Annotated in this window: 112 protein-coding genes, 1 tRNA gene, 4 pseudogenes, 1 riboswitch and 1 other annotated feature (2 of these 119 running past the window's edge); of the genes and pseudogenes, 52 read left to right on the top strand and 65 right to left on the bottom strand. The window is 67.2% G+C overall.

The window, feature by feature from the left end:
* From ABIE41_RS02270 to ABIE41_RS02250, 5 genes are all read left to right on the top strand, one after another.
* Positions 1 to 27, top strand: the 3' end of a protein-coding gene (locus tag ABIE41_RS02270) for an isochorismatase family protein (protein ID WP_192643210.1). 684 nt of this gene lie to the left of the window's left edge; the window shows 27 of its 711 coding nt (coding positions 685–711); its start codon lies off the left edge, out of view; its stop codon occupies positions 25 to 27.
* A gap of 33 nt (positions 28 to 60) precedes the next feature.
* Positions 61 to 1,062, top strand: a complete 1,002-nt coding sequence (locus tag ABIE41_RS02265) for an asparaginase (RefSeq protein WP_192643209.1) — start codon at positions 61 to 63, stop codon at positions 1,060 to 1,062.
* A gap of 2 nt (positions 1,063 to 1,064) precedes the next feature.
* A complete protein-coding gene (locus ABIE41_RS02260; RefSeq protein ID WP_192643208.1) occupies positions 1,065 to 1,979 on the top strand; it encodes a DMT family transporter in 915 nt (304 codons plus the stop codon).
* Entirely contained in the window at positions 1,976 to 3,130 is a 1,155-nt protein-coding gene (locus ABIE41_RS02255; RefSeq protein WP_210320954.1) for an AbrB family transcriptional regulator, read from the top strand. The genes ABIE41_RS02260 and ABIE41_RS02255 overlap by 4 nt, the downstream gene beginning before the upstream one ends.
* A gap of 210 nt (positions 3,131 to 3,340) precedes the next feature.
* Positions 3,341 to 4,042, top strand: a complete 702-nt coding sequence (locus ABIE41_RS02250; protein WP_192643207.1) for a GntR family transcriptional regulator — start codon at positions 3,341 to 3,343, stop codon at positions 4,040 to 4,042.
* A 42-nt stretch (positions 4,043 to 4,084) separates the two neighbouring features.
* On the opposite strand, the gene ABIE41_RS02245 is transcribed toward ABIE41_RS02250, so the two are convergent.
* The 12 genes from ABIE41_RS02245 to ABIE41_RS02190 form a co-directional block, all read right to left on the bottom strand.
* Entirely contained in the window at positions 4,085 to 5,494 is a 1,410-nt protein-coding gene (locus tag ABIE41_RS02245; protein ID WP_192643206.1) for an amidase, read from the bottom strand.
* Positions 5,491 to 5,694, bottom strand: coding sequence for a hypothetical protein (locus ABIE41_RS02240; protein ID WP_192643205.1), 204 nt, complete (start codon positions 5,692 to 5,694; stop codon positions 5,491 to 5,493). The genes ABIE41_RS02245 and ABIE41_RS02240 overlap by 4 nt, the downstream gene beginning before the upstream one ends.
* 70 nt (positions 5,695 to 5,764) lie before the next feature.
* On the bottom strand, positions 5,765 to 6,643 hold the full coding sequence (locus tag ABIE41_RS02235; RefSeq protein ID WP_192643204.1) for a DMT family transporter: 879 nt from the start codon (positions 6,641 to 6,643) through the stop codon (positions 5,765 to 5,767).
* A gap of 69 nt (positions 6,644 to 6,712) precedes the next feature.
* Positions 6,713 to 8,119, bottom strand: coding sequence for an amidase (locus tag ABIE41_RS02230; protein WP_192643203.1), 1,407 nt, complete (start codon positions 8,117 to 8,119; stop codon positions 6,713 to 6,715).
* Position 8,120: 1 nt separating this feature from the next.
* On the bottom strand, positions 8,121 to 8,309 hold the full coding sequence (locus tag ABIE41_RS02225) for a hypothetical protein (protein ID WP_192643202.1): 189 nt from the start codon (positions 8,307 to 8,309) through the stop codon (positions 8,121 to 8,123).
* A gap of 32 nt (positions 8,310 to 8,341) precedes the next feature.
* Positions 8,342 to 9,760: an amidase gene (locus ABIE41_RS02220; protein WP_192643201.1), complete on the bottom strand. Its 1,419-nt coding sequence runs from the start codon at positions 9,758 to 9,760 to the stop codon at positions 8,342 to 8,344.
* A gap of 8 nt (positions 9,761 to 9,768) precedes the next feature.
* Positions 9,769 to 9,960, bottom strand: a complete 192-nt coding sequence (locus tag ABIE41_RS02215) for a hypothetical protein (RefSeq protein ID WP_192643200.1) — start codon at positions 9,958 to 9,960, stop codon at positions 9,769 to 9,771.
* Between the two features lie 39 nt (positions 9,961 to 9,999).
* Complete coding sequence (locus tag ABIE41_RS02210) at positions 10,000 to 11,424, bottom strand: amidase (protein ID WP_192643199.1); 1,425 nt, start codon at positions 11,422 to 11,424, stop codon at positions 10,000 to 10,002.
* A gap of 101 nt (positions 11,425 to 11,525) precedes the next feature.
* Complete coding sequence (locus ABIE41_RS02205; RefSeq protein ID WP_354191679.1) at positions 11,526 to 13,073, bottom strand: ABC transporter substrate-binding protein; 1,548 nt, start codon at positions 13,071 to 13,073, stop codon at positions 11,526 to 11,528.
* A gap of 575 nt (positions 13,074 to 13,648) precedes the next feature.
* Positions 13,649 to 15,373, bottom strand: a complete 1,725-nt coding sequence (locus tag ABIE41_RS02200) for a methyl-accepting chemotaxis protein (protein ID WP_192643198.1) — start codon at positions 15,371 to 15,373, stop codon at positions 13,649 to 13,651.
* Positions 15,374 to 15,530: 157 nt separating this feature from the next.
* A complete protein-coding gene (gene arsJ, locus ABIE41_RS02195; RefSeq protein WP_354191677.1) occupies positions 15,531 to 16,772 on the bottom strand; it encodes an organoarsenical effux MFS transporter ArsJ in 1,242 nt (413 codons plus the stop codon).
* Positions 16,773 to 16,776: 4 nt separating this feature from the next.
* Positions 16,777 to 17,820 carry an ArsJ-associated glyceraldehyde-3-phosphate dehydrogenase gene (locus tag ABIE41_RS02190; RefSeq protein WP_192643196.1) on the bottom strand — a complete coding sequence of 348 codons (1,044 nt, stop codon included), beginning with the start codon at positions 17,818 to 17,820 and terminating at the stop codon, positions 16,777 to 16,779.
* Between the two features lie 184 nt (positions 17,821 to 18,004).
* Between ABIE41_RS02190 and ABIE41_RS02185 the strand changes: the two genes are divergently transcribed.
* Together ABIE41_RS02185 and ABIE41_RS02180 are read left to right on the top strand one after the other, a co-directional pair.
* Positions 18,005 to 18,886, top strand: coding sequence for an arsenate reductase/protein-tyrosine-phosphatase family protein (locus ABIE41_RS02185; RefSeq protein WP_354191674.1), 882 nt, complete (start codon positions 18,005 to 18,007; stop codon positions 18,884 to 18,886).
* A gap of 199 nt (positions 18,887 to 19,085) precedes the next feature.
* A pseudogene (locus tag ABIE41_RS02180) lies at positions 19,086 to 19,937 on the top strand (IS3 family transposase); the annotation flags it as partial.
* Positions 19,938 to 19,976: 39 nt separating this feature from the next.
* On the opposite strand, the gene ABIE41_RS02175 reads toward ABIE41_RS02180, so the two are convergent.
* On the bottom strand, positions 19,977 to 20,882 hold the full coding sequence (locus ABIE41_RS02175; RefSeq protein ID WP_354191672.1) for an IS3 family transposase: 906 nt from the start codon (positions 20,880 to 20,882) through the stop codon (positions 19,977 to 19,979).
* Positions 20,808 to 20,924 (bottom strand) — a sequence feature (AL1L pseudoknot). It overlaps the preceding gene by 75 nt.
* 80 nt (positions 20,925 to 21,004) lie before the next feature.
* Positions 21,005 to 21,208 (bottom strand): annotated as a pseudogene (locus tag ABIE41_RS24245) (transposase); the annotation flags it as partial.
* Between the two features lie 50 nt (positions 21,209 to 21,258).
* On the opposite strand from ABIE41_RS24245, the pseudogene ABIE41_RS02165 reads away from it, so the two are divergent.
* Positions 21,259 to 21,540: pseudogene (locus ABIE41_RS02165) on the top strand (integrase core domain-containing protein); the annotation flags it as partial.
* Between the two features lie 150 nt (positions 21,541 to 21,690).
* On the opposite strand, the gene ABIE41_RS02160 reads toward ABIE41_RS02165, so the two are convergent.
* Positions 21,691 to 23,625 carry a methyl-accepting chemotaxis protein gene (locus tag ABIE41_RS02160; protein WP_192643194.1) on the bottom strand — a complete coding sequence of 645 codons (1,935 nt, stop codon included), beginning with the start codon at positions 23,623 to 23,625 and terminating at the stop codon, positions 21,691 to 21,693.
* 123 nt (positions 23,626 to 23,748) lie between these two features.
* Positions 23,749 to 25,347, bottom strand: coding sequence for a methyl-accepting chemotaxis protein (locus ABIE41_RS02155; protein WP_192643193.1), 1,599 nt, complete (start codon positions 25,345 to 25,347; stop codon positions 23,749 to 23,751).
* 202 nt (positions 25,348 to 25,549) lie between these two features.
* Between ABIE41_RS02155 and ABIE41_RS02150 the strand changes: the two genes are divergently transcribed.
* A protein-coding gene (locus ABIE41_RS02150; RefSeq protein ID WP_192643192.1) for an IS3 family transposase occupies positions 25,550 to 26,703 on the top strand; the annotation gives its coding sequence in 2 pieces (ribosomal slippage) (positions 25,550 to 25,799 and positions 25,799 to 26,703; 1,155 coding nt in all).
* Here the strand turns inward: ABIE41_RS02150 and ABIE41_RS02145 are convergent.
* A pseudogene (locus ABIE41_RS02145) lies at positions 26,681 to 26,895 on the bottom strand (IS110 family transposase); the annotation flags it as partial. The gene ABIE41_RS02150 and the pseudogene ABIE41_RS02145 sit on opposite strands and share 23 nt — an antisense overlap.
* Positions 26,896 to 27,017: 122 nt before the next feature.
* Here ABIE41_RS02145 and ABIE41_RS02140 point away from each other — a divergent pair.
* Positions 27,018 to 27,784, top strand: a protein-coding gene (locus ABIE41_RS02140; protein WP_192643190.1) for an IS5 family transposase whose coding sequence is annotated in 2 segments (ribosomal slippage) — positions 27,018 to 27,330 and positions 27,330 to 27,784 — 768 coding nt in all. Because the reading frame shifts where the segments join, the coding sequence is not laid out codon by codon here.
* A gap of 621 nt (positions 27,785 to 28,405) precedes the next feature.
* Positions 28,406 to 30,211: a methyl-accepting chemotaxis protein gene (locus ABIE41_RS02135; RefSeq protein WP_192643189.1), complete on the top strand. Its 1,806-nt coding sequence runs from the start codon at positions 28,406 to 28,408 to the stop codon at positions 30,209 to 30,211.
* Between the two features lie 366 nt (positions 30,212 to 30,577).
* Here the strand turns inward: ABIE41_RS02135 and ABIE41_RS02130 are convergent, their stop codons facing one another.
* The 6 genes from ABIE41_RS02130 to ABIE41_RS02105 all read right to left on the bottom strand — a co-directional run bounded on the left by ABIE41_RS02130 (position 30,578) and on the right by ABIE41_RS02105 (position 34,610).
* Positions 30,578 to 31,408 carry a GGDEF domain-containing protein gene (locus tag ABIE41_RS02130; RefSeq protein ID WP_192643188.1) on the bottom strand — a complete coding sequence of 277 codons (831 nt, stop codon included), beginning with the start codon at positions 31,406 to 31,408 and terminating at the stop codon, positions 30,578 to 30,580.
* Between the two features lie 152 nt (positions 31,409 to 31,560).
* Positions 31,561 to 31,731, bottom strand: coding sequence for a hypothetical protein (locus ABIE41_RS02125; protein ID WP_192643187.1), 171 nt, complete (start codon positions 31,729 to 31,731; stop codon positions 31,561 to 31,563).
* Positions 31,732 to 32,435: 704 nt separating this feature from the next.
* Complete coding sequence (locus ABIE41_RS02120) at positions 32,436 to 32,627, bottom strand: hypothetical protein (RefSeq protein ID WP_192643186.1); 192 nt, start codon at positions 32,625 to 32,627, stop codon at positions 32,436 to 32,438.
* A 108-nt stretch (positions 32,628 to 32,735) separates the two neighbouring features.
* Complete coding sequence (locus ABIE41_RS02115) at positions 32,736 to 32,927, bottom strand: hypothetical protein (protein ID WP_192643185.1); 192 nt, start codon at positions 32,925 to 32,927, stop codon at positions 32,736 to 32,738.
* 656 nt (positions 32,928 to 33,583) lie between these two features.
* Entirely contained in the window at positions 33,584 to 33,853 is a 270-nt protein-coding gene (locus ABIE41_RS02110) for a transposase (protein ID WP_354191664.1), read from the bottom strand.
* Complete coding sequence (locus ABIE41_RS02105) at positions 33,798 to 34,610, bottom strand: IS256 family transposase (RefSeq protein WP_354191662.1); 813 nt, start codon at positions 34,608 to 34,610, stop codon at positions 33,798 to 33,800. The genes ABIE41_RS02110 and ABIE41_RS02105 overlap by 56 nt, the downstream gene beginning before the upstream one ends.
* A gap of 450 nt (positions 34,611 to 35,060) precedes the next feature.
* Here ABIE41_RS02105 and ABIE41_RS02100 point away from each other — a divergent pair, with 450 nt between their 5' ends.
* Positions 35,061 to 35,600, top strand: coding sequence for a hypothetical protein (locus ABIE41_RS02100; protein ID WP_192643184.1), 540 nt, complete (start codon positions 35,061 to 35,063; stop codon positions 35,598 to 35,600).
* A gap of 93 nt (positions 35,601 to 35,693) precedes the next feature.
* Here the strand turns inward: ABIE41_RS02100 and ABIE41_RS02095 are convergent, their stop codons facing one another.
* Both ABIE41_RS02095 and ABIE41_RS02090 read right to left on the bottom strand, forming a co-directional pair.
* Entirely contained in the window at positions 35,694 to 36,017 is a 324-nt protein-coding gene (locus ABIE41_RS02095) for a DUF736 domain-containing protein (protein ID WP_192643183.1), read from the bottom strand.
* A 200-nt stretch (positions 36,018 to 36,217) separates the two neighbouring features.
* The gene (locus tag ABIE41_RS02090) at positions 36,218 to 36,496 is read right to left on the bottom strand and encodes a hypothetical protein (protein WP_192643182.1); all 279 of its coding nucleotides are present in this window, start codon (positions 36,494 to 36,496) and stop codon (positions 36,218 to 36,220) included.
* 839 nt (positions 36,497 to 37,335) lie between these two features.
* Between ABIE41_RS02090 and ABIE41_RS02085 the strand changes: the two genes are divergently transcribed.
* From ABIE41_RS02085 to ABIE41_RS02045, 9 genes are all read left to right on the top strand, one after another.
* Positions 37,336 to 37,821, top strand: coding sequence for a hypothetical protein (locus ABIE41_RS02085; protein ID WP_192643181.1), 486 nt, complete (start codon positions 37,336 to 37,338; stop codon positions 37,819 to 37,821).
* A gap of 279 nt (positions 37,822 to 38,100) precedes the next feature.
* On the top strand, positions 38,101 to 38,889 hold the full coding sequence (locus tag ABIE41_RS02080) for a SprT-like domain-containing protein (RefSeq protein WP_354191658.1): 789 nt from the start codon (positions 38,101 to 38,103) through the stop codon (positions 38,887 to 38,889).
* A 7-nt stretch (positions 38,890 to 38,896) separates the two neighbouring features.
* Positions 38,897 to 40,108, top strand: a complete 1,212-nt coding sequence (locus ABIE41_RS02075) for a hypothetical protein (RefSeq protein WP_192643180.1) — start codon at positions 38,897 to 38,899, stop codon at positions 40,106 to 40,108.
* A gap of 81 nt (positions 40,109 to 40,189) precedes the next feature.
* Positions 40,190 to 41,032 carry a P-loop NTPase family protein gene (locus ABIE41_RS02070; protein WP_192643179.1) on the top strand — a complete coding sequence of 281 codons (843 nt, stop codon included), beginning with the start codon at positions 40,190 to 40,192 and terminating at the stop codon, positions 41,030 to 41,032.
* Positions 41,025 to 41,408 carry a hypothetical protein gene (locus tag ABIE41_RS02065; protein ID WP_192643178.1) on the top strand — a complete coding sequence of 128 codons (384 nt, stop codon included), beginning with the start codon at positions 41,025 to 41,027 and terminating at the stop codon, positions 41,406 to 41,408. The genes ABIE41_RS02070 and ABIE41_RS02065 overlap by 8 nt, the downstream gene beginning before the upstream one ends.
* Positions 41,409 to 41,510: 102 nt before the next feature.
* Complete coding sequence (locus ABIE41_RS02060; RefSeq protein WP_192643177.1) at positions 41,511 to 43,175, top strand: type IV secretion system DNA-binding domain-containing protein; 1,665 nt, start codon at positions 41,511 to 41,513, stop codon at positions 43,173 to 43,175.
* Positions 43,176 to 43,368: 193 nt separating this feature from the next.
* The gene (mobF, locus tag ABIE41_RS02055; protein WP_192643176.1) at positions 43,369 to 46,005 is read left to right on the top strand and encodes a MobF family relaxase; all 2,637 of its coding nucleotides are present in this window, start codon (positions 43,369 to 43,371) and stop codon (positions 46,003 to 46,005) included.
* A gap of 198 nt (positions 46,006 to 46,203) precedes the next feature.
* Positions 46,204 to 46,521, top strand: coding sequence for a hypothetical protein (locus ABIE41_RS02050; RefSeq protein ID WP_192643175.1), 318 nt, complete (start codon positions 46,204 to 46,206; stop codon positions 46,519 to 46,521).
* 162 nt (positions 46,522 to 46,683) lie between these two features.
* The gene (locus ABIE41_RS02045; RefSeq protein WP_192643174.1) at positions 46,684 to 48,351 is read left to right on the top strand and encodes a recombinase family protein; all 1,668 of its coding nucleotides are present in this window, start codon (positions 46,684 to 46,686) and stop codon (positions 48,349 to 48,351) included.
* Here ABIE41_RS02045 and ABIE41_RS02040 read toward each other — a convergent pair.
* The 3 genes from ABIE41_RS02040 to ABIE41_RS02030 all read right to left on the bottom strand — a co-directional run bounded on the left by ABIE41_RS02040 (position 48,322) and on the right by ABIE41_RS02030 (position 49,776).
* A tRNA-Arg gene (locus ABIE41_RS02040) sits at positions 48,322 to 48,398 on the bottom strand. The genes ABIE41_RS02045 and ABIE41_RS02040 overlap by 30 nt on opposite strands.
* A 167-nt stretch (positions 48,399 to 48,565) precedes the next feature.
* Entirely contained in the window at positions 48,566 to 48,982 is a 417-nt protein-coding gene (locus ABIE41_RS02035) for a hypothetical protein (RefSeq protein ID WP_192643173.1), read from the bottom strand.
* 122 nt (positions 48,983 to 49,104) lie between these two features.
* A complete protein-coding gene (locus tag ABIE41_RS02030) occupies positions 49,105 to 49,776 on the bottom strand; it encodes a class I SAM-dependent methyltransferase (protein ID WP_354191653.1) in 672 nt (223 codons plus the stop codon).
* Between the two features lie 71 nt (positions 49,777 to 49,847).
* Between ABIE41_RS02030 and ABIE41_RS02025 the strand changes: the two genes are divergently transcribed.
* From ABIE41_RS02025 to ABIE41_RS02015, 3 genes are all read left to right on the top strand, one after another.
* Entirely contained in the window at positions 49,848 to 50,750 is a 903-nt protein-coding gene (locus ABIE41_RS02025; protein ID WP_192643172.1) for a LysR family transcriptional regulator, read from the top strand.
* Between the two features lie 331 nt (positions 50,751 to 51,081).
* Positions 51,082 to 51,300, top strand: coding sequence for a hypothetical protein (locus tag ABIE41_RS02020; protein WP_192643171.1), 219 nt, complete (start codon positions 51,082 to 51,084; stop codon positions 51,298 to 51,300).
* Entirely contained in the window at positions 51,293 to 51,688 is a 396-nt protein-coding gene (locus ABIE41_RS02015) for a hypothetical protein (protein WP_192643170.1), read from the top strand. The genes ABIE41_RS02020 and ABIE41_RS02015 overlap by 8 nt, the downstream gene beginning before the upstream one ends.
* A 225-nt stretch (positions 51,689 to 51,913) precedes the next feature.
* Here ABIE41_RS02015 and ABIE41_RS02010 read toward each other — a convergent pair whose 3' ends face one another.
* On the bottom strand, positions 51,914 to 52,528 hold the full coding sequence (locus tag ABIE41_RS02010; RefSeq protein ID WP_210320953.1) for an SOUL family heme-binding protein: 615 nt from the start codon (positions 52,526 to 52,528) through the stop codon (positions 51,914 to 51,916).
* A 180-nt stretch (positions 52,529 to 52,708) separates the two neighbouring features.
* On the opposite strand from ABIE41_RS02010, the gene ABIE41_RS02005 reads away from it, so the two are divergent.
* Positions 52,709 to 52,942, top strand: a complete 234-nt coding sequence (locus ABIE41_RS02005) for a hypothetical protein (protein ID WP_192643169.1) — start codon at positions 52,709 to 52,711, stop codon at positions 52,940 to 52,942.
* A gap of 33 nt (positions 52,943 to 52,975) precedes the next feature.
* Positions 52,976 to 53,521 (top strand): hypothetical protein, encoded by a 546-nt coding sequence (locus ABIE41_RS02000; RefSeq protein WP_192643168.1) that lies wholly within the window; start codon positions 52,976 to 52,978, stop codon positions 53,519 to 53,521.
* A 25-nt stretch (positions 53,522 to 53,546) separates the two neighbouring features.
* Here the strand turns inward: ABIE41_RS02000 and ABIE41_RS01995 are convergent, their stop codons facing one another.
* From ABIE41_RS01995 to ABIE41_RS01985, 3 genes are all read right to left on the bottom strand, one after another.
* Entirely contained in the window at positions 53,547 to 53,912 is a 366-nt protein-coding gene (locus ABIE41_RS01995) for a cytochrome c (protein ID WP_192643167.1), read from the bottom strand.
* 38 nt (positions 53,913 to 53,950) lie between these two features.
* On the bottom strand, positions 53,951 to 54,322 hold the full coding sequence (locus ABIE41_RS01990; RefSeq protein WP_192643166.1) for a c-type cytochrome: 372 nt from the start codon (positions 54,320 to 54,322) through the stop codon (positions 53,951 to 53,953).
* 149 nt (positions 54,323 to 54,471) lie between these two features.
* Positions 54,472 to 54,876, bottom strand: coding sequence for a baeRF12 domain-containing protein (locus tag ABIE41_RS01985; protein ID WP_192643165.1), 405 nt, complete (start codon positions 54,874 to 54,876; stop codon positions 54,472 to 54,474).
* 253 nt (positions 54,877 to 55,129) lie between these two features.
* Here ABIE41_RS01985 and pgm point away from each other — a divergent pair, with 253 nt between their 5' ends.
* On the top strand, positions 55,130 to 56,779 hold the full coding sequence (gene pgm / locus ABIE41_RS01980; protein WP_192643164.1) for a phosphoglucomutase (alpha-D-glucose-1,6-bisphosphate-dependent): 1,650 nt from the start codon (positions 55,130 to 55,132) through the stop codon (positions 56,777 to 56,779).
* 22 nt (positions 56,780 to 56,801) lie between these two features.
* On the opposite strand, the gene ABIE41_RS01975 is transcribed toward pgm, so the two are convergent.
* On the bottom strand, positions 56,802 to 57,224 hold the full coding sequence (locus tag ABIE41_RS01975) for a hypothetical protein (protein WP_354191647.1): 423 nt from the start codon (positions 57,222 to 57,224) through the stop codon (positions 56,802 to 56,804).
* On the opposite strand from ABIE41_RS01975, the gene ABIE41_RS01970 reads away from it, so the two are divergent.
* On the top strand, positions 57,211 to 58,035 hold the full coding sequence (locus ABIE41_RS01970) for a hypothetical protein (protein ID WP_354191645.1): 825 nt from the start codon (positions 57,211 to 57,213) through the stop codon (positions 58,033 to 58,035). The two genes, ABIE41_RS01975 and ABIE41_RS01970, sit on opposite strands and share 14 nt — an antisense overlap.
* 67 nt (positions 58,036 to 58,102) lie before the next feature.
* Here ABIE41_RS01970 and ABIE41_RS01965 read toward each other — a convergent pair whose 3' ends face one another.
* From ABIE41_RS01965 to ABIE41_RS01955, 3 genes are read right to left on the bottom strand one after another with little or no spacing between them, the layout of a single operon-like run.
* Positions 58,103 to 58,570, bottom strand: coding sequence for a hypothetical protein (locus tag ABIE41_RS01965; RefSeq protein WP_192643162.1), 468 nt, complete (start codon positions 58,568 to 58,570; stop codon positions 58,103 to 58,105).
* A 2-nt stretch (positions 58,571 to 58,572) separates the two neighbouring features.
* The gene (locus ABIE41_RS01960; protein ID WP_192643161.1) at positions 58,573 to 59,022 is read right to left on the bottom strand and encodes a hypothetical protein; all 450 of its coding nucleotides are present in this window, start codon (positions 59,020 to 59,022) and stop codon (positions 58,573 to 58,575) included.
* Complete coding sequence (locus ABIE41_RS01955) at positions 59,006 to 59,767, bottom strand: hypothetical protein (RefSeq protein WP_192643160.1); 762 nt, start codon at positions 59,765 to 59,767, stop codon at positions 59,006 to 59,008. The genes ABIE41_RS01960 and ABIE41_RS01955 overlap by 17 nt, the downstream gene beginning before the upstream one ends.
* A gap of 255 nt (positions 59,768 to 60,022) precedes the next feature.
* Between ABIE41_RS01955 and ABIE41_RS01950 the strand changes: the two genes are divergently transcribed.
* The 3 genes from ABIE41_RS01950 to ABIE41_RS01940 all read left to right on the top strand — a co-directional run bounded on the left by ABIE41_RS01950 (position 60,023) and on the right by ABIE41_RS01940 (position 62,216).
* The gene (locus ABIE41_RS01950) at positions 60,023 to 60,805 is read left to right on the top strand and encodes a VOC family protein (protein ID WP_192643159.1); all 783 of its coding nucleotides are present in this window, start codon (positions 60,023 to 60,025) and stop codon (positions 60,803 to 60,805) included.
* A gap of 67 nt (positions 60,806 to 60,872) precedes the next feature.
* Complete coding sequence (cobF, locus tag ABIE41_RS01945) at positions 60,873 to 61,622, top strand: precorrin-6A synthase (deacetylating) (RefSeq protein ID WP_192643158.1); 750 nt, start codon at positions 60,873 to 60,875, stop codon at positions 61,620 to 61,622.
* A gap of 78 nt (positions 61,623 to 61,700) precedes the next feature.
* On the top strand, positions 61,701 to 62,216 hold the full coding sequence (locus tag ABIE41_RS01940; protein ID WP_192643157.1) for a MarR family winged helix-turn-helix transcriptional regulator: 516 nt from the start codon (positions 61,701 to 61,703) through the stop codon (positions 62,214 to 62,216).
* A gap of 3 nt (positions 62,217 to 62,219) precedes the next feature.
* Here ABIE41_RS01940 and ABIE41_RS01935 read toward each other — a convergent pair whose 3' ends face one another.
* The 3 genes from ABIE41_RS01935 to ABIE41_RS01925 all read right to left on the bottom strand — a co-directional run bounded on the left by ABIE41_RS01935 (position 62,220) and on the right by ABIE41_RS01925 (position 64,248).
* Positions 62,220 to 62,471: a hypothetical protein gene (locus ABIE41_RS01935; protein ID WP_192643156.1), complete on the bottom strand. Its 252-nt coding sequence runs from the start codon at positions 62,469 to 62,471 to the stop codon at positions 62,220 to 62,222.
* Positions 62,472 to 62,556: 85 nt separating this feature from the next.
* A complete protein-coding gene (locus ABIE41_RS01930; RefSeq protein WP_192643155.1) occupies positions 62,557 to 63,891 on the bottom strand; it encodes an 8-oxoguanine deaminase in 1,335 nt (444 codons plus the stop codon).
* 72 nt (positions 63,892 to 63,963) lie between these two features.
* Positions 63,964 to 64,248, bottom strand: coding sequence for a hypothetical protein (locus ABIE41_RS01925; protein ID WP_192643154.1), 285 nt, complete (start codon positions 64,246 to 64,248; stop codon positions 63,964 to 63,966).
* A 168-nt stretch (positions 64,249 to 64,416) separates the two neighbouring features.
* Between ABIE41_RS01925 and dapD the strand changes: the two genes are divergently transcribed.
* Positions 64,417 to 65,259 (top strand): 2,3,4,5-tetrahydropyridine-2,6-dicarboxylate N-succinyltransferase, encoded by an 843-nt coding sequence (dapD, locus tag ABIE41_RS01920; protein ID WP_192643153.1) that lies wholly within the window; start codon positions 64,417 to 64,419, stop codon positions 65,257 to 65,259.
* A gap of 142 nt (positions 65,260 to 65,401) precedes the next feature.
* Here dapD and ABIE41_RS01915 read toward each other — a convergent pair whose 3' ends face one another.
* The 3 genes from ABIE41_RS01915 to ABIE41_RS01905 form a co-directional block, all read right to left on the bottom strand.
* Complete coding sequence (locus tag ABIE41_RS01915; RefSeq protein WP_192643152.1) at positions 65,402 to 65,929, bottom strand: DUF1269 domain-containing protein; 528 nt, start codon at positions 65,927 to 65,929, stop codon at positions 65,402 to 65,404.
* 100 nt (positions 65,930 to 66,029) lie between these two features.
* Complete coding sequence (locus ABIE41_RS01910) at positions 66,030 to 67,538, bottom strand: MDR family MFS transporter (RefSeq protein WP_192643151.1); 1,509 nt, start codon at positions 67,536 to 67,538, stop codon at positions 66,030 to 66,032.
* A gap of 161 nt (positions 67,539 to 67,699) precedes the next feature.
* Positions 67,700 to 68,530, bottom strand: coding sequence for an aldo/keto reductase (locus tag ABIE41_RS01905; protein WP_192643150.1), 831 nt, complete (start codon positions 68,528 to 68,530; stop codon positions 67,700 to 67,702).
* A gap of 293 nt (positions 68,531 to 68,823) precedes the next feature.
* On the opposite strand from ABIE41_RS01905, the gene ABIE41_RS01900 reads away from it, so the two are divergent.
* From ABIE41_RS01900 to ABIE41_RS01885, 4 genes are all read left to right on the top strand, one after another.
* Complete coding sequence (locus tag ABIE41_RS01900; protein WP_192643149.1) at positions 68,824 to 69,759, top strand: beta-1,6-N-acetylglucosaminyltransferase; 936 nt, start codon at positions 68,824 to 68,826, stop codon at positions 69,757 to 69,759.
* 27 nt (positions 69,760 to 69,786) lie between these two features.
* The gene (locus ABIE41_RS01895) at positions 69,787 to 70,056 is read left to right on the top strand and encodes a DUF1488 family protein (RefSeq protein ID WP_192643148.1); all 270 of its coding nucleotides are present in this window, start codon (positions 69,787 to 69,789) and stop codon (positions 70,054 to 70,056) included.
* Positions 70,057 to 70,060: 4 nt separating this feature from the next.
* Positions 70,061 to 70,279 (top strand): hypothetical protein, encoded by a 219-nt coding sequence (locus tag ABIE41_RS01890; RefSeq protein WP_192643147.1) that lies wholly within the window; start codon positions 70,061 to 70,063, stop codon positions 70,277 to 70,279.
* Between the two features lie 195 nt (positions 70,280 to 70,474).
* Positions 70,475 to 71,005 (top strand): hydrolase, encoded by a 531-nt coding sequence (locus tag ABIE41_RS01885; protein ID WP_192643146.1) that lies wholly within the window; start codon positions 70,475 to 70,477, stop codon positions 71,003 to 71,005.
* Positions 71,006 to 71,103: 98 nt separating this feature from the next.
* Here ABIE41_RS01885 and ABIE41_RS01880 read toward each other — a convergent pair whose 3' ends face one another.
* The 5 genes from ABIE41_RS01880 to ABIE41_RS01860 all read right to left on the bottom strand — a co-directional run bounded on the left by ABIE41_RS01880 (position 71,104) and on the right by ABIE41_RS01860 (position 75,993).
* A complete protein-coding gene (locus ABIE41_RS01880; RefSeq protein ID WP_192643145.1) occupies positions 71,104 to 72,093 on the bottom strand; it encodes a branched-chain amino acid ABC transporter permease in 990 nt (329 codons plus the stop codon).
* 31 nt (positions 72,094 to 72,124) lie between these two features.
* Positions 72,125 to 73,012, bottom strand: a complete 888-nt coding sequence (locus ABIE41_RS01875) for a branched-chain amino acid ABC transporter permease (protein ID WP_192643144.1) — start codon at positions 73,010 to 73,012, stop codon at positions 72,125 to 72,127.
* Between the two features lie 180 nt (positions 73,013 to 73,192).
* Positions 73,193 to 74,398 (bottom strand): ABC transporter substrate-binding protein, encoded by a 1,206-nt coding sequence (locus ABIE41_RS01870; protein WP_192643143.1) that lies wholly within the window; start codon positions 74,396 to 74,398, stop codon positions 73,193 to 73,195.
* 97 nt (positions 74,399 to 74,495) lie between these two features.
* Positions 74,496 to 75,239: an ABC transporter ATP-binding protein gene (locus tag ABIE41_RS01865; RefSeq protein ID WP_192643142.1), complete on the bottom strand. Its 744-nt coding sequence runs from the start codon at positions 75,237 to 75,239 to the stop codon at positions 74,496 to 74,498.
* Positions 75,229 to 75,993, bottom strand: a complete 765-nt coding sequence (locus ABIE41_RS01860) for an ABC transporter ATP-binding protein (protein ID WP_192643141.1) — start codon at positions 75,991 to 75,993, stop codon at positions 75,229 to 75,231. Before ABIE41_RS01860 ends, ABIE41_RS01865 begins: the two co-directional genes overlap by 11 nt.
* 443 nt (positions 75,994 to 76,436) lie before the next feature.
* Between ABIE41_RS01860 and ABIE41_RS01855 the strand changes: the two genes are divergently transcribed.
* The 3 genes from ABIE41_RS01855 (at position 76,437) to ABIE41_RS01845 (ending at position 79,675) form a co-directional block, all read left to right on the top strand.
* Positions 76,437 to 78,104, top strand: a complete 1,668-nt coding sequence (locus tag ABIE41_RS01855; RefSeq protein ID WP_192643140.1) for a caspase family protein — start codon at positions 76,437 to 76,439, stop codon at positions 78,102 to 78,104.
* 200 nt (positions 78,105 to 78,304) lie between these two features.
* Complete coding sequence (locus ABIE41_RS01850; protein ID WP_192643139.1) at positions 78,305 to 79,009, top strand: CoA transferase subunit A; 705 nt, start codon at positions 78,305 to 78,307, stop codon at positions 79,007 to 79,009.
* 12 nt (positions 79,010 to 79,021) lie between these two features.
* Complete coding sequence (locus ABIE41_RS01845; protein WP_192643138.1) at positions 79,022 to 79,675, top strand: 3-oxoacid CoA-transferase subunit B; 654 nt, start codon at positions 79,022 to 79,024, stop codon at positions 79,673 to 79,675.
* A gap of 108 nt (positions 79,676 to 79,783) precedes the next feature.
* Here the strand turns inward: ABIE41_RS01845 and bluB are convergent, their stop codons facing one another.
* The 5 genes from bluB to cbiE are packed head-to-tail and all read right to left on the bottom strand — an operon-like array spanning position 79,784 to position 84,140.
* Positions 79,784 to 80,413, bottom strand: coding sequence for a 5,6-dimethylbenzimidazole synthase (gene bluB / locus ABIE41_RS01840; RefSeq protein ID WP_192643137.1), 630 nt, complete (start codon positions 80,411 to 80,413; stop codon positions 79,784 to 79,786).
* On the bottom strand, positions 80,410 to 81,729 hold the full coding sequence (locus ABIE41_RS01835; RefSeq protein ID WP_192643136.1) for a cobyrinate a,c-diamide synthase: 1,320 nt from the start codon (positions 81,727 to 81,729) through the stop codon (positions 80,410 to 80,412). Before ABIE41_RS01835 ends, bluB begins: the two co-directional genes overlap by 4 nt.
* Positions 81,726 to 82,490 (bottom strand): precorrin-4 C(11)-methyltransferase, encoded by a 765-nt coding sequence (gene cobM / locus ABIE41_RS01830; protein ID WP_192643135.1) that lies wholly within the window; start codon positions 82,488 to 82,490, stop codon positions 81,726 to 81,728. Before cobM ends, ABIE41_RS01835 begins: the two co-directional genes overlap by 4 nt.
* A gap of 10 nt (positions 82,491 to 82,500) precedes the next feature.
* The gene (locus ABIE41_RS01825) at positions 82,501 to 82,890 is read right to left on the bottom strand and encodes a cobalamin biosynthesis protein (protein ID WP_192643134.1); all 390 of its coding nucleotides are present in this window, start codon (positions 82,888 to 82,890) and stop codon (positions 82,501 to 82,503) included.
* Entirely contained in the window at positions 82,887 to 84,140 is a 1,254-nt protein-coding gene (gene cbiE / locus ABIE41_RS01820; protein ID WP_192643133.1) for a precorrin-6y C5,15-methyltransferase (decarboxylating) subunit CbiE, read from the bottom strand. Before cbiE ends, ABIE41_RS01825 begins: the two co-directional genes overlap by 4 nt.
* Between cbiE and ABIE41_RS01815 the strand changes: the two genes are divergently transcribed.
* Positions 84,139 to 84,903, top strand: a complete 765-nt coding sequence (locus tag ABIE41_RS01815) for a cobalt-precorrin-6A reductase (protein ID WP_192643132.1) — start codon at positions 84,139 to 84,141, stop codon at positions 84,901 to 84,903. The two genes, cbiE and ABIE41_RS01815, sit on opposite strands and share 2 nt — an antisense overlap.
* On the opposite strand, the gene cobJ is transcribed toward ABIE41_RS01815, so the two are convergent.
* The 8 genes from cobJ to ABIE41_RS01775 are packed head-to-tail and all read right to left on the bottom strand — an operon-like array spanning position 84,846 to position 93,836.
* Positions 84,846 to 85,640: a precorrin-3B C(17)-methyltransferase gene (gene cobJ / locus ABIE41_RS01810; protein WP_192643131.1), complete on the bottom strand. Its 795-nt coding sequence runs from the start codon at positions 85,638 to 85,640 to the stop codon at positions 84,846 to 84,848. The genes ABIE41_RS01815 and cobJ overlap by 58 nt on opposite strands.
* Positions 85,637 to 86,395 carry a precorrin-2 C(20)-methyltransferase gene (locus tag ABIE41_RS01805; protein WP_354191631.1) on the bottom strand — a complete coding sequence of 253 codons (759 nt, stop codon included), beginning with the start codon at positions 86,393 to 86,395 and terminating at the stop codon, positions 85,637 to 85,639. Before ABIE41_RS01805 ends, cobJ begins: the two co-directional genes overlap by 4 nt.
* A gap of 4 nt (positions 86,396 to 86,399) precedes the next feature.
* Entirely contained in the window at positions 86,400 to 87,032 is a 633-nt protein-coding gene (locus tag ABIE41_RS01800; RefSeq protein WP_192643129.1) for a precorrin-8X methylmutase, read from the bottom strand.
* Positions 87,029 to 88,336, bottom strand: a complete 1,308-nt coding sequence (gene cobG / locus ABIE41_RS01795) for a precorrin-3B synthase (RefSeq protein WP_192643128.1) — start codon at positions 88,334 to 88,336, stop codon at positions 87,029 to 87,031. The genes ABIE41_RS01800 and cobG overlap by 4 nt, the downstream gene beginning before the upstream one ends.
* Entirely contained in the window at positions 88,333 to 91,719 is a 3,387-nt protein-coding gene (gene cobN / locus ABIE41_RS01790; protein ID WP_192643127.1) for a cobaltochelatase subunit CobN, read from the bottom strand. Before cobN ends, cobG begins: the two co-directional genes overlap by 4 nt.
* Positions 91,720 to 91,745: 26 nt before the next feature.
* Positions 91,746 to 92,783: a cobalamin biosynthesis protein CobW gene (gene cobW / locus ABIE41_RS01785; RefSeq protein ID WP_192643126.1), complete on the bottom strand. Its 1,038-nt coding sequence runs from the start codon at positions 92,781 to 92,783 to the stop codon at positions 91,746 to 91,748.
* Positions 92,780 to 93,199, bottom strand: coding sequence for a DUF1636 family protein (locus tag ABIE41_RS01780; protein ID WP_192643125.1), 420 nt, complete (start codon positions 93,197 to 93,199; stop codon positions 92,780 to 92,782). The genes cobW and ABIE41_RS01780 overlap by 4 nt, the downstream gene beginning before the upstream one ends.
* 13 nt (positions 93,200 to 93,212) lie before the next feature.
* Positions 93,213 to 93,836: a HupE/UreJ family protein gene (locus tag ABIE41_RS01775; RefSeq protein WP_192643124.1), complete on the bottom strand. Its 624-nt coding sequence runs from the start codon at positions 93,834 to 93,836 to the stop codon at positions 93,213 to 93,215.
* Positions 93,837 to 93,957: 121 nt separating this feature from the next.
* Positions 93,958 to 94,143: riboswitch (cobalamin riboswitch) on the bottom strand.
* Positions 94,144 to 94,268: 125 nt separating this feature from the next.
* Between ABIE41_RS01775 and cobU the strand changes: the two genes are divergently transcribed.
* Both cobU and cobO read left to right on the top strand, forming a co-directional pair.
* Positions 94,269 to 94,781: a bifunctional adenosylcobinamide kinase/adenosylcobinamide-phosphate guanylyltransferase gene (cobU, locus tag ABIE41_RS01770; RefSeq protein ID WP_465247074.1), complete on the top strand. Its 513-nt coding sequence runs from the start codon at positions 94,269 to 94,271 to the stop codon at positions 94,779 to 94,781.
* 7 nt (positions 94,782 to 94,788) lie between these two features.
* A complete protein-coding gene (gene cobO / locus ABIE41_RS01765; RefSeq protein ID WP_192643123.1) occupies positions 94,789 to 95,400 on the top strand; it encodes a cob(I)yrinic acid a,c-diamide adenosyltransferase in 612 nt (203 codons plus the stop codon).
* A gap of 176 nt (positions 95,401 to 95,576) precedes the next feature.
* On the opposite strand, the gene ABIE41_RS01760 is transcribed toward cobO, so the two are convergent.
* Positions 95,577 to 95,804: a CopG family transcriptional regulator gene (locus tag ABIE41_RS01760; RefSeq protein WP_192643122.1), complete on the bottom strand. Its 228-nt coding sequence runs from the start codon at positions 95,802 to 95,804 to the stop codon at positions 95,577 to 95,579.
* A 67-nt stretch (positions 95,805 to 95,871) separates the two neighbouring features.
* Positions 95,872 to 96,891, bottom strand: a complete 1,020-nt coding sequence (gene cbiB, locus ABIE41_RS01755; protein WP_354191626.1) for an adenosylcobinamide-phosphate synthase CbiB — start codon at positions 96,889 to 96,891, stop codon at positions 95,872 to 95,874.
* Between cbiB and cobD the strand changes: the two genes are divergently transcribed.
* Positions 96,878 to 97,891, top strand: a complete 1,014-nt coding sequence (cobD, locus tag ABIE41_RS01750) for a threonine-phosphate decarboxylase CobD (RefSeq protein ID WP_354191624.1) — start codon at positions 96,878 to 96,880, stop codon at positions 97,889 to 97,891. The two genes, cbiB and cobD, sit on opposite strands and share 14 nt — an antisense overlap.
* A 90-nt stretch (positions 97,892 to 97,981) precedes the next feature.
* Positions 97,982 to 98,953 (top strand): D-2-hydroxyacid dehydrogenase, encoded by a 972-nt coding sequence (locus ABIE41_RS01745; RefSeq protein WP_192643119.1) that lies wholly within the window; start codon positions 97,982 to 97,984, stop codon positions 98,951 to 98,953.
* A gap of 84 nt (positions 98,954 to 99,037) precedes the next feature.
* Here the strand turns inward: ABIE41_RS01745 and ABIE41_RS01740 are convergent, their stop codons facing one another.
* Both ABIE41_RS01740 and ABIE41_RS01735 read right to left on the bottom strand, forming a co-directional pair.
* Positions 99,038 to 99,559, bottom strand: coding sequence for a hypothetical protein (locus ABIE41_RS01740; RefSeq protein ID WP_354191622.1), 522 nt, complete (start codon positions 99,557 to 99,559; stop codon positions 99,038 to 99,040).
* A gap of 177 nt (positions 99,560 to 99,736) precedes the next feature.
* Positions 99,737 to 101,386 (bottom strand): GMC family oxidoreductase, encoded by a 1,650-nt coding sequence (locus ABIE41_RS01735; RefSeq protein ID WP_192643118.1) that lies wholly within the window; start codon positions 101,384 to 101,386, stop codon positions 99,737 to 99,739.
* 235 nt (positions 101,387 to 101,621) lie between these two features.
* On the opposite strand from ABIE41_RS01735, the gene ABIE41_RS01730 reads away from it, so the two are divergent.
* Both ABIE41_RS01730 and eutC read left to right on the top strand, forming a co-directional pair.
* Positions 101,622 to 103,010, top strand: coding sequence for an ethanolamine ammonia-lyase subunit EutB (locus ABIE41_RS01730; RefSeq protein WP_192643117.1), 1,389 nt, complete (start codon positions 101,622 to 101,624; stop codon positions 103,008 to 103,010).
* A complete protein-coding gene (gene eutC, locus ABIE41_RS01725) occupies positions 103,007 to 103,798 on the top strand; it encodes an ethanolamine ammonia-lyase subunit EutC (RefSeq protein WP_192643116.1) in 792 nt (263 codons plus the stop codon). Before ABIE41_RS01730 ends, eutC begins: the two co-directional genes overlap by 4 nt.
* On the opposite strand, the gene ABIE41_RS01720 is transcribed toward eutC, so the two are convergent.
* Entirely contained in the window at positions 103,799 to 104,374 is a 576-nt protein-coding gene (locus tag ABIE41_RS01720; RefSeq protein ID WP_192643115.1) for a DUF924 family protein, read from the bottom strand. It abuts the gene before it with no gap.
* Between the two features lie 113 nt (positions 104,375 to 104,487).
* Here ABIE41_RS01720 and ABIE41_RS01715 point away from each other — a divergent pair, with 113 nt between their 5' ends.
* The 6 genes from ABIE41_RS01715 to ABIE41_RS01690 form a co-directional block, all read left to right on the top strand.
* Positions 104,488 to 105,504 (top strand): AraC family transcriptional regulator, encoded by a 1,017-nt coding sequence (locus ABIE41_RS01715; protein ID WP_192643114.1) that lies wholly within the window; start codon positions 104,488 to 104,490, stop codon positions 105,502 to 105,504.
* A 287-nt stretch (positions 105,505 to 105,791) separates the two neighbouring features.
* On the top strand, positions 105,792 to 106,103 hold the full coding sequence (locus ABIE41_RS01710) for an STAS domain-containing protein (RefSeq protein ID WP_354191618.1): 312 nt from the start codon (positions 105,792 to 105,794) through the stop codon (positions 106,101 to 106,103).
* 2 nt (positions 106,104 to 106,105) lie between these two features.
* Entirely contained in the window at positions 106,106 to 106,471 is a 366-nt protein-coding gene (locus ABIE41_RS01705) for a response regulator (RefSeq protein WP_192643112.1), read from the top strand.
* Entirely contained in the window at positions 106,468 to 108,552 is a 2,085-nt protein-coding gene (locus ABIE41_RS01700; protein WP_192643716.1) for a chemotaxis protein CheA, read from the top strand. Before ABIE41_RS01705 ends, ABIE41_RS01700 begins: the two co-directional genes overlap by 4 nt.
* Positions 108,552 to 109,034, top strand: coding sequence for a chemotaxis protein CheW (locus tag ABIE41_RS01695; protein ID WP_354191616.1), 483 nt, complete (start codon positions 108,552 to 108,554; stop codon positions 109,032 to 109,034). The genes ABIE41_RS01700 and ABIE41_RS01695 overlap by 1 nt, the downstream gene beginning before the upstream one ends.
* 30 nt (positions 109,035 to 109,064) lie before the next feature.
* Positions 109,065 to 109,697, top strand: the 5' portion of a protein-coding gene (locus tag ABIE41_RS01690; protein ID WP_192643111.1) for a HAMP domain-containing methyl-accepting chemotaxis protein. It continues 1,422 nt past the right edge of the window; 633 of the gene's 2,055 nt are visible here — the first part of the coding sequence; it begins with the start codon at positions 109,065 to 109,067; its stop codon lies beyond the right edge, outside the window.

Below are 109,697 nucleotides of genomic sequence, written 5' to 3'. Positions count from 1 at the left end.
GCCCGCTTCCGCCAGGCGGCCGAATAACCCGGCGCGCGCGCCCGACACCCAGAGAGAACAATGCCTGTTTTGCCCAAGGTCGCGGTCATTGGGACCGGCGGCACGATCTGTTCCATCGGCACCGGCCCCTTCGACATCCTCGACTACGGCGCCAATGAAAAGATGCTTCATGCCGATGCGCTGGTCGCGATGTTTCCCGACGTCGCCCAGTTGGCCGAGATCATCGCCGTTCCGTTCAAGGCGGTGCCGAGCCCCAACATCTTCTTCGAGGACTGGAAGACGCTCGTCCTGACCTGCGACCGGCTGGTCGCCGAGCATCCCGACCTCGCCGGCATCGTCATCCTGCACGGCACCGCCTCGCTGGAGGAGACGGCCTATGTCCTCAGCCTGACGGTGAAGGTGGCGGTGCCGGTCGTCGTCGTCGGCTCGCAGCGCCCGGCGAGCGCGCTATCGACCGATGCGGGGATGAACCTCGCCAATGCGATCCGCACCGCGGCCTGCCCGCAGGCGCGCGGCCTCGGCGTTCTCGTGCTGCTGAACGACGAGATCCATGCCGCGCGCGACGTGACGAAGACCTCGACCTTCCGGCTGCAGACCTTCCGCTCGCCTGATTTCGGCGTGCTCGGCCATGCCGATGGCGACGCGGTCGTGTTCTACCGTAAGCCGGTGCGGAAGGCGGCGCCCGACACGGAGTTCGACATCCGCAGGCTCGACGCCCTGCCGCGCGTCGACATCGTGCTGGCTTATACCGGCTCGGACGGGACGGCGGCCCGCGCCTTCGTCGCGGCCGGCGCCAAGGGCATCATCTCCGCCGGCTTCGCGCCGGGCTTCGCCGGCCCCGCCGATTTCGAGGTGCTCAAGGAGGCCGTGGCGGCTGGCATCGTCGTGATGCAGTCGACCCGCGCCGGCTCGGGCCGCACCTTCAAGGGCAAACGCCTGCGCGAGGGCGGCTTCCTGATCGCCGACAATCTCACGCCGCAGAAGGCGCGGCTGCTGCTCGCGCTGGCGCTGACGATCAGCGCCGAGCCGGCCGAGATCGAACGCATCTTCCTGACCTATTGACGATGACCGTGATCCTGAACGCGCCGGCGGGGGAGGAGCGCGACGCACGACGCGGCGTCGTGATGATGCTCGTCGGGCTGGCGCTGTTCTCGATCCTGAACGGCGTCGTCAAGGCGCTGGCGGAGACCTTCGCGGTCAACCAGATCGTCTTCTTCCGCAACGGCTTCGCGCTCGTGACCCTGCTGCTGATGGCGCGCGGGCTCGGGGGCTTTGCCGCCCTCAAGGTCCATAACCGACGCGGCATGGCGCTGCAGGCGGTGCAGTTCACGGCCGTGCTGCTCTTCATCTTCGTGGCCTATCGCCACATGCCGCTGGCCGACGCGACCGCGATCTCCTTCCTCCAGCCGGTTCTGGTGCTGCTGCTCTCGGCGCCGCTGCTCGGCGAGAAGGTGACGCGGCTGGGCTGGCTCGCACTGCTGCTCGGGCTCGGGGGCGTCCTGCTGATGGTCAAGCCGAGCGGCGGCGGCAGCCTGTTCGGGCTGACCATGTCGGTCATCGGCACGGTCTTCAGCGCGCTCTCGCTGATCCAGCAGCGCAGCCTCTCGCGCAATGAGACCTCGCTGTCGATCGCGTTCTGGACCCTGGCCGGCTCGGCGCTGCTCGTCCTGCCGAGCCTGCCCTTCAACTGGGTCCAGCCGACACCTGCGCAATGGGCGCTGCTGATCGGCAACGGCCTGGCCTCGGGCGCCTGCCAGTACCTCACCACGCGGGCGCTCTTTCACGCGCCTGTGGCGACGATTGCGCCGCTCTCCTACACCAAGATGCTTTGGGCCTTGATCGTCGGCTTCATCTGGTTCGGCGACGTGCCGACTGTGCTGGTCCTCGCCGGCTCGGCGATCGTCATTGCAGCGAGCGCGCTGGTCTATCTGGCACCCAAGCCGGTGCCCGCCCCGGTTCGGCTCGAAGAAGCGCCATGAATCGCCTAACATCCCCCGTCTCAGCCTGGATGCGAGACGTCCGGGCCGGCTTTGCCGCCATGCGGCCCTCCCGCTTCCCCTATCCCCGCTTCGCCCTGGCGCTGGCGCTTGGCGTAACCGGCGGCCTGCTGTTCCAGCGCCTGTCGCTGCCCTTGCCCTGGATGATGGGCCCGATGGTGTTCTGCACGCTGGCGGCGCTGCTGCGCGTGCCTGTCGCCGCGCCGCCGGTGATCCGCCCGCCCATGACGATGGTGATCGGCGTCATGCTCGGCGCGGCCTTCAGCCCCGATCTTGTCGCCCGCATCCTGCAGTGGTGGCCCGCCACGCTTGGGCTCATCGCCTTCATCGCGCTCTGCGGTGGCTCGGTGGTCTGGTATTTCCGCGCCATTGGCGGCTATGACCGCACCACCGCCTATTTCGCCGGCATGCCGGGCGGGCTCGTCGAGATGATCAGCCTCGGCGAGGAACGCGGCGGCGACGGCCAGGTCATCGCTCTCGTTCATTCGGTTCGGATCCTGCTCATCGTCATGACGCTGCCCTTCGCCATCCAGTGGCTCGAGGGCGTCTCGCTGAACCGGATGGCCGGCGCCGTCTCCCTCTTCTCCACGCCCGCGACGGCGGAGCTCTGGCTGCTGGGCTGCGGGCTGGCCGGTTGCCTCCTCGGCCACCGATTGAACCTGCCGGCGAAATATCTGCTCGGACCAATGCTGGTCAGCGCCGCCGTCCATCTCGCGGGCTGGAGCGACTTCAAGCCACCCTTCGAGATCGTCAATGCGGCGCAGCTGATCCTCGGCGTCGTCATCGGCTGCCGCTTCGCCGGCACGGCGCCGCGTACGGTCGGGCGCATCATCCTGCTCTCGTTGGGCTCGACCGCGATCCTGCTGTTCTGGACAGGCGCCTGCGCCGCTCTGGTCTCCTGGCTGACCGGCTTTCGCGCCATGACGCTGATCCTGGCCTACTCACCGGGCGGGCTCGCCGAGATGAGCCTGATCGCGCTCGCGGTCCATGCCGAGGTCGCCTTCGTCGCCGCCCACCACATCATCCGCATCTTCGTGGTGATGGTGGCCGCCGCGCCGGTCTACGCCGTGATCGCCCGCCTGGAGCGGGTCCGATCCCGAACGGGCGAAGCGCGCGGACTGCCGGCCGAATAGCACTTGACCGGTTGCATACAATCGAGTGCAGCAACGCTCATCATGCACACTTTCTCGTCAACGATACTGGAATTGCGTTGACGTAGGTATGTTCAGCTCCTAACTGCCTGCCAACTGTACACGATCGAGATGATTCTGCCGCCGGCATGGTCATCCTCGGGCCGAGGGCAGGGGCTCTTCTTCAATCGCCTTTTCGACAGGACGACACACATGGCGACACGCGGCGTCTCGGTCACCAACAAGCTCAGGGAGGCCGTGCTCGGAGGCGACTATGCCGGAGGCACGCGCCTGAACGAGGTCGATCTCGCCGACGCGCTGGCGGTGTCGCGCACGCCGATCCGGGCTGCCCTCTCGACCCTGGCGGCCGAAGGGCTGCTCGAATATCGCCCCAACAGCGGCTACGCGGTGAAGACCTTCGCCGCCAAGGACATCGAGGGCATCTATGTCGTGCGTGCTAATCTCGAGGGCCTCTGCGCAAGGCTGGTGGCGCAGCAGGGCCTGTCGGATGTCCACCGCGGCCTCCTGCACAAGGTGCTGGCGGAGAGCGAAGAGCTGCAGAATGTCGAGAGCTGGACCGACGAGGTTTCCGATCTCTGGCGCGATCTCAACGACCGCTTCCACAACACGCTGATCGAGGCTTCCGGCAACTCGCATCTCGCGATGATGCTGCGCAAGTCGCGCGCCATTCCGCTGCTCAACCAGCTTAAGTTCCGCTGGTTCGACATGGGCACTTTGGCCCGTGCCCATGACGACCACAGCCAGATCTTCGCCGCCATCACCGGCGGGCAGGTCGTGCGGGCCGAGAGCATCGCCGAGGAGCATGTCTATCGCTCGGGCCAGCGCATCATCGAGCACTGGCGCAAGATGGATACGCGCAAGCCCGCCGCCGGCACGAAGGCCCGCGCCGCCTGACCTGCCGCGGCACGGCCGGGGCCGTGCCGCGCGGGAGCCGCCTCAGGCGGCTTCGGCCAGGCCGAGCATGGCCGGCCGCCTGTGCCGCCAGGGCGTGGCCTGCTCGAAGGCATGCGCCGCCTGCAGCAGAACCGCCTCGCCGAAGGGCCGCGCCGCGAGCTGGATCGAGACCGGCATGCCATTGGGGCCGAAGCCCGAGGGCACGCAGATCGCCGGCATCCCGGTCAGGTTGAAGGCCATGGTGAAGTTCGGCTTGTCGAGATTGTCCCACCGCGGCACCTGGTCGATCGGCGGCGCCTCGTCGGGATTGCCGGCGGTCAGCACCACATCGACGCCGGCCATCGCCGCCGCCATTTCCGCGATCAGTTCGCGCCGGCGCCGCAGCGCCTGGACATAGTCCATGCCGGTGCAGAGTGCGGCGAAGACCAGGCGGTCGCGATAGCGCTGCCCGAACTTCTCCGGGTTCTTCAGCATCATTCGCTCGTAAGCCGCGCCGCGCTCGACGGTCGAGATGAAGAAGCCGGCGGCGGTGTACTCCTGCATGGCCGAGAGCTTGATCTCGACGATCTCCGCGCCGAGGCTCTCATAGGTCGAAATCGCGGCGTCGATGCCGGCCTTGACCGCGGGGGCGACCGGCCGGTCGGTCTCGTGCCAACGGCTGAGCACGCCGACCTTCAGCCCCTTCGCCCCCTTGCCGAGCCCGGCGGTGTAGTCGGGCACCGGTCTGTTGGCACTGGCGGGATCAGCCGGGTCGTGACCGGCCAGCGCCTGCAGCATCAGCGCGCAATCCTCCGTCGTCCAGGCCATCGGGCCGATATGGTCGAGCGAATAGGCCGCCGGCGCGACGCCGGCGCGGCTGACCAGCCCATAGGTCGGCTTCAGGCCGACGATGCCGCACAGCGCCGCCGGGCCGCGGATCGAGCCGCCCGTATCGGTGCCCAGCCCGCCGAGCACCAGCCCGGCCGCAACCGCCGCCCCCGTGCCGCTGGAGGATCCCGCCGTGAAGCGCTGCGTGTTCCAGGGGTTGCGCGAGGGCGGCCAGGGCAAGTCGAAGGACGGGCCGCCATCGGCGAATTCATGCGTGGTCAGCTTGCCCATCAGCACGGTGCCGGCGGCATCGAGCGCCGCGGCGCAGGTCGCGTCCTTATCGGGGACGTTGCCGATGTTGTGGGCGGACTGGCAGGTCGTCAGGATGCCCTTGGTGTCGATGATGTCCTTGAGGCCTATCGGGATGCCGTGCAGCGGCGATGTCGGGCCCGAGGCCTTGATCTGCGCCTCGGCCTTCCTGGCGTCGGCCCGGGCGCGATCCTCGGTCACGGTGACGAAGGCATGCAGCTCGGGTTCGAAGGCCTTGACGCGGGAAAGGCACATCTCGGTCAACTCGACCGGGGAGAGCTTGCCGGCCTTGATCAGGGCGGCGGCCTCGCTGATGGTCAGGATGTCCGTGCTCATCGGGCGCTCTCCTCGGTCGGGAAGCTGAAGACATGGGCCGGCTCGGCCATGTAGCTGCGCTCGCCGCGGATCCGGGCGGACATCTCGACGATGTAGCCATAGGCCTCGGCATATTCGGCGACCTGCTTGGGCGTCAGGGTGAAGCCGGCCCGCGCCAGGAAGGCGCTCATCTCGGCTTCGGATGCGATCGGTGTCGGCATGGCTGGCGGTTCTCCTGTGACGCGGGTCGAAAGCCCGCAGGCCTGCGGGCGGCGAAGGGCCGGGCTCCGGCTAGAGCGGAACCTGGCGACGCTTGCGGTGCTCGTCCTGGAAGATGAAGACGGTCGCGCCCATCACGATCGCGGCGCCGACAAGCGCCCAGCGGTCGGGAATCTCCTGGTAGGCGAGCCAGGCGAACAGCGCGATGAAAGGCAGGCGGGCGAAATCGAAGGGCATCACGGTCGAGGCCGGCGCATTGCGCAGGGCGAGGAACAGCGTCAGTCGGCCGACGAACATCGCCACCGCCATCACCACCAGGAACAGCATGATGTCGAAGGACGGCGTCCGCCAGTAGAGCACGGCGGGGATCAGGCCGGTGACCACCGGGATCAGCGTGGTGACGGCGACGATGCGGCTGGTGCTCTCGATCTGCGTCAGACGCTTCGAGATCAGATAGCTCGACGCCATTGACAGGGTGGAGATCATCAGTGCGATGGTGCCGGCGTCGAGCGCGACGAAGCCCGGCCGCGAGATCACCATCACGCCGACGAAGCCGACCAGCACGGCCGCCCAGCGGCTGCGCGAGACGCTCTCGCCCAGCAGGACCCCGGCCAGAGCCGTCACGATGATCGGCGCGGCGAAGGTCATCGCCGTGGCCTTGGCCAGCGGCACATGGGCGAGCGCATAGAACCAGGTCAGGTTCGAGACGCAGCCGACCGCGGTCATGATCGCATAGAGCCGGCGTTTCTCGCGCCGGTCCGGCAGGCCCGCTTCGGCCCGCAGTTGCGGCCAGACGAAGGCGAGCATGATCAGATTGGCCAGGAAGCTGATCTGGAAAGGATGCAGCTCGGTCGCGATCTGCCGGACCAGCGAATTGCCACCCGCCAGGAAAGCCGTGCTCAGGATCATCCAGAGGATGCCGGCCTGGACGGTGTTGCGGGCCTCGGCCATGGCGGGGCGGGTTCCTCTGCAGCTTGCGTGAGGGAGCCGGGCGGCCCCAGCGGGCCGCCCGGCGAAGGATCAGGCGGCGAGCAGGGCCGGCCGGGTCGCACGCCACTGGGTCGCCTGCTCATAGGCGTGGCCGAGCTGGAACGCGGTCGTCTCGGCGAAGGGCTGCCCGACGAGCTGCATGGCAACGGGCAAGCCCGTTCCGGGCTCGTAGCCGGCGCACAGCGCCAGCGCCGGCAGGCCGGTGACGTTGAAGGGCATGGTGATCGAGGGCTTCTGGTACATCAGCCATTTCGGCACCTTGTCGATCGGCTGCGCCGGGAAGGGCGAGCCCGCCGTCAGCAGCACGTCGACGCCGATCATCGCCTCGGCGACGGCGGCGCAAAGTTCCTGCCGGCGCCGTAGCGCCTGGACATAGTCGGCGCCCGTCAAAAGCCCGCCCATGCTGATCCGGTCGCGCGCGATCTCGCCGTAGAGCTCCGGCGTCGCCCGCAGATCCGCCTCGTGGATCGTGAAGGCTTCCGAGGACATGATGATCAGCCCCACCGCGGCGAAGTCCATCAGCGGTGGCAGCGTCACCTCCTTGATGACGCAGCCGAGCGATCTGTAGACCGCGATCGCCTGCTCGATCGCCGCCAGCACGGGCGGCGCCGCCTGATGGTCGGTCTCGTGGAAATGGCGGATCACGCCGATAGTCTTGCCCTTCACCGTCTCGTCGAGCTTTTCGGTGAAGTCCGGCACCGCCACATCGGCGCAGGCCGGATCGAGCGGGTCATGCCCCGCCATCGCCTGCAGCATCAACGCTGCATCCTCGACCGTCCAGCACATCGGCCCGGCATGGTCGAGCGATTGCGACAGCGGCAGGATGCCCCTTCGCGAGAGCAGCCCATAGGTCGGCTTGATGCCGGCCAGCCCGCACAGCGAGGACGGGCTGCGGATCGAGCCGCCGGTGTCCGAGCCGGTCGCGCCCAGCACCATGCCGGAGGCGACCGCCGCGCCCGACCCCGAAGAGGAGCCGCCCGTGGTCCGGGCCGGGTCCCAGGGGTTGCGCGCGGGCGGCGTGAACAGGTCGAAGGAGGGGCCGCCGATGGCGAATTCGAAGGTACCGAGCTTGCCGGTGATGACCGCGCCGCTCTCGCGCAGCTTCGCGACGGTGAAGGCATCCTCGGTCGGCACGCGGCTCTTCAGCAGGTTGGAGTGGGCCGTCGTCGCCACGCCGGCCGTGTCGTAGATGTCCTTCAGCCCGACCGGGATGCCGTGCATCGGGCCGCGCGGTCCGCTCGTGCCGATCTCGACTTCGGCCGCCTCGGCCGCTTCCAGCGCCAGCTCCGGCGTGAAGGCGACATAGGTGCTCAAGGTGGCGTCGAGCGCTTCGGTTCGCGCGATGCAGGCCTTGGTCAGCTCGACCGGCGAGAGCTTGCGCTCCGCGATCAGCGTCGAGGCCTCGCGGATGGTTAGCAGCGTGGGGTCGCTGACCATATCAGCGCTCCGCCGGAGCGAAGATATGAGCCGGCTCGGCATCATAGCCGCGGGGCTTGCGCACGCGCTCCCGCATCGCCTGCAGCAGCATATAGGCGCTGCGCATCTCGTCCATGTTCTCGGACTTGACGCTGATGCCGGACCGGTCGAGCAGCACCTGGAAGGCTTCGGTCGAGATGGTCTCGCTCATGATCGTCTCCGGGAGAGGGGAAATGCAGGGCGTCACTCGGCGGCGAGCGCCTGCTGCGCCCATTGCGCCGGGCGCAGGTCACGGAAGGCCGTGGCCTTCTCGAAGGCGCTGCCGACGCGCAGCACGAGATCGTCCTGGAACGGTCGCCCAACGATCTGCATGTTCAAGGGCAGCCCCGCCGCCGAGAAACCCGAACAAACCGACAGGGCCGGCGAGCCGGTCAGGTTAAAGACGCGGGTGAAGGAGGGTCGGGAGCGCGACATCATGTTGCCGAGGTCGCCGAGCTCCGGTGCCACGCCCGGCATGGTCGGACAGATCAGCACGTCGACGCTCTCGAAGACGGTCGCGATCTCGGCGATCAGCCGGCCGCGCTCGCGCAGCGCGTTGACATAGTCGCAGGCGCGGATGAAGGCGCCCATCATGATGCGCTGCCGGGCGAGTTCGCCATAAAGCTCCGGCGTCGCCTTCAGCGTTTCCTCATGGAAGGCGAAGGCCTCCGAGCGAGAGATCAGGGCGGCGACGTCGCCATAGGCCGAGAGCGGCGACAGCGTGACGTCCATCACCTCGCAGCCCAGCTCCTGGAAGGTCACCAGCGCCGCCTCGATGCCGGCCTTGATCTCGGGGTCGATCTCGGCGTAGCTCGCGAAGAAATGCCGGACCACGCCGATGCGCAGCCCCTTCACGTCCTTCTGCACGGAGCCGGCGAAATCCGGCTTGGCGACATCGGCGCTGCCGGGGTCGAGCGGGTCGTGCTGCGCCAGCACCTCCATCATCAGCGCGCAATCCTCGCTGGTCCAGCACATCGGCCCGCCATGGTCGAGGCTGAAGGAGAGCGGCAGGATGCCCCGGCGGCTGACCAGCCCATAGGTCGGCTTCAGGCCCGAAATCCCGCACCAGGCCGCCGGCCCGCGGATCGAGCCGCCGGTGTCGGTGCCCATCGAGCCCATGGCGAGCCCGGCCGCGATCGCCGCGCCCGAGCCGGAGGAGGAGCCCGCCGGGTCGTGGGCGAGGTTCCAGGGGTTCTTCGCCGGCGGCCAGGGCAGGTCGAAGGAGGTGCCGCCGATCGCGAACTCCCAGGTCGAGAGCTTGCCGAGCAGGATGGTGCCCGCCTCCGCCAGAAGCCGCGTCGTCGTCGCATCCGCCTCCGGGACATGGTCCTTGTAGAGGGCGGAATGGCCGGTCGTGGGGATGCCCTTGGTGTTGTAGATGTCCTTCAGCCCGATCGGCACGCCATGCAGCGGGCCCTTGTAGCCGCCCTTCATGATCTCGCCTTCGGCCTTGCGTGCGGCCGCCATGGCCTGCTCGGGCAGCACGCGGATGAAGGCGTTGAGCTGCCCGTCGAAGGCGTCGATCCGGGACAGATAGGACGCGGTCAGTTCGACCGGGGAAAGCTTCTTGGCCTTCAGCAGTGGAGCGGCCTCGGCGATCGTCAGATCGTGCAGCGCGGTCATGGCAGCCCTCACTTGGTCCAGAGCCGGAGCGCGTGGACCGGCTCCTGCAGGTAGCTGCGCTTGACCCGGATGTTGCGGGCGGCGGCTTCGAGATCGGCGACGGAGCTCTTCAGGGACTCCAGCGTCTCCGGGCCGACCCGGAGGCCGTATTCGGCGAGCTTGGCCTCGATCGGTATCGGCGTGGCGGGCGTGTCGGTCATGGCGGGCCTCCGGGACTCGGATGAAAGGGTGGGCGGCGGTTATTCGGCGGCGAGGCTCATCGGCGTGGCGGCCTCGAAGGTCGGCCGGCGTCCCCGCCAGGCGGTCGCGGCCTCATAGACCTGTGCGGCGCGATAGATCGTCGCCTCGCCGAAGGCGTGGCCGGCGATCTGCACGGAGAGCGGCAGGCCCGAGGCCGAGAAGCCGCAGCACATCGTCAGCGAGGGCATGCCGGTGACGTTGAAGGGGAAGGTCAGCGGCGGCTTGGCGAACAGGCCGAACTTCGGGATTTCGGTGATCACGGGGGCGGGCGTCGCGGTCGCCGCACAGACGATGATGTCGAAGCGCGCCATCGTCTTCGCCACCGCCGCGACCAGTTCCGTCCGCATCCGCAACGCCTGGACATAGTCGCTGGCGTCGATCAGCCCGGCCAGCAGCAGCCGGTCGCGCAGGATCTCGCCATAGAGCTCAGGCCTGGCCTGGATGTTGCGCTCATGGATGGCGAAGGCTTCCGAGAGCAGGATCATCATCCCGCAGGCGGCGAAATCGGCCAGCGGCGGCAGCGTCACCTCCTCGACCGTAGCCCCGAGGTCGGCGAGCGTCGCAGCCACGGCGGCGACCGCGACCTGCACCTCCTCGGTGGCCTCGGCCTGCGCCCCAAGCGACGGCAGATAGCCGACGCGAAGGCCCTTCACGCCCGCGCCGAGCAGTTCCTCGGAGATGGGATCGGGCCGGTCGGCGCTGGCGGGGTCGAGCCGGTCATGGCCGGCTAGAACCTTCATGAGCAGGGCGTTGTCCTCGACCGTCCAGGTCATTGGGCCGATATGGTCGAGGCTCTGCGACAGCGGCAGCACGCCGCGCCGCGAGACCAGCCCGTAGGTCGGCTTCATCCCGACGATGCCGCAGAAGGCGGCCGGCAGGCGGATCGAGCCGCCGGTATCGGTGCCTAGCGCCGCCGGCACGAAGCCTGCTGCGACTGCGGCGCCAGAGCCGGACGACGACCCGCCGGTAAAATGCGCGAGATTCCACGGGTTCCGCGCCGGCGGGAACGGCAGGTCGAATGACGGCCCGCCCATCGCGAATTCATGCGTCGCGAGCTTGCCGAGGATGACGGCGCCCGCCGCCTTCAGCTTCTGGGTGACGAAGGCGTCGTCGGTCGCCCAGTTGTCGATGAGCTGGCGCGAATGGGCGGTGGTGCGCACGCCCTTGAGGTCGATGATGTCCTTCAGCCCGACCGGCACGCCATGCAGCGGCCCGCGGCTGATCCCGGCCATGACCTCGTCCTCGGCCTTCTTGGCCTGGGCCAGCGCGAGCTCCGCCGTTACTTCGATGAAGGCATGCGTCATGCCGTCGAGCGCGGCGACGCGGGCGATCAGCGCCTTCGTCAGCTCGACCGGGGAGACGGTCCTGGCCGCGATCCCCTTGGCCAGTTCAGCGACGGTCATGAAATGCAGCGGGGCGGACATGGCACGGGCCTCCTGACGGCGCCGACGGGCGGCGGGATCGAGCAAAGGGGTGATGACGCGGAGGCGGGCCGGGGAGGAAACCGCCCCCGCGCCGGTGACGCTCAGTCGAGGCTGATCGTCACGAAGTCCTGCATCCAGCTCTGGGCCGGCACGAAGCCCTTGACCTTGGGCGACATCGCCCGCGGGTTCAGGTCGTGGACGATGAAGAGCCGGCCGGCCTGCTCGCTGACGATCTCGTGCAGCCGGGTGAACATGGCGAGCGACTTCTCAGGCTCGAACGTGTTCATTGCCCTGTCGGCGAGTTCGTCGAACTCCTTGTTGTCGAACCAGCCCCAGTTCAGCCCGCCGGGCGCGCGCCTCGCGGTCGAGAAATGGCTGATCATGCCGGAGACGGGATCGACCGAGCCGAGCGAGATGTTGATCGCGTCATAGGTCGGCGCGCGCTCCCAGCCCTTGAAGAACAGGTCGAGCAGGGCGTTCCAGTCCAGCACCTCGAACTTGACCCGGAAGCCGACCGCCTCGAGCTGTGCCTTGACCAGTTCGTTCATCGGCAAGGGCTGCATCTGTCCCGAGCCCGAGGTCGAGATGCCCACCGTGATGGAGCAGGGATAGCAGCCGGCCTCCTTGAGCAGGGCCGTCGCCTTTTTCGGGTCGTAGGGGTAGGTCTTCGGCTTGCCGTAGATCGCCTGGTAGGGGGTGAACAGTGCCTCGCTCGCCTCGGCGATGCCGCCGAGCATCTCGACCATCTCCTTGCGGTCCATCGCATGGTTGGCCGCCTGGCGGACCTTGATGTCCTTGAAGGCACCGCGCTGGAAATTGAACTGGTAGTGCCAGTTGTGCGGATAGGTCAGCGTCGTCACGCGCATGCCCGCCGCCTTCAGCCGCGGCAGCGTGTCGGGCGAGGGGGCCTCGATGAAGTCGACCTGGCCGGAGAGCAGCGCGGCTGCCCGCGTCGTCGCCTCCGGCATCGGGATCAGCACCATCCGGTCATGCTTGGGCGTGCGGGCCGGGTTCCAGTAATCTGCGTTGCGCACCAGCTCGAGCCGCTCGCGCGGCACGACCGAGCCGAACTTGTAGGGGCCCGAGCCCTGCGGCGACTGCGCATAGACCTTGTAGTCGTAGCCCGCCTTCTCGAGCGCGCATTTCGAGATCACGAACCAGACGGCCATGTTGTAGGGGAAGACCGATTCCGGAACCTTGGTGTCGACGGCGATGGTGTAGTCGTCGATCTTCACCGCTCCGGCGACGTTGACCGTGCGCGAGCGGTTGCGCGCGAAATGGACGGGGTTGAACTGCGGCACCTTGTCGTCGGTGATGCGCGCGATGTTCCAGAGCGCGGCCTCGGCGTTCCACGGGCAGCCATCATGGAACTTCACGTCGCGCCGTAGCTCGAAGATCCAGCGCTTGGTGTTGGTGGGATCGGGATACCATTTTGAGGCGAGCCCCGCCGTCGGCACCGCCTCGCGGTCCGAGCGCGTCAGGTCCCAGTTCAGGAAGCTGTCATAGAGCGAGAAGCCGACGAAGCGCTGGCCCTCTGCGCCTTGATCGGGATGGCCCGTCCAGTCGGGAATGTCGCCGGCGGTCATCGCGACGCGCAGGACCTTCTCCTGGGCGAGCGCCGGCCCGGACGATCCCGTCAGCGCAGCCATCCCGAGGGCGACGCCCCCGATGGCTGCCCGGAGACAATGGTGGAGGCGGGGCCTGGAGCTTGGCATCGAAACCGGGAACCGCATGGTGACCTCCGGGATGGGCGCTGACAGCGCTGCGCGACAAAGCTGCCAAAGCCTCTGCAATGCCCGTGCCAATCCTGGAAGATTGTATGCAATACAGCCGGGTCAGGCGGTGTGCGATCCAGGAAAACTGGCCATTTACGCGCCTTCTCGGAGCCTCTCCCGTGCGATTGCATCCATCGAATGGCGACTGGCTGTTCAATTCGCCTGGGGATCGGCGGCTTCTACGCCGATTTGGCTGCGTCGTAGCCGACCGCATGACGATCGCGCGGGGTTTGTAGCGTGCGAAAGCGGGCGTGCGGCGGCACCTAGTGTGCAATCTCGCTCACCACCAAAATGGATACAATTTTGGTCCGATGAACGGAATTTGAGCATGCCGCTGGCGGCGCCCGCCCCCATTGCGGCGAAGGCTCCCCCCAAAAACAGCCCGTCCCGCAGGGCGGCCGCGAGGCGCCAGGCGGGACGGATCGGGTTGGAAGCCCCGGCGCGGAGGGTCAGGCGGCCCGCGTTGCCTGCCTCGTCAGGAGCGACGCGCCCGGTCGCTCGCTCCGGATCCGGAAGGTCTCGACCAGGGCCTGCAGCGCCTCGGTGGCCTGCTGCAACTCCGCCGCCACCTGCGCGCTCTGGTCGGCGACCGAGGAATTGCGCTGGGTCATCTCGTCCATATGCGCCACGACCCGGGCCACCTCCTCGATGCCGCTGGCCTGCTCGCGCGAGGCGCTCTTGATCTCGTCGAGCGAGGCGGAGACGCTGATCGAGGAATCGACGATCTCGGCTAGGGCTGAGCCCGCCTGCTTCACCAGCTTGACGCCGCTGGCGACCTGGGTCGTCGAGTTCAGGATGAGCCCGGAGATGTCCTTGGCGGCCTCGCCCGAACGCTGGGCGAGGGTGCGCACCTCGGAGGCGACGACCGCGAAGCCCTTGCCGGCATCGCCCGCGCGGGCCGCCTCCACCGCCGCATTGAGGGCGAGAAGATTGGTCTGGAAGGCGATGTCGTCGATGACACGGATGATGTCGCCAATGTCTCCGGACGCCTTCTCGATGCGCTCCATCGCGATGACGGCCTCGTTGACGATCGAGCCGCCGCGATGGGCGATGTCGTTGGCGGCGGCACCGAGACCAGCGGCCTCCGTGGCACGCTCGAAGCTCTGCTTCACCGAAGCCGCGAGTTGTTCGGTGGTCGCCGCCGTCTCCTCGAGCGAGGCGGCCTGCTCCTCGGTGCGCTGGGCGAGATCCTGGCTGTCGGTCCCGATGCGACGCGAGCCGGTAGTGATCCGCGCCGAGATCGCGCCGACGCTATGGATGACGTTGGTGAAGCTGTCGAGCAGCTTGTTGATGCCGCCGCACAGCTCGAAGATCGAGCCGCTCTTGCCCTCCAGGGGCACGCGCTGCGTCAGGTCGTTGCCCTGTGTCGCGGCAATCACCGCGCCGGTCTCAGCGACGGCGCCCGCCAGCGCCTCCGCGGTCCGCTTCGACGCGGTGATATCGCTGGCGTATTTCACGACCTTGTAGGGTTTGCCGAAGGGATCGAGGATCGGGTTGTAGCTCGCCTGGATCCAGACCTGGCGCCCGCCCTTGCCGATCCGCAGATACTGGTTCTCATCGTGCTCGCCGCGGGCGAGCTTGGCCCAGAACCGGCGATAGCCCTCGCTGTTGCGCTCCGCCTGATCGAGGAACATGGCGTGAGGGCGGCCCTGGATCTCGCCAAGCGTATAGCCGAGCGCTTTCAGGAAGTTCTCGTTGGCGTCAAGGATGGTGCCGTCGAGGTCGAACTCGATCACGGCTTGCGCCTTGCGGATCGCCGCGAGCTCGCCTTCGGCGTTCGACACCACCGCCTTCATGGCCGTGATGTCGGTGGCGTATTTGATCACCTTGAAGGGCTTGCTGCCATCGGTTCCGCAGATGGGGGTATAGGTCGCCTGCAGCCAGATCCGGGCGCCGGTCTTGGTCACGCGGGCGAATTCCGCCTGGAAGGCCTTGCCATTGCGGAGATCGCGCCAGAAACCCTGGTAAGTCTTCGACGAACGCTCTTCGAGGGGTACAAAAATGGAATGATGCTTGCCGACGACCTCTGAGCGATCATAGCCGACAGTCTTCAGAAACAGATCGTTCGCTTCCAGGATGTTTCCATCGAGATCGAATTCAATCACCGCTTGCCAGCGCCGGATCGAGGAGGCTTCGGCCCGGGACTGGGTCGAGCTTTTATTGAAGAAATTCATGACAGGCCTTTCGCCCCTTGCGTCTCAGGAGCGGGACCCTTGGCGATTCAGGTTACCAAACTGTTTCAAACTGGTTCCGTAAGGAACTATAAAAACTGCCCTTGCGTCCCCTCCCGCCCCGGAGCGGCGGGTCGCGAAGCGCTCTTGAGCGGCGTGGTCACCCCCGCTGCGGCGATGTCGCCTGCGTCGGCAGTACCAGAGTGGCGGCACAGCACAGGACCAGCATCAGGCCGGAGCCCACGAGGCAGGCCTGGAGGCCGCCCCACTGGTAGAGCAGGCCCGAGAGCAGGGTCCCGAGGAAGCGCCCGAGCGCGTTGGCGGCATAGTAGAAGCCGACATCCTCGGCCGATTTCTCCGAGCCGGCATAGGCCAGGATCAGATAGGAGTGGAGCGAGGAGTTGACCGCGAAGGCGAAGCCGAACAGACCCAGCCCCGCGACCAGCACGAGATCGGGGCGAAAGCCCACTCCGCTCGCCAGCAACACGGCGAGCGCAAAGGGGATCGCCGCCAGCGCCGCCGACCAGAGCCGCGCCGCCGGCACCTCCGACGACAGCCCGTCGGGGCTGCGGGCGATGAACGCCGGCGCCGCCGCCTGGACGAGGCCGTAGCCGATCGTCCAGACCGCCAGGAAGGTGCCGACCATCGTGAAGGTCCAGCCCGAGGCGTAGAGAAACACCGGCACGCCGACGACGAACCAGATATCGCGAGCCCCGAACAGCGCGACGCGCGCCAGCGCGAGCAGGTTGACGGCGCGGTTCTTGGCGAAGAGTTCGCGGGCGGATTTGCTCGCCTTGGCCTTGCCCATCATCGCCGGCAGGGAGGTCGGGACGCCCAGCAGGATCACAGCCAGCATCGCCGCCATCGCCCAGAGCGCGCCGCGGAAGCCCAGCGACTCCAGCAGGAGCCCGCCGAGGAAGAAGCCGACGCCCTTCATCGCGTTCTTGGAGCCGGTGAACCACGCGACCCAGCGGAACAGCCGGCCCTGCGCATCTTCGGTGCGGGCGGCGGCCTCGGCGATTTTGATCGCCGATTTCGAGGCCGTCTTGGTCAGGTCCTTCGCGACGCCGCAGACCCCTTGCGCCATCACCACCCAGGCGACGGAGGCCGCGGCCGTCCAGTCCGGCGACAGCCCTGACAGCAGCAGGAAGCCCGTGATTTGCGTGGTCAGCCCGATCGCGAGCATGCGGGTGATGCCGTATCGGGCGGCGAGCCAGCCCCCGATCAGATTGGCGGCGATGCCGGCCGCCTCATAGAGCAGGAACAGGAAGGCGAGCGTGAAGGGCGAATAGCCGAGCCGGAAGAAGTGCAGCAGCACGAGCATGCGCAGCGCGCCGTCGGTCAGGGTGAAGCCCCAATACGCGGCGGTGACGATGGCGTAGTGGCGGGCTCCTGCCGTCACCCGATCAGATCCCGACCTGTTCGAGATGGCAGGCGAGATCGACCATGCGGCAGGCATAGCCCATCTCGTTGTCGTACCAGGCATAGACCTTCAGCATCGTGCCGTCGGTGACCAGCGTCGAGAGCCCGTCTACGATGGCCGAGCGCGTATCGCGCTGATAATCGATCGAGACCAGCGGCCTCGGCTCGAAGCCGAGGATGCCGGCGAGCGGTCCGCGCGCCGCCGCCTCGAACAGGGCGTTGACCTCGGCGGCGGTCGTCGGCCGCTCGAGCTCGAAGACGCAGTCGGTCAGCGAGGCGTTGAGGACGGGCGCGCGCACGGCGTGGCCGTCGAGCTTGCCCTTCAGCTCGGGATAGATCAGCGCGATCGCCGTGGCGCTGCCGGTCGTCGTCGGTTGCAGCGAGAGCATGGCCGAGCGGGCGCGGCGCAGATCCTTGTGGGGCGCATCGACCACGACATTGGTGTTGGTCGGGTCATGGATCGTGGTGATCTGCCCGTGCCGGATGCGCAGGTTCTCGTGCACGACCTTCACCAACGGGGCGAGGCAGTTCGTCGTGCACGAAGCGGCGGTGACGATCGGGTGGCGCGCCGGGTCGTAGAGATATTCGTTGACGCCGACGACGACGTTGAGGACGGACGCGTCCTTCACGGGGGCGGCGACGATGACGCGCTTGGCACCGCGCTTGAGATGCCCCTCCAGCGTCGCGGGCGTCAGGAACTTGCCCGTGCATTCGAGCACCACATCGACGCCGAGATCGCCCCAGGGAATCTCGCCAGGCTCGCCCGCCGCCGAGAAGCTTAAGCTGCGCTCGCCGATCGTGATGGCATCGTCGCCTGCGCTCGCGATGCTGCCGCGCCAGCGCCCCTGCATGCTGTCGAATTCGAGCAGATGGGCGGTCACGGCGGCGCCGCCCTTGATCTCGTTGAGATGGACGATGTCGAGCCGGTTGCCGGCGCGCGGATCGTCGCCCTGCCGGTCGGCTGCGCCTAGGGCCGCCCGCAGCGCCAGCCGCCCGATTCGTCCCATGCCGTTGATGCCGACCCGCATGATCCCGCTCCCCATCTCTCGCCCGGACGGTGCATCGCGTGGATAACAGGAATATGTCAATATGTCGGTTGACGTCGACATATTTCCGCTTGATGGTTCTGGCGGTCAGATTCAGAGCGGACGCTGCCATGCCGGGATGACCGGCAGGAACGGCGCCTGCTCCATCGCACAAGGACGATGCCGGGTGAGGCCAGCGCAGACGGACAGGCTGGAATCGACGGAGGCGGTCGCGCTGCTCGGCGCGCTGGCGCAGCCGACGCGGTTGGAGATCGTCCGGCTCCTGATGCGCTACCGCCCGCATGGGCTGGCCGCGGGCGACATCGGCCGTCTGCTCGCCGTCGCGCACAACACCTTGTCGTCCCATCTCGCGGCGCTGGAGCAGGTCGGGCTGCTGGCCTCCCGGCGCGAGGGGCGCCACATCATCTTTGCCGCCCAGGCCGGTCGGGCCGAGGCGCTGCTCGCCTTCCTGACGGATGCCTGCGGCACGCGAGACCCGTCCGGGGCGGCAGCGATTCCGGCACGGCGGGACCGGGTCGACAGCCAGCGCCCTTGGCGCGTGCTCGTCGTCTGCACGGGCAACTCGGCGCGCTCCGTCATGGCCGAAGCGGTCCTGAACCGGGAGGGCCTCGGACGGATCGAGGCCTTCTCCGCCGGCAGCCGCCCGCAGGAGGCGCCTCACCCGGCCGCGCTGGGGCTGTTGCAGGAACTCGGCTACGACGTCACCGCGATGTACTCGAAATCATGGGACGCGTTCCTGGGGCCCCAGACCTTGCCGCTCGACCTCGTCGTCACCGTCTGCGACGGCGCGGCCGAAGGTCCATGCCCGATCTTTCCGGGGGCGCCGCTGCAGGTGCATTGGGGGCTCGACGATCCGGCCGCCGCTGGCGGCCCGGCCGCGGCCCAGCGGGCGGCCTTCCTGCAGAGCTACCGCCACCTGACGGCGCGCGTCACAGCCCTCGTCAACCTGCCCTTCGAGCAGATGTCGGCCAACGAACTCGCCCCCTTGCTGGCAGCGATCGGCCGAATGGACGGCGCCACGCCTCTGTCGCTGGAACGCGCCGCATGAGACCCGCCCGCTGAGCAGGGCCGAGGAAGGGCGAATCTAAGAAGACGGGAGGAAATGGCGCGCCATTCAGGATAAAACTAAGAACACTTATCTCTTTGAGATACCGCTATAAAGAGCTGGCTCAGGAAAATTGAACGGCGTGCGCAAGTGGATTTTCGGCCTGAACGCGGCATGATTGCCGTGAACAGGAGCGGATATCATGAGACTCGGCCGGAACCACAGTCCGGCTTTCAAGGCGAAGGTCGCGTTGGCGGCGATCAAGGGCGAGAAGACGCTGGCGGATATGGCGCAGCAGTTCGACGTCCGCCCGAACCAGATTACGCAGTGGCGTAGCGAGCTTCTTGAAGGGACTGCCGGCGTCTTTGGCTCCGAAGCCAAGTCCGAGACCACCGCACCAGCTATCGACGTGGAGACACTGCATGCGAAGATCGGGGAGCTGGCGATGGAGAATGACTTTATGTCCGGCGCGCCCGGCAAGGCCGGCCTTCTGAGCGCAAAGCGATGATCGACCGCGCACATGATCTGCCACTAATCCGGCAGGCGAAGATGCTCGGGATCAGCCGGGGCAGCGTCTACTATCTGCCCCGCGCTGCTCGTGCCGCCGATCTTGCGCTGATGCAAGCGATCGACGCGCTACACTTGGAGTACCCTTTCGCCGGCAGCCGTATGCTGCAGGGGCTTCTCGGGGCCGATGGCCATAGGGCTGGGCGTCTTCACGTCGCCACGCTGATGAAGCGCATGGGCATCGAGGCGCTATCACCGACCGAGTACCTCGAAGCCGGCGCCGGGGCACAAGATCTTCCCCTACCTGCTGCGCAAGCTGTCGGTGACGCGGCCCAATTAGGTCTGGGCGATGGACATCACCTACATCCCGATGGCCCGGGGCTTCGACTACCTGACGGCCGTCGTCGACTGGTTCAGCCGCAAGGTTCTGGCCTGGCGGCTCTCGATCACGATGGACGTCGCCTTCTGCATCGAGACCATCGAGGAGGTGATGGCGCACTTCGGCAAGCCCGAGATCTTCAACACGGACCAGGGCTCGCAGTTCACCTAAACCGCCCCGGGTTCGCCGGAGGCCGTTTGGTTTGAGTCATGCGGCGATGGCTGGTTTGTCCAGCATCGCGTAATAGCGTTCCTCGGCTTCGGTCGGCGGAATGTTGCCTATGGGCTCCAGCAGCCGGCGATTGTTGAACCAGTCGACCCAGGTCAGCGTCGCGAACTCCACGGCTTCGAAGGATCGCCACGGCCCGCGCCGATGGATCAGCTCGGCTTTGTAGAGCCCGTTGATCGTCTCGGCGAGGGCGTTGTCATAGCTATCGCCAACACTGCCGACGGAGGGCTCGACGCCCGCTTCGGCCAGGCGCTCGGTATAGCGGATGCTCACGTACTGGGAGCCACGGTCGCTGTGGTGCACCAGGCCGCCTCGATGAACGGGACGACGTTCGTGAAGAGCCTGCTCCAGCGCATCGAGCACGAATCTGGCATGAGCCGTCCGGCTCACCCGCCACCCGACGATCCGCCGCGCATAAGCGTCGATGACGAAGGCAACGTAGACGAAGCCGACCAGGTCGAGACGTAGGTAAAGCCCGAGACCCACAGCATGTTGGGCGCCGGCGCGTGGAACACCCCGGTTGACATGATCCAGCGGGCATGGCGCGGCCTTGTCCTGGACAGTCGTGCGGATCGGCTTGCCGCGAATGACACCTTGCAGACCAAGGTCGGTCATCAGGCGCTCGACCGTGCAGCGGGCCACGTCGAACCCCTCGCGCAACATCTGTCGCCAGACCTTGCGCGCGCCATAGACTTCGAAGTTCTCGCCGAACACGCGCTGGATCTGAGGCTTCAGCTCAAGGTCCCGCTTCGCCCGAGCCGTCTGCTTCCCCGGATCGATCCGCTTGGCGACATGCTCATGGTAGGTTGACGGGGCGATCGGCAGGACCTTGCAGATCGGCTCGACCCCATAGGCCCCGCGGTGATCGTCGATAAAGCCGATCATGACCGGTGTCGGCGGTCGAGCTCCGCCTGGGCAAAATACGCCGACGCCTTACGCAGGATCTCGTTCGCCTGCCGCAACTCGCGGTTCTCGCGTTCGAGAGCCTTGAGCTTGGCCGCCATGTCCGCCGTCAGCCCAGGCTTGCGGCCGCTGTCGACCTCAGCCTTCTTCACCCACTCGTTCAGCGTCTGCGCCGTGCAGCCGATCTTGCCGGCGATCGACATGATCGCCGCCCAGCGCGAAGGATGCTCGGCCTCGTGATCCAGCACCATCCGCACCGCGCGGGCGCGCACCTCAGGCGAGAACTTGTTCGTCGTCCTGCTCGTCATAGCCCCATCCTCTCAGGAGTTGGGGCCTCCGACAAACCCGGGGCGGTTCAACCAGCCGCGAGTTCACCACCTTGTTGATCGGCGCGGGCATCAGGATCAGCATGGATGGCAAGGGCGCCTGGCGCGACAATGTCTACGTCGAGCGCATCTGAAAATCGGTCAAATACGAGGAGGTCTACCTGCGCGCCTACGCCAGCGTGTCCGACGCGCGCGCCTCGATCGGCCGATATCTCGCCTTCTACAACGGCCGTAGACCTCACCAGAGCCTGGGACGGCAGACGCTCGATCACGCCTACTTCAACCCGCCGCAGCCAATCCCGGTTGCGGCATAACCAGGGCCGAAATCCACTTAGCGACACCCCACAAACTATTCAGGCAAACCGAGCCAGCTCTATAATTCCTGCACTCCGCATCAGGCCCGTACCGCCTTTGCGCTTTCCCTCTTAGCCGAGGCGGGATTGGCACATGGGCGCATCACATATTCAGATTGGGCTGTAAGTGCTCGATACAGCAGCTGCTGCGAAAGTGTCCAATCTAGCAGTAATCCGCCTGTTCTGACCGATCAACTCATTAGTTGTTTCAGCTATACGGGCTGTGCCTTCCAGCACCTGGCCGGATGCATCTGCTATGGCAGCCATATCGTGAGCAGTCCGGAGGTTGAGCGCTTCCATCTCATTGATGCTGCGGTGGATAACCGACGTTGCGGCGATTTGTTCTGAGACAGCTTTAGTGACGGCCTCGCTGTCGCGAGCGACCCCAGTCATCCGGTCTGCCACAGCCGCGATCATGGAAACGACCTGACTCACGCTGCTCTGAACGTCCGCGATCTGGCGCCCGATTGTGTCTGCTGCCGTCGCCGTTTGCGTGGCTAGTGACTTCACTTCAGAGGCTACAACTGCAAATCCCTTTCCTGAGTGCCCCGCGCGAGCGGCTTCAATGGTTGCATTGAGCGCCAGCAGGTTGGTCTGCCGTGTCAGGTCGCCGATAATGTCAACAACCGCCGTAACGGCATTGGTACGATGGGCCAGGCTCTCGACCGTCGATCGTGCTCGTTGAAACTCCTGAGCCAGTTTCTCCGTGATGCTAACGGAATGATCAGAGCAGGTTCCAACGTCCTGAACCGAACGGAACAGATCATCTGCGGCGCGCGCGATCGTTCGCATTTTGGACACGGAGTTTGTCGTGTTTTCGGATGCCACAGCTACATTGGAGCTTGCCGATCGGGTTAGAGCTGCCACATGCTCAGCTGCCTCCTGCACCTGGGCGTTTCGTTGTTCGAGGCCGGCCACGATTTCTCCAATCGACAAGCGAAGCTGGTCGACGGATTGCTCTAGCATGACACGCCGTCGCTCCTGCCCAGCGCGGCTGCTTACCTCGCGCATTGTGAGGGTTTCGATGGCCAGGCGTGAGGAAGCGGCGGCGTCTGCGGTTGCCTCGTGAGCACGAAGAGCTTTTTCGAGGAGATGAGCTAGGAAGCTGGCGAGAGCAAGCACCGGGATCATTGTGACGAACAGGTCTGGAAGGTGATCGACCTCGACCCCCGGCGCAAATGTTGATGCGATGATCGCCAAAGCGGCTCCACCGACAAGAACCGCTAAATTGAGCCACAGAATAAGCCATAGCACCGTGAAGGTTACCATGGATGGCAGCAGGATCGGCAACAATGGAGAAGGTAACGCCGCTGCCAGCATCATGATGGAGGATGCAACGACAGTTGCGATCGTCAAACCTGTTACAGTGCTAACCGGAAATCGTCTCGGCTGATAGCTTAGCATAACCCCCGTCCCGGCCAAGAAGGCCGCAAACCAGGTCAGCGGTTCCATCTGTACGCGTGCGGCGCACACCGCGAAAGCCACAACTGAAAGCAGGGCGGCTAGAGGCCTGCTCCAACCGATCAACCAACCTTGAATCGTCCTGGCGTCATTCGATCGATCCCGGATAACCACCTCGGCCATTACGCAGCGGGCCAGCTCGCGCAGCAAGGTGTGATCGTCCTCAGTCCATTGGCGCGGCTTTGAGTCGATTGCACAGAGTGACCCTATGACTACCCCTCCCGGCAGCACCAGGGGCATCCCAAGGTAAGCTTGAACGCCGATATCGGGAATTGCCATATTGTCTTTCACAAGAGGGTGGCTCACAGCCTCCTCGACAGTGAATGGCTTGCCGCTTTCGACCACATGCTTGCAGAACGAGTGACTGAGCGGCGTTTCCCTGCGGCTTGCCCATGGTTCCGGCAACCCCTCCGCGCTCTTGAACCACTGGCGGTCGGCGTCCACCAGCGAGATCAGCGCCACCGGCACACCGAGCATATCCTTGGCAAGCCGTGTCAAATTATCGAACGCTGGATCCCGGGCGCTATCCAGGAGGCCGGTGCGCTGCAATGCGCGCAGCCTCTCAATATCAGCCACCTGCGTCATGACGCCATGGACTCCTGGGACGGCTCTGGACGGGTTTGAGCCGAGCGCTTGAGCACGATTGGGTTAACAATCCGGTAGGGATGAGCTTGGAAACGTCGGGGCAAAATGACGTCCCAGTCAGCTCTAGTATTCATCCCACCCCGAGGCAGAAACTACCGCCCGCGGCCTCGGCCGGGAAGTTTGAGTATGCAAAGGGACAATGCGGCCTGCATGCTCCGCAAAATCACGGGAGGAAGAGCCTGACGAAGACTGAATTTTGGTCTTAAATCGAGCGATCAGCTCATTAAGCGTCAAGATTTGATCTCCCAACGCCTTTGCAGACGCGGCGCTTTGCTCGGCCAAAGCTGCGTTCTGCTGGGTGATCTCGTCCATATGGCTGACGGTCTGACTCATCTCGTCGATGCCGTTCGCCTGCTCTGCTGAGGCAGCGGAGATCTCATTGACGCGCGCTGACACCTTCCCCGACGCATCGACGATCTCCTGCAAGGAATCGCCGGCCAACCGGACCAACTTTACGCCTTCGGTGACCTGAATGTCTGAGGAGGCGATCAGCCCAGTGATGTCCTTCGCAGCGTCGGCCGATCGCTGGGCCAGAGCCCGCACTTCGGCTGCCACCACGGCAAATCCGCGGCCGGCATCTCCGGCCCGCGCAGCCTCGACAGCCGCGTTCAGAGCCAGCAGGTTGGTCTGGAAAGCAATCCCGTCGATTACGGTCGTTATGTCGGAAATCTGTTTGGAGGCCTCCTCGATCCGCTCCATGGCACATATCGCGGTTGCTACGATGGAGCCCCCGCGCTGGGCTACGGTTGCGGCCTCGCTGGCAAGATCCACCGACTGGCGGGAGGCTTGCGCAGACGTTTTGACGGATGCTGCCAGTTGTTCGGTGGTGGCAGCGGTTTCCTCGAGGGCGGATGCCTGCTGCTCAGTCCGTGACGACAGATCTCCAGCCCCGCTCTGGATCTCGTTTGAAGCGGCCGCGATACTGGCTGAAGTGGCCTTGATGGTTGAAACCATCGCACTCAGCTTTTCCATCGCCTCGTTGAAATGCTCGGCGATCGATCGGTACTCGCGGGGCATGTCTTCCGACATCCGGTACGTCAGGTCGTTGTTCGACAGGGCCACCATGGCTTCAGTCACGTAGCCAACGGCCTTGTCTCGTTCAAAAGCCAATTCGGCCTCAACGGCCTTGGCCTCGGCCTCTGCCTTGAGGCGCGCCGCTTCAGATGCCTCGAGGTAGACCGAGATGGCGTAGTCCATGTCGAGCAACGCCGCTTTCACGACTGCCCCGATCTCGGCTGCGTGATCTTCGGCATTCCCGGCCCGGCCGCTGAATATCCCTTTGGGCCAGCGTGCCTTTACGATGTCTCCTAGCAATTTCTCCAGGATCAAAGCGTAACCGCCTATATACCACTGTGGAGAGAGCCCAATCCGAGCATGGATGGTTCCCACTTTGGTGACGGCGCTGACATAATCCGCGTCAAAATGTCCTTTCGCGATCCGCTGCCAGTGCAGGTTCTGGCGGTTCTTGGCGCCGTCCATTTGCTGGTCGCTGCTGAAGAAGCTCGCCGTCTCAGGCACCCGCCTCATCTGGCTGTAAAACGCATCAAGGGCTGCGGGAAGCGACGCGCAAATGATCGACTGCGCGTCCGCTATCCGCTTGCAGGCGCTGGCGTCCAACTGCATGAAATGCAGGCGCTGCTGCAGGTCGTTTATATCAGCCATGGAGAGGTCTCGGACGAAGGCAATTGCCAACGTAAACAACAGGCGCACGCAAAATTTAACGTTAGGTAATCGACATCATCGATCCCTAGCCTGGCGTGCGCCTTTTGAGGCGGATAGTGTGACGGCAGGAAATTAACGGGGTGGCGTGCTGCCGGTTTCGTGGACACCGAGATTGGGTGTTTCATGAAGCCGGAGGTGGCAGATGCAGCGAAGACGATTTGGGCGTGAGTTCAAGATCGAGGCGGTTCGCCTGATCAGGGATCGCGGTGTGAGCGTCGCGCAGGCGGCTCGGGACTTGGATGTCCATGAGAATGTGCTGCGCAAATGGGTGAAGGAGTTTGCCGCCGATCCGGCGCAGGCCTTTCCCGGACCTGGTCAGTTGAAGCCCGAGCAGCTCGAGATCGAGCGGCTGCGGCGTGAGGTGACCAAGCTCAAGGCGGAGCGCGACATCCTAAAAAAGGCCGCGGCCTACTTCGCGAGGGAAGCGATATGAGGTTTGCTTTCATCGCGAGGCACCGTTCGATCTGGCCGGTGGCATGGCTTTGCGACGCGCTGGATGTCTCCCGCTCCGGGTTCCATGCCTGGCTGACGCGCTCGCCGAGCCGGCGCTCCGTGGACGACGAGGTGGTTGGCGCCAAGGTCCATGCGAGCTTCAAGGCCAGCGACCGAACCTATGGCGCTCGTCGCGTCTGGCGCGATGTCCTGGCGGAGGGCGTCTCCTGCGGTCTGCACAAGATCGAACGACTGATGCGCGCTCAGGCCTTGCGGGCACGTCCCCGCCGGCGAGGCCTTCCGAAAGATTGCGGCGAGCGGCCGATCTCGGCCATCGCGCCAAATGTTCTCGATCGTCAGTTCACGGCGACGCGGCCGAACCAGCGTTGGATCGCCGACTTCACCTATGTCCCGACGGCCGAGGGCTGGCTCTATGTCGCTGCCGTGATCGACCTGTTCTCGCGGCGCGTCGTCGGCTGGTCGATGAAGGCCGAAATGACGGCCGCGCTCGTGACCGACGCGCTCATCATGGCGATCTGGCGCCGTGGCAAGCCCGACGCCCTGCTGCACCACTCGGATCAGGGCAGCCAATACACCAGCCAGCACTTCCAGGAACTGCTGGCCGAGAACGGGGTCACCTGCTCGATGAGCCGGTCCGGCAACGTCTGGGACAACGCCGCGATGGAGAGCTTCTTCTCCTCGCTGAAAACCGAGCGGATCAGGGGCAAGGTCTACCGCACGCGCGACGCGGCCAGGGCAGATGTGTTCGACTACGTCGAGAGGTTCTACAACACGATCCGCCGGCACTCGACCATCGGCTATCTCAGCCCGGCCGAGTTCGAAAAGAAGGTGGGACTAGCTTAACTGCGCGTCCACGAAACCGGCAGCAGGCCAGGCCCAGTGATGGGCCGTTCCGCACGCTTCCACGCCGATCAAGCACGGCGGAAGCTTCGAGAAGAACGGCAGCATCTGCTTGCGATGCAGCTTCTTCACCAGCACCGTCGCTCCTCTCTCATCGACGCCGTGCGCTTGAAAGATGCTCTTCGCCAGGTCCAGCCAATCGTCTTGATCATCATTGCGCACGCTCCTCTCGCTGGTTGGGCAGCCGGATCGGCACCATAGCGCCGCCGTTGGGCGGGGGCGTCCACATCATCAAGCTCCGAGAGAGGAGCTTGGCGATGGGCCGCTACGAACTCAGCGATTTCGAATGGGCGGCGATCGAGCCGCATCTTCCCAACAAGCCGCGCGGCGTGCCGCGAGTCGATGATCGGCGCGTCCTGAACGGTATCTTCTGGGTGCTTCGGTCGGGAGCGCCCTGGGCGGATGTTCCTGCCCGCTATGGGCCACCGACGACGATCTACAATCGCTTCAACCGCTGGCGCAAAGCCGGCGTCTGGGATCGGCTGATGGACGCGATCACAAAGGCTTACGATGGCGACGTCCAGATGATCGACACCTCGGTCGTACGGGTCCACCAACAGGGTGCGACCGGAAAAAGGGGGGTCGAGATCGTTGTCTCGGTCGCTCGCGAGGCGGTCTCACCACAAAGATCCACGCCCTCGTCGATGCACAGGGGCGCCCGATTCAGCTCAAGCTGACGGCGGGCCAGGCCAGTGACATCGCCAGCGCCGCAGAGCTGACGGGCCACCTCGCTCCGGGCGCGATGCTGTTGGCCGACAAGGGCTACGACGCCAACGCCTTGCGCGCGCTCGTCGGCGAACGCGGAGCCTGGGCCAACATCCCGCCCAAGAGCAATCGGAAGGACCCGATCTGCTTCAGCCGCCACCTCTACAGGGACAGGAATCTGATCGAGCGCTTCTTCAACAAGATCAAACAGTTCCGCCGCATCGCCACACGCTACGACAAGCTCGCGGAGAACTTCCTCGCAAGCCTCAAGCTCGCATGCGTCAGAATCTGGCTACGCGGTAATGAGTCGACGGCCTAGGTAATGCATGTCGCTCTTGATAGCGAACTGGTAGTCGACCGGGTGGAGGGCTTCAACATGCTCGGCCGTCAGTTTGGGCGTGCTCACCGATCGTCGCGAGACTGAAGCCCGGCGCTCCAGCGTGAGATCGATAACTTTGCGCAGTGGCACGGTTTCAGGTGGAGTTGAGAGGCTGGAAGACGCAGGACGAGAGACATTTCTCACGAGCAGCCCCGGCGCGGCCGCGTAAGGTGAGCGTCAATGCGGCGCACGAGGATTGCGCGGCACTGTCCATGGAACGAAATGACAAGCATGTTTACCTGTTTTGAGCCCTGTTGGGGCCGCTGGCCTTGAGGTTCGACCTTGCACCAAAAATAGTATAACTGCCTGGTTGCAACCAATAGAAATGACATGCGAAATCGTCATAAGGGGGGCTCCTATAAGTCATGCGCGAGATAAGGCGGTAAATTTACCTTCAGTTAAGGAGCGCAACCCTACGGTTCATTGCGGCCTAACGCTAGGGTAGATAGCGCGGCGGCCGGTACCTAACGAAGACGGGTGTGCCTTACGATGTCCATTCGCGGACTTATGAGCTTGAGTCGGCTTGTCGCAGAGGCGGCCGCTCTTAGGAGGACCCACGCGGTGATTGAATTCGAGCCCTCGGGCAAGATCCTGTGGGCGAACGACCTGTTCCTCCAGACGGTCGGCTACAGGCTGTCCGAAATCGAGGGGCAGCATCATGCGATGTTTGTCGAATCCGGCGAACGCGCGAGCGCCGATTATCAGCGCTTCTGGTCGCGTCTTGCCGCGGGCGAGGCGATCGAGGCGCAGTTCTTGCGGGTCGGCAAAGGCGAGAGGCGTCTCTGGCTGCAGGCGGTCTACACGCCCGTCGTGAATGCTGCCGGTAAGGTGACCAAGGTTGTGAAGTTCGCCACCGACATCACAGCCCACAAGACCGAGATCGCGAACATGGAGAGCCGGCTCGCCGCTCTCGATAAAGCCCAGGCGGTGATCGAGTTCGACCTCAACGGCATCATTTTGCACGCCAATGCCAATTTTCTCGCGGTGACCGGCTATACGCTGGAGGAAATCGTAGGTAGTCACCATCGCATTTTCTTGGAGGAGAACGAGCGATCCGGCGCCGCCTATACGCGGTTCTGGGAGAAGCTGCGCCGCGGCGAATATGACGACGGCCGCTACCGCCGCATCGGCAAGGGCGGCAAGGTCTTTTACATCCAGGCGAGCTATAACCCGATTTTAGACGCCATGGGCTCGCCCGTAAAAGTCGTAAAGTTCGCTACTGACATCACCGCAAGCCAAGCGAGCGATGAAATCGAGAAAGCTCTGGCTGCAGTATCTGTCGTGATCGAAGCAGCCAGGGCCCAGGATCTCACTCAAAGAGTGGCTCTTCACGATATCAACCCCAAAAGCGTCCCGCTATGCCAGAGCGTAAACGAGTTGGTCGCCACCTTGGCCGGCCTCGTCGGCCAAGTCGCGTTCGCGGCACAAGGGATCGACACAGCGGCCAAGGAAATTGCTGTCGGCGCCGACGATCTTTCACTGCGCACTGAGCAGCAGGCTTCCTCGCTGGAAGAAACCGCTGCGACCACGGAAGAGCTCGCCGCTTCGGTCAAGGCCTCGGCCCAGGCCTCGCGCCAGGCGGCGGCGATCGCCACGGAGGCGATGGAAGCCGCCCAGGCCGGCGGAGCCATCGCCGGTCAGGCGGTCGACGCCATGGCTCGGATCGAGGACGCCTCGACGAAGATTTCCGACATCATCCGGGTGATCGACGACATCGCCTTCCAGACCAACCTGCTCGCACTCAACGCGGCGGTGGAAGCTGCGCGGGCGGGTGACGCCGGAAAAGGCTTCGCGGTCGTAGCCTCGGAAGTCCGGACGCTGGCGCAGCGCTCGAGCGAGGCGGCGAAGGACATCTCGGCGCTGATCTCGTCCTCCAACAGCGAGGTCGGGGAGGGCGTGAAGCTGGTGCGGCAGGTGGGCGAGCAACTCAGCCAGATCCTCTCCGCCTCGAAGAAGGTCGCCGCCACCATCGCCGATATCTCGGCGGCTTCCGGCGAACAGGCCAACGGCATCGACGAGATGAGCCAGGCTGTTGCGCATCTCGACGACATGACCCAGCAGAACGCCGCGATGGCCGAGCAGAGCGCGGCTTCAGCCGGCTCGCTCTCCAACCGCATCGGACAGCTCAACGACCTCGTCGCTGGATTCAGGACGGGGCTCGACGGAGCCTCCAGCGATCACGCTCTGACCTCGAACGAGCCCGCTCGTCTGCGCCAGCTTGCCGAGGGCGCTTTTGCCAAGGAGCAGGCCCCGCGCACGGCGCCCCGGTCTGTGACCTCGAAGCCGCAGGGCGCTGGTCCGGCTCCGGCCCCGGCCAAGAAGGTCGCCAATAGCCGCGCCAGCGACGCCGGCTGGGCAGAGTTCTGACCTTCTGGGTCACGATCACGGTGCCAACGCGGTTCACAGGCGTTATCGAGTTGGCCGGCAACGAGATTGGCGTCAGCGTCTCCGCTGCCCCATGGACGCAGCGGCAGCAATTTCGCAATGCCATCAATTGTAAGGGCACCAACGGCACTGGCCACTATTCGTCGCCGCGCTCAAGCTCGCATGCCGTTGAGGGCACATTGCGGGCCCAGCATCGAGCATGAGTTGGCCGGTAACGAATCGCTGCAGCCGCTGCTGCGGCGCATTCATTGAGTATTGGGCAACCGCGTTCCTTGGCATTTCCGCAGGCGTTCAGGGCGTTCAATGCCAAGCACACCGTCCAGCGCCACTCCTGCCCGGGCGGCTGAATCAGGCTGCCAGAGCAACGGAAACGCGGTTCCGCCCGGCGTGCTTAGCCTCATACAACGCCACGTCGGCGCGCTTCAGGACTACATCGATTGATGGATCGTCAGCCGAGAACGTGGTGAGGCCAGCACTGAACGTCACCGGGCGATTGCGAATTGTTAGCGGTGACGTGGCCGCCAAGTCCGACCTAATCCTGTCCACAATCTGCAAAGCAGCATCGGGAGACGCACCCGGCAGGAGGATTGCAAACTCCTCTCCACCAAGTCGCGCCACGAAATCGCCGGTCCTCACGCCCTGTTGGATGCGGTTTGCAACTAACTGCAGCACCGTATCGCCAGCGTCATGCCCGAGCGTGTCGTTCACCGATTTGAAGTGGTCGATGTCCACGATGGCAACAGCGCAGGGCTGAGTCCGAACAGCGTCGGCGACAAATTCAGTGAAGGCGCGGCGATTGGGCAGGCCGGTTAGGGGATCGCTGGTTGCGACGGCATGCAGTCGCGCAATCTGATCCTCGCTGCGCTCCCTTACGACGCTTATTGAGGCGCAAAGGTCGCCAATCAGGTCCCGCCCAGCGGAGGGCAAATCTGCGATTGCGCGGTCGGCGGCATAGGCGTGAAGCGCGGCGGTTGCAGCTTTCAAAGGGCTCAGCAAATGGTTGATCGCAGCAAGCGTGCCAGCCGTCCCGGCAAGCGTTGCTAGCAGCAGCGGCAAAGCCACGTCGATCTTCATATCGTCGAAATGGAAAGCGACATACGCCAACAATGGGACGTGCACGCCGACGAAGCACACGGCGAAAATACGTAGATCGAGTCGGGTCGGGAACAAGTGGTTCATGATAGCCCTCAATTCGAGGAGGGCGACCTATATGACCAAGCGTCATTGCTCAAGCATGCGACGCTGGTTTTCTTTCTACCTAGTAACGGGCACCGCACGCAGGCAAGGGATCGCGTTAATGCCTCATTAAGCAGCACGCAGCACGCCGGTGATTAACCGACCTCGGCCGGAGGAAGGCCCTCGTAGACGCGAACAGCGGTGATCAGCGCTTCTATCTCCTGCGCTGTCTCAGACAGGCGCCGCAAAAGGCGCTCGATATGCTCCAGTGCCTCGATCTTTTGCTGTTCGCTGGTGATCGCAAAGGGAGTATGCGCGGAAATCATTGTGAGCATGTCCGGTTGAGGCCCGCCCCCCCTACGCCGCCGCAGGGTTGCGGTCTATGGTAGCTGCTGCGGCCGGGTGACGCAGGGTCACGGCTGCGGCGCCGCTGTGCGGCTTCTGCAGCGGGACCGGGGCTGTTGGCGCGGCATGCCAGCCGAAGGCGAAGGTCGCTGCCGGCGCCTCGTTTGGGGCTTCGGGCTGGTGGGGCTCAGGCGCAGGGCGGGCCGCAGCAATGGCTATGTGTAGTAGATCAGGCCGCCGGGTTTAAGTCCGATAGGGCTGCGAAGCGATGGAAGACGGTCGTATTTCAACAAGACAAATACATCTCCAGGCGCCCAAACCAATCTGACAAGCTCAGAATCGCGGCATCGCGGCCGGTAACTCGCGTTGGCTATAATGCTTCGACAGACGAATCTGTCAGTAATTTCGGTAGTATCTGCTCGTCTGTCACAATATGATAGCAATTTTCTCCTTCAACAGTCACAGCCCCCCGTTTTCACTCGGACAAGATTTGGCGATTTCACTTTGAGCTTGGAGGACAGCACTCTCCTTCGCGGAGCCTTCATAGCGATTGGACACTGCAGCCCCCTTTAGCTGCCGAAGGTGGCGCGCGGCGCCGCTGCAGCCTCACCGGCAGGCACGGACGGACTATGGCCTATGCCATGGGTGGGATGCGGCCGGGGCTGAATACATGGCGGTGGCTGCGCTAGCCCTGCTTCGCGCGGCCGGGCTTTAGTAGCGGCTGTTTAGCTCCGGTAGGATAATTCCGGTCGAACGCGGCGACCGCCTCCATGATCTCGGCAATCTCGTTCGTTAACTCCTCGCGCCGCTTCGTCAATTCTTTGGCGCGCGCTAGGGCAATGTGGCGGCTTTCGACGCTTTCCAACAGTAGCGGCATGCAGCGCTCCTTCCTCAGGGGAGTGTCCTAGAGGAACGCCTAATCTGCAATGGGCATGGTGCCGCGTCTGCTCTGCGGGCGGCACGCGCCAAGTGGCGGTGGATGACTTCAGTTGAGCTTGCCGCGCTGCTTAAGCGCAGCGGCGCGCGCGGCATCGCGCTCGTATCGGGCAACGGCGAGTTGCAGGAGTCGCGCCTCCGAATCCGCCTCGCTGCCGGGCAGACAGGGTAGAAGCACAAATAGTCGCTCGATTGCGGCTGTGTGATCTTCGGTCGAACGAATGGCGAGGAGATAGTTCACTGTATAGGATCCAATTGGGGCCGCACGCTTTGGCCTCATTCCCTCGCGCTGAGTTTGATCTAGATCAACCTTTGCCGCCACGACCGCTCTGTGCGCAGTGGTTCCGTAAATCGACGTGAACGATCCGTTGACCCGTTGGTCGATAGAGACGCCGTGAACTAATGAGGTGCCTGTGTCGAGCGGATTCCAGTTCGTAGTGACTATCCGGACGCCGCCCACTGTTCAGGTGTTCGCCGTCGCAGCGGCGAGTCCAACGGAGGCCGAAAGGACGCCCGAACGCCATCCTGGGCATCAAGAGCGGCGTGACAATCGAACTTCAACGGCGCCTGAATGTCGACGATCTGGCGAACCACAGGCTTAAAGCCGGCTGCGTTGTGAAGCTACGCTAGGCTGAGCCTGCTGCAGCCCCACGGCCCTCTCCAGTCCTGACAGCTACCAAATTCGAAACGTCTGAATCGACTTAGAGCCCGTCCCGAAAGGGTTGAGCAGCTGGGGCACCCGTGGTTGCATGGGGGAGTTCAGGGTTGTGGCCCTGATGGTGGTGTAGCTTCCGAGTGCCACAACGATGCCAGCGTTGACCGGGCTGGTCAGACCAACACGGCTGGCATGCTGACGATAGGATCATCGCTGATCGGCGCGATGCTTTCCAGCGTAATTCAGCGGGCGCGCTGGACAGCCCATTCATCGCTCTGTTCGAGGAGGATCGCGCCGACGAGGCGGGTGACGGCAGCCTCGTTGGGGAAGATGTCGACGACCTCGGTCCGGCGCTTGATCTCGCGGTTGAGGCGCTCCAGCGGGTTGGTGAGCGGAGCTGGCGCGATGCTGTGCCAAAGGCTATTTAGGCGAGCACATCGGTCTCGGCTGTATCCATCAGGGCGGCGAGCTTGGGAACCGCCGGTCGGAGCTGATCGGCGACCCTGCGCCATTGCTGGCTGGCCGCTGCGGCATCGTTCTGGGCGAAGGTGGTGGCGATGAGGCCGAGACGACACGGCGTCCGCTCCCGCCGGCATGAGCCAGGGCATTGCGCATGAATTGAACCCGGCAGCGCTGCCAGGTCGCGGTCAGCACCTTCGAAACGAGCGCCTTGATACCCTCATGGCCGTCGGAGACGACAAGCTTGACACAGCCAAGGCCGCGCCGCGCCAGCTTGCGCAGGAAGGCCGTCCAAAAGGTCTCGGCCTCGGAGAGGCCGATATCCATGCCCAGCACCTTGCGCTTTCCGCAGCTGTTGACGCCGACGGTCAGGATCAACGCGACCGAGACGATCCGGCCGGCCTGGCGCACCTTCACATAGGTCGAGTCGATCCAGAGAGAGGGCCAGTCGCCCTCGATGGGACGATCGAGGAAAGCCTGCACCCGTTCGTCCATCGCCTCGCAGAGACTGCTGACCTGGCTCTTAGAGATGCCGCTCATCCCCATTGCCTTGACCAGGTCGTCGACCGAACGGGTCGAGATGCCTGGATGCAGGCTTCTTGAATCACGGCGGTGAGTGCCTTCTAGGCCATGCGACGCAGCTTGAGGAAGCCTGGGAAGTGGCTGCCCTTCCGCAGCTTGGATACGCAGCTCAACCGAGCCGGCGCGCGTCTCCCAGTCCCGGTCGCGATAGCCGTGGCGCTGCGCCAGACGCTCCGGGCTTTTCTCGCCGAAGCCGGCGCCGGTCAGGCCGCCGACCTCCAGCTTCATCAGGCGCTGGGCAGCAAAGCGATCATCTCGCGCAGAAAGTCAGCGTCAAGGCTCTTTTCCAGCAGCCCGCGCAGGTCGATCATATCGTCGGTCCTTGGGGATCTCTCGGTTCAGGGTTGGATCTCGCAACCAAACCCAACCGGCAATCGCGCATGACCACTCTCAGTTACACCATCCTATGGGACACGACCAGCGGGAGGAGGAGTTCGATGCTGTGGCGGTGAAGTCTGATCCGTGCGTTGCCGAACAGCGGGCATGAATTGTCCGATGGACTGATTGAGTTCTGCGTCCGCGCGTCGCGCTTGAGCGCGACGGATGCACAGGTGTGGCTAATTTAAATTGATTTGTTCTGATTTGGAATGAGTTGTTTTGATGCGATCTGATTTGAGGTATGCGAGCATCTTACGAGTTATAGGCTAAAGGAATCGGCTGGGTTCTTAAGGCAGGCGAATGGCGAACCGATCGAGCATCAACGACGCGGATCTGCTAAAGGGTGCAAAGGCTATCGCGGCCGATATGCAGGGGCCGTCCGGGGAGCGCTTGAAACTGGCCAGGGTAATCGACGTTCATCTTGACTGGTTCGAGCAGGCCCGCCGCCGCGGCCTGGAATGGAGCGACATCGTCGCTTTGCTGTTCCGGGCGGGAGCGGCCCGAGGCGATGGGAGGCCACTGGCTCGGGCGCATGTCCAGTCGCTTGTATGGCGAAAGCAGTATGCGGAGCGCCAAGCGGCCGACGATACGCCAGCACGCGGTGCGATTTCGCCCGAAGCCTCGAAAAGGACGGCCAGATCGCCCGCGCCGCGCAAGAATTCCAGGCTCGCGCCTGTTGGACGCCAGCGGAAGCCTGGCAAGCAAGCCGATGCCGCCGCTACTGCTTTAACTGAACAGCCGGTGTGCGAAGCGGCTGCAGAGAAGCTTGACGCGCAGTCGGATGGCAATGCGCTGCTCGCCTACATGAGACGAGCCGCGCGCCTCAGGCGGGAGGAATAACCCGAGCCGGGCGCGCATCTGCGGCCGGCTCGTTTGCGGCAACCATGTCGAAGCCCCGCCCGGTGTCGTCGGGGCAGGGCATCGTCTGTTGCCTCATTCGCCGTTGCGACGGGCGGGGCGGGACCAGATCAGGCTGTAGCTCTCGTCCTCGTCGTCGAAGAGGTTGGCGTAGATCGGGCCGGTGAAGCTCGGATCGTCCAGTTTCAGGCCGAGATAGTCGCGGCCCTCGTTGGAGCGCTTGGACCAGGCGGCGCCGATCTCGGCGCGTCCGACGAAGACGCGGTGGCTGGGGGCGTTCTCGCCTGTGCTGCGCGGTTCGGGGACGATGCGGACGCCCTTTGCCTGGACACTGAGGGTGACGATGTCGCCGGTGAACTCGTTGGTGGCGGTCTTCTTGAAGGTGCCGATGGTGGCCATGTTGTTTCTCCTCGATCTTTGCTTCGAGCCGCACCGTCGCGGCCTCGATGGCGATCGGTTGGCCGAAGGCGAGCGCCGGCGCACCCCCGCAGGGGCGAAGACAGCAGAGGAGGAAGTTTCTTGTCTCGCGAGGAATGACGGCGTAGCCGGCAGGGGAAGAAAGTTTAGACGCCGCTGTTGCGCCTGAGGCGATCGAGGCGTCAGCCGGCCTTCGGCCAGATCAGGCAATTGAAGAGGCCGCTTCGGAGCGCTCGACGGCGGGATCGGGGAGATACGGCCAAGTCTCGGCACGCGTTGGAGAACCGGCTGTGACGTTCACTGGCCGCGCCGTTTGCGCCCCCGGGCCGGGCAAGAGGGATACCCCCCTTCTCGGATTTGCGCAGCACCGCAGTGGTGCCATAGCGTTCGGCATTCGCCAGCACGAGCTTGTCGAAGGGGATGTCGCGCGAGGGCGACAGGGTGATCTTCTTCGCAGCCATCTTGATGATCTCCGCGACGGACGGCCGGGAACCTCTCTCGACCTGAAACCCGTCACGAAGCGCAGCGCCGCCCTCTCACTCCGCCCGGATCGTGTCGCGCGACACGTCCCAGATGAAGACGCCACCACCAATACCGAGGTCCCGCGGTGGAGCCGGATAGAGATATCGGGGGGCGGCAAAGATCTCCAAGGTATTCGGCGACGATAGGCGTACAACGCGCCGACGATGGTTGTATAATAGATTTATTTCCGTTCGATTTAAGGTTGCGTTAACCACTAGGAAATCATGTCATAGTTAGCCCTTGACGCGACCGACGACCCAGATCATTCTTGTCTCGTCTGACCGTGCTTTAGGCAACATCAACTCGAATGCTGGCGTCTTCGACGCTGGGTTCGTGGCGGCGCCGGGAGCCGCATCGCAACCCCGGAACTAACGGCCAACAATGGTCGTCGCGGGCCAGACCAGCGACCGGAAACCAACCCGGTCGTGACTGCACTGTGAGTCGAGAGCCACTGGCACTCGTTTGAGCCCGGCGGGGCTCCATGGCGGCAGCGGAAACCTCCCTAGGGAGGCCGCTATGCCGCGCGCCGATCATCCCTCCGTATCCGTTGCTTTTCCGCCTGCGGCGTTCTGGCCCCGGCTTGCCTTGTCTTTGGCAGGCTGTGCGCTCGGTCGGCCGACCGGGCGCAGGTGCTCGTCCGTTGCAGTCAGTGGGGTGCCGCCGTAGCCGCCCACCCGGATACCTCGGGCATGCGCACGCGGATCTCGCGCCGCAGGCCGCTCAAGCGGCGACGGCTTTGCGGCCGCGAAAATTCCCACCAATGACGGACCGAATCATCATGAACACGAACGTGCAACCCGTGACCGTCAAGGTCACGATCCCCGAAATCGACGAATTCGTGCTTTCCCACCATCAACGCGCGGAAAGCGAGATCGCGCGCATGTCTCCGTCCCGCCGCCGTGGCGCCGAGACAACTCTCCAGTTCTGGCGCCGGCGCCTGACCGCGATCGATCCGAACGGCACGGATGGCTTCGCGTTTAGCGGCGACCAGCTGCAGAAGCGCACGGAAGTGGCGCTGCCCGTCGGCGCGCTGATCGTGGCCCGCGACGCATCCTGGGCGCAGGCGCGTTGGTATGCGGACAGTTTCGTCCGGCCCTATGAGCAGAACGCTCGACTGCTGCGCGTCGGGCCAGACGGGCTCGAAACGCTGATCGAGACGACTGGAAGGAACTGGGCCCGCGACGTCCTCGGCTTTCTCATGACCGCCGAGACCATTCTGCTCGAATCGCATGTCCTAATGCGTTCGAAGCGCTGCGTTGAATGATAGCCTGATGCTCAGCCCCGGCCATATCGGCGGGGGCTGAGCATTGTGCCGCATAGCGCGAGAAAGTCCGCCAAACAGCGTACTTCGCCGCGACGGCAAGAGCGAGCTGCTGGCCATCCGGTCGCCATTGAATATGCGGCGGGCACGTCCGGGGCATAAGGCATGCCGTCTAGAAACTGACGAACCATGTTGCGACGAAGATGGCTTTTTCGAGCGTCGATGGGAACGTCGAGAGTTAATTCCAAAGCTTGGCGGCGTCCACTTTGCCACGATGGTGGCATGACGATCCAACCCGAAAACTACGGCATCACCATCATGGACATCCACAAACCGGAAAATCTGCGGTCCTGCGCGATCCAGCGCGTCTCCGGCGATATGATGACGACCAACAGCGCATCGTACGATGCAAACTCTGGCAACGCGTCCGAGCATGATCCAACAATTCTCGCGTATGGGCATTTCGTTGTTGCGTATCGTTTTTTCAATGATCGGCTCTTCACCGGCTCGCTTCCGAACTGCCTGATCACGATGCAGCGCAAGAAGGGCGCCCGCGGATTTTTTCACGGGAACCGCTTTGGATCGCGCGATCAGGCCGAAATCATTGACGAAATCGCACTCAATCCCGCCATGTTCGCCGCCAGAGACGACCGGGCAATCCTCTCGACGCTCGTCCATGAAATGGTCCACCTCTGGCAGCACCGTTTCGGAACGCCGTCGACGGTCGGCTATCACAACCGCGAATGGGCGGCGAAGATGGGTGAGCTCGGGCTGATCGCCTCGCATACCGGCAAGCCCGGAGGACGACATACGGGGCGTCGGGTCACCCACTTCGTCGAGCCCGGCGGGCTTTTCGATTCCGCCTGCGAAGAGTTGCTGCGATCGGGTGTCTTCGTTGCCTATGTCCAGAGGGGCGGCGATGCGACCGAGGCGATGCGGGCCAAAAAAGCCGCTAGCAAGTCCCGCTACAGCTGCGCTGGCTGCGGGCTGAACGCTTGGGCCAAGCCCGGTGTTCGATTGGCCTGCGGAGACTGCCGCCGGCCGCTCCTTCCTTTGCCCTCCGGAGTCTGAGGTCATCATGGTCAAGCGCAATCAACCGAAAAATACTGCCGATCACGTCGTGAATGAGATCCGAGATCGGCTTGAGCAACTCGGCGCTGTCGGACGCCCGTTCGCAATTTTCGATCCTGACCTTATGGACTCAGCTGGTTGGGCCGAGTTACCCGCGCTCGGGCGTTCGCAGCCGGTAGGAGCAATTCTTGCCGTGGCGGTGCCGGCGGCTGTTGTGCCTGATTTGCTGCCATTTCTTCATCACGATCATCGTCAGGCGTTCATGCAAGGGCGGCCGATCGTGATCAATCCGATCGAGGTGGAGATGCGCGATGAAAATCGAGCGCATCGCCCCCACGACACCGAGCGGCTGAAGAGTGCCAAAACGGCACTGGCGGCCCACACTTTTCGTATCGTGTCCGCTCAAACTGCAATCGAGCTCGCCCGCAGCGCGGAAAAGAACAGGGCCGCAGCTGCTGACGCAGGGAAGCGCGCCAGAGAACGCGTTGAGAATGCTGTCTGGCGGGGCGGGAACGATCCTGACGGGACCGGCAAGATGCGCAGATTTGACGGCTTGATCGATCGTGGGCGTCGACTGGCGCTGACGTTTTTTGGCGTCGAGCGAGCCAATGACGTCACAAAGGCCGAGGAAGGCCGCATCGCCGATCGGATCGGACCTTTTAATGATGACCCTACCGCCTTGGAGGAAACCGCTGCAACACTCGAACGGGAACACGTCGATCAGGTCCGAGATCTTGCCGATCATGAGCTGCGCGCGCAGGCGCATGAAGGCGCTATGGCGCGCTGGTCGGCATCGGTCCGCGCTGGCAGGCCCGTGGAGTTCGCCGATGGTCTCGATGTCACTAATGGCACCGTGACGCGGCAGTCGGCTCCCACACTGATGCGTCTTGCCATCGATGGGAATCTCAATCCCATCGAGGTGAACCGGAATATGGAGACGATGCGCGAAGCTTGCGAGGTTGGGCGGTTGATCGGGCTCTTGAGAAAGGGACAGGCCATCGCACTGACGCGGGGACAGGCGGCGATCCTGATCCAGTCGCTGCAGGTTTTCATCAGCCAGCTTCACGGATCGGGCCGGCCGGAGACCGAGGCCGACGGATGCGATTGGTACCTCGCGGATGCGGCGCTGAATTGCCACGATCTGAGCTTCTGGAACAGGACGATCGCGCGCATCCTCGAGACCGGCGCGACCGAGACGATCGAGCCGATGATTCCGTGAGTTAATTCCAAAGCTCCAACGTTCTACCCCTGCCACGATCCTTTCTGTCGACGTCAGCTTGACCCGACAGAAAGGATCGAAATGACCCGCTCGAAACACGAACTCATCGGCGATACAGCATCGTCGCACCTCACGATCGTCGCAAACGAGAAAGGCGGCCAGGGCAAGAGTCTGGCCGCGCTCGCGATCGCCGATCACGCCTATCTCCACAATTACCCGCTCGGCGTCGCGCAGGTGGATGTGCAGCAGCGGCTCGCTCATGCGTTGGGACGCAACGTCATGACGATCGCGCCCGTCGCGAAGGACGCTCGGCGCGATCCCGCCGCCGAGGCCCGGTCGTTCACGCCGCTCTACACCCTGATCGAAAAGGCGGCGGGACGCGGCGCCAGCGTGCTGATCGACACCGGCGCCAATCAGGCCTTCCGCTTCGCGCATTGGGCCGGCCTGGTCGACCTGGCTGAGGACCTGGCCCACTGGAAGATCACGACCACGCTGATCGTGCCTTACGTGGCCGAAGCCGAGGGCATGCGCCAGGCCGCCCAGACGGCCACCCTGCTGCTCGACCGGATCCCGCAGGCGGAGCTCGTGCTCGTCGAGAACGAGCGGGACGGATCGTTCGACCAGCTCCACCCCGCATCGGACGCTGCCAATGTGCATCTTACGATGCTCACGCCCCTCAAGGAGCGCGCGACGGTTCTGCGGATGCCGGCGATCGAAGCCGGCTCGTGGAGGCCCTTCGAGGCCGCACGGTGCCGCCTCGTTCAGGTGGCGCAGATGCCGGTGGAAAAGGTCATGAGCCTTACGGGCCTGCCGCGGCCCGAGGCGAAGATCGCGCGCGGCGACGTGGCCGGCTGGGCCGCGACGGTTTTCGAGGAACTCGACCGGGTGCTGCCCTGGAGCAAGCGCGGAGGCGGGCATGGCTGAGCGGCGCGAAGACTTCGAGCGGGCAGCCAAGCTCGCATCGACCGAACGGCGGGAGGGGGAACTGGACCTGGTTCAGCGTCTCGCCGACGAATTCCAGCGGGATCCGGCGGTGTTCGATCCGCGCCGGCTGAGCTTTCTCAGCACGCTCGCGTGGGGAGACTTCCTAAAGACCCTCGAGATTTCCCCCGCTGGGGACAAGAGGCCTTTCCTCGGCGGACTGGCCGATACCCTGCAGCCGGATCAATCGCCGGCTTCCGGATGGGCGAGCCTGCGCCGGCCCGAACGGTCGATCTGGCTCACCGGTATCGCCTCCGGCGTCGGCTTCGGAGGTGTCATCCTGCTTTTCGCTTTTCTGCTGAGCCTGACGTTCGGCTGACAGCCGTCCAGCCACCACGGAGACATCACGATGACTACTGGGAACCCTTTTGTCGAAATCCGGTCGTATCGGCCCGCCGTTGTCGGTGCGGCCACAGCGGCCATGATCGTGCTCATCCTTGGACTGCTGCTGTTCGAGATCCGTCCTCCGCAGGTTATCGGAGAATCTGGGGTCGTCGAAATGGACGTGACGCGAGTCGTTCGGCTCATCGGGTCTTTGCTCACCGCCGACGGCTGCCTTTTATACGTATCCGATTGGATGGGGCTGGAATGCCGGCCGGGCAGGAGCGTCCATAGGATTGGCCTGATCTTGCAGTCGCAGCACGCGCGGTTTCAGCTGAGCACGGTCGCGGCAGCGGTGCTATGCGCCGCTGCGCTCAGCTTCCTGACAATAGCGTCGGCGACGCCGAAGCGGGATCAGACGAAAACCCTAAAGGGTCAGCGACCGGTCTTCGACGCCGACGCCCGCGCATCGTTGCGCAGGTTTATCGCCAAAACGGGCCGCGCACTCAAGCATAACCTCTGGCTGGTACCGCATGTCCAGCTGACGCAGTCCGTCGAGGGCTACAATGTCATGGCACTGGGGACGCAAGGGGCGGGCAAATCGGCAACGCTGCGCGCGCTGATCGAGCAACTCATCGCTCGAGGCGATAATGTCCTCATCCACGATATAAAGGGCGATCTGACGGCCGGGCTTCCCTTCGACGATTTCATCCTCGTGGCTCCCCATGACGCCCGATCGTGGGTCCACGACATCGCCGAGGATATCCAGAACCTGCAGCATGCGAGAGAATTCGCAGCCCATGCCGTCGCGAGATCCGAGAGCGAAGCGATGTGGGGCGACGGCTCGCGCGCGGTTTGGGCAGATCTGGTGATGGCGCTGCGGACCGACACGCACGGCCGCTGGGGCTGGCTCGAGCTCAGGGATGCGCTGCTGGCGCCCGGCGCCACCATCAAGGCCGTTCTCGACCGCCACGGTGCGGCGAGTGCGAGCCGCCTGATTTTCGGGAGCGAGGATCCTGAAGAGAATCGCACGACCATGTCGATCCTGATCACGCTGTGGATCGCGGCGTTGACCGTCGTGCATCCGCTGGCCGAGGCGTGGGCCGCTGCGCCTGCGGACCGCAGGTTCAGCCTGCGGCGATGGCTCGATGGCGACCGTCATCTGCCGCGTGTGCTCGTTTTGCAGAAATCCAGCGAATTCCCGGAGCTGACCGAACAGCTCAATGCATTCCTGATCGACCGCTTGGTCGGGCTGTCATTGCGTCCTGGACGAGAGCGCAATCCTACGACGAAACTCGCGCTCTGCCTCGACGAGCTTCCCGAATGCGGCAGGCTGCGCCGGCTTCCGAACCTGCTGAATGTCGGTCGAGAATTCGGCGTCGTGACGATCGCCGCAGTCCAGGACATCGCGCATCTCATCGAACTCTATGGCGAGAATCTGAGTCAGGTTCTACTCGCGCGGTTCCGCATCAAGCTCGTGCACCAACTCGATTCCGGTGACACCGCCGACCGCGTCACAGGCTGGCTGAAGGAACGCACGATCGAATTTGATGGACCCGAAAGACGCGACAAGGTTCGCGAAACTGCTCCCGTCCTCGATGAAGATCGCTTGGGGACCGAACTCGGCGTGCGGATGGAGAAAGGACAGCCCATCGTCCGGGCGATGATCCTCGGTTTGGGCAACCCGGCGATCCTCGATATTCCAGCGACCGGATGGCCCGATCGCCGCCCTGGCCATGAGCCCGCGCCTTGGGTCAACCCGTAACAGACGCGCCACCCGATGGATCAAGACGATCGTGGCGGTGTCGGATCGGGACGTTGTCATTCACGACCTTGCCACGACGTCACCTGAGATGACGTCGTGGCAGATGCTCCGCGCCGCGTTCTTGCGAGTTAATCCCAAAGCAGGACGGCGCGCCGTCGGCTAACTGAGAGGCCTCCTTTGATCGGAGGCCATTTTGGTCGCAACCTGGAATCCTGCTGCTGCCAGCTCCTATTACGTCCGCGGTGCCGAGTACTATCTCGGCACCGTCGAGCCGGCCGGCCGTTGGTATGCGCCCGCCGGTGACTTCGGGCTGAAGGACGGCGCCGAGGTCGAGCGCGTCGCGTTCGAGCGTCTCTACGCCGGTTTCGGTGTCGATGGCCAAACCCTGTTGTCGCAGTGCGGCCGGGCCGATCGCGTGCCGGCTTTCGACATCACTTTCAGTACGCCGCGCTCCGTTGCGCTGGTCTGGGCTTTCGCTGGGCCAGATCTCAAAGCCGCCATCGAAGCCGCGCAGGAACGCGCGGTTCGCGCCGCTCTCGGTCTCGTGGAACGCGAGGCGATCTGGGCCCGCCGCGGCAAGGGCGGCCTGATCCTCGAGCCCGTCGCACTCTCGGCTGCCTTGTTCCAGCACGGCGAAAGCCGCCCGGCTGAACACGCCGATGGACGCGTCTTCAGCGATCCGAATCTGCACACCCATGCCGTCGTCCTCAATCTCGCCACGCGCGCGGACGGGACCATCGGAGCCACCCATTCCAAAATTCTGCGGGATTGGAAAATGGCGGCCGGTGGCCAATTGCATGCCGCGCTCGCGCATGAGCTGGAAGCGCTTGGCTTCGCCATCGACCGTATCGGGTACAACGGCACCTTCGAAATCGCTGGCGTCCCCGATGAGCTGATCCGGTATTTCAGCGCGCGCCGGAAAGAAATCGAAGACGAGCTCGCCGAGCACCAGACGACCAGCCGTTCGGCCGCCGCGCTCGCCTCCGCGATCGCCAGGGCGACGCGCGAGGCGAAGAGCGAGCCCGGCATGCTCTCGCGCGAAGAGTTCTGGGCCGAGGCCGCTGCCGCCCAAGGCGTCATCGTCGAGTCGTTTGCCGAAAACCTTCGCAAGCAGGGCCGCCAGCCCGAATTTGAGCTCGGAGACCAGCTGCTGGCAGAGCGGCTCGCGGCCCTTCCCCGCGAGCTGACCGAAACCCGCAGCGTCTTCGAGCGGCGAGACCTCTTCCGCGCGGTGGCGGCCGCACTCGTCGGCACCGGACTTCCGGCCGAGCGCGTGCGCCCCGAGGTCGAGCGTCTGCTGCATGACGGCGCGATCGTCGAGATCGGTCGCGATGCGATCGGATTTTCCCAATACTCGACCCCGGAGATGGTCGCGATCGAGCAGCAGATCGTCGCGATCGCGCGCGACCTCGCCGCCCATACCGGCAGGGGCATCGGGCGGGACGCTTTGATCTTACGATGCAACGCTGCAGGCCTCAGCCCCGAACAGCAAGCTGCCGCGATCGCGGCGACAAGCACTCAGTCGATCGCGATGATCGAGGGGGCGCCGGGAAGCGGAAAGACCACGACGCTCGCGCCGGTGGTGGCCGCCTATCAGGAAGCGGGCTACCGGGTCCTTGGCGCGGCCTCCGCCTGGCGCATCGCGCGCATGCTGCAGGACGACCTCGGCATCGAGGCGCGCGCAACCGCAAGCTGGATCGAAAAAGGCCGTCGAGGACACCAGCTTCTCGACCGGAAAACGGTGCTCATCGTCGATGAAGCTGGCTTGCTCTCCTCGCGCGACATGCATGCGATCCTGTCAGAGGTTCAGAAGGCTCAGGCCAAGCTCATCCTCGTCGGCGACCGCGGCCAGCTTCAGGCGATCGGCGCCGGATCCGGCCTCGATCTCGTCAGCCGCGCCGTCGAAGCCGGCCGCGTCGAGACGATCGTGCGCCAGCACGACGCTTGGGCCAGGGACGCGGTGCGGAATTTCGGCGCCGGCGAGGCCAGCCGCGCGCTCGAGGCCTTCGCCGAGCGGGGACTGCTCGTCGAGACGAAAGGCGCGAAGGCCGCGATCACGGCTATCGCCGACGAGTGGGAGGCCGCGCAGGAGGACGGTGCCAACGCGACGACCCTGCTTCTGGCCAAGACCAATGCGCAGGTCGCGGCGATCTCGCGCGAGGTTCGCAGCCGACTCAAGCGAAAGGGGCTGATCCACGGCCCCGAGATCGAGGTCTCGGCGGTCACGCCGTCCGGTCACGCGAATCAGCTCACGCTCGCGATCGGGGACAGCATCCGGTTCCTCGTCCGCAACGACGAGCTCGGCGTCATCAACGGCTCGACCGGCACTGTCACCTCGGTAAGCGAGTGCAAAGATCTGACCGCGCCGAGTGGGCGCAGAGTGCAGATCAAGGCCGTCACAGGCGACCGCACCGTTACTTTTGATCCGGCTGCGCTGGCCGACGACAAGGGCCGCGCCCGGATCGGCTGGGCGTATGCAAATTCGATCTACGGGAGTCAGGGCCTGACCGTCGATCGGGCATTCGTCCTCCTCGATCCCGCGTTCGATCGTCATGACATCTATGTCGCGGCCAGCCGGGCGCGAGAAAAGACGTCTCTGGTCCTCGACACTAGCGCGATCGATCGCCGTGTCCTCGCGGAACGGCCTCTTGATCGACAGGTGACCGACGTCGAGCTCTCGGCGCGGGAGCGCCGAGCCTGGCTTGGTCAGCGCCTATCGCGGTCCAACCTCAAGCTCTCGACTGTAGCCGTGATCGAAGCCGGCCGCGAACAGGCGAGAAGTCAGATCCATCTCGCATCCCGATCTCGTGAGCGCGGCCATGGGCTCTGAGCGCGAGACGGAGCCGATCGTCGTCGACGATTGGCCTGAACGGGTGCCTGTCACGCAGGCCGAGCTCAACGTGATCGAGACCCGCCTCGGTCACCTTCTCGACGACATCCTAACTCCGTACAGCAAACAGCGCCGTCGAGAGCCCACTCCCGATGACCCGCCCAACCCTTTTCCCAGTCCAACCGAAAGGACGTCGCCATGAATGATCAGCAGCACTCGAAACGCCTCGTGGATCTGGCGAACGCGAACTCTGACCTGATCCTGCGCAGCAAAAGCCATGCCGCCGCCCTGGCGGAGATCATCGGCGAGAACGATATCGTTTGGGGCGTCTGGCAGGATGAGGGCTGCCCAAACGGCGTCGACAGCATGATCATCAAGGGCCGCGGCCGGCTGATGCTGATCGGTCAGTCCATGCACGCCGTGGCGGTCAAGATGACCGCAGTGCCCTGCAGGGAGTTCGCCGAAGCCGAAGCCATGTGTCAGGTTTTCGGCGACGGCCGCGCGAAGCGCGGCTGATCCCACCGCGCGGTAACGCCTGCTCCGGACCAATATCTGGACGGGCGCGCTGCTGTCGGGGCCGCGCATTCAGGACTTGCCATCTGTCGATGAACGCAAACAACTAATTGATTTTTTGGCGTAATGTGCTTTGATATGGGCGTCTCTGAGTGGTGATTTGTGATGAACATGTATCTGCGCAAGATGACGTACAGCCCAGTCTCGGAAGACCGGCCTGTCCGGGCGTGCGGATACTTTCGGGTGTCAACCGGGCGGCAAGCCGAGTCTGATCTGTCGATACCAGATCAGAGGAACACAATCCTACAATTTTGTGCTGGCAAGGGTTGGAATCTCGTCGCTGAATATGTCGAGCCCGGCGCTTCGGCGACCGACGATGCCAGGCCGGAATTCCAGAAGATGATCGAACGCGCCACCGACGACGATCGACCCTTCGACATCGTGCTGGTACATTCGTTCAGTCGCTTCTTTCGCGATTCCTTCGGCCTGGAGATGTATATCCGCAAGCTCGCGAAGGCGGGCGTGCGACTCGTTTCTATCACCCAAGAACTGGGCGACGATCCGGCGCAGGTGATGATGCGCCAGGTGATCGCCCTTTTTGACGAATACCAGAGCCGGGAGAACGCAAAGCACGTTCTGCGCGCAATGAAGGAAAACGCACGTCAGGGTTTCTACAACGGTTCGCCGGTTCCGCTCGGCTACACCACCGCCGAAGTCGAGAAGCGTGGCAACCGAGCCAAGAAGAAACTCGTTGTAGATCCGGTCGAAGCGGAGACCGTGCGGCAGATCTTCAAGCTCTATCGTTCGGGTGATGGGACCGGCGGACCGCTTGGCATCAAGCAGGTCACCTGCTGGCTGAACGAGCGAGGCTACCGGACCCGCAAGGGGGCCCGTTTCGGCGTCGCGACCGTGCATGGAATCCTGATCAACACCGTCTATATCGGCCAGTGGATCTTCAATAAGCGCGAGGCCAAGACCCTCACCGAGAAGCCGGCGAGCGAGCACATCGTCGTCGAGGTGCCGACCATCATCCCGCGCGACGAATTCGATGCCGTGCAGGCGCGGATGAAGGTCAACGCCCCGATGACCACGCCGCCGCGCGTCGTCACTGGCCCGATCCTGTTGACCGGCCTCGCGAAATGCGCGACCTGCTCGGGCGCGATGACGCTGCGGACCGGCACCTCGAAGTCGGGGCAGGTCCACCGTTATTACTCATGCTCCGTTCACGGCCGGATGGGTAAGAGCGCTTGCAAAGGAAGAGCCATCCGGATGGACCGGCTCGACACGCTCGTCACAGACCATCTCGTCGATCACTTGTTCCAGCCCGATCGGCTCACGGTCATGCTCACTGGGTTGGCGGCAGGGCGCGCCGAGCGCGCGCTGGAGGTCGACACCCGGATCACGACCCTCCAGACCGAGGCAAGCCAAGCCGAAGACCGGTTGAAGCGCCTCTACAAGATGGTCGAGGATGGCGTGACCGATCTCGACGACCTGCTGAAGGAGCGCATTGCCGCCCTCAAACTTGAGCGCGATCGCGCGAACGTCGCGCTTGAGCGGATCAAAGCGCAAGCCACTCCGCCAACCGCCCTCGAGCCGGAAGCTATCGAGCGGTTCGGTCGCCTCATGCGTGAGAACGTCACCGCCGGCGACATCCCGTTCCGCAAGGCGTACATCCAGTCTGTCGTGGATCGCGTCGAAGTCGATGACGACATCGTCCGCATCATCGGGGATAAGGCCACCCTCGAACAGGCCATAGCCGGCAGCGCCACCCGCAATCTAGGTGTTCGCAGTTTTGAACGGAAGTGGCGCGCCCGACACGATTCGAACGTGTGACCTTTGCCTTCGGAGGGCAACGCTCTATCCAGCTGAGCTACGGGCGCAATCCGTGGATGGTGGATAGCCGATCGCGCGGCGCGGGGCAACGAGGGAATTGAGACGCAGCCAGTGGCCGTTCAGGCAAGGGGCACGCGGTCGAATCGTGTCGGGCGCACCGCGGCTTTGCCATGCGGATGAACGGACGCACCACGCGGGGCGGGGACGGACGGCGTCAGTCCCGCGTCGCTGAGACGACCCTGCAAAGATAGCCGCGGACGGTCGCAGCATCGGCGATTTGGCCCGCCTGGATCATGAAGACCGCATCCACCCGCGTGCCCTTGCCCGCCTTGCGGGCCGAAACGCGAAGGGTCTCGGGACGGCCGGACCCGGAGGTTTCCTGAAAAGCCGTCAGCGCCCCTGCCGACCGATCGACGCTGACGCGGATGAAACCCTCGGCCAGCATCGCGCTCCGCAGATTGTTGATCGCCCTGTCCCTGTCGACGCCTGCGAAGGTCTGCGAGGTCCGGAAATTCAGGGCCGTGAGCATCGGCGTGCCCTCGACGCGGAAGTTGCCTTCGCAGGTCTGGGCCAGGATGGGCGTGGCGACCAGGGACATGATCAGCGTCGTCACCGACAGCATGGTCTTCATCGGGGTTGCTCCTCGTCGGTCGTCATCAACAGGGTTCGACATCACGCGGCGTCCGAGGGCGCAGCCCGCCTGCCTTGAGCGACAGGCGAAAGCGGGAACGCCGGGGCCAGCGGAGGGGGCGCTCATGGGGCCGCCTTCCGTGCCGCAATGAACACGCGAAAATCGGTGCGGACGGACCCATGGCGCGCTTGATCGATGATCGAGAAGCCACTCGCGGTCAGTTCGCTCGCCAGTTCATCCGCGGTGAAGAACGACAGCGACGGCGCCTTGCCGATAAGCCTCATCAGAGGAATGGCGAGGCGGATGACGGCGCTCATCTCGGACAGACAGGGCGTCTTGGTGATGAACAGGCCGCCCGGCTTCAAAGCCCGCTCGACGGACTGAAAACAGCGCGGCCGGTTTTTGATCAGGTGCAGGAGGTTGAAGGCCAGCACCGCGTCGAACGATTGGTCCGGCCAGGCCAGGCTGCGCCCGTCCGTGACCATGAACGTCGCGTTCGGGCACGCCGCCGCCGCCCTGCGCTCATTGGCGATGCCAATCATCTCGCTCGAGACGTCCGTTCCGGTGATATGGCCGATCGAGGGCGCGAGCCTCAGGGCCGTTTGGCCGGTCCCGCAGCCGAGTTCCAGAACCCGATCCGCAGCGCCGACGAGATCCCTCGTCGAGGCCAGGCTGCGCTCATATCCGGCGAGATCCTTGATCGCGTGACGGGCATAGGCCCGTGCCGTCCGGTTCCAGAACCGGGCATCAACAGCGTCTTCGGACTCGCCTGGGGTCGGCATGGTGGGCTCCATCGGTCCCCCTCATCGCATATGTCGCGATATTTGGATTTGTTTGATTGTGAAGATCCGATATTCATCAGTGCATGAGTGGCATCGATTGGAATCTGGTGCGGGCGTTCCGTGCGACGGCCGAGGCCGGGTCCCTGTCCGCGGCATCGCGCAAGCTGGGTTTGAGCCAGCCGACCTTGTCGCGGCAGGTCGCCGCCCTCGAGGAGCAACTCGCCGTCACCCTGTTCGAGCGGGTCGGCAAAAGGCTGGTCCTGACGGCTGGCGGGGCAGGCATGCTGGAGCATGCCCGGCAGATGGCCGCCGCGGCGGAGGCGCTCGCGCTGAGCGCCGCCGGCCAGGCATCGGACCTGTCGGGCCGCGTCAGCCTGTCGGTCACGGATGCGGTCGCGACGCATGTGATGCCCGGCATCGTCGAGCGCCTGCGCAGGGAGGTGCCGCAGGTCACCATCGTCGTCATCGCGACCGATGCGCTCAGCGATCTCAGGCGACGCGAGGCCGATATCGCCATCCGCCATGTCCGCCCCACCGAGCCCGAACTGATCGGGCGCCTGATCGGAGACCTGGCCGCGCGCCTGTATGCCTCCGACGGCTGGATCGAGCGGCATGGCCTGCCGCGTGCCGCATCAGACCTCAGCGACGCGACGTTCCTGGCCTTCGATCCGGTCGAGCGCTTCGTCGAGCATCTGGAGCTTCACGGCTTCCGGTTTGCACCGGAGCAGTGCCCCGTCGTCTCAAACAGCGCATCGGCGCTCTGGGAGATGACGCGAAGGGGGATCGGCGTCGGCGTCGTCCTCGATATTGCAGCGGCGCGCATGCCGGGGCTGAAGGCGATACTGCCAGAACTGGTGAGCATCCCGGTACCGGTCTGGCTGGTGACACACCGCGAACTGCAGACCAGCCGCCGCATCCGTTTGGTCTATGACGTGGTCGCCGACGAACTGCGCCGCCTGGTCCTGACAGGGGCCGATCCGGGCTAGCAGGAAGAGGCGGAGGGCCTCACCGCCTTCTATTTCCTGGCGACGCAAGACTGACGGCGGTCCCGGATTCGGCAAGGGAAGCGCCACCCTTCCGATCGCCGGTCCTTACTTGCATTCCGTCAATTCGCCACCTGTGACGCGATGCGTCTGGCATTGCGCCGCTTGGCGCCCACAGGAGGCCGCCAAGGTCGCCACAGCAGGACAACGCCGACGGTGACGGGCCATGTCGGCCGTGAGGTCATGAGCCGCTTTCGCAGGCGCTCATAGGCGTCGGCCAGGGTCGATTGCAAACCGTTAACGGCCATCGTAGCGATGGTCCATGAAACGCGCTTTGATCGGCATCGGCGGCGCCCTGATCCTGTTGACCTTGATCGCGTGGTATCTGCTCAGCGGCTTCGGCTGCGAGATGAACACGGCCGGCTGCCGGACCGTCAGACTGGACCTGTCGCGCGATGCGCTGCGTCTGTTCCTGCCGCCTCTGGCGATCGGAATCGTCCTGGTCGGCCTTGGCCTGCGCAGGAAGCCTCGCCGTCACGAGCCCGATGCCTAGGCGCTCGGCGCGAGCCGCACTGGCCGGCCTCGTCGGGCTCTGCGCCGCGGGCACGGGGCTGAGCGCCCAGCCGCTGCCGGACAGGATTACAGGCACCTGGGCGCTGGAGCCCTCAGACTGCTTGGACGAAGGCGCAACCGATTTCAGGATCGAGATCACAGCGACGGATGTCGTCTTCGCCGCCTCGCACTGGTCGTCGCCGGACTGGAGACCGCTGAACCAGGGCTGGCGTGCCTTGGCGCGGGTCGACGAGGGCGGAGCCGGTCGCCTGAAAGGCCGCCACGCGATCACCCTGCGGCTGGGCTACGACGGCCGGCTGACGATTAGCCGCCAGGGCGAGGCCGACGTCGCCTATCGCCGCTGCCCACCAGTGCCCCGGACGCGCTGACGATCCATTGTTGCCGGGTCGCAGTCGGCACGACCGGACGCCATCGCGACCTTGCCGCAGGCGCGACGGGAGCCTGTTGCAGCCCCCCTCAGCCCTCATCCTGAGGAGCGGGCGAAGCCCGCGTCTCGAAGGATGCTCCAGATGGTTCGCGGGCCTCCTGAAGCATCCTTCGAGACGCCGCTGCGCGGCTCCTCAGGATGAGGGCCGGTGTTGCCGAGCTGCGCCCTACCGCCCCGCCACCTCGAAGAGCACCTCGTTTCGCCGCAGCGGGCCGGGCGTCCAGGGGTCGTTGTAATAGGCGTAGGTCGCCGCGCCCTGGATCGGCATCCCGGCTTTCGCCAGCCAGGCCCGCAGGGCGGCCTCGTTCTGCGCGATGAGCGCATCGGTCGCGACGCCGGAGAAGCGGATGGCGGCGCGGCGCGTGGCCGGGAGTTCCAGCAGGCGCACATCCTCGCCCGCAGCCTTCGGCAGGGTCTCGAGCGTGTATTTGGAGGGCATCACGAAGCGGATCAGCCAGCTCTGGTCGGCGGCGGCGGCTGGCGTCTGCGTGACCGGGGCGGTCATGCTGACGGTCTCGCCCTCGCGGCTCTTGGCGAAGATGTACCCGGCGAGCGGCGAGAACCCGGCGCGTACCGCGGCCTGCCGGTCGCCCCGTCGCGTCACCTCCGCCACGACGAGCGCGGGATAATCGCGGATCTCGATGGCGCCGTCCTGCCTGACCGAGGCGTATTTCGGCTGCTCGATGGTGCTCATCACATAGATCCAGATCCCCACCGCGATCGCCGCGAGCCCGACGACGAGCCCCAGACCGGTCAGCGCCAGCATCTTGAACGTCCACATGGCCTGGTCCGCATCGCTGGCGTGGCGCCGCCGGTCGGCGAAGCTTTCATCCCGGCAGCCTAGCACGGGCGCCGCCCGGCGGGCGCCCGTCATGACGTCGCGTGCGAGCCGGCACGGCCGGGCTTGCCTCTGAGCGGCGGCGCGGACATCCTGCCGGCGACGCGGGCGGGAGACGGTGCTATGGCGACGAGCGATGCGGACAAGGCCCGGCTGGCGCTGGACGTCTTCGCCCATTTCGAGACCGAGCCCGGCGAGTTGCTGGCGGCCGGCAACCTGCTCTCGATCGCGGCGATGAATGGCTGGGAGACCACGGCGGTCGTGGCGAGCTACGAGCACGGCAAGGCGCTCGGCTGGTTCGAGGACGGGCCCAACGGCACGGTCACGATCACGCCGGCCGGCCGCGCGCAGATCTGAGCCGCGCCGCGCCGGGCGACGACAGCCAGCACCATGCCGAAACTCGAGGCCATTCCCCCTGCGATCCGGCGGGCTGCCTGCGCCTTTCACGAGGCCGGGCACATCGTCGTCGGCTGGCATCACCGCCGCGCCATCACCCATGCTTGGCTCCGGCCGCCGCAGGGCGTCTCCGGCGAAACCTGCTTCGAGCCCTATCGCCGCGGCTTCCAGGTCGATCGCGCCGGCGATCTGCGCCGTGCGGAGATCGAGATCACGATCCTCAGCGCCGGCCAATGCGGCGAGATGGTCTACTGGGACGGGGCCGAGGGGCTGAAATGGTATCCCGGCGAACTGCGCTCGCATGGGGACGATCTCGACCAGATGCAGCCCTTCATCGCGCTGCTGCAGCCGCCCGATGCCGGCCTGCTGCGCGCCCGCTGCGCCCGCGCGGCCACCGCCATCCTCTACCGGCCGGCGATGCGCACGGCCCATGAGGGGATCGCGCGCCGGCTCGCCGCAGCCGGCCGCATCGGCGCCGACGAGGTCGAGGCCCTGATGGCCGAGGCCGGCGCGCAGCGGCCCCCGCTGCCGGAGCGCTAGAGTGTGCCGCCGGCGCCCATGTCCCTCAGCGCGCCCTCAGGCTCAGAACATAGGCGATGACGTCGTCGGTCTCGGTGGCGCTGAGCTGATAGCGTGGCATCGCCCCATGTGGCGTCTGCAGGAAGACCCGCAGCGACAGCGCCGTCTGCGAGGGCATGTCGGCCACGGCGCCGAAATCGGGCGGCACCCGGGATGCATCGCGGCTCGCCCCATCGATCGCGTGGCAGGGCTGGCACAAGGCGCTGGCCACGGCCAGGCCGGCGCGCGGGTCGCCGCTCTCCTGCGCGGCGGCCCCGGTTGCGCCGACCAGCGCGAAAGCGAGCGCTGCGAGCCCGGCGCGGGCAAATGCGGCGGCGTGACGGATCGGCCGGCTGGTCCTGGTCTCGCGCATCGTCCGTTGCTCCTCGTTTCGAAGCAGGCGCTCCCGCGTCAGGAGGCCGGCTTCCACCGGCGCGAAACGCGCCGGATATAGGCCACGAGGCCGTCGGTCTCGTCCTCGCTCAAATTGAACTCTGGCATGCCCGGATGGCGCACCACGGTGCCGTCGATCAGGACGGGGGCCGGGTTGTCGCCAGGGTAGCGCTCGGCGATCAGCGGGAAGGGCGGCGCCTTGGGGTTGGGGCTGGCTCCGGTCGCCTCGATGGCGTGGCAGCCACCGCAATAGCGCTGCGCCACCTGCTTGCCGATCGCGGCGCTCTCGGCGTTGTCGGGCCGCTGCGCATCGGCCGGCATCGCCTGCGCCGGCAAGGTGCCGCCGACGAGCGCGAGGCCGACGAGTGCTGCGATCCGCCAGTCGCTCATGCGGCCGGTCGATATCCTGCGTGTCATCGGCGGTCCCGGTTGCGAGGTCCCCAGCTTCCTCTATGCGCCGGATGCGCCCGCCCGGCCTTGATCGAAGTCAAGGCCGGCGCTCCGCGTCGTCTGATGGGACGTGATGCCCCTGCCGAGGGTCACTTGTCCTGCAGCGCGGCCAGCAGCTCGTGACCGTTCTTGCCGATCAGGTTCTTGGGCAGCTCGGCAACGAGCGCGCCCTCGAGCTGCTTATGGTAGTGGCGCCGCATTTCGCCGAGCGTCCGCGGCGAGGCGATGACGACGAGATGGCTGATCTTGTTCCCGGTGACCTGGTGGTTGAGCCAGGAGGTCGCCGCCGCCGCATGGGCGTCCTCGTCGATCTGGTGACCGGTCGGATTGGCCGAGCTCGAATCGCGACCGCCACCACCGGCCTTGTTCTGCTCGTCGAGATCGGGCGAGGGCAGGGCGGCCAGCATCGGATCGGCTTCGTTGCCGCTGTTGCGGAACAGCTCGAACTGCTTGCCGTCGACGAGCGCGATCACGGCACCATGGGGGAGTTGCATTGGAAATTCCTCGGCTGGGTCTGGCCCGATGCCCCGGAGCAATGCCCGGGGACTTGCGGGGCTGTGATCGTCAAACGCGGCCGCCGCCGCATTGATCCCGATCAAGCGCCCCGCCGCGGGCCGGTGCGGCTCGACAGCCCGCGCGTCGCGCGCCTAACCTGCCGCCGCGCCGACCGGCCTCCCGATCCGGGAACCGTTGCTTCACCCCGGCGTCGTAGAAGCCGGCGAGCCGATTCGCCGTTGAGGAAATGAGATGACCACGACTGTCAGCCCGCTCGCGGGCAAGCCTCTCGACCCCAGCCTGCTGGTCGACCTCGCCCGGCTCGGCCAGGCCTATTTCGAGCAGCCGGACCCGGCCGATCCGGCCCAGCGCGTCGCCTTCGGCACCTCGGGCCATCGCGGCTCCTCGCTGCTTCACTCCTTCAACGAGGCCCATATCCTCGCCATCGCCCAGGCCATCTGCCTCTATCGCCGCGAGAAGGGCATCGATGGTCCGCTCTATCTCGGCATCGACACCCATGCCCTGTCGCGCCCCGCCTTCAAGACCGCGCTTGAGGTCTTCGCCGCCAATGGCGTGACCACGCTGGTCGACGAGGATCTGCGCTTCACCCCGACGCCGGTGATCTCGCACGCCATCATCGGCCACAACCGCGGGCGCAACAGCGGCCTCGCGGACGGTGTGGTGATCTCGCCCTCGCACAACCCGCCCGCCGATGGCGGTTTCAAATACAACCCGCCCCATGGCGGCCCGGCCGACACCGACGCGACCGGCTGGATCGAGCGAAAGGCCAACGCGCTGATGGAGGCCGGGCTCGCCGGGGTCTCGCGCATCCCCTATGCGCGGGCGCTCGCCAGCGAGCATGTCCGCCGCCACGGCTTCCGCGAGGCCTATGTCGCCGAGCTCGGCAGCGTCCTCGACATGGAGGCGATCCGCAGTGCGGGCGTCGCCATCGGCATCGACCCGCTGGGCGGCGCGGGGCTCGACTACTATGCCCCGATCATCGAGCGCTACGGCCTGAACGCGACGATCGTGGACCAGACGCTGGACCCCACCTTCGCCTTCATGCCGGCGGACTGGGATGGCAAGATTCGGATGGATTGCTCCTCGCCCTATGCGATGGCCGGGTTGATCGCCATGAAGGACCGCTTCGACGTCGCCTTCGCCAACGACACCGACGCCGACCGCCACGGCATCGTTACCCGCAGCGGCGGGCTGATGAACCCCAACCACTACCTGGCCGTGGCGATCGACTACCTCTTCACCCATCGCCCCGGCTGGCGCAGCGACGCCGCGATCGGCAAGACCATCGTCAGCAGCGCCATCATCGACCGGGTCGCGGCTCGGCTCGGCCGGCGCCTGGTCGAGGTGCCCGTCGGCTTCAAATGGTTTGTCGAGGGCCTCTCCGACGGCAGCTTTGGCTTCGGTGGCGAGGAGAGCGCCGGTGCCTCCTTCCTGCGGCTCGACGGCTCGAGCTGGAGCACGGACAAGGACGGGTTGATCCTCGGGCTGCTCGCTGCCGAGATCACCGCGAAGACGGGTTCCGATCCCGGCGAGCGCTATGCCGCGATCACGCGCGATCTCGGCGAGCCGCTCTATGCGCGCATCGACTCGCCCGCGACCCGTGAGCAGAAGGCTGTGCTGAAGAGCCTGTCGCAGGCCCAGCTCGGCACCGACACGCTCGCCGGCGAGCCCATCACCGCCGTCCTCAACGAGGCGCCGGGCAATGGCGCGGCGATCGGCGGCGTCAAGGTGGTCACGGCGCAGGGTTGGTTCTGCGCCCGCCCCTCGGGTACCGAGGAGGTCTACAAGATCTACGCCGAAAGCTTCCGTGACGCAGGCCATCTCGCCCGCATCCAGGAAGAGGCGCAGGCCGTGATCGCGCGAGCCTTCGCGGCGGCCTGAGCAGGCTGGACAGAGCCGAGGGCTATTCGCCGGCCGCGCTGCGGCGCGCCGGCGGCGCGCCCTCCTCGGCCTCGTCGGCGCCGGTGGCGAGCCGGTGGCGCGACATCGCCTCGATCAGCTGGCGGTTGGAGTGCTCCAGGGTGCCGACATGGTCGATATGGTGGCGCAGATCGGTGCGCAGCTGCTGGTTCACGCCGGTCAGGAAATCGGCCTTGGACTGCAGGGCGGAGAGCTTGATTTCGAGGTCGTAGACCGTCTTGTCGCGCTGGCCGAGATCCTCGACCAGCCGGCGCTCGCGCTCGGCGGCAGCGGCAGCCTGCGCCTCCAGTTCCTTGATCGTCTGCAGCGCCGTGGCGATGCGCCCCTGCGCCTGGCCGGCGGCCTCGTTGGCGCCCTCGCGCTCGCCGCTCATCTTCTCCGCCAGCGCGGCGATGTCGCGCTGCAAGCGGCGTGTTCTCGCCGGTCGCGGCGACGAGGTCCGAGCGCAGCATCGCGACCTCGCGCGAGAGGTTCTGCGCGGCCGCCGATTTCTCGAGCAGCTTCTGGTCGACGACCTGGCGCTCCTCGGAAAGCCTCTGGATACGCGAATCGGCCCGCGAGAGCCGCTGCATCAGCGAGTTGACCTCGCTCTGGACCTTGGCGTGCTCGGCTTCGAGTGCGGCGAGCGCCGCCTGATTGTGGTCGAGGGCCGCGCGGCTGCGGTGCAGCTCTTCCTCGTAGCGCATCGCCAGCGGGCGATAATGGCCGATCTCGCTCTGCAGCCCGCCGATCTCGCGCTCCTGGCGCGTGCAGACGCTGCCCAGCTCCTCGATCTGCGCGGCCTGGTCCTGCGAGGTCTGGATGAACTTCGGCAGGATCTGCTGCATCGTCGCGGTGCGCGTCATCAGCAGGTCGAGCTGGACCGACCAGTTCGAGATCTTGGCGAATTCAGCCTGGAGTTCGTTGGACTGCTCGCTGATGGCGGTCATCAGCTGGCCGACCTCGTGCGAGCTGCCCGGCTTGGGCGGCGGCGGTGCGATCGGGGCGAGCGGCTCGCCCGGTTCGTTGGCGGCGATCTCGGGCACGGGGAAGGCGGCGGCCGGCGGGGCCTCCTGCGCCTCGCTCCGCCCCCCGATGAGACGCCTCAGACTTGCACCGATCATCGAAGCCACCCCACTTTGCCCCTCTCGACGCGGGACACGCCGCCTCTCCCGGCCCGGCGATCGCAATGCCCGGGCCGCAACGCATGCGGTACCGCAGCAGAAGACGGGCCGTGACCCAAGGCAACAGTGCAGTGGTAGGCGGCGCGAGTTGCAAACAACTTCTTTGGCGAAAGCGCCGCCCTCAGCCGGCGCGCGGCACACCCCCGGCCTGTCGCAGCTTGAGCTCCAGCATATAGGCCCGCTGCGCCGCCTCGCGCTCGCGCAGCAGGGCCTTCTCCAGCACCCCCTGCTGCGTCTGCAGCACCTCGTTGGCGCGGCTCAGCGTGGCTTCCGCCTTCTGGGCGCGCTGGCTGAGATCGTCTTTCTCCCGGGCCAGCGTCGCGATCTCTTGCTGCAGCCTCGCCTTGTCCCGCTCGGCCTCTGCCAGCGAGCCGCGCGCCTTCTGCAGGATCTCCAGCAACTGGAGCTGCATCGATTCAAAAGCAGCCCCCGCACCCTCGACCAGCGCCAGCGTGTCCTGCGGATGCGGCCGGCCGGTCAGGCGACGCGCCAGCGGCCGCGGAGGCGGCGGCGCGCCGCGCTCCGGCACCTCCCGGCTGACGGGAGACCGCAGCATCGCGCGGCTGAGACTGGGCGCGTTCTGGTTCACGATCAGTCGCGCGGCTGCGGGCGGTTCGCCGGCGAGAACGAGGTCGTCACCGCGTCGTGCAGACGGGCGAGCCAGCCTTCCGCCTCCAGCGCGCGCGCCTCGGCCTGGCGGGCCCGCTCCTCGGAGCGCCACAGCATCTCGTTGGCGGTGGCGATCTGTGACTCGAGCTCGCGCATGTTCACCGCCGCCTGCCCAATGGTCTGCTGCAGCCGATCCTCGAGCTGGGCGTAGCGCAGATTGCTGATCCGGATCGCCTCGCTCGTCTCCTCGATCAGGGCGAGCGCGGATGGCCAGTCCCGCTGCGGCGCGAGCGGGGCGGCTTGCCGCACGGGCTCGGGGGGCGCCGCCGGGAAGGTGGCGATCTTGTCGGAAGCGTTCAGGAACTGCTCCGAGGTCGGCAGGCTCTGGCGCAGGGTGGTGACGGTGGCGAGGTCGCTAACGGCAGGCTGCATGGCTTTGCTCCGTGAGAGCCGGGAGGGCGGGCGGCGCAGGCCCGTCCTCTCCGAGGGTGGATCGATGAGGTGATTCGGCAAGCGCCGGCAGGGCCGGGATCGCGCGCGAGGGTGCGGAGAGGGCGAGCAGTTGGTCCTGCAGCGCGCGGCGATTGGCGCGGGCGAGGTCGAGGGCGCGCTGCAGCAACAGCTTGTCGCGGCGCTCGCCCTGAACGGACTCCTCCAGCCGCAGGCATTCGCGCTGGAGCGCGTCGGTGGCCCAGACATGCTGCGCCCGGGCCGCGCGCAGCTCGGCCTCGACCGTGGTGCAGGCGCCGCCGAGGCGGGCGATCTCGGTGGCGCGCTCGGCGAGGGCCGAGTCCAGGGCCGCGATCCGGCTGGCCTGCCTCGCCTTCTCGATCGCCGCCTCGTGCAGGGCCTCCTTCAGCCGGCCGATCTCGGCGGCGGCCGCCTGCCTCTGGCGGTCGGACTGCAGGGTCGCGTCGCGCTGCTGTTCGAGGGTGCGCTCGCTGACGGCCAATGCCGCGCGCGCCTGCCGCAGATGCAGCCGTTCTGCCTCGATCAGCGTTTCCATGGCGGCGAGCCGGCCCATCGCCGCTTCGAGCCGCAATTCGAGGAAGCTCTGCTGGGCGAGGGACGGGCGCCGGCCATGGTCCGCCGCGTCGTCGGCCGCTCCGTCGGCCGCCCTCGCGCGCGCCGGCGTGCCCAGCCAATCCTGCGAGTCGGCGAGAGGGAGCGCGTTCAAGTGATGGCCTCGAAGAGTGCGCCTGTGGAGCTTGGGGAACGCCAACACGAATCAATCGCTCAACTTAGCTACTCTTAACGAATCGTATCAATCCGAGATTTCGATGCGAAGGCGCCCTAGCGGTCCGCGCGCCGATTTTCTTGGGGGGCGTTGCCGTCAAGCCGGGCCGCCACAGTGCGGCGATGCGCGCGCCGGGCTTGTCGCGGAGGGCTTTCCGGCCGACCCATGGTGGACCGGGCCTGTCAGGGGAGCCTCATGCGCCAGTCCATCGACCATATCGTCATCGCCGTCACCGATCTGGACAAGGCGATCGCCGACTATACGACGCTCGGCTTCACCGTCCTGCCCGGCGGCGAGCATCCGCGCGGTTCGCGCAATGCGCTGATCGTGCTCGCCGACGGCGCCTATCTCGAAATCATCGCCTTCTCGCGACCCGTGCCCGGCTTCCGCTGGTGGCGGGTGCTGGACGAGGCGGGCAGCGGCCTGGTCGACTACGCGCTGCTGCCGGCGGACGGCCTCGATACAGACACCGCGCGCATCCGCGACGCCGGCATCGCGATCGAGGGGCCCATCGACGGCGAGCGCCTGCAGCCGGACGGAACCCGCATCGCCTGGCGGTCCTCGCGCCCGCCCGAGCCCGACATTCCCTTTCTCTGCGAGGATGTGACGCCGCGCGCGCTGCGTGTCCCCGAGGGCGCCGCCCGCCGCCACGCCAATGGCGTCACGGGGATCGCGGGGGTGACGGTCGCCGTTCGCGATCTCGCGGCGTCCGTCGTGCGCTATCGCGCCGTCACGGGCCTCGAGCCGCTCGCGACCGGGGCCGCTCCCGGGCTGGGCTTTGCGCTGGCGCAGTTCCGGCTCGGCCGACAGATGTTGTCGCTGGCGCAGCCGCGCGGCGAGGCCTGCGAGGGGCTGACGCGCCAGCTCGGCCGACGCGGGCAGGGCGCCTTCGCTCTCTCCTTCTTCGGGCCGGCCGATCGCTGCCTCGACCGGGCGCTGGCCCATGGCGCGCGGCTGGAGATCGTCCGCGCCCTCTGACGCAACCGACGCTGCCCTGCGCCGCGGGGCATGCTATGCGCCGGACCGACGACGGAGGGCGAGGCGGATGCGGACATTGCTGATCATCGGCATCGGCGCCGGCGATCCCGACCAGATGACGGTCCAGGCGATCGCGGCGCTCAACCGTGCCGATGTGATCTTCCTGCCCGACAAGGGGCAGGAGAAGGCGGCCCTGCGCCATCTGCGCGAAGCGATCTGCGCACGCTTCATCGAAAAGCCCTATCGCAGCGTGACGATGGAAACGCCACGCCGCGCGGAAGCCGGGGACGATTATCGCGGCGTCGTCGATGACTGGCACGCCCACATCGCCGCGTCCTACGAGGCGCTGTTCCGGCAGGAGCTGGCGGAGGGACAGACCGGGGCGCTGCTCGTCTGGGGCGATCCCGCGCTCTATGACAGCACGCTGCGCATCGTCGAGCGCGTCCGCGCCGGTGGCTTGCCGCTGGACTGGCACGTCATCCCCGGCATCAGCAGCGTCCAGGCGCTCGCCGCCCGCCATCGCATCCCGCTCAACCGCATCGGCGAGCCCGTGCTGATCACCACCGGCCGCAAGCTGGCAGACGGCCTGCCGCTGGCGCCGGACGGCGTCGTCGTCATGCTCGACGGCGAGCAGGCCTTCGCGAAGATTGCGCCCGAGGGGCTGGAGATTTTCTGGGGCGCCTATCTCGGCACGCCCGACGAGATTCTCATCGCCGGCCCGCTCGCCGAGGTCGCCGGCGAGATCGCGCGGGTCCGTGCCGCGGCGCGAGAGCGCCATGGCTGGATCATGGACATCTATCTGCTGCGGCGGATTTAGCAGCGGGCGGCCAGGGCGTACGCTTGCTCAGCCCCGCACCGCCATGTGAGATGCGCGCCACGGATTGCGGGACGAACCATGCCTTCGACCAGACGCGACGAGGCCGCCGGGGAGGGCGCCGAGCGGGATGTCCTCGATCTCGGTGGCTACGTCCCCTATTTCCTGACCGCGATCTCCAACACCTGGTCGCGCAGCTCCTCGCGGCTGTATCTCGAGCGCTTCGGCGTCGGCGTTACCGAATGGCGGGTGATGTCGCAGCTCGCCATCGAGCCCGGTATCCCGGCCCAGCGCATCTGTGAGGTCATCGGCCTCGACAAGGGTGCGGTCAGCCGCAGCGCCGCGACGCTGGTCGCCGCCGGCCATGTTGCCGAGCGGCCCGATGCCCGCGATGCCCGCCGCCAGCTGCTCGAACTCACGGCCAGCGGCTATGCCCTGCACGACCGTCTGATCGCGCTCGCCACCGCCCGCGAGCAACTGATGCTGGAAGGCTTCAGCACGCAGGAGCGCGCGCAACTCCTCGACTTCCTGCGCCGCCTGCAGGCGCGGCTGCCGGCCCTGCGCGATTATGCCCCGCCATCCGGCGAGGGCGGCTGAGCCTCACCAGCGGCGATAGCTGTAGCCGAAGCCGTATCCGCCATAGGGGCCGCTGAAATCGCGATAGGCAAAGGCGCGGCGCGCATCGGCGCGCTCGAGGTCGATGTTCTGCATGCATTGCGCGAAGGCATCGGTCCCCTGGCGGAAGCCGTAGCCGCGGCACTGCTCCATATCGAGCGCGCGGCGCTCCTCCAGTGTGATGCAGCCGCTGGCGGTCAGCGCCAGGGCAACGGCAGCAAGCGGCGCGATCTTCATGTCCGGCATCCTTCGGTCGGCAAGATCCAGGTCCAAATGGCCCCTGCCAGAAAAGGCCGCAAATGAGTCGAGATTGCGAAAGCGCTCAGGCGTAGCGACGTGAGGCCGCACCATGGGCGCGCCTCAGCGCAGCGAGGTCGAGACCGGGGATGGCCCCGTCGATGACCCGCCAGCGCCCGGCGACCATGACGCGGTCGGCGCGATGCGCGCCGCACAGCACCAGCGCCGCGACCGGGTCATGCGCGCCCGAGAAGCGCAGCTCGTCGAGCCGGTAGAGCGCGAGATCGGCCTGCATCCCCGGCGCAATCGTGCCGATATCGGAGCGGCCGAGGCAGCGTGCCGAGCCTTCTGTGGCCCAGCGGATGACGTCGCGGGCGGTCACGGCAGCGGCGCTTTCATAGCGCAGCCGGTTGACGAGCAGTGCGTGGCGCAGCTCCTCCATCAGGTTCGAGCCGTCATTGGAGGCCGAGCCGTCGACGCCGAGCCCGAGCGGCGCGCCCGCCGCCTCCAGTTCGCGCGTGCGGCAGAAGCCCGACGCGAGCACACCGTTAGAGGTCGGGCAATGGCAGACGCCGACCCCGGCCCGGCCCAGCCGCTCGCATTCCTCGCAGGAGAAATGCACGCCATGCGCCAGCCAGGTCTTCGGCCGCATCCAGCCGGTTTCCTCCAGCAGGTCGAGCGGGCGCTTGCCATAGACCTGCAGGCAATAGGCATCCTCGTCCCTGGTCTCGGCGAGATGGGTGTGGAGCGGCGCGTCGAAGCGCGCGGCGAGATCCGCCGATTTCGCCATCAGCGACGGCGTCACCGAGAAGGGCGAGCAGGGCGCGAGCGCGATCTGCACCATGCTGCCCGGCGAGGGATCGTGGAACAGCATCAGCACGCGTTCGCTGTCGGCGAGGATCGTGTCTTCGTCCTGCACCACCGTGTCGGGCGGCAGTCCGCCATCCTTCTGCGACAGGTTCATCGAGCCGCGCGAGATCGTGGCCCGGATGCCGAGCGCGCGCGCCTCCTCAACCGCGATGTCGACGGCGTCCTCCAGTCCAGGCGGGTAGAGGTAATGATGGTCGGCCGCCGTAGTGCAGCCCGACAACAGCAGCTCCGCCAGCGCCGCCCGCACAGCCAGCCGCAGATCGTCGGGCGTCAGCCGCGCCCAGAGCGGGTAGAGTGCGGTGAGCCAGGGAAACAGCTCGCGGTCGATCGCAGCCGGATGGGCCCGCGTCAGCGTCTGGTAGAAATGATGGTGGGTGTTGATCAGGCCGGGCAGGACGACATGCTCGGAGGCGTCGAAGACGGCGTCCACCGGCGCCGCAGGGCTGGCTCCCGCCGCCACCAGCTCGACGATGACCGCGCCTTCGACGACCACACCGCCCGGGGCGTTATCGGCGACGATGCCGAGCGGGTTCCTGATCCAGAGTCGCATGAGAGGTCCGGCGGGTTGGCGAGGTCGTGACCGACACTGCCGCCGCGACCGGGCGAGGTAAAGCGCCGCTCCTCAATCCCAGGGCAGGTCCACCTTGCAGCGATAGCCGATGAAGCATTGCGGATTGTCCCGGCTCGGCACGAAGGCCGGCTCCATGAAGTCGCCATGCTGGCAGAAGCTGCGGTCGTTGACGAAGCGGTCATAGGTGAAGCCGCCGGTGCCGAGCACGATCGCGCCGCTGGCGACGACATTCTGGCGGTTCGTCGCGCAGGTCCGCTCCGGCGTCGAGGGACGCGGCTGCGCCAGCGCCGGTGCGGCGAGGGTGAGGAGCATCAGGGACAGGGTCAGGCGCGTCATGGGGACCTCCGGCCGGTTCGCGGCGTCGCTGCTGTGTCTTAACACGGCTGCCCGCTCGCCGTTCCTGCGACGAAGCGGCGCCTGAACCGCGCGCGACGCGCGGCCGTGCCTTGACGTCAAGCCGCTCATCCGCCATCGCTCCGGCGTTTTCAAAAGCCGGAGCCACCCATGTCGCTGACCGATCTCGCCGCCACCATCGACGCCGCCTGGGAAGCCCGGGCCGAGATCGGCCTCAACACCAAGGGCGCGGTGCGCGAGGCGGTCGAGCAGGCCATCGAGATGCTCGACGCCGGCCAGGCCCGCGTGGCCGAGAAGCAGGGCAGCGAGTGGGTCGTCCATCAGTGGCTCAAGAAGGCGGTGCTGCTGTCCTTCCGCCTGACCGACAACATGATCATCGCCAACGGACCCGGCGATGCCGTGTTCTGGGACAAGGTCCCCTCGAAGTTCGCCGGCTGGGGCGAGAACCGCTTCCGCGCCGCCGGCTTCCGCGTCGTGCCGCCGGCGGCCGCGCGCAAGGGCTCGTTCCTGGCGCCCAACGTCGTGCTGATGCCGTCCTTCGTGAACATCGGCGCCTATGTCGACTCGGGCACCATGGTCGACACCTGGGCCACCGTCGGCTCCTGCGCCCAGATCGGCAAGAACGTGCATCTTTCGGGCGGCGTCGGCATCGGCGGCGTGCTCGAGCCGCTGCAGGCCAACCCGACGATCATCGAGGACAACTGCTTCATCGGCGCCCGCTCCGAGGTCGTCGAGGGCGTCATCGTCGGCGAGGGCTCGGTGCTCTCGATGGGCGTCTTCATCTCGGCCTCGACCAAGATCGTCGACCGCGCCACCGGTCAGATCCACATTGGCAAGGTGCCGCCCTATTCGGTCGTGGTGCCGGGCTCGCTGCCGGGCAAGCCCTTTCCGGACGGGACGCCGGGCCCCTCGCTCTCCTGCGCCGTCATCGTCAAGACGGTCGACGCCCAGACGCGCTCGAAGACCGGCATCAACGAGCTGCTGCGGGATTGATCCAACAACCGCGCCGTCATCCCGGACGCAGCGAAGCGGAGATCCGGGATCCATCATAGGGTGGGACGTCGCTCTAGGATGGATCCCGGAGCGGCGCGGCTACGCCGCTTGTCCGGGATGACGGCGGAGGGCTTTTAGCCCTTCACCCCACCGGCGTCGAAGCACCCGCCGCCGGCGCCGCGGCGCTGACACCCGCCAGCGCGTCGCGCAGCGCCTGCTCGCGGGTGTGGTCGAGCGAGGTCTTCAGCACGGTGCCGCCGGTGCCCTTGATCGCCTCCAGCACCTTGTCGCCGGTAACGCGCTGGACGAGCACGAACAGCGCGGCATTGCCCGGTTGCAGGCTGCCGGCGAGATCCTTCATGAAGGCGTCGTTGATGCCGTAATCGGTCAGCGCGCCGCCGAGGGCGCCCGAAGCCGCGCCGAGCGCCGCACCCGCCAGCGGCATCAGGAAGATCGCGCCGATCAGCAGGCCCCAGAAGGAGCCCGACGCCGCGCCCATCGCCGTGGTGTTGAGCAGCTGGTTCAGCTTCACCTTGCCGCCCTCCTGCATCACCGCGATGGCGGCATCGCCGATCTCGATCAGATATTCCTTCTGCAGGCCAAACAGCTTCTGCCGCATCTCCTCGGCGCGGGCTTCGGTCGGGTAGACGATGACGACGAGATCGGACATGGGGCTCTCCTGCCGCTTAGGGGGTCGCAAGCTTAGATCCCGCTTCTTGACGGGCCTGTGGCGAGGCTAGCCGAAAGCGGCAGTCCCGGTGCGATCTGGATCAATCCACTGCAGGCGCCTTCGCCGCCTGGGCCGCGCCGCTGCGCAGCGGCAATTCCTCCATGCGCAGCAGGAAGCCGAGCGCGCAGGCGAAGCCCAGGCAGGTCGCCCCGAAGACATACTGGAACAGCCTCACCATCGTCGCGCGATCGATGCCGTCGAGCCGGATCGACTCATGCGACAGGCCCGGACCGCCCCCGCCGATGCCGCCGAGCACGATGGCGCCGAAGATCGCCACGATCAGCGCCCCGCCGATCTGGCGGAAGAAGTTGGCCGCGCCCGTCGCCGTGCCGAGCTGATGCGGCAGGACCGCGTTCTGGATCGAGACGGTCGCGACCGGCAGCATGGTGCCGAGCCCGAGGCTGATCAGCGCCAGCAGCGCGCAGAAGGGCACGAGCGGCATCCGCCCGGCCTGCCAGGCCAGCAGCGCCACCCCGACCAGCGCGACGCTGAGGCCGATCACCGGCACGCGCTTGTAATGCGTCAGCCGCGTCATCGCCCGGCCCGACAGGGTCGCGCCCATGACCGTGCCCACCGTCAGCGGCAGCAGGCCCAGCCCCGAGGAGGCGGCGCTGAGACCCATCACGCTCTCGAAATAGATCGGCAGGTAGATCGTCAGGCCGATGAAGGTCCCCATGCCGAAGCCGGCCGCAATCGTGCCCATCCGCACCACCGGGTTGGCGAGGATGTCGAGCGGGATCAGCGGCTCCTGCGCCGTGCGCAACCGCCAGGCGAAGGCAAGCCAGAGCAGTAGCGACAGCGCCACCAGCCCGCCGATCGGTGCGGACGCCCAGGGGTAATGCGTTCCGCCCCAGGAGAGCGCCAGCAGCAGCGTCATCGTTGCGCTGGTGATCAGCACGGCGCCGATCAGGTCGAGCTTGTGGGGCCGCTCATGTCGCGGCAGGCGCTTCAGCGCCGAACTCGTCATCGCATAGGCAGCCGCGCCCAGCGGCAGGTTGATCCAGAAGATCACCGACCAGTGCAGCCGCTCCGCGATGACGCCGCCCAGCACCGGGCCGAGCAGCGAGGACGCCATGAACACGGAGGCGATATAGACCTGGTAGCGCCCGCGCTCCTTGGGCGAGACCATGTCGGCGACGATGGTCTGCGCCAGCGCGATCAGTCCGCCGCCGCCGAGGCCCTGGACGAAGCGCGCCAGCACCAGGAGCCAGAGCGAAGGCGCCAGCGCGCAGGCGACCGAGCCCGCCATGAACACGGCAATGCCGCTGAGCAGCACGACGCGCCGGCCATGGATGTCGGCCAGCTTGCCATAGAGCGGCGTCACTGCGGTCGAGGCCAGGAGATAGGCCGTCACCACCCAGGGCAGATGCGGGACGTCGCCGAGCTCGCGCCCGATCGTCGGCATCGCAGTGGCGACGATGGTCTGGTCGAGCGCCGCCAGGAACATCGCCAGCATGATGCCGAACAGGATGCTGCGGATGTCCTCATGTCGCATTGGCGCCTGCGCGGCCGCCGCCTGATGCGGCGGGGGATCGACCCGTTGATCCATGAAGTGCCGTGCCTGCCCGTGCGTCTGAAGAGGGGGCCAGTCTAGGTGGCGGCCCGGTCATGCACCAGAGGCGGGACGAGCGGGGCCGGTCTGGCGGCCATGCGTGGCCGCATGGAACCTGTGACTGCAGAGGACTGAGGGACCTTTTGCGACGGGGTCGGTCAGGCCGCATCCCAGACCGGCGAGAGGCCCTCGGGCTTGAGGACGCGGCCGTCGCGCTTCGCCAGCCCATGGATCGCCGCCATCTCGGCCTCGTCGAGGGCGAAGTCGAAGATCGCGGCATTGTCGCGGGCACGCTCCTCGCTCACCGTCTTCGACAGCGCGACGACCCCCTCCTGCTGCACAAGCCAGCGCAGCACGATCTGGGCGATGCTGCGGCCGTGCCTGGCGGCGATGTCGGCAAGCCGCGGATCGGCGAAGACCTTGCCGTCGGCCATCGCATAATAGGCGGTCAGCGCCATCCCGGCCTCGCGCATCGCCGCCATCAGACGACGCTGGTCGAGATAGGGGTGATACTCGACCTGGTTGGTGACGAGCGGCGCAGCGCTGAGCGCGCGCGCTTGGGCCAGCAAGGCGATGTTGTAGTTGCTGACGCCGATATGGCGCGTCCTGCCGGCCTCGCGCACCGCGTTGAGCGCACCGATCTGGTCGGCCAGGGGCACGCTGCCATTGGGCCAGTGCAGCAGCAGGAGATCGACATGGTCGGTCTTCAACTTGGCAAGGCTCTCGTCGACGGAGGCCGCGAAACGATCCGGCGCGAAATGGTCGATCCAGACCTTGGTGGTCAGGAAGATGTCGGCACGCGCCACGCCGCTGCCGGCGATGGCCTCACCCACCGCCGCCTCGTTGCGGTAGATCTGGGCGGTGTCGACATGGCGGAAACCGAGCTTCAGCGCTGCGGGCACCATGCGCAGCACGTCCGGCGCCTCCATGCGGAAGGTGCCGAATCCAAGCGCGGGGATCGCGGCGCCATGGGCGGTGATGGTTTTCATGGTCGGTTCTCCCGCCGACCGGGGTGGCGGGCATACCCTCGCTAGCATGGGGAGCCCAGCCGCGGGGGCAATTCTGCACCCCCTTATTTCCGCCGCGACCTTACAATCACAGGTCGGCTTCCCCATGTCGGATTCACGGTCAACGCGAGCAGCCGCCTTTGCGGCCGCTGCCCCTCGTCACGGCCGGTCTCGAGACAAGACGACAGTCGAACACGCCTCCCGACGGGAGGCGAGGTGCGCTGTCGCGCGTCCCTTCTCTGCTTCTGCTCGCTTCCGATTCAAGGACATCCCCGTTGATCGCTTATCTGGTTCTGGTCCACCGGTACCCCGCGCAGTTCAAGCGCATGTTCAAGTCGATCCACGATCCCGCCAATCACTATCTGATCCATGTCGACAAGAATTCCGGACCCGAACTGGAGGCCGATATTCGCCGTTTCCTCCGCGGCTTTCCCAACAGTGCCATCCTGACCAGCCAGCATGCCCGCTGGGGCGGATACAGCCTCGTCGATGCGGAACTGCGCGGCATGGCGCAGCTGCTGGAAATGGGGGCAGACTGGGAGTTCTTCGTGAATCTCAGCGGCCAGGACTACCCGCTCAAGAGCCAGGACGAGATCGCCACGTTCCTGAAGCGCAACCGCGGCAAGGAGTTCATCAAGGTCCTCGACCAGCGCAAGGCGCGGCCCGAGACGATGAAGCGCGTGAGCCGCTACGTCGTCGAGTTCGAGAAGCGCATCGTCCGGACGCCGTTCCCGCGGCCGTTCATGGCCGGCGTCTCGCCCTATATCGGCAATCAGTGGATGATCGTCAGCCGTCGCTTCTGCGAGTTCGTCTGCCACCATCCCGAAGCCGAGCGCTACAAGGCCTTTTACCGCAATACCTTCATCGCCGATGAGGGCTTTTTCCAGACGGTGATGATGAACACGGCCGAGCATGGCGAGATCGTCAGCGACGATCTGCGCATGATCGACTGGGTGCCGGACGGCGACATCAAGCTGCGCCCGCGCACCTATCTCGCCTCCGATGCTCAGGAGCTTCTGGCGAGCCCCTGCCTCTTCGCCCGCAAGTTCGACGCAACGATCGACGATGCGGTCCTTGGCCTCCTTGACGAGCGCATGAACGCCGATGGCCGGCTGCCCGCGCCGGCCCAGCCCGCGCCCACGCGCCGGCCTGTCTCCCGTCCGGTCCATGCTTCGGTACCGGTCTCTCAGGCCGCCTATCTGGCGTCCTGACCTGGCATCGCAGAACAGAGGATCATCATGTCGTTGAACTTTCCCAATCCGGTCCGCAGCTTCGATGCCGGCCGCTCCTGCGTCAGTTTCTGGGGCTCGGACGCGTCGCTGGAGATCGCCTTCCAGATCGAGGTCGACGCGCTGCGCCGGCTCGGCGCCGAGCCCGGCGAGGCGCAGATGCTGGCGACCTTCGACAGCCATCGCGACGCCATCCTGAGCGCGGCCGCAGCAGCCTATGGCCGCCACAAGGGCAGCTATCACCGCCTCACCGTGGCCGACATCGTCGGGAAGGGCTGACGACATGGCGCGCCCTCCCTACAAGCTCGGTGATCTCGTCCAACTCACCGCCGGCTTCCACAACCAGGTCCGGCCCGGCCCCTTCGAGATCACCCGGCTGATGCCGCCGCGCGACAACAAGGAAGAGCAGTACCGCGTGCGCGGCCCCGACGGCCTCGAACGCGCCGTGGGCCATCACGAGATCGAGGAAGACATCCCGCTTCCAGGCGGGCCGACGGGCTGAACCGCATCCTCGGTTCGCGGAGAACGACCGTTATCGCGAGATGACCGCAACGAAGGCAGGGATCCATCGGAGGGCGGGACGCTTGACGAAGCATCCCGGCCTTCGCTGCGCGAAGCCCGGGATGACACGCTGACGAAGGTGGGCTGTCGGCCAAGGCCGCGCCCGCTATGATCACGCCAACCGGACGAGGCCCCCATGCCCGTGCTCAGCGCCAGCGACTCGACCCTCGTCATCATCGATTTCCAGGCTCGGCTGATGCCGGCGATCCATGAGGGCGCGGCCCTCGTCGCCAATGCGCAGAGGCTCGTCGCGGTGGCCCGCCTTCTCGGTGTGCCCGTGCTGATGACGGAGCAGAACCCGGCGGGGCTCGGCGGCACGGTGCCGGAACTCGCGGGTGCCGGCCCCGTCGTCACCAAGATGAGCTTCGACGCCTGCACGGAGGGCGCCTTCCTCGAGACGTTGGCGGGGGACGGCCAGATTGTGCTCTGCGGCTGCGAGGCGCATGTCTGCGTCGGGCAGACCGCGCTGACTTTGCTCGCCCATCGCCGCCGGGTCTGGCTGGTGCGCGATGCGACCGGCTCGCGTCGCCCCGAGTCGAAGGATGCCGCGCTGGACCGCCTCGCCCGCCACGGCGCCGAAATCGTCACGTCAGAGATGGTGATCTTCGAATGGCTGAGAAGCGCCGATCACCCCCGGTTCCGTGAGGCGCTGAAGCTGGTGAAGTAGGGTGGTGGATGCACCGCACCGTCGTCCCGGATCGGCGCCGCCAAAAGGCGGCTTGTCTGGGACGACCCGCGTGTGGGGTGGCAGGTGAAGCGACCGCCCTAAAGCGGCTTGCGAATCCATTTCGAGATCACGCCCACGATGCCCTCCCGGAAGGTCATCACGCAGATCACGAAGATCACGCCCTGCACCACCGTCACCCAGGCGCCCAGTGAGGCGAGATAGTTCTGCATGGAGACGATGACGATCGCGCCCGCGATCGGCCCGAAGACGGTGCCGAGGCCGCCGACCAGCGTCATCAGCACGACCTCGCCCGACATCGACCAGTGCACGTCGGTCAGCGAGGCCAGTTGGAAGACGATCGCCTTGGTCGAGCCGGCGAGCCCCGCCAGGCTGGCCGAGAGTACGAAGACGGCGAGCTTGTACTGGTTGGCGCGGTAGCCGAGCGAGATCGCACGCGGCTCGTTGTCCCGGATCGCCTTGCAGACCTGGCCGAAGGGCGAGTGGATGATGCGGTAGATCGCCAGCAGCCCGGCCATGAAGATCGCCGCCACCAGCCAGTACAGCGTGCGGTCGTCGGCGAGGTTGATCACCCCGAACAGATGGCCGCGCGGCACCGCCTGGATGCCGTCCTCGCCGCCGGTGAAGCGCGGCGTCTGCAGCGAGAAGAAGAACACCATCTGCGCCAGCGCCAGCGTGATCATGGCGAAATAGATGCCCTGCCGCCGGATCGCCAGCGCGCCGAAGACCAGGCCGAGCCCCCCGGAAACCGCTGTGCCGAGCAGGATAGCGAGCTCCGGCGTCAGCCCCCAGTTCTTGGCTGTGAAGGCGCAGACATAGCTCGCCATGCCAAAATAGGCGGCGTGGCCGAAGGAGAGCAGGCCGCCATAGCCGAGCAGCAGGTTGAAGGCGAGCGCGAACAGCGCGAAGCACAGGACCTTCATGACGAAGACCGGATAGGCCACGAATGGCGCGATCACGAGCAGGATCGCGATGCCGATCATGATGGCGCGATGCAGGCGCAGCGTGCCCTTGTCGGCCTCGCCCGGGAGGAGGGCGGCGGGAGCTTCGGTGGCGGCGATGTCGGCCATGGTCAAATCCTCGTCTCGCGGCGGGCGGCCATCACGCGGCCCGTCCGAACAGGCCGGCCGGCCGCACCAGCAGCACCAGCACCATGATGATGAAGATCACCGTCGCCGAGGCCTCCGGATAGAAGACCTTGGTCAGCCCCTCGATCAAGCCGAGCGAGAAGCCGGTGACGATGGCGCCCAGGATCGAGCCCATGCCGCCGATGACGACGACGGCGAAGACGACGATGATGAGATCGGCGCCCATGTTCGGGTTGACCGAATAGATCGGCGCCGCCAGCACGCCGGCAAATCCCGCCAGCGCCACGCCGAAGCCATAGGTCAGCGTCACCATCAGCGGCACATTGATGCCGAAGGCCTGGGTCAGCGTCGGGTTCTCGGTCGCGGCGCGTAAGTAGGCGCCGAGCTTGGTCTTCTCGATCAGGAACCAGGTCGACAGGCAGACCACGAGCGAGGCGACGACGACCCAGCCGCGATACCAGGGCAGAAACATGAAGCCGAGATTGACGCCCCCGCGCAGCTCGGCGGGAATCTGGTAGGGCAGGCCGGACGAACCATATCCGTTGCGGAACAGACCCTGGATGATCAGGGCAAGGCCGAATGTGAGCAGCAGCCCGTAGAGATGATCGACATGGGCGATGCGTTTGAGCAGCAGCCTCTCGATCACGATGCCCGTCGCGCCAACCGCCAGCGGCGCCAGCAGGAGGGCCACCCAGTAGTTGATGCCGAGATAGGTCAGGCACATCCAGGCGACGAAGGCGCCCATCATGTACTGCGCGCCATGGGTGAAGTTGATGATGTTGAGCAGCCCGAAGATCACCGCCAGCCCGAGGCTGAGGATCGCGTAGAACGAGCCGTTGATCAGGCCGAGAAGGACCTGGCCAAACAGCGCCTGGGGCGGGACACCGAGAAGTTCGAACATGCGGGGCTCAGATCATCTTTGCGGGCATTGGCAAGGTGGTCGCCATCATCCCGGACGGGGCGGTCCGGGATGATCCTAATCGGCGTCATGGTCGGGCCTGCCCCGACCATCTCGGAAACCAGAGCACTCTGGTTTGAGAGATTCTCGGGTCAGGCCCGAGAATGACGCTGTCTCAAACGCTCACTTCTTGACGAGCGGGCACTCGCTCTCCGCGAGCGGGCGGAAGGCCTGCTCGGCCGGCAGCACCGAGATCTGCTTGTAGTAGTCCCAAGCACCCTTCGACTCGCCCGGCTTCTTGACCTCGAACAGGTACATGTCGTGCATCTTGCGGCCGTCGGCGCGCACAGAACCCTTGCCGAAGAGCGGGTCCTCGGTCGGCAGTTCCTTCATCTTGGCCATAACCGCCGCGGAGTCCTTCGACTTCGCAGCCTCGACCGCCTTGAGATAGTGCAGCATGCCGGAATAGACGCCGGCCTGGACCATGGTCGGCTTCTTGCCGCCATTGGCCTTGGCGAAGCGGTCGGACCAGGTCCGGGTCTGGTCGTTGGTGTCCCAGTAGAAGGACTCCGTCAGCACCAGCCCCTGCGCCGTGGCCAAGCCCAGCGAATGCACGTCCGAGAGGAAGACGAGCAACCCCGCGAGCTTCTGGCCGCCGGCGGTGATGCCGAATTCGTTCGCCTGCTTGATCGAGTTAATGGTGTCGCCGCCGGCGTTCGCGAGCCCGATCACCTTGGCCTTGGAAGCCTGCGCCTGCAGCAGGAACGAGGAGAAGTCCGTGCCCGGGAAGGGCGTGCGAACCGCGCCGACGACCTTGCCGCCGTTCTTTGTGACGATGGCGGCGGTGTCGCGCTCCAGCGCGTGGCCGAAGGCGTAGTCGGCGGTGAGGAAGTACCAGCTGTCGCCGCCGGCCTTGACCATGGCGCCGCCGGTGCCCTGGGCCAGCGCATAGGTGTCGTAGGTCCAGTGCACCGTGTTGGGCGAGCAGGCCTTGCCGGTCAGGTCGGAGGAGGCCGCGCCGGAATTGATGTGGATCTTGTTCTTCTCGCGCGTGATCTGGTTGACCGCCAGCGCGACCGAGGAGGTCGGCACGTCGAGGATGATGTCGACGCCGTCCTGGTCGTACCAGGTGCGGGCGATGGTCGAGCCGACGTCCGGCTTGTTCTGGTGGTCGGCCGAGACGATCTCGACCTTGATGCCCTTCTCGGCCGCCTTGAAGTCCTCGACCGCCATGCGCGCGGCGATCACCGAGCCTTCGCCCGAGAGGTCGGCATAGAGGCCGGAACGGTCGTTCAGCACGCCGGCCTTCACGCTGATCTGCTGGGCGAGCGCAGGTGCCGCCATCAGCGCGGCGAAGGCGGTCGTGGTCAGGAACATCTTGAACTTCATGATCTGTCTCTCCCTGGAAATGGCGTCGTTTTCGACGTGATGTCCGATATGGATCGGATTGGGGGCCTTCGACCGCCGTGCCCGCAGGCGCGGCCGGTCAGACCCCGAGATAGCCGTGCAGCTTGTCGATATTGGCGTCGAGCTGGTCGTTCTCGATCATGTCGATCACCTTGCCCTGCTCGACGACATAGTGCCGGTCGGCGACCGTCGCGGCGAAGCGGAAGTTCTGCTCGACCAGAATGATCGTGTACCCTTCCTGCTTGAGCTTGCGGATGGTCGCGCCGATCTGGTCGATGATGACGGGCGCCAGCCCCTCCGTCGGCTCGTCGAGCAGCAGGAAATGCGCGCCCGTGCGCAGGATGCGCCCGATCGCGAGCATCTGCTGCTCGCCGCCCGAGAGCTTGGTGCCCTGGCTCTTCAGGCGCTCCTTGATGTTGGGGAAGAGCGTGAAGATCTCGTCGAGCGAGAGCCCGCCGGGCCGCACCCGCGGCGGCAGCATCAGGTTCTCCTCGACGCTGAGCGAGGCGTAGATGCCGCGCTCCTCGGGCACATAGCCGATGCCGAGCCGTGCGATCGCACGCGAGGGCAGGCCGATCGTCTCCGTGCCTTCCAGCACGACCGAGCCCTTGCGCTTGCCGATGACGCCCATGATCGACTTCAGGGTCGTCGTCTTGCCGGCGCCGTTGCGGCCGAGAAGCGTCACCACCTCGCCCGGCGCGACGTCGAAATCGATGCCGTGCAGCACATGCGATTCGCCGTACCAGGCCTCGAGCCCGCGTACCTTTAGCATCGGTGCCGCCGCTCCGGCGGCGGCCGGGGACCGCGCGGCCTCAATGGGCATGGCCGACTCCCGAACCGATATAGGCCTCGATCACGCGTGGGTCCTTCGACACCGTGGCATAGTCGCCCTCCGCCAGCACCTGACCGCGCGCCAGCACGGTGATGCGGTCGGACAGCGAGGCGACCACCGAGAGATTGTGCTCGACCATCAAAATGGTGCGATTCGCCGAGACCTTGCGGATCAGCGCCTCGATCCGCTCGACATCCTCGCGGCCCATGCCGGCCATCGGCTCGTCGAGCAGCATCATCTCAGGATCGAGCGCCAGCGTGGTCGCGATCTCCAGCGCGCGCTTGCGGCCATAGGAGAGCTCTCCGGCGGGAAGCTCGGCAAAGGCCGAGAGCCCGACCGCGTCGACAAGGCGTAGCGCCTCGTCGTCCAGCGGCTGCAGCACCTCTTCCGAACGCCAGAAATCGAAGGAATCGCCGCGCTTGCGCTGCAGCGCGATCCGCACATTCGTTTTGACGCTCAGCTGCGGGAACACCGCCGAGATCTGGAAGGACCGGACCATGCCCAGCCGGGCGATGTCCGCCGGCTTCTGGCGGGTGATGTCGCGACCGTTATAGACGATCGACCCCTTGGTCGGCGCAAGAAATTTCGTAAGCAGGTTGAAGCAGGTCGTCTTGCCGGCGCCGTTGGGCCCGATCAGCGCATGAATCGTCCCGCGCCTGACCTGCAGGTCCACGCCGTTCACCGCCGTGAATCCCCCGAATTCCTTGGTCAAACCCGTCGTGGCGAGAATGATGTCCTCAGCCATGCGCAACGCTTGTCGTCGTCATCTTGGTCTTTCTTGTTATCGACCGTCTCCCTTGTATGTCATGCTGCACCGCGCTCGCCGCATGAGTCAACGCTGCGCGGGCGGGAATACGGCCTTGTGAATCAAGGCTCATCCCTTCGTCTTAGACGTCGCGCGCTGGGCACCGGCCGCCCGATGCGGCGCGGCTCCTCCATATGCATGACGCGAGGCGGGCCGGGGATGGGCTATGTCGCCCGACGGTTTGAACCGATCCCGCCTGCGGCGCGACCAAGCAGCAGTGATCGCAAGGAAGGCCGTTGGCGCCCGAGACGTTTTCAAGTAATGTTTCGGGCTGTTTCCTGGCGACCTTGCGGCCGTCCCGTGACGGCGACTTCCGGATGCGCGTTTCCGCCGACGCGCGCTCGGGCTCATCGGGTCATGGCGGGCCGATCAGGGAGGGTACCTTGAACTTCGCTTTGGGTTTGGACATCCGCGCCCGTTTCGCCACGCTCGCGACCCTGGCGCGATGCGTCGTCACGGCGAGCCTGCTCGGCGTCGTCGCGGTGCTGTTCGCTGCGCCTGCGCAGGCCGTGCCCGAGCGTCGCGTCGCTCTCGTCATCGGCAACAGCGCCTACACGGCCGTTCCCCGCCTCGCCAATCCGCAGCGGGACGCCACCGCGATCTCGAGCGCGCTGAAGCGCCTCGGCTTCGAGGTCGTCGAGGGCTACGACCTCAAGATGGACGAGATGACCGGCATCGTCCGCGAATTCGCGCAGAAGCTCGACGGCGCCAAGGCCGGCGTCGTCTACTATGCCGGTCACGGCATCGCGGTGGGCGACGAGAACTATCTCATCCCCGTCGACGCCTCGCTCAAATCCGAGGCCGATCTCGATTTCCGCGCCGTCAACGTGCAGCTCATCCTGCGCCAGATGCAGCGCGACGAGCGCGTCAATGTCCTGATCCTCGACGCCTGCCGCGACAACCCCTTCGCGACCCAGCTCGCCGCCAAGTCGCGCTCGGTCGCGCGCGGCCTGACCGCGATCGAGACGCAGTCGGCCTCGGGCATCCTGATCGCCTTCGCCACCGATCCGCGCTCCACCGCGCTCGATGGCGAGAAGGACGGCAACAGCCCCTTCACCGCAGCCCTGCTGAAGCACATCGAGACGCCCGAAGTGTCGATCACGACCGTGATGGACCGGGTGCGTGCCGATGTCTGGGAATCGACCGGCAAGAAGCAGAAGCCCTGGACCAATTCCTCCATCATCGGCGAGTTCAAGCTCAACCCGACGCTGAAGCTCGCCGCGGTCGATCCCTCCATGACGATCAAGGCGATCGACGGCGCCGTGCCTGTCCCGGCCGCCCCGGCCCCCGTCGGGCTCGACCGCGCCCAGATGGATATCCGCATGTGGGAGACGGCCGAGCGCGGCAACACGGCCGGCGACTACAAGGCCTATCTCGACGCCTTCCCCACCGGTCAGTTCGCGGCCTTCGCCAAGAACCGCCTGGCGCGGCTGGAGCCTTCCTCCGTCGCGGTTGCGGCGCTGCCGGCCGCGGCGGGAGCCGTTGCCCTGTCCTCGGCCGCCGCCGCCGCCCTGCCGGCCTCGCGGGAGACGGGCCATGCCGTTGCCGACGAGGCCATGAAGGGCGAGGTCGCCAGTGCCGAAACGGAGGCTGCGCTCAAGCTCACCGCCAAGGATCGCCGCGAACTCCAGCGCCGCCTCAGCCTCGCCGGCTTCAAGCCGGGCAAGACCAGCCCGAATTTCGGGCCGAGCCAGCGCGCCGCGATCAAGGAATGGCAGTCGACGCGTGCGCTGACCGCTACCGGCTTCCTCGCCCCGATGCAGCTCAAGGCGCTGCGCGCCCAGACCGAGCCCGCCTATCAGCGTGCTCTCGCCGAGGAGGCCAAGCCCGCTCCGACCCCGCGCACCCGCGCCGTCGCCCGCGAGCCGGCCGAGCCTCAGCCCCGCACCCGCGGCGGCGTCGCCTATGAGCGCGACCCGGTGATCCGGCGCGATCTGGAGCGCGAGCGGGCTGGCCAGGGCAGCGGTGGCAGCGCGGCGGGCGCCGCGATCTTCGGCACCATCGTCGGCGGCGCCATCGGCGGTGCATTGGGCGGCGGCTTCCGTCGCTGACAGGGCCGTCCGCCGCAGCGCGGCAGGCCTCCTCCGAAACAGGCGAGACGCGGCGCAGCGCGCCGCGTTTTGCTGTGATCTCGCACCCGCCGCGGCAAGACGTCGTCTCCCTCCAACGGGGAGTTGCCACCGTGCCGCCGGCTCGGCTAGTTCTGGGCCGCGCCGTCGGGCGGCATCCTTTCAGCGGCAGAGGCGATACGATGAAGAAGGTCTATCCGGACGCCACGGCGGCCCTTGCCGGCGTCATCAAGGACGGCATGACGATCATGGCCGGCGGCTTCGGCCTGTGCGGCATTCCCGACATCCTGATCGAGGCGGTCCGTGCCAGCGGCGCGAAGGACCTGACCTTCGTCTCCAACAATGCCGGCGTCGACGGCGCAGGCCTCGGCATCCTGCTCGAGACCCGCCAGATCCGGAAGATGATCTCGTCCTATGTCGGCGAGAACAAGCTCTTCGCCGAGCTCTACCTCTCCGGCCAGCTCGAACTCGAATTCACCCCGCAGGGCACGCTGGCCGAGCGCATCCGCGCCGGCGGCGCCGGCATCCCGGCCTTCTTCACCAAGACCGGCGTCGGCACGCTGGTGGCCGAGGGCAAGGAGGAGCGCGAATTCGACGGCGAGCGCTACATCATGGAGCGCGGCATCTTCGCCGACGTCTCGCTGGTGCATGCCTGGAAGGGCGACACCGAAGGCAACCTCGTCTACCGGAAGACGGCGCGCAACTTCAATCCGATGATGGCCTCGGCCTCGCGCTTCACCGTCGCGCAGGTCGAGCATCTCGTCGAGGCCGGTCAGATCGACCCCGATCACATGCACACGCCGGGCATCTTCGTGAAGCGGATCGTCCACACGCCCCAAAGCGTCAAGCGCATCGAGCAGCGCACCGTCCGCAAGCGCGCGGCCTGAGGAGACACCGACATGGCATGGACCCGCGAACAGATCGCCCAGCGCGCCGCCAAGGAGCTGAAGGACGGTTTCTACGTCAATCTCGGCATCGGCATCCCCACGCTGGTCTCGAACTACATTCCCGACGGCGTCTCGGTGCAGCTCCAGTCCGAGAACGGCATGCTCGGCATGGGCCCGTTCCCCTATGAGGGCGACGAGGATCCCGACCTGATCAATGCCGGCAAGCAGACCATCACCCAGCTGCCGACGACGAGCTTCTTCTCCTCGGCCGATTCCTTCGGGATGATCCGCGGCGGCCATATCGACCTTTCCATCCTCGGCGCCATGCAGGTCGCGGAGAACGGCGACCTCGCCAACTGGATGATCCCCGGCAAGATGGTGAAGGGCATGGGCGGCGCCATGGACCTCGTCGCCGGCGTCAAGAAGGTCGTCGTGGTGATGGAGCACGTGGCCAAGAACAAGGACGGCACCGAGTCGCCGAAGCTGCTGTCGGCCTGCGATCTGCCGCTGACGGGCGCGGGCGTCGTCGACATGGTCATCACCGATCTCGGCGTCTTCTCGATCGACGAGAACGGCGGCGGCATGACGCTGATCGAACTGGCCGAGGGCGTGACGCTCGACGAGATCAAGGCGAAGACGGGCGCGGCGTTCAAGGTGGCGGTTTGAGGCCAGGCGTCATGCTCGGGCTCGACCCGAGCATCTCAGGATCGTTGGCCTCCTTTTGCGTGAGATTCTCGGGTCGCCGCTTTGCAGCGCCCGAGAATGACGGCTGAGCTACCGCCCGCGCTCCCAGCCCGCCTTGACCAGCTCAGGCACATCGCTCTCGGCTTCCGGCCAGCCGACGCAGAGCCAGGCGATCAGCTTCCACTCCGGCGGCGCGCCCAGCGCCTCCCGCACGATCTCCGGCTCGAGGATCGAGACCCAGCCGACGCCGACGCCTGCGACCCGCGCCGCCAGCCAGAACTGCGTGATCGCCGCCACCACCGAATAGTCGAGCATTTCGGGCATCGTCTTGCGGCCGAGGCCGCGGCCCTGCGCCGTGCCATGGTCGCAGAATACCGCGATCTGCTCGGGCGCCTCGCGCATTCCCTCCAACTTCAGGGTCGCATAGAGCCGCGCCCGCTCACCCTCGTAATCGGCCAGCGCATCGGCATTGCAGCGTTCAAAGCTGTCCTGCGCCGCCTGGCGCTGCGCCGCATCGGTCACGCGAACCCAGCGCCAGGGCTGCGAATGGCCGACCGAGGGTGACAGCTCCGCCTGCGCCAGCAGCCGCTCGACCAGGCCCTCCGGCAAAGCGTCGCGCCGGAAGCGCCGGACATCGCGCCGCCATGCCAGGAGCTCGGCGAACTGGGCGGCGAACGCCTCGTCGAAGCGGGGAGGGTGGCCGGGCTGGTTCACGCTCACCCCGCCACCGCGATCGCATGGAAGAACGAGCCCGTGACGCGGCCGCGCCGGCTGCCGGCGGGGGCGGGTGCCGAGCCATGCGGGTCGGTCACCATCGCCAGCGGCGGGTCCTCGCCCTGGGTGACGATCGTCGCGTAGTGGAACTCATGGCCGGTCAGCGCGTCGCCGGCTGCGCCGAGCGGCGCGTCGGCCTCGAGCACGGCACGGCGATAGCCGAGATTCATCTTCCGCTTCGCGAAGGAGGTCTCGACCGAGAGCAGCCCGGCCATGGCGTGGCAGACCCCGTCCGCATCGATCAGCGTCCGCCCCAGCACCATGTAGCCGCCGCACTCGCCATGCACCGGCCGGGTCTGCGCGAAGGCGCGCAGGCCAGAAAGGAAGCGGTCGGCGCCGGCGATCGCGCCCGCATGAAGCTCCGGATAGCCGCCCGGCAGCCAGCAGGCATCGCAATCCTCCGGCGGCGGCTCGTCCGCCAGCGGCGAGAACGGCACCAGCACGGCGCCTGCCGCCCGCCAGCCCGCCTCGACATGCGGATAGACGAAGCTGAAAGCGGCATCGCGCGCGATCGCGATGCGACGGCCGGGCGCCGGCAACCGCGGGATCGCCGCCGGAGAAGCCGGCAAATGAGTCGACTGGGCGGCCGCCCTGACGGCGTCGAGATCGACCGCACCGGCTACCGCATCGGCGAGCGCCTCGAGACGCGCCTCGAGATCGGCGGTCTCGCCCGCCTGCACCAGCCCGAGATGGCGCTCGGGCAGGATCAGGCTGGCCTCGCGCGGCAGCGCGCCGAGCACGGGCAGGCCGATCCGCTCCATGCCCTGCGACACCAGCCGGCGATGGCGCTCGCTGGCGACCTTGTTGAGGATCACGCCCGCGATGGTGATGCGCGGGTCGTAAAGCCTGCAGCCGAGCGCGATGGCCGCCGCCGACTGCGCCTGGCCGGAGACGTCGATCACCAGCACGATCGGCCAGCCCAGCAGCGCGGCGATGTCGGCGCTCGCGCCGGTGTGCCCCTCCGGCCCCGGCACGGCGTCAAACAGCCCCATCGAGCCTTCCGCGATGACGAGATCGGCTCCATCGGCCGCATCGCCCGCAATCGCGCGCAGCAGCGCGTCGGGCATGGCGAAGGAATCGAGATTGGCGCTGGGTGCGCCGGTCGCGGCGGCATGGAAGGCCGGGTCGATGTAATCAGGCCCGCATTTCAGCCCGCGCACCACGAGCCCGTGCCGCGTCAGCGCCCGCTGCAGGCCGAGCGTGATCGTGGTTTTGCCCGAGCCGGAGCGCGGCGCGGCGATGATGAGGCCGGGCGCGGTCATACCCCGCCCCCCGGCCGGAAGCGGCGGTCGTAGCCTGTGGAATAGAGCGCGCTCTCGCCGAAATCCTCCGCCGCCAGCGCCGGGCCGACCAGGATCAGCGAGGTGCGCTCCAGCCCGGACTCGCGCACCTGCGCCGCGATCGTGGACAGCGTGCCGCGCAGCACGCGCTCGTCCGGCCAGGAGGCGCGGAAGACGATCGCGACTGGACAGGCCTCGCCGTAGAAGGGCGACAGCTCCGCCACGACCTGCTCGATGACATGGATCGAGAGATGGATCGCCAGCGTCGCGCCCGAGGCCGCGAAGGTGGCGAGCCGCTCCCGCTCCGGCATGGCGGAAGCCCGGCCAGAGGTCCGCGTCAGCACCAGCGACTGCGCGAGCCCCGGCAGGGTCAGCTCGCGTTTAAGCGTTGCGGCGGCGGCCGCGAAGGCCGGCACGCCCGGCGTCACGCTGTAGGGGATGGCGAGCGCATCGAGCCGGCGCATCTGTTCGCCAATCGCGCTCCAGATCGAGAGATCGCCGGAATGCAGCCGCGTCACATCCTGCCCGGCCTCATGGGCGCCCTGCATCTCTGCGATGATCGCGTCGAGATCGAGCGGGGCGGTGTCGACGATCCGCGCGCCCGGCGGACACCAGTCGAGCATCGCCTTCGGGATCAGTGATCCCGCATAGAGGCAGACCGGGCAGGAGGCGATCAGGTCGCGCCCGCGTAGCGTGATGAGATCGGGCGCGCCGGGCCCGGCGCCGATGAAATGGATGGTCATGAGGCGCGCTTCATGAGGATGACCGGGCCAGCGCGCAGGTGACGCGGGCGGTGGCGATGCGCGGCTGCACCAGCGTCCCGCCCGGCCCGGCGGCCGCGAGCGCGGCCGCTTCCGCCACCGAGCCGACGCCGTAGAGCGAGGCGATCCGCGTCGAGCGGGTCGCGCAACTGGCCTCGAACCCCTTGAGTGCCTCGTCGGGCACGCCGACCAGCTCGGCGGCCCGGCTGACGGCGGCGGCGGCGAGCCCGGGCTCGCCGATCCGGCTCGCCAGCGTCGCCAGCCGCGGCGTCGCCTCGCCCGACAGCCCGGCGATCGCCAGCGCTTCGTCGAGGCAGGCGAGAATGTCGGCCTCGCTGGTATCGGCGCGTAGGCCCAGCCCGACGACGAGACGGCCGCTCACGGCTTCTCGACCCGCCACTGCGTCACCGGCATCGCCGGGCGCCAGCCATGCTTGCCGCCGACGGGGACGAGCCGGTCGATCGCGATGCGCCGCAGCGAGCCGCCATGCAGCGCATGCAGCGCCGCGAGCTTCGCCTCGCCCTCCAGCGTGACGACATTGGCGACGAGGCGCCCGCCGGGCTTCAGCGCCGCCCAGGCGCCCTCGAACAGCCCCTCGACCGTCAGCCCGCCGCCTATGAACACGGCATCAGGCGCGGGCTGGCCGGCAAAGCCTGCAGGTGCCGCGCCGGTCACCGTTACCGCAAGCCCGCCCAGTTCGAGGCTGTTGCGGGTGATCCGCTCGATGCGCTCCGCCTTGCATTCGAAGGCGATGGCCGCGTTGCGCGGATGGCGCTGGCACCATTCGATGCCGACCGAGCCCGATCCCGCGCCGACATCCCAGAGCAGCCCGCCCGCCCGCGGGGCGAGCGCGGAGAGCGTGATCGCGCGGACCTCGGATTTGGTGATCTGCCCGTCATGGGCGAACCACTCCTCGTCCAGCCCCGGCGCCAGCGGCAGCACGCGCGCCTCAGGCCCGGCCTCGACAGCCACCGCGATCATGTTGAGCGGCACGATGTCGTCGAAGGCAAAGGCATCGGCACGAGTCTCGCGGATGCGCTCCTGCGGCCCGCCGAGCGATTCCAGAACCGTGATGCGGCTTGCCCCCATGCCGCGCGCGGTCAGCAGCTCCGCCACCGCCCGCGGCGTCGTCTCGTCCCAGGACAGAGCGAGAATGCGCGCCTGTGGCTGCAGATGCGGCACGATCCGAAACAGCGTGCGGCCATGCAGCGAGACCAGCGCGCACTCCTCCTGCGGCCAGCGCAGCCGGGTGCAGGCCATCGAGAAAGAGGAGGATTGCGGGATGATCCGCATTTCCGCGGCGGGAATGGCTCGGCTCAGGCTGTTGCCGATGCCGTAATGGAACGGGTCGCTGGTCGCGAGCACGCAGACCCTCCGGCCGCGCTCCGCCAGGATCTGCGGCAGGGCATTGCGGAAGGGCTGCGGCCAGGGCCTGAGTTCGCCGGGCACCGAGCCGACCAGCGCAATATGGCGCTCGCCGCCGAAGACGATCTCGGCCTCCGCCAGCGCCGCCTTCGCCTGCGCGCAGAGCCCGGCCGCGCCGTCCTCGCCCAGCCCGATCAGGCACAGCCAGGGAGAGGGAGAAGCCTCGCCGCTCGACAGGCTCTCGGTTTCAAGCGTAACTGCGGACATGACCGTGCTCATCCTCGGTGGAACCGGTGAAGCGGCGGCGCTCGACCAGCATCTGGCCGAGCAGGCGCCCGACATCCGCGCCATCATCTCGCTGGCGGGCCATACCGTCGACCCCCGGCCTGTGAATCTTCCCGTGCGCGTCGGCGGATTCGGCGGTGTCGAGGGCCTCAGGCAATATCTGCGCGACGAGGGCATCATCGCCGTTATCGACGCGACGCATCCTTTCGCGGCGATCATGCCCTTCAATGCCGAGCATGCCTGCAAGGCCGAAGGCGTGCCGCTGCTCGCCATCCGCCGGGCAGCCTGGACGCCGGAAGTGGGCGACGACTGGCACGACGTGCCCGATATGGAGGCTGCCGCGGCTGCGCTCGGCGAAGCGCCGCGTCGCGTCTTCCTGACGATCGGCCGGCTCGACCTGCCGGTCTTCGCGGAGGCGCCGCAGCATCACTACCTCGTGCGCGCCATCGAGCCGATCGGCGACCGCCTGCCCGTGCCCCATGTAGAGGTCATCCAGCAGCGCGGCCCCTTCCGCGCGCAGGACGAGGAGGCGCTGCTGCGCGAAAAGCGCATCGAGCTGCTCGTCAGCAAGAATTCCGGCGGCGACGCGACGGCGGGCAAGCTCGTTGCCGCGCGCCGGCTCGGCCTGCCAGTGATCATGGTCGCCCGCCCGCCCAAGCCCGCTGTCGAGACCGTCGCCCATGTCGATCAGGTCCTGCCCTGGCTGGTGGCGCAGGGGCTCTTCGTCACCGAGCGCGGCGTATAGACGTAAGGCGCGGCGTCGCCGGGCCGTGCGATCAGCCGCGTGCTCGACGCCCCGATCATCACCAGCGTCGCCATGTCGGCCGTCGCCGCCGCTTCGATGGCCTGTTCCAGCGTCAGGATGCGCAAGGCCTCGTCGGGGCGTCCGATGGCGCGGGCGAAGATCACCGGCGTCTTCGGCTCGCGATGGCCGGCGGCCAGTTCGAGTGCGGCGCGCAGCTGCCACGGCCGCGCCTTCGAGATCGGGTTGTAGAGGCAGGTCACCAGATCGGCAGTAAGCACGGCCTCGAGCCGCGCGGTCACCACCTCCCAGGGCTTTAGGTTGTCCGAGAGCGAGATCGCGCAGAAATCGCCGCCCAGCGGCGCGCCGGCCTTCGCCGCCGCCGCCAGCATCGCGGTGACGCCGGGCTCGATCGCGATCGGCAGGGACAGCCAGGCCGGATCGCCCGCCTCGAGCGCTTCGAACACGGCCGCTGCCATGGCGAAGACGCCGGGGTCGCCGCCGGAGACGACCGCGACATTCTTCCCCGCCGCCGCCAGCTGCAGCGCATGGGTCGCCCGGTCGATCTCGACGCGGTTGTCGGAGGCGTGCTTCGTCTGGCCGTCGCGTGCGGGGATGCGGTCGAGATAAGGCCCGTAGCCGATCAGGTCGCTGGCGGCGTCGATCGCCGTCTGCGCGGCGGGTGTCAGCCATTGCGCCGGGCCGGGCCCCAGGCCGACGATGGTGAGGGAGCCGCTCACAGCCGCCGCCCCTCGCCGGGGACCAGCACCATCGAAAAATAGGGCGCCTCGGCATCACCGCGCTCGCTGAGGCGGATGATTGCCTGGCCGGCCATCGTCGCCTGCTCGACATAGATCGCCCGCTCGATCAGGCCGGTGGCCTCCAGCGCGCGGCGCACCTTGGGCAGGTTGCGGCCGAGCTTCATGATCACGGCTGCGTCCGTGTCGGCGAGGCGCCGCACCAGTTCGGCCTCGGGCAGCGTGCCGGGCAGCACGGTCAGGATGTCGTCGCCCCAGGTGATCGGCGCGTTGGCGCGCGTCCAGGCGCCGGCCATGCCGGTGACGCCGGGCACCACCTCGGTCGGGAAGCGATGCGAAAGCCGCCGCCAGAGATGCATGAAGGAGCCGTAGAAGAACGGATCGCCGTCGCAGAGCACGGCGACGCTGCGCCCGGCCTCCATCTCGGCGGCGAGCAGGGCCGCGGATTCGTCGTAGAACCGCGTGATCGGGCCGCTATAGCCGTCGTCCTCGACCGGGACCTCGATCGTCACCGGGAAGGCGAGTTCGATCTCGCGGGCGGCATCTTGCCCGACGACGGCATCGGCCGTGATGCGGGCATGTCCGCGCCGGCCGCGCTTGCAGAAATGCACCAGCCGGTCGGCGCTCAGGATGATGTCGCGGGCGCGCACGGTCATGTAGTCGGGGTCGCCAGGGCCCAGGCCCACGCCGAACAGCAGTGTTTTTCCCAAAGGATTCTTGGCCGGCTCAAAGCTCACCGGCTTACTCCTTCTCTTGCGCCAGCGCGTTGACGGCTGCCGCCGCCATCGCCGAGCCGCCGCGCCGCCCATGCACGACCAGGAAGGGCACGCGCCCGTCCTGGGCCAGCGCCTGCTTCGATTCCGCCGCGCCGACGAAGCCGACGGGGATGCCGATCACGGCGGCCGGCTTGGGCGCCCCCGCGTCGAGCATCTCCAGAAGCCGGAACAGCGAGGTCGGTGCATTGCCGATGACGACGAGCGCGCCGGCCAGATGCGGCCGCCACAGCTCCATCGCGGCGGCCGAGCGCGTCGTGCCCATCTCGGCGGCCAGCGGCGCGGTGCGCGGGTCATCGAGCGTGCAGATCACCGGGTTGCGCGCCGGAAGGCGGGACGGCGTCACGCCATTGGCGACCATCTTGGCGTCGCAGAGGATCGGCGCGCCCGCCTTCAGCGCAGCCTCGGCGGCACCCGCGAAATCGGGGGACATCTCCACATCCGTGGGCAGATCGGTCATGCCGCAGGCATGGATCATCCGCACCACGACATGGGCGGCGCGGCCGGCAAAGCGCGACAGGTCGGCCTCGGCCCGGATGATCGCGAAGGAGCGCTCATAGATCGCCCCGCCATCGCGGATATAGTCGTAGCCCGTCGTCACTTGGTCGGTCCTGAAAGCCGGCCCGCCGCGATCAGGCGGGCATGAAGGTCCTGTCCGGGCTGCAATCGCGTCAGCAGGGCGGAAAGGTCAAGGGTGGCGACGGCGCTGTCCCGTGCGCCGCCGCCGATGACGATGCGGTAGCGCCCGCCCTCGCCGACCAGCGTGAGATCGCTGGCTGCGGGCCGGGCGCAGGATTTGACGCAGCCCGAGACATGCAGGGCCAGCCCCTCGGCGAGGTCGGGCGCCAGCGCTGCGGCCAGCGCCGCCGCATCCGCCATAGCCGGAGCCTCCGCCCGGCTGCAGGCGGGAGCGCCGGCGCAGGCCTGCACCGACAGGCGCGGGTCGTCGTCACGGGTGATCAGGCCATCCGCCGCCGCGCCGTCCAGCAGGGCCATCGCATCGGACTGCGATAGCCCGCGAAAAGCGATGCCGCGCCAGGGGGAGAGGCGAATCTCTGGGCAGCCCAGCCTTCCGGCCGCCTGCGCGAGACGGTCGAGCGATGCCGCATCGGCGCGTCCGAAGGGCAGCCCGACCAGCGCGGCATGGCTCGCGCGAACCGCAAACAGCCCGGCCCGTCGCGGCGCGGGGCGATGGGGTGGCGGCTCGGTCAGGGGGAGATCGCAGAGCGCCGCCAGTTCCGTGGTCGCGAGATCGCCCATGCGGCGGATGGCATCGGGCGCCTGCGCCCGTCGCGCGGCGAAGCGGGTCATGGTCTGGGCGACGGCGGCTGCGGCCTCGCCTTCGGCGACGGGGCCGAACCAGAGCCGATCCGCCAGCGCGATCACCACCCGCCCCGGCTCGGTCGCGACGATGCGGATGTCTCCCGCCAAGGCCTCGAGCGAAGACGCGCCACCGCCATCGACGATGACGGCGAACTTCGCGGGCAGCCCGGCGACGTCGCGCCCGCGCGCCTCGATGGCGGCGGCGAGGGCGAGCGCGTCGATCAGGTCGCTCCGCGAAGCCCCAGAAGGATGTGGCGGGCACGCCAGCGGCGAGACCAGAGTCAGCCGCTGCGGCCCGTCGCCCTCATGCTCGTCGACCAGCCGCTCCGCCAGCAGCGTCGCGACCAGCGCCGGATGGCTGTCCGCCGTCACCCCGCGCAGCTGCATATTGCCACGCGCCGAGATCTCGATCAGCCCGTTACCGTGCCGTGCGGCCAGCGCCGCGATGCGCCGCAGCTGCGCCGGGGTCAGCCGCGCACCCGGCGGATGCAGCCGCACCAGCCAGCCATCGCCGGTCTCCATGGGTTTGAGCGTGCTCGGGCACCAGCCGCGCCGCAGGGTTTCGGGGGAGGGGGCGTTCATTCCGCCGCCTCTCGCGTCGCGGGCGTGCCCGCCAGAAACGCCCCGACCGAGTTGCGCCGGCTGGTCCAGAGGCCCCGCCGCGCCGCCTCCGCCAGCCGCGAGCGGATTGCCTCGGCGGCCGGGGCGTTGGCGGTTTCGATCGCGCTCCAGACCGCGGCATCGGCGCACCAGGCCTGGAACACGGCGTCGAACAGCCCGTCCGACACGGCATTCGTGCTGGCGGCGAAGACGAAAAGCGTGTCGATCGCTTCCGCGAGCTCCGCCGCACCGCGCCAGCCATGGGCGAGATGGGAGGCGATCCAGCGCGGATGCGTCAGCCGGCCATGGACGATGCGGGCGATGTCCTCCGCCAGCGTGCGCGCCTTCGGCGTCTCCGGATTAGAGCTGTCGAGGCTGTAGAGCGAGGGGTTCGCGCCGAGCGACTGTGCCGCGGCCGCCAGTCCGCCGATGACGTCGGCGGCGCTCGACGCCTCCAAAATGTCGCGTCCGGCGGTGTCGCTGACATGGACGAAGGCGTCGGCGGTCCGGACTCGGGTGGAAAAGCTGTCATCGGCATGCCCCGCGCCCTCCGGCCCGCCATAGGCATGGCTCGAGGCGGCGAGATAGGCGGCGCCCAGCTCGTCGCGGCCGCTCCAGTCGCCGTCGAGCGCACGGTCGGCGACGGCCGCGCCATAGCGGCCCGGCGCGGCGCCGAACACCCGCGCCCTGGCTTCGCCACGACGTCGCGCGGCGGCGGGCTCGTTCCAGTCGTCGGGTTCGTCCAGCAGCGCGACGGCGCGCGCGGCGGCATCGAGCAACGCGACCTGGCTCGGAAATGTGTCGCGGAAGGCGCCCGAGATCCGCACGGTGACGTCGACGCGCGGATGCGCGAGCTTCGGCTGCGGCGTGATCGCGAATCCGGTGACGCGCGTCGAGGCATCGTCCCAAAGAGGGGCTGCGCCCATCAGCGCCAGCGCATGGGCGATGTCCTCGCCGCCCGAGCGCAGCGTCGGCGAGGCCCAGAGATCCATCACGATCCGGCGCGGCGGCTCGCCCTCATCCTGTAGATGGCGCGCGATCACGGCCTGCGCCGCCAGCGCGCCCAGCCGCGCAGCCGCCCGCGTCGGGATCGCGCGCGGGTCCAGCGTCGAGAGGTTGCGCCCGGTCGGCAGCACGTCGGGCCGGCCGCGATGCGGCGAGCCGGCGGGGCCGGGCGCCACGAAGCGCCCGTCGAGCGCGCGCAGCAATCCCTCGCGCTCGGCCTGCGCGGAGACGGGGTCGAGCGCCGACCGGCCGAAGACATGTAAGCCATCGCGGAAGGGCAACTCGGCGATGTCGCAGAGATGCGCGTCGAGCCGCGTCAGCGCCTCGCTCATCGGCAGATCGGGCGTCACGCCGCTGGATTCCGCCAGCCCGCTGGCCTGGGCCCGCGCCCGAATTTCGCTCGCGACGATGTCGGCCCGGCGCGGATCGAGCACCTGCGCCTGGCTGAACTCCTCGACGAGATCGCGCAGCAGCGCGGTCTCGCCTGAGGCCCCGATCTCCGCCAGCGGCGGCGGCAGATGGCCGAGCGTCACCGCCGAGAGCCGCCGCTTGGCCGGCGCGGCCTCGCCGGGGTCGTCGACCACGTAAGGATAGACCACCGGCAGCCCCTGCGTGACCAACCGCGGCCAGCAGGAGGCCGACAGCGCCACCGCCTTGCCCGGCAGCCATTCGGTCGTGCCATGGGTGCCCAGATGGATCAGCGCGTCGATGCCGGCCGTGTCGCGCAGCGCGCGATAGAAGGCGAGATAGCCATGACCCGGCGGCGCGTCGGGGTCGTGATAACGCGCCTTCCGGTCAGGGGTCGCATCGCGCGGCGGCTGCAGCGCGATGGTGAGAGCGCCGTCGCGGACGGCGCGGAAGCGGAAGGCGCCGTCGCTGACGGCCGGATCGGCCTCGGGCGCGCCATGGGCGGCGATCAGCGCCTCGCGGGCGTCGGGGGGGATGGTGGCGAGCCAGGCCCTGTAAGCGTCGAGCGGGAGGGCGAGGTTGGCCGGGCCGGTGGTGAGGGCGGCCATGAGGGTTTGGCCGTCATTGCGAGCGCAGCGAAGCAATCCAGAACCGTCTCGCTCGACGTCCCCCTGGATTGCTTCGCTGCGCTCGCAATGACGGGATGGGATGTCGTACCCCGCCTCCGCCAGAAGCCCCCGGATCGCGCCGACGCTCGCCGGCGTGTCGAGCCCGACGGCGAAGCCCGCCCGGCCGCCGCGCGCGGGATAATCCGACATCACCAGCGCCAGCCGGCGCGCGGCGGCCGGCTTCGACGCCAGCGCGATCCAGTTGGTCGCAAGATCGGCGAGCGCGGCGACGCCGTTTGCGTCGGGCACCAGCCGCCGCGTCACCAATCCGGTTTCGGGGTCGGTGATCTCGGCCTTGAAGGCGACGGGAATGGTGCCCAGCCGCCCGTCGAATTCCGGCAGCGCCACCTGCATGGCGAGATCGGTAGCCGAAAGCCCCCGCGGCGAGGCTGCCCAGGCGTCACGGGCGCTGCCGACCGGCATTGCCTGGAAGACGGGACAATCGGCGCCGTCGAGCACGAAGCCGGCGCCCTCGCGGGCCGAGAACGCTGTGGTTGTGACGATGGCCGTCGGCCGCCGCGTCGCGATCAGTGCCGCGAGCTCGGCTGTGACGGCGGGGTCCTTCAGGCTGGTGAGGGCGAGGATCAGCGGGGCGTGTCCGCGCGCGGCCAGCGCCGCCGCCAGAGCCTCGCCCATCGCCGTGTCGCCGGCGCTGACAGCGGAACGGTAGACCAGGATCGGCACGAAGGGCCGGTCGGGCAGGGCGGCGAGCGCCTCGCGCCAGGGCATCGGCGCGGCGTTGGCGCCCAGCGCGAACAGCGGCGAGAGGGGCAGGGGGGCGAGGTGAGACGGCCGCCGGTCGCGGCCGAGATACCCCGCCGCCACCGCCAGCAGCCGGCGCATGTTCTCCGCCCCGCCACCGGCGTGGAAATACGACAGGATCGCCCTCGCGCAGGCGGGCGGCACGGTTCCGTACTCTGCCAACCGCGCGTCGTCGCGGTCGTCGCCGGGCAGCACCGCCAACGCGATGCCCCTGGCGCGGCAGGTCTCGCTGAGCTGCTCGATGCCGTAGCGCCAGTAATCCAGCCCGCCGAGGCAGCGCACCAGCACAAAACGGCTCTTCGCCACGGTCTTCTCGATCAGGAGATCGACCGAGAGCGGGTGTCGCAGCCGCCGCAGCGAGGCGAGGCGGACGGTGAGATCACAGTCACTGTCCGCCGCCGCCAGCGCCGAGAGATCGCTGTCGGCGAAGGAAAGCACGACGACATCCCCCGGCGGCAGGGCAAGATCGACGGCGTCTTCGCCGTCGTCGAGCCTGATCTCGCTGGTCGGGAGGAGATGCATGCCTGGCTTTCGAAAAGGGCTGCCGCTCAGGCGCCGGCGAGCGCAGCCTCCACCGCCTTCACATCGAAGCCCTTGAGCCCGATCACGGTGAGACGCCCGTCGCGCGCTTCGCCTTCCGTCCAGGCCCGGTCGAAATGATGGCTGATGCGGCGGCCGACGCCCTGCACCACGAGCCGCATCGGCTTGCCCGGCACGGCGGCGAAGCCCTTGAGCCGCAGCACGCCCTGCGCCTCGGCCGCCCTGCCGAGACGGGCCGAGAGCACTTCGGGCGCGAGCCCGGCCGGCAGCGCCAGCGCGACCGAATCAAAATCGTCATGCTCATGGTCGTCGCCATCGCCGTGATGCGACGGGCGCGAGGCCAGATCAGCCTCCGCCGCAGCGCTGAGGCCGAGGATCAGCGCAGGCTCGATCGTGCCACGGCTCGTCTCGACGATCTTGATCGCCTTCGGCAGATGCGCCGAAATCTCGCTTTTGACCCGCTCGCGGGTCGCCGCGTCGATCAGGTCGCTCTTGTTGAGGAGGATCAGGTCGGCGCAGAGGATCTGGTCCTCGAAGACCTCCTCCAGCGGGTTGTCGTGCTCGACGGAGGCATCCTGCGCGCGCTGGGCGGCGAGCGCCTCGGGATCGTCGGCGAACTGGCCTTCGGCCACCGCCGGGCCATCCACGACTGCGATGACACCGTCGACCGTGACGCGGGCGCGGATCGCCGGCCAGTTGAAGGCCTGGACCAGCGGCTTGGGCAAAGCCAGACCCGAGGTCTCGATCAGGATGTGCTGCGGCGGATCGGCCCGGTTCAGGAGCTTTTCCAGCGCCGGCACGAAATCATCCGCCACCGTGCAGCAGATGCAGCCATTGGGGAGCTCGACGACGTCCTCCTCGGTGCAGCCGGAAATGCCGCAGCCCTTGAGGAATTCGCCGTCGAAGCCGAGATCGCCGAACTCGTTGACGAGCACCGCGAGCTTCTTGCCCTGCGCGTTCTCGAGCAGATGGCGCACCAGCGTCGTCTTTCCGGCGCCGAGGAAGCCGGTGATGATGGTGCAGGGAGTCTTTGTCAGGGAATTCATCGGGAACCCGCGATCGGGAGGGGAGGAAGGCGCGCGACCACGCCCTTGCGGATCGCCTCGGCGCGCTCACGCCAGGGCACGATTCCGTCCGGGGCCTCGCGATACTGCCGCGCGAAGGTGAGCAGCGTCTCGACGCCCGTCGCGGGGTCGAGATCGCCATAGACATAGGTCCAGCGGCCCTCGCCGCTGAGCGCCACCGTGCAGGGACGCTTGCAGACGGAGAGGCATTCGACCGTCTCGACGCTGACCGCGGCATCGAGCGTTGAGTCGAGCGCATCGCGAAGGCCGGCGGCGAGAACGGCCCCCGGGCGGGGCGCGTTGGGGTCGCCTCCGGCGGCGCGGCAGGTTGCGCAAACGAGGATGCGGACGGGAGCCGTGCCCGTTTCCGGGCGCGGCTGCTGTAGTTGCGTGCTCATGATCCGCCTGGCGTCAGGCCGTCGCGGGCAGGGCGGCAATCAGGAAGATGAGGCCGACGCAGGCCATGGCAGCGGCCGCCGCGCGCACCGGCATGGACAGGCTCGTCTCCGGCGAGACCAGCCGGCGCACCAGCAGGATCGTGCCGACGGTGATGGTGGCCTGGATCGCGACGAGGCCGACGAGATAGGCGCCGACCACGGCGGTCTCGGCGCCGATGATCGATTCGGCGAGCGCATGGCCATGGGCAAAGCCGGCGGCCGCGAAGAGAGCGGCGAGCGCCGGCAGCGGCAGCGAGGGCTTGAGCACGCCGATGGCGCCGATCAGCACGAGGCTGCCCGCAACCAGGATCTCACCGGCGGGCAGGTCGATGCTGTTCATATGGGCGAAGGCACCGAGCCCCATGCCGGCGATCCAGAGCACTGGCAGCAGCAGCGCGCCGGACGCGTAGCGCGAGGCGACGAGGCCGACCGCAACCAGCGCGGCGAGGTGATCGAGCCCGAGAATGGGGTGGCCGAGGCCTGACAGCAGCCCTTCCGTCAGCGTCGACGGCGTCTTGCCGCCCATCGGATGGTGGGCCAGCGCCGGGCTGCAGAGCAGGGCGGTGAAGGCGAGGGTCAGGCGGTTGCGCAGCGTCATGGTTCCGGTCTCCGTCAGAAGGCGGCCGGTCTTGCGACCGGCATACGTTCCCAAGGACGGAGCCGCATGGCCTTCGCCACGCGAACACAGCCGCCGTCGGAACACCCCGTCCGATGGGCCCATAGGAACACTGTCGACGGCAGGTCTCCTGGCTCGCGGGTCTGGTCATTCCACGCCGCCTTCCCGGGATCGCTCCCAGTGGCCGATGGCGCGAAACTCGCCGCTTACAGTTGCGGGGGCAGCCGCGGCATTGCACCGCGTTCCCTTTTCACCTCCTCGCGGAGGCACCGTCGGCGACGATCATTAGCCATGTGAGGGAGGCTGTGCAATGCAGTGCGCCGTCATTCTCGGGCGAAGCGAAGCGCAGAGCCGAGAATCCCTCTCAAGAGATGCTCGGGTCGAGCCCGAGCATGACGGCGAAGGTCACTGCCTGTGAACATCCCCCACCTCACCCTCGTCCTCGGCGGCGCCCGCTCGGGCAAGAGCCGCCATGCCGAAGCGCTGATCGAGGCGCTGCCGGGCCCTTGGGCCTATATCGCGACCGCCCAGGCCTGGGACGACGAGATGACCGCGCGCATCGCCGAGCACCGCGCCCGCCGGCCCGCGGACTGGATCACGCTCGACGCGCCCCTCGACCTGCCCGGGGCGATTCGTGGCCTGCCCGAGGGGCGCCCTGTCTTGGTGGATTGCCTGACGCTCTGGCTCACCAACCTGATCCTGGCCGAGCAGGACACCGCCGCCGCCGGGAGCGCCCTGATCGAGGCCTGCGCGCAGGCCACCGCACCGGTCGTGCTCGTCTCCAACGAGGTTGGGCTGGGCATCGTGCCCGACAATGCGCTGGCGCGGCGCTTCCGCGACGAGGCCGGCCGGCTGCATCAGGCGATTGCAGCAAGGGCCGGACGCGTGGTCTTCATGGTCGCCGGCCTGCCCATGCTGGTAAAGTGAGAATGCTATGACGAACGAGACGGATGAGGCCGCTCGCTACAAGGCGAAAATGGAAAAGCGCAAGGCGCTGCAGGACGCCGAAGTCGCCTCCAAGACGGTCGAGAAGGGGCTGCTGATCGTCAACACCGGCCCCGGCAAGGGCAAGTCGACGGCGGCCTTCGGGCTGATGCTGCGCGCGCTCGGCCATGGCTGGCGTGTCGGCGTGGTGCAGTTCATCAAGGGCGCCTGGGAGACCGGCGAGCGCCGAGCGCTGGAGGCCTTTGGCGATCAGATCGCCTGGCACACCATGGGAGAGGGCTTCACCTGGGAGACGCAGGACAAGGCCCGCGACATCGCCGCCGCCACCCGCGCCTTCGAGAAGGTCAGGGAGCTGATGGCCGATGACAGCATCCGCCTGATCGTGCTCGACGAGCTCAACATCGCGCTGCGCTACGATTATCTGCCGCTGGCCGAAGTCATCGCCACGCTGCAGGCCCGCCGGCTCGATCTCCACATCGTCGTCACCGGTCGCAACGCCAAGCCGGAGCTGATCGAGGCCGCCGACCTCGTGACCGAGATGACGCTGGTGAAGCACCATTTCAACGCCGGCGTGAAGGCGCAGGAGGGGATCGAGTTTTGAAGGGGCACAGGCGCTGATCGACCCCGCGCCGTCATCCCGGACAAGCCGCGTCAGCGGCGCCGATCCGGGATCCATGCCTGAACCTTTCCGGCAAGCGTTCCGGAATGGATCCCGGATCTCCGCTTCGCTGCGTCCGGGATGACCCGCGTTCAACAGGAACGATCAGCGCAGATTGGTCACGGCAATTCGTCACGCAGCTGGTTGACGTGCTCCAAAGTGATGACGGCGTCGGGGTTGCTGATTGGCAGATGAGGGAAGCCGTTTCGGTAGGTGATCTTCGGCTCCGCCGGCAGGGCGCGTCGGGCCAGATCTGAGATCACCTCTCCGACTGTGCGGTCCTGCTCCCGCGCCAGCTTCTCGGCGGCGCGGACGACATCGTCGTCGATCGTCACATGCGTGCCCATGATCGCTTCCCAGCGGCTGCGGACGCGATCTTATCGCAACCGGCACCGCGCCGGAAGCTGCGCAGGCTCACCCCGGCGACAGCACCAGCGCGATCAGCGCGCCACACCCCGCCAGCCCCCACAACAGCCCGCAAGCCTTCCAGTACAGCCGCAAGCCCCGCCGGATGTCGGCCGCCGTCGCCTCGGCCCGGCCATCTCCCATCCAGCCATCCTCGACCGTGACGTCGCCATAGATGCGCGGCCCAGCGAGCCTCAGGCCCAGTGCGCCCGCCATCGCCGCCTCCGGCCAGCCGGCATTGGGCGAGCGGTGGCGGCGCGCGTCGCGGCGCACGGCCCGGAAGGCGCCGGCCGCATCGGCGTCGCCGTCAAGCGCCGCGGCCGCGACGATCAGCAGTGCGGTCAGCCGCGAAGCGGGCAGGTTGACGAGGTCGTCGAGTCGCGCCGAGGCCCAGCCGAAGGCGAGGTGGCGCGGCGTCCTGTGGCCGATCATCGAATCGGCGGTGTTGATCGCCTTGTACATGATGATGCCGGGCAGGCTTGCGACCCCGAGCCAGAAGGCCGGAGCCACCACCCCGTCGGAGAAATTCTCCGACAGGCTCTCGATGGCGGCGCGCGAGACGCCGGCCTCGTCCAGGCTGTCAGGGTTGCGGCCGACGATCATCGACACCGCCTTGCGCCCCTCGGTGAGCCCTCCCGTCTCCAGCCCGTGTGCGACGGCCGCGACATGCTCGTGCAGGCTGCGCTGCGCCAGCAGCGTTGAGGCCAGCACCGCCAGCGGCAAAAGTCCCGCCGGCCCCAGCAGCTTGCACAACGCGGTCAGCGCGAGCGCCCCGGCCAGCGTCACCGCGAGCAGGATGAGGAGCGCGGCCACGCCCGCCGCCTTCCGGGCGGCGAAGCCGGCCGTCTCCCGGTTCAGCCGGCGGTCGAGCCCGGCGATCAGCGCGCCAATCCAGGTGACGGGATGGCCGATCCGCGCATACAAGCGCTGCGGATAGCCGAACGCGGCCTCGATCGCGAGCGCGGCCAGCAGCAGAAGCAGTGTGTCGGGCAGGGCCATGGGCGGCGAGGCAAACGTGACGGAGGGCATCTGGCATGGCGGCGATCTCGGCCGGGCGCGGGCGCTGTTTCCGGAAGCGTCCGAGCCCTGGATCGATCTCTCCACCGGGATCAACCCGATCCCCTATCCGCTTCCCGCGCTGCCGTTAAGCCTCTGGCAGCGCCTGCCCGCCGCCGATGACGAGGCGGCGCTGCTGGCAGCGGCGCGAAACGCCTATCGCGTGCCGGCCGATGCCGGCATCGTCGCCGCGCCCGGTACGCAGATCCTGATCGATCTCCTGCCGCGGGTTGTCCCGGATCTCATCAGGGCCGGGCCGGTCGCGGTGCTGGGGCCGACCTATGCTGAACACGCACTCGCCTGGCGCAAGATGGGCGCGACGGTCGTCGAGGCAGGCAGCTTGGCTCATGCCGACGACGCCGCGACGGTGGTGGTCGTAAACCCCAACAACCCGGATGGGCGCCTGCTGTCGGTCTCGGACCTCACCGCGCTCGCCGGACGCTGCGCTGCCCGTGGCGGGCTGCTGGTCGTGGACGAGGCCTTCTGCGATTTCACGTCGGAGGCGAGCCTGATCCCGGCCCTGCCGCCTGCGACGCTGGTGCTGCGCTCCTTCGGCAAGACCTATGGCCTGGCCGGTGTCCGGCTCGGCTTCGCCATCGGCGAGGCGGATCTGGTGTCGGCGCTGCGCGACGCGATGGGCCCCTGGGCCGTGGCCGGCCCCGCACTCGGCATCGGCGCGCACGCGCTCGCCGATGCCGAGTGGCTGGCGCAGGCCGGCGCCGCGCGGGCCGCCGACGCCACGAGGCTCGATGCGCTGCTGGCTCCTCTGGGCGAGATCATCGGCGGCACCGCGCTGTTCCGGCTCCTCGCCACGCCTGACGCTCCAGCGCTCTTCGCCCATCTCGGCGCCAACGGCCTCTATGTGCGCCGCTTCCAGGCCGATCCGACCCGGCTGCGCTTCGGCCTGCCAGGCGATGCGACGGGCTGGGCGCGGCTGGAAGCGGCACTGGCCTGTTTCCCGCATGGCGGTTGAGCGGCTGGCGCCGCGTCTGTGCCGTGGCGGGATGCCGCGGTGGCAGGCTAAGGTGGCCGCCGCCTGTCTCACCCCCCGAGGATTGCGTTGATGCCTGCTCTGCCGACCGGAAGCGACCTGACCATCTGCTTCGCCCATGCCGCCTATCAGTTGCAGGCCGAATTCGCGACGCGCGGGCATGCCGCCAAGAGCTTCGAGGTCCGCTCGCTCGACGAGCTGAAGGCGCGGGCGCCCGAGGCTGATGTCGTGGTGGTGTCCGGGCTCTGGCGCAACGAGCTGATCGCGTCCTGCCCGAGGCTGCGCTTCGTCCAGTCGGTTTCCGCCGGCACGGACCAGTACGACAAGGCCGCTCTTGCGGCGGCGGGCATCCGGCTCGCGAGCGCTCAGGGAGCCAATGAGCGCGCCGTGTCCGAGCACGCCATGGCGCTGATCCTCGGCCTGACCCGCCAGATCCACCTCGCCCGCGACAACCAGACCGCCGCGACCTGGCGCCCGATGATCGGCGACCGTGCCCGGCGCGAGGACGAGCTCGGCGGCAAGACGTTGGTCATCGTGGGCTTGGGCCGCATCGGCCTGCGGCTGGCGACGCTGGCTGCCGCTTTCGGCCTGCGCATCATCGGCGTGCGCCGCAGCCCCGAGCCGCATCCCGACATCGAGGCGATCGTCCGGCCCGACCAGCTTCACGAGGTGCTGGCGCAGGCCGATATCGTCGCGCTGACCTGCCCGCTGACGCCCGAAACCGAGAACCTCATCGACGCCGCCGCACTCGCGGCAATGAAGCCCGGCGCGCTCCTGATCAATGTCGCGCGCGGCAAGGTCGTCGACGAGAAGGCGCTGGTCGCGGCGCTGTCGGAAGGGCGCATCGCGGGCGCCGGCCTCGACACCTTCGTCGAGGAGCCGCTGGCGGCCGCTTCGCCACTCTGGGCGATGAAGAACGTCATCGTCACGCCCCACAGCGCCGGTGAGACCCGCGCCTACGAGACCAATGTCGTCGACCTGCTGGTGGACAACCTCGCCCGGCTCGCGCGCGGCGAGACGGCGTTGCGCAATCAGGTGGTTTGACCAGCGCCCTCGAAACCTTTGGTCATCCCGGGGCAAGCCCGGGATGACGGGTGTATCCTTGCCAAGCTGAATGTCGCGCCGCACTCACGCCCGCAGGCCACGCCACCAGCTTCGCGCCGCGTCACGGGCCCGGATGGCAAAGCCGTAAGCCGCGCTGCTGCGGACCCAGTCGAGCGCCCGGCGCCGCAGCCGGTCCAGGAGCGTCATCAGCCAGTTCAGCCAGCCATAGGTCAGCAGTTTCTCCCGGCCGGCATGGTAGATGCGCTCGACCAGCAGGAAGCTGACGAGATGGGCGAAGGCGAAGACGACGAGCCCGGTCCGGAACCGGCCATCGGCCATCATCACCAGCCCGAGCAGCTTCAGCGGCTCGGCGATCGCGAAGGGCACCGCCAGCAGCGCCAGGATCGAAAGCCGCGACTGCCGCGCGATCACGGCCTCCATCCGTGCCACGATGCGCAGCGATGCGACCCACTCGACCAGCGGCCGGTAGAGCGGCCGGGCGATCTCATCGAACACAACGACGACGGTCAGTACCGCGCGCAGGATGGCGAAGAGGAGGCGGGCGAAGGGGGCGCGTGTCTCGTCCCGGGTCGGCGGCTGCGTCATCGATCGTCCTTGAACGGTTACGCCGTGCCGCAGCCGTGGTTCATCATCCTATCCCGACAGATCCCAGCAATTCTGAGGCGTCCCCATCAAGCGCAGGTCATCCCGGGTCTCCCTGCGGTCGCCCGGGACGACCGGCGTGGATGAGGCGAACGGCAGCGGCCAGGGGGGGAGTGGAAATCACCCCGCCTTCGCGTCCTCCAGCATCATCGCGGCGCCCTTCTCGGCGATCATCATCGTCGGGTTGGCGGTGTTGCCGGAGGTGATCGCGGGCATGACGGAGGCGTCGATGACGCGCAGGCCCGCCACGCCGCGCACCCGCAGCCGCTCGTCGAGCACGGCGCGGGCATCGTCCGAACGGCCCATCTTCGCGGTGCCGACGGGATGGAAGATCGTCGTTCCCAGCCGGGCCGAGGCGTCGAGCAGGTCCTCGTCGCTCGTCGCCGCCGGCCCCGGCAGATGCTCCTGCGGCCGGAACCGCGCCAGCGGCGCCTGCCCGACGATGCGGCGCGTCAGCTTCATCGCGTCGATCGCGACCTGCCGGTCGGCCTGCGTGTCGAGATAGTTCGGCGAGATCGCGGGCGCGTCCTCGGCGTGGGGCGTCGCGATATGGACATGGCCGCGGCTGGTCGGGCGCAGATTGCAGACGCTGGCGGTGAACGCATCGAAGGGATGCAGCCCCGAGCCCCAGGAATCCAGCGAGAGCGGCTGGAAATGATACTGCAGATTGGCGGTTGCGTGCTCGGGCGAGGATTTCGCGAAGGCACCGACCTGCGAGGGCGCCATCGTCAGCGGCCCGCTGCGCATCGCCGCATATTGCAGCGCCATCAGCGGCCGGCGCCAGATCTTGGCGTAGTCGCTGTTGAGGGTCCGCACGCCCTCGACCTTGTAGACGGGGCGGATCTGGAGATGGTCCTGCAGGTTCTCGCCGACGCCGGGCAGGTCCGCCACCGTCGCGATGCCCAGGCCCTGCAGCCGCGCCCCGTCGCCGATACCCGATCGTTCGAGCAGCGCCGGCGAGCCGATCGCGCCGGCCGAGAGCACGACCTCGCCCGAGACCTCGGCCCGCAGCTTCTCGCCGCCATGGCTGAACTCGACCGCCGTCGCTTGGCCGTCCTCGATCACGACGCGCTCGACGAGCACCTTGATCTCCAGCCGCAGATTGTCCTCCCGGGCGTCGAGCACCGGCCGCAGGAAGGCGTTGAAGGCGCTCAGCCGCCGCCCGCGCCGCTGGTTGACCTGGAAATAGGAGGAGCCCTCGTTGTCGCCGGTGTTGAAGTCGTCGATCTTGGCGATGCCCGCCTCGGCCGCGGCCTCCCGGATGGCGTCGAGGATCGCCCAGCGCACGCGCGGATGCTCGACGCGCCATTCCCCGCCGCTGCGGTGGACCCCGCTCTCGCCCGGGCCGATATGGTCCTCGTGCTTCAGAAAATAGGGCAGAACGTCGTCCCAGCCCCAGCCGGACAGCCCGAGCTGGCGCCAGCCATCGTAGTCGGCGGCTTGGCCGCGCATATAGACCATGGCGTTGATCGCCGAGGAGCCGCCGACGACCTTGCCGCGCGGATAGGCCAGCGCCCGGCCGCCGAGGCCCGGCTGCGCTTCCGTCTTGAACAGCCAGTCGGCGCGCGGATTGCCGATGGCGAAGAGATAGCCGACCGGGATGTGGAACCAGATCCAGTCGTCGCGCCCTCCGGCCTCCAGCACCAGCACCCGCGTCTTGCGGTTGCGCGACAGCCGGTTGGCGACGACGCAGCCCGCCGAGCCCGCGCCGATGACGACATAGTCGAAGCGGCCGATGCAGCGGCGGTCGGTCTCGGCGGCGTCGGCCATGGCGTTCCCTCGGTGCGATGGCGGGTACCGCCCGCTCTGCGGCAACGGATAAGCGGCGCGGCCAGTGGCGGCAATGGCGCTAAAGTGCGGATGGACTTTGCGTGAGGCCTCACGTCCACGCTGATCCGGAGCGGCGGCCAAGAGCGAGCGGAAGCCCGGCCCGCTGCTTGCTTCGACACTCTCGAAGGGTTGTTATAGCGCCGCGGCCTCGCGCCGTCCGCCCGGGAGAGTGTCGATGGGATATCGCGTCGCGATCGGCACGCGCAGCTATCTCTTCAGCGATCTGAAGGAGCTGATGGCGAAGGCGACGCCGCCGCGCTCGGGCGACCGGCTGGCGGGGCTCGCGGCCGAGTCGATGGAAGAGATGATGGCGGCCAAGATGGCGCTCGCCGACCTGCCGCTGCGCACCTTCCTGCACGAGGCGCTGATTCCCTATGAGACCGACGAGGTCACGCGGCTGATCGTCGACGGCCACGATCCGGCGGCCTTCGCGCCGATCGCCTCGCTCACGGTCGGCGCCTTCCGCGACTGGCTCTGCTCGGAGGTGGCGACGACCGAGGTGCTGGCGAGGCTCGCGCCGGGCATCACGCCCGAGATGGCGGCTGCGGTCTCCAAGCTGATGCGCAACCAGGACCTGATCCTCGTCGCCCGCAAATGCCGCGTCGTCACGCGTTTCCGCAACACGCTCGGCCTGCCCGGGCGGATGGCGGTGCGCATCCAGCCCAACCACCCGACCGACGATGCCGCCGGCATCCTCGCCTCGACCATCGACGGGCTGAGCTATGGCTGCGGCGATGCGGTCATCGGCATCAACCCGGCCTCCGACAGCACGGCCCGGATCGGCGAACTCCTGCGCCTGCTCGACGGAGTCATTGCCCGCTTCGACATCCCCACTCAGGCCTGCATCCTGACCCATGTCACCTCCTCGATTGCGCTGATCGAGCAGGGCGCGCCGGTCGATCTCGTCTTCCAGTCGGTCGCGGGCACGCAAGCCGCCAACGCCTCCTTCGGCGTCACGCTGGCGCTGCTGCAGGAGGGGCTGGAGGCCGGCCGTTCGCAGAAGCGCGGCACGGTCGGCGACAACGTCATGTATTTCGAGACCGGGCAGGGCGCCGCGCTCTCGGCCAACGCCCATCACGGCGTCGACCAGCAGACGCTCGAGGCGCGCGCCTATGCCGTCTGCCGGGCCTACCAACCGTTGCTGGTCAACACCGTCGTCGGCTTCATCGGCCCGGAATATCTCTATGACGGCAAGCAGATCATCCGGGCCGGGCTGGAGGACCATTTCTGCGGCAAGCTGATGGGCGTGCCGATGGGCTGCGACATCTGCTACACCAACCATGCCGAGGCCGATCAGGACGACATGGACACGCTGCTCACCCTGCTGGGCACGGCCGGCGTCAACTTCATCATGGGCGTGCCCGGGGCCGACGACGTGATGCTGAACTACCAGTCGACCTCCTTCCACGACCAGCTCTACATCCGCGAGGTGCTGGGCCTGAAGCGCGCCCCGGAATTCGAGAACTGGCTGCTGCGCATGGACATCACCGATTCAGCCGGACGCCTCAGTGCCGGGCAGGGCGGGCCGGCCCTGCTCGCGGCGATGCAGGACCGCGCTGCATGAGCGGGCGGGACAAGCCGCCTGCCCCGGGCCGCTTCGCCGATCTCGCGCGGCTCACGCCGGCCAGGATCGCGCTCGGCCGCTCCGGCTCGTCAATGCCAACAAGCGAAGTGCTGCGCTTCGGACTCGCCCATGCCCAGGCGCGCGATGCGGTGCACGCGCCCTTCCGGCCCGACGAGGTCGCGGCGGAACTGGCGGGGCTCGGCATCGAGACGCTGGCCGTCGAGGGCGCGGCCCGCTCCCGCGCGGATTATCTGCGCCGGCCGGACTGGGGCCGCAGCCTGTCGCCGGAGAGCCGTGCCGCGCTGGAGAGCCGTCACGCGGCGTTCGATCTCGCCATCGTGGTCGCCGACGGGCTGTCCTCCACCGCAATCCACCAGAACGCCGCGCCGCTCGTCGAGGCGATGCTGCCGCACCTTAGGCGCCAGACGTTGACGCTGTCGCCTGTCGTCATCGCCTCGCAGGCGCGTGTCGCGCTCGGCGATGCGGTGGGCCAGGCGCTGGGCGCGCAGATGGTTCTCGTGCTGATTGGCGAGCGGCCCGGCCTGTCCTCGCCGGATTCGCTGGGCGCCTATCTCACCTTCGCGCCGCGGATCGGTCTGACCGACGAGGCGCGCAACTGCATCTCCAATATCCGGCCCGGTGGGATGGGCTTCGCCGAGGCGGCCTTCCGGCTGGCCTGGCTGATCGACCAAGGCTTCCGCCGTGCCCTGACAGGGGTCGATCTCAAGGATGAGAGCGACGCGGCGCTGGAGGCTGGGCCGGGCTCTGCGCTCATCGAAGGCGCCTGATCAGCCCGCAAAGCCGCCCTCGGTCAGGAAGGCGGCCTCCTCCAGCGTCGTCTCCCGCCCGAGCAGGGCATTGCGATGCGGGAAGCGCCCGAAGCGGCGGATCACCGCGCGGTGGCCTTCGGCATGCTCCGCCGCCTCGCCGCCGAGCGGTGTGCTGAGCGCGACCGAGAGGTCCTGATCCGCCAGATCCTCCGAATGGCAGAACGGCAGGTGCAGGAACAGCCGCAGCGCCGGCTCGGTCGCCTCGCCATGGCCGCGCGCCTGCGCCAACCGCGCGAAATGCCGGGCCAGCGGGTCGGTGGCATACATATGCGCCGTGCCGCGGAAGCTGTTGCGCGGGAACTGGTCGAGCAGGATCGCCAGCGCCAGGCTGCCCAGTGCAGTGTCCGCCCAGCCATCCAGTTCGCGCCGCGCCGCTGCATAATGCAGCGCCATGAAGCGCTCACGGAACAGGGTGTCGAAGGCTGCATCCTTCCTGAACCAGCACTCGGCCCCGGCGTCGCGCCAGAAATCGATGACGGACTGGGCCATGTCGCCGGTTTCGCGACGCGGCTCGGCCGTGATGTCCTGCTGCATGCGTGCTGTTCTCCTGTTTGGGGCCCCAGTCCGGCCGCTCCATCCGCGCGAGGACGCCGCGCCACGCGCCGGGAGGGCTTGCTAACCCAAGGCCCGCGACGTCATCTAGGCCGGTGACGCCGACGCTGCCGCCACGACACTCTCCCCTGCCGACGACCGAGGACGTTCCCGGTGCGCCCGCCCACGCCTTCGTCAGCCACGACATCGCGGAAACGCAGGCCTGGCTCAATGCCCTGCTGCGCCGTGACATGCGGCTGGAGCCGCTGGGGCCTGACGGCTTCGAGGCCCGGCTGACGGCCCATGCGATGGCCGGGGCCCATCTCATCCGGGCCGAGTATCCCGCCGGGATGCGGCTGAAACGCGGCGCGGCGCGGGACGATTTGAGCATCCGCATCGTCACCGCTGGAGGCAGCCTCTATTCCGCCGGGCGGCAGACTCTGGCCGCGGTGCCGGGGCGCGGGCTTGTCCTCAACACCGGACTCTGCGAATCCGGCGAGTACGGGCGCGGCAGCGCACACACGACCTTCACCCTGCCTTGGGAGGAGGTCGCCCGAATTCTCCAGGCCACCTTCGGACGGCCGGCGACCGACCGCCTCGACATCGCCGCGAGCATCGATCTCGCCTCGGCGGATGGTGCCACGATCTCGGGCTTGATGGCCGCGATGACCTCTGGCTTCGAAGGCGAGGCGCCACTCGCGGCGACGCCCCAGGCCGCGCGCCTGTTGCGCGACGCGCTGGTGCTGCTGCTGCTGTCGCGCTTTCCGAATCCCTATGCCGCCTGGTTCGAAACCGCGGCTGCTTCACCCGCGCCCTGGCAGATCCGGCGTGCCGTCGCCTTCATCGACGCCCATGAGGCCGGGCCGCTGACGGTCCAGGAGGTCGCCGAGGCGGTCGGCATCGGCCTGCGGTCGCTGCAGGACGGTTTCCGCAAGCACAAGCACGTCTCGCCGCACGACTACATCAAGCAGGCGCGGCTCGCGCGGGCCCGCAGAGAACTGCTCGACCCGGCCTCGACCCGCTCGATCGAGGCGATCGCCCGGCACTGGGGCTTCGTGAACCGCGGCCACTTCGCGCTCGATTACCGCAACGTCTTCGGCGAGCAGCCCTCCGAAACCCGCCGCCGTCGCTGACCCAGCCCGGCTCGGGCGGTTCGTTTCGGCACAGCACCCTCCCTGCGACACCGACCGATGGGCGATCTGCCCATACGTAATGCACTCCCAGCGAACATGGTGAATCAAGTCCTGACGGGCCGGGTCCGCGCGACTCCGCCAACGCGACTCCGACTCCAGACGCGCAGATTCGTATCCAACGCCTTAAAACAAAAGGCCGCATTTTTAAGTGAAATATAAGTTTGTTCGCCTAGTTTTTCTGTAAGCAGCGCAACAATCACAAGTAACGTGGGCTTGGGGCCGACAAGATGAGCAAGACAAATGCCAGTGACCTGAAAAGGTTCCGGGCCGAGGCCGATTGTACGCTTCGCCACGCCAAGGCGATGGCCGGCGCTCTCGCCCAGATGCTTGAGTCGCGCGCAGGCCTGGACGTCGACTGCTCGGGTGTCGAGCAGGCTGACATCACCTTTGTGCAGACGCTCATTGCGGCGCAGCGCAGCTGCGCGGCCAGCGGGGTTCCCTTCGCCCTCAGCGGGATGAGCGACGTCGTCGCCTCCGCCTTTCAGCGGGCCGGCGTGACGCCGCCCGGCTCGATGCCGTCCGAACTGTCCGGGATCTGACCATGGCCACCATCCTCACCGTCGACGATTCACCGAGCGTCCGGCAGATGATCAAGCTCGTGCTCGGCCCGGCCGGGCACACCGTCGTCGAGGCCGGCGACGGCTCTGAAGGGCTGGCCAAGGCCAAGGCCCAGGGCTTCGACCTCGTCATCACCGACCTCAACATGCCGGTGATGAACGGCATGCAGATGATCAAGGCGCTGCGCGCCCTGCCGGCCTTCATGGGCACGCCCATCGTCTTCCTGACCACCGAATCCGACGACGCCGTCAAGCAGGAGGCCAAGGCCGCCGGCGCGACGGGCTGGATCACCAAGCCGTTCAAGCCCGAGCAGCTGCTGGCCGTCGTCGCCAAACTCGTGAGGGCCTGATGGAACTCGATCCGACGGAAACATTCCGGCAGGAAGCGTCCGAGCTGCTCGACTCGCTCGAAAGCGTCCTGCTCGATCTCGGCCAGTCGCCGCAGAACCGCGATTTGATCGACGCCGCATTCCGGGCGCTGCACACGATCAAGGGCTCGGGTGCGATGTTCGGCTTCGACAAGGTCGCAGCCTTCACCCATGATTTCGAGACGGCCTTTGACCTGATCCGCAAGGGCAAGATCGACGCCAACCACGAGATCGTCACGGTCTCGCTCTCGGCGCGCGACTACATCCGCACGCTGATCGAGGATCCCGATTCCACCGACCCGATCATCGGCGAGGCGATCGTCGAGGAACTGCAGCGCCTGATCGGCGCTGGCCCGGCCGGGAAGAAGGCGGCCCCGGCGGCGGAAGCGCCCTCAGACGAGGCGCCGGCTGACGAGGCCGCCGCCGGCTGGCGGATCGCGATCGCCTTCGAGCCCGGCATCCTGCGTAACGGCACCAACCCGCTCGTCCTGCTCGACGATCTGCGCGCGCTCGGCCCCTGCACGGTCGAGGCCGACACGGCCGCGATTCCCGTCCTGGGCGAGCTCGACCCGCAGACCTGCCTGATCACCTGGACGGTGACGCTCGAGAGCGCCTGCTCGCAGGACGAGATCGAGGACGTCTTCATGTTCGTCCGCGACGAGATGAAGCTCGTCATCACCCCGCTCGCCGAAGCCGGGAAGGGCGGTTTCGGCCTGGACATGTCGATGCCGGGCGATGTCGCCCCCGCCGCCGCCGAGCCCGTGAAGGCCGAGCCCGTGAAGGCCGAGGCCGCGCCGGCTCCGGTTGCTCGTGCGGCTGCGCCGGCCCCCGCCGCGCCCGCTCCCGAGAAGGCCGAGCTCAACCGCCGCGCCGAGGACAAGGGCAACACGACGGTGCGCGTCCAGGCCGAGCGCCTCGACGAGCTGATGGACCGCGTCGGCGAGCTCGTCATCGCCCAGGCCCGCCTCAGCCAGATCGCCCATTCCGGCACCGACCTCGCCATCAAGGCGATCGCCGAGGAGATCGAGCGCTTGGCGTCTGGCCTGCGCGATTCGACGATGGGCGTGCGCATGGTGCCGATGGGCTCGCTCTTCGCCCGCTTCCGCCGCCTCGTCCACGACCTCTCGCGCGATCTCGGCAAGCCGGTCGACTTCGTCACGGTCGGCGAGGACACCGAGATGGACAAGACCATGATCGAGCGTCTCGCCGATCCGCTGGTCCATCTCATCCGCAACGCCATCGACCACGGCATCGAGAGTGCGCAGGACCGCGCCACGACCTCGAAATCGCCGACGGGCCGCATCGAGCTCGCCGCCCGCTATGTCGGCGCGCAGGTGCTGGTGACGGTGCAGGACGACGGCGCCGGGCTCAACACCGCCCGCATCCGCGCCAAGGCCGAGGAGAACGGGCTGATCGCGCCCGGCGCCAATCTCAGCGAGCACGAGATCCACCAGTTCCTGTTCCATCCGGGCTTCTCGACGGCCAAGACGATCTCGGCTTTGTCGGGCCGCGGCGTCGGCATGGACGTGGTCAAGCGCACCATCGAGGCGATGCGCGGCACCATCGACCTGACCACGATCCCCGGCCACGGCTCTTCGGTGACGCTGCGCCTGCCGCTGACGCTGGCCATCATCGACGGCCTGCTGATCCGCGTCGGCGAGGCGCGCTACATCATCCCGCTCTCGGCGGTCGAGGAGTGCATCGAGCTGACGGCGGCCGACGAGGCCCGCGCCAAGGGCCGCAGCTTCCTCAATGTCCGCGGCGACCTCGTGCCCTTCCTACGCCTGCGCGACCTCTTCGAATCCGACGGCCAGCCCGACCCGCACCAGAAGGTCATCGTCACCTCGATCGGCGACACCCGCGTCGGCCTCGTCGTCGACCAGATCATCGGCAGCCACCAGACGGTGATCAAGTCGCTGTCCAAGCTGCATGCGGACGTCACCATGTTCTCGGGCGCGACCATCCTCGGCGATGGCTCGGCGGCGCTGATCCTCGACGTCGCCCAGCTCGTCACGCTCGGCCAGTCCCGCGCCGAGAGCGACAGAACCCCGGAGGCCGCGTGATGACCCAGCTTCAGATGCAGGCCGCCGGCGCAGGCCAGCCGCCGCTGGTCGAGACCCGGCTCCAGGTCCTGATGGTCGGCCTCGGCAACGAGATCTTCGCGGTCGAGACCGACATGGTCCGCGAGATCATCGACCCCGTGCCGGTGACGCGCGTCGCAGGCGCCCGCAGCTTCCTGCCGGCCCTGATCAATGTGCGCGGCAACGTCATCCCGCTGGCGGATCTGCGCATCCGCTTCGGCATGCAGAAGACCGACCAGACCGCCGATACGCGCATCGTCGTGATCGAGGTCGAGATCGACGGCGACCCCGTCACCCTCGGGCTGCTCGCCGACAAGGTCTACGAAGTCACCGAGGTCTCGACGCGGCACATGCAGCAGACGCCGCGCCTCGGAACGCATTGGCGACCCGAGTTCATCCGCTTCATCACCAAATGGAACGAAGAATTCGTCATCGTCCCGGACATGTCCCGGATTCTGGGTTGAGTATTTGCTTTCGATTGGGGGCTAGTAAAGATGCGGTTTACGATCAAGGCCAAGCTCGCAACAGCGTTTGGCATCATCATCACCTTATCGATGGTTGCCGGTGGGCTCTCCTATCAGGAGCTGACCAAGATGGATGCGTCGCAGCAGACCATCATCGGTCAGGGACAGCGGATTTCGAAGATCGGCGACATTCAGACCGAGCTTCAGGCCCAGATCCGCGCCGAGAAAAACGCAATCCTGGCCTCTGAGGCGAAAGACATCGAAGCCGCCGCGGCAGAGATGATGACTCGCCGGGCCAATGCGGCGCGCATCACCTCTGAACTCTACGCCATCGCCGTCGAGCAGGGCAAACGGCTCCTCGACCAGGCCATGGCCAAAGGCAAGGTCCTGAATGATGTGCAGGACGAGACCGTCCGTAACGCCAAGCTGAACTCGGCCAACCGCGCCTATGATGTTTGGGCTGCCGAGGGCGTCCCGGCCCTGTCCGCTCAGAACGCCGCCTATGACGTCGTTCTGGCCGAGCTCGCCAAGCACCCCGAGTCGATGCAGCATGCCGTTGCTGGCCGCACGGTCATGACTGCGCGCTACGAGACCGCGCGCTATCTGCGCATGCTGATCGAGACCTTCACGGCCACGACCATGGCCGACCTCGACACCAAGCGA

This window comes from Bosea sp. OAE506, from assembly GCF_040546595.1.
Lineage (GTDB): Bacteria > Pseudomonadota > Alphaproteobacteria > Rhizobiales > Beijerinckiaceae > Allobosea.
This window is presented reverse-complemented; position numbering and strand designations above follow the sequence as displayed.

Bases quoted from the DNA above. Each gene is read 5' to 3' on its own strand.
- ABIE41_RS02265 (WP_192643209.1), top strand. From the start codon at position 61: ATGCCTGTTTTGCCCAAGGTCGCGGTCATTGGGACCGGCGGCACGATC.
- ABIE41_RS02260 (WP_192643208.1), top strand. From the start codon at position 1,065: ATGACCGTGATCCTGAACGCGCCGGCGGGGGAGGAGCGCGACGCACGA.
- ABIE41_RS02255 (WP_210320954.1), top strand. From the start codon at position 1,976: ATGAATCGCCTAACATCCCCCGTCTCAGCCTGGATGCGAGACGTCCGG.
- ABIE41_RS02250 (WP_192643207.1), top strand. From the start codon at position 3,341: ATGGCGACACGCGGCGTCTCGGTCACCAACAAGCTCAGGGAGGCCGTG.
- ABIE41_RS02245 (WP_192643206.1), bottom strand. From the start codon at position 5,494: ATGAGCACGGACATCCTGACCATCAGCGAGGCCGCCGCCCTGATCAAG.
- ABIE41_RS02240 (WP_192643205.1), bottom strand. From the start codon at position 5,694: ATGCCGACACCGATCGCATCCGAAGCCGAGATGAGCGCCTTCCTGGCG.
- ABIE41_RS02235 (WP_192643204.1), bottom strand. From the start codon at position 6,643: ATGGCCGAGGCCCGCAACACCGTCCAGGCCGGCATCCTCTGGATGATC.
- ABIE41_RS02230 (WP_192643203.1), bottom strand. From the start codon at position 8,119: ATGGTCAGCGACCCCACGCTGCTAACCATCCGCGAGGCCTCGACGCTG.
- ABIE41_RS02225 (WP_192643202.1), bottom strand. From the start codon at position 8,309: ATGAGCGAGACCATCTCGACCGAAGCCTTCCAGGTGCTGCTCGACCGG.
- ABIE41_RS02220 (WP_192643201.1), bottom strand. From the start codon at position 9,760: ATGACCGCGCTGCACGATCTGACGATCGCCGAGGCCGCTCCACTGCTG.
- ABIE41_RS02215 (WP_192643200.1), bottom strand. From the start codon at position 9,960: ATGACCGACACGCCCGCCACGCCGATACCGATCGAGGCCAAGCTCGCC.
- ABIE41_RS02210 (WP_192643199.1), bottom strand. From the start codon at position 11,424: ATGTCCGCCCCGCTGCATTTCATGACCGTCGCTGAACTGGCCAAGGGG.
- ABIE41_RS02205 (WP_354191679.1), bottom strand. From the start codon at position 13,073: ATGGCTGCGCTGACGGGATCGTCCGGGCCGGCGCTCGCCCAGGAGAAG.
- ABIE41_RS02200 (WP_192643198.1), bottom strand. From the start codon at position 15,373: ATGAATTTCTTCAATAAAAGCTCGACCCAGTCCCGGGCCGAAGCCTCC.
- ABIE41_RS02190 (WP_192643196.1), bottom strand. From the start codon at position 17,820: ATGCGGGTCGGCATCAACGGCATGGGACGAATCGGGCGGCTGGCGCTG.
- ABIE41_RS02175 (WP_354191672.1), bottom strand. From the start codon at position 20,882: ATGATCGGCTTTATCGACGATCACCGCGGGGCCTATGGGGTCGAGCCG.
- ABIE41_RS02160 (WP_192643194.1), bottom strand. From the start codon at position 23,625: ATGACGCAGGTGGCTGATATTGAGAGGCTGCGCGCATTGCAGCGCACC.
- ABIE41_RS02155 (WP_192643193.1), bottom strand. From the start codon at position 25,347: ATGGCTGATATAAACGACCTGCAGCAGCGCCTGCATTTCATGCAGTTG.
- ABIE41_RS02130 (WP_192643188.1), bottom strand. From the start codon at position 31,408: ATGAACCACTTGTTCCCGACCCGACTCGATCTACGTATTTTCGCCGTG.
- ABIE41_RS02125 (WP_192643187.1), bottom strand. From the start codon at position 31,731: ATGATTTCCGCGCATACTCCCTTTGCGATCACCAGCGAACAGCAAAAG.
- ABIE41_RS02120 (WP_192643186.1), bottom strand. From the start codon at position 32,627: ATGCCGCTACTGTTGGAAAGCGTCGAAAGCCGCCACATTGCCCTAGCG.
- ABIE41_RS02110 (WP_354191664.1), bottom strand. From the start codon at position 33,853: ATGGCGCAGGGTCGCCGATCAGCTCCGACCGGCGGTTCCCAAGCTCGC.
- ABIE41_RS02105 (WP_354191662.1), bottom strand. From the start codon at position 34,610: ATGAAGCTGGAGGTCGGCGGCCTGACCGGCGCCGGCTTCGGCGAGAAA.
- ABIE41_RS02100 (WP_192643184.1), top strand. From the start codon at position 35,061: ATGGCGAACCGATCGAGCATCAACGACGCGGATCTGCTAAAGGGTGCA.
- ABIE41_RS02095 (WP_192643183.1), bottom strand. From the start codon at position 36,017: ATGGCCACCATCGGCACCTTCAAGAAGACCGCCACCAACGAGTTCACC.
- ABIE41_RS02090 (WP_192643182.1), bottom strand. From the start codon at position 36,496: ATGGCTGCGAAGAAGATCACCCTGTCGCCCTCGCGCGACATCCCCTTC.
- ABIE41_RS02085 (WP_192643181.1), top strand. From the start codon at position 37,336: ATGAACACGAACGTGCAACCCGTGACCGTCAAGGTCACGATCCCCGAA.
- ABIE41_RS02080 (WP_354191658.1), top strand. From the start codon at position 38,101: ATGACGATCCAACCCGAAAACTACGGCATCACCATCATGGACATCCAC.
- ABIE41_RS02075 (WP_192643180.1), top strand. From the start codon at position 38,897: ATGGTCAAGCGCAATCAACCGAAAAATACTGCCGATCACGTCGTGAAT.
- ABIE41_RS02070 (WP_192643179.1), top strand. From the start codon at position 40,190: ATGACCCGCTCGAAACACGAACTCATCGGCGATACAGCATCGTCGCAC.
- ABIE41_RS02065 (WP_192643178.1), top strand. From the start codon at position 41,025: ATGGCTGAGCGGCGCGAAGACTTCGAGCGGGCAGCCAAGCTCGCATCG.
- ABIE41_RS02060 (WP_192643177.1), top strand. From the start codon at position 41,511: ATGATCGTGCTCATCCTTGGACTGCTGCTGTTCGAGATCCGTCCTCCG.
- ABIE41_RS02050 (WP_192643175.1), top strand. From the start codon at position 46,204: ATGAATGATCAGCAGCACTCGAAACGCCTCGTGGATCTGGCGAACGCG.
- ABIE41_RS02045 (WP_192643174.1), top strand. From the start codon at position 46,684: ATGAACATGTATCTGCGCAAGATGACGTACAGCCCAGTCTCGGAAGAC.
- ABIE41_RS02035 (WP_192643173.1), bottom strand. From the start codon at position 48,982: ATGAAGACCATGCTGTCGGTGACGACGCTGATCATGTCCCTGGTCGCC.
- ABIE41_RS02030 (WP_354191653.1), bottom strand. From the start codon at position 49,776: ATGGAGCCCACCATGCCGACCCCAGGCGAGTCCGAAGACGCTGTTGAT.
- ABIE41_RS02025 (WP_192643172.1), top strand. From the start codon at position 49,848: ATGAGTGGCATCGATTGGAATCTGGTGCGGGCGTTCCGTGCGACGGCC.
- ABIE41_RS02015 (WP_192643170.1), top strand. From the start codon at position 51,293: ATGCCTAGGCGCTCGGCGCGAGCCGCACTGGCCGGCCTCGTCGGGCTC.
- ABIE41_RS02010 (WP_210320953.1), bottom strand. From the start codon at position 52,528: ATGTGGACGTTCAAGATGCTGGCGCTGACCGGTCTGGGGCTCGTCGTC.
- ABIE41_RS02005 (WP_192643169.1), top strand. From the start codon at position 52,709: ATGGCGACGAGCGATGCGGACAAGGCCCGGCTGGCGCTGGACGTCTTC.
- ABIE41_RS02000 (WP_192643168.1), top strand. From the start codon at position 52,976: ATGCCGAAACTCGAGGCCATTCCCCCTGCGATCCGGCGGGCTGCCTGC.
- ABIE41_RS01995 (WP_192643167.1), bottom strand. From the start codon at position 53,912: ATGCGCGAGACCAGGACCAGCCGGCCGATCCGTCACGCCGCCGCATTT.
- ABIE41_RS01990 (WP_192643166.1), bottom strand. From the start codon at position 54,322: ATGAGCGACTGGCGGATCGCAGCACTCGTCGGCCTCGCGCTCGTCGGC.
- ABIE41_RS01985 (WP_192643165.1), bottom strand. From the start codon at position 54,876: ATGCAACTCCCCCATGGTGCCGTGATCGCGCTCGTCGACGGCAAGCAG.
- pgm (WP_192643164.1), top strand. From the start codon at position 55,130: ATGACCACGACTGTCAGCCCGCTCGCGGGCAAGCCTCTCGACCCCAGC.
- ABIE41_RS01970 (WP_354191645.1), top strand. From the start codon at position 57,211: ATGTCGCGCTGCAAGCGGCGTGTTCTCGCCGGTCGCGGCGACGAGGTC.
- ABIE41_RS01960 (WP_192643161.1), bottom strand. From the start codon at position 59,022: ATGCAGCCTGCCGTTAGCGACCTCGCCACCGTCACCACCCTGCGCCAG.
- ABIE41_RS01950 (WP_192643159.1), top strand. From the start codon at position 60,023: ATGCGCCAGTCCATCGACCATATCGTCATCGCCGTCACCGATCTGGAC.
- cobF (WP_192643158.1), top strand. From the start codon at position 60,873: ATGCGGACATTGCTGATCATCGGCATCGGCGCCGGCGATCCCGACCAG.
- ABIE41_RS01940 (WP_192643157.1), top strand. From the start codon at position 61,701: ATGCCTTCGACCAGACGCGACGAGGCCGCCGGGGAGGGCGCCGAGCGG.
- ABIE41_RS01935 (WP_192643156.1), bottom strand. From the start codon at position 62,471: ATGAAGATCGCGCCGCTTGCTGCCGTTGCCCTGGCGCTGACCGCCAGC.
- ABIE41_RS01930 (WP_192643155.1), bottom strand. From the start codon at position 63,891: ATGCGACTCTGGATCAGGAACCCGCTCGGCATCGTCGCCGATAACGCC.
- ABIE41_RS01925 (WP_192643154.1), bottom strand. From the start codon at position 64,248: ATGACGCGCCTGACCCTGTCCCTGATGCTCCTCACCCTCGCCGCACCG.
- dapD (WP_192643153.1), top strand. From the start codon at position 64,417: ATGTCGCTGACCGATCTCGCCGCCACCATCGACGCCGCCTGGGAAGCC.
- ABIE41_RS01915 (WP_192643152.1), bottom strand. From the start codon at position 65,929: ATGTCCGATCTCGTCGTCATCGTCTACCCGACCGAAGCCCGCGCCGAG.
- ABIE41_RS01910 (WP_192643151.1), bottom strand. From the start codon at position 67,538: ATGGATCAACGGGTCGATCCCCCGCCGCATCAGGCGGCGGCCGCGCAG.
- ABIE41_RS01905 (WP_192643150.1), bottom strand. From the start codon at position 68,530: ATGAAAACCATCACCGCCCATGGCGCCGCGATCCCCGCGCTTGGATTC.
- ABIE41_RS01895 (WP_192643148.1), top strand. From the start codon at position 69,787: ATGTCGTTGAACTTTCCCAATCCGGTCCGCAGCTTCGATGCCGGCCGC.
- ABIE41_RS01890 (WP_192643147.1), top strand. From the start codon at position 70,061: ATGGCGCGCCCTCCCTACAAGCTCGGTGATCTCGTCCAACTCACCGCC.
- ABIE41_RS01885 (WP_192643146.1), top strand. From the start codon at position 70,475: ATGCCCGTGCTCAGCGCCAGCGACTCGACCCTCGTCATCATCGATTTC.
- ABIE41_RS01880 (WP_192643145.1), bottom strand. From the start codon at position 72,093: ATGGCCGACATCGCCGCCACCGAAGCTCCCGCCGCCCTCCTCCCGGGC.
- ABIE41_RS01875 (WP_192643144.1), bottom strand. From the start codon at position 73,012: ATGTTCGAACTTCTCGGTGTCCCGCCCCAGGCGCTGTTTGGCCAGGTC.
- ABIE41_RS01870 (WP_192643143.1), bottom strand. From the start codon at position 74,398: ATGAAGTTCAAGATGTTCCTGACCACGACCGCCTTCGCCGCGCTGATG.
- ABIE41_RS01865 (WP_192643142.1), bottom strand. From the start codon at position 75,239: ATGCCCATTGAGGCCGCGCGGTCCCCGGCCGCCGCCGGAGCGGCGGCA.
- ABIE41_RS01860 (WP_192643141.1), bottom strand. From the start codon at position 75,993: ATGGCTGAGGACATCATTCTCGCCACGACGGGTTTGACCAAGGAATTC.
- ABIE41_RS01850 (WP_192643139.1), top strand. From the start codon at position 78,305: ATGAAGAAGGTCTATCCGGACGCCACGGCGGCCCTTGCCGGCGTCATC.
- ABIE41_RS01845 (WP_192643138.1), top strand. From the start codon at position 79,022: ATGGCATGGACCCGCGAACAGATCGCCCAGCGCGCCGCCAAGGAGCTG.
- ABIE41_RS01835 (WP_192643136.1), bottom strand. From the start codon at position 81,729: ATGACCGCGCCCGGCCTCATCATCGCCGCGCCGCGCTCCGGCTCGGGC.
- cobM (WP_192643135.1), bottom strand. From the start codon at position 82,490: ATGACCATCCATTTCATCGGCGCCGGGCCCGGCGCGCCCGATCTCATC.
- ABIE41_RS01815 (WP_192643132.1), top strand. From the start codon at position 84,139: ATGACCGTGCTCATCCTCGGTGGAACCGGTGAAGCGGCGGCGCTCGAC.
- cbiE (WP_192643133.1), bottom strand. From the start codon at position 84,140: ATGTCCGCAGTTACGCTTGAAACCGAGAGCCTGTCGAGCGGCGAGGCT.
- cobG (WP_192643128.1), bottom strand. From the start codon at position 88,336: ATGAACGCCCCCTCCCCCGAAACCCTGCGGCGCGGCTGGTGCCCGAGC.
- cobN (WP_192643127.1), bottom strand. From the start codon at position 91,719: ATGCATCTCCTCCCGACCAGCGAGATCAGGCTCGACGACGGCGAAGAC.
- cobW (WP_192643126.1), bottom strand. From the start codon at position 92,783: ATGAATTCCCTGACAAAGACTCCCTGCACCATCATCACCGGCTTCCTC.
- ABIE41_RS01780 (WP_192643125.1), bottom strand. From the start codon at position 93,199: ATGAGCACGCAACTACAGCAGCCGCGCCCGGAAACGGGCACGGCTCCC.
- ABIE41_RS01775 (WP_192643124.1), bottom strand. From the start codon at position 93,836: ATGACGCTGCGCAACCGCCTGACCCTCGCCTTCACCGCCCTGCTCTGC.
- cobO (WP_192643123.1), top strand. From the start codon at position 94,789: ATGACGAACGAGACGGATGAGGCCGCTCGCTACAAGGCGAAAATGGAA.
- ABIE41_RS01760 (WP_192643122.1), bottom strand. From the start codon at position 95,804: ATGGGCACGCATGTGACGATCGACGACGATGTCGTCCGCGCCGCCGAG.
- cbiB (WP_354191626.1), bottom strand. From the start codon at position 96,891: ATGCCCTCCGTCACGTTTGCCTCGCCGCCCATGGCCCTGCCCGACACA.
- ABIE41_RS01745 (WP_192643119.1), top strand. From the start codon at position 97,982: ATGCCTGCTCTGCCGACCGGAAGCGACCTGACCATCTGCTTCGCCCAT.
- ABIE41_RS01740 (WP_354191622.1), bottom strand. From the start codon at position 99,559: ATGACGCAGCCGCCGACCCGGGACGAGACACGCGCCCCCTTCGCCCGC.
- ABIE41_RS01735 (WP_192643118.1), bottom strand. From the start codon at position 101,386: ATGGCCGACGCCGCCGAGACCGACCGCCGCTGCATCGGCCGCTTCGAC.
- ABIE41_RS01730 (WP_192643117.1), top strand. From the start codon at position 101,622: ATGGGATATCGCGTCGCGATCGGCACGCGCAGCTATCTCTTCAGCGAT.
- eutC (WP_192643116.1), top strand. From the start codon at position 103,007: ATGAGCGGGCGGGACAAGCCGCCTGCCCCGGGCCGCTTCGCCGATCTC.
- ABIE41_RS01720 (WP_192643115.1), bottom strand. From the start codon at position 104,374: ATGCAGCAGGACATCACGGCCGAGCCGCGTCGCGAAACCGGCGACATG.
- ABIE41_RS01710 (WP_354191618.1), top strand. From the start codon at position 105,792: ATGAGCAAGACAAATGCCAGTGACCTGAAAAGGTTCCGGGCCGAGGCC.
- ABIE41_RS01705 (WP_192643112.1), top strand. From the start codon at position 106,106: ATGGCCACCATCCTCACCGTCGACGATTCACCGAGCGTCCGGCAGATG.
- ABIE41_RS01695 (WP_354191616.1), top strand. From the start codon at position 108,552: ATGACCCAGCTTCAGATGCAGGCCGCCGGCGCAGGCCAGCCGCCGCTG.